General features: G+C 40.1%; 102 protein-coding genes and 2 pseudogenes (1 of these 104 running past the window's edge). 51 read left to right on the forward strand and 53 right to left on the reverse strand.

Annotation, left to right across the window (positions count from 1 at the left end):
- Positions 1 to 217: 217 nt before the first annotated feature.
- Complete coding sequence (gene speE, locus G610_RS0102505; RefSeq protein WP_026494717.1) at positions 218 to 1,081, forward strand: polyamine aminopropyltransferase; 864 nt, start codon at positions 218 to 220, stop codon at positions 1,079 to 1,081.
- Between the two features lie 148 nt (positions 1,082 to 1,229).
- Positions 1,230 to 2,492 carry a saccharopine dehydrogenase family protein gene (locus G610_RS0102510; RefSeq protein ID WP_026523522.1) on the forward strand — a complete coding sequence of 421 codons (1,263 nt, stop codon included), beginning with the start codon at positions 1,230 to 1,232 and terminating at the stop codon, positions 2,490 to 2,492.
- Between the two features lie 119 nt (positions 2,493 to 2,611).
- Here the strand turns inward: G610_RS0102510 and G610_RS0102515 are convergent, their stop codons facing one another.
- Complete coding sequence (locus tag G610_RS0102515) at positions 2,612 to 2,977, reverse strand: response regulator (RefSeq protein WP_026523523.1); 366 nt, start codon at positions 2,975 to 2,977, stop codon at positions 2,612 to 2,614.
- Between the two features lie 134 nt (positions 2,978 to 3,111).
- Here G610_RS0102515 and G610_RS0102520 point away from each other — a divergent pair, with 134 nt between their 5' ends.
- From G610_RS0102520 to G610_RS21935, 46 genes are all read left to right on the forward strand, one after another.
- Positions 3,112 to 3,819: a tRNA threonylcarbamoyladenosine dehydratase gene (locus G610_RS0102520; protein WP_026523524.1), complete on the forward strand. Its 708-nt coding sequence runs from the start codon at positions 3,112 to 3,114 to the stop codon at positions 3,817 to 3,819.
- Positions 3,820 to 3,881: 62 nt separating this feature from the next.
- On the forward strand, positions 3,882 to 5,090 hold the full coding sequence (nspC, locus tag G610_RS0102525) for a carboxynorspermidine decarboxylase (RefSeq protein WP_026523525.1): 1,209 nt from the start codon (positions 3,882 to 3,884) through the stop codon (positions 5,088 to 5,090).
- A gap of 42 nt (positions 5,091 to 5,132) precedes the next feature.
- On the forward strand, positions 5,133 to 5,762 hold the full coding sequence (upp, locus tag G610_RS0102530) for a uracil phosphoribosyltransferase (RefSeq protein ID WP_026523526.1): 630 nt from the start codon (positions 5,133 to 5,135) through the stop codon (positions 5,760 to 5,762).
- Positions 5,763 to 6,038: 276 nt separating this feature from the next.
- Positions 6,039 to 7,205: an agmatine deiminase gene (gene aguA, locus G610_RS19435; RefSeq protein ID WP_051197511.1), complete on the forward strand. Its 1,167-nt coding sequence runs from the start codon at positions 6,039 to 6,041 to the stop codon at positions 7,203 to 7,205.
- 54 nt (positions 7,206 to 7,259) lie between these two features.
- Positions 7,260 to 8,189 (forward strand): N-carbamoylputrescine amidase, encoded by a 930-nt coding sequence (gene aguB / locus G610_RS0102540; RefSeq protein ID WP_442852363.1) that lies wholly within the window; start codon positions 7,260 to 7,262, stop codon positions 8,187 to 8,189.
- 108 nt (positions 8,190 to 8,297) lie between these two features.
- Positions 8,298 to 8,546: a FeoA family protein gene (locus G610_RS0102545; protein ID WP_026523528.1), complete on the forward strand. Its 249-nt coding sequence runs from the start codon at positions 8,298 to 8,300 to the stop codon at positions 8,544 to 8,546.
- A gap of 18 nt (positions 8,547 to 8,564) precedes the next feature.
- Positions 8,565 to 10,022, forward strand: a complete 1,458-nt coding sequence (gene gltX, locus G610_RS0102550; protein ID WP_035796734.1) for a glutamate--tRNA ligase — start codon at positions 8,565 to 8,567, stop codon at positions 10,020 to 10,022.
- The gene (locus G610_RS0102555) at positions 10,009 to 11,883 is read left to right on the forward strand and encodes an ATP-dependent helicase (protein WP_155830937.1); all 1,875 of its coding nucleotides are present in this window, start codon (positions 10,009 to 10,011) and stop codon (positions 11,881 to 11,883) included. Before gltX ends, G610_RS0102555 begins: the two co-directional genes overlap by 14 nt.
- Positions 11,884 to 12,080: 197 nt before the next feature.
- Positions 12,081 to 13,145 (forward strand): DUF4349 domain-containing protein, encoded by a 1,065-nt coding sequence (locus tag G610_RS19440; protein ID WP_051197512.1) that lies wholly within the window; start codon positions 12,081 to 12,083, stop codon positions 13,143 to 13,145.
- 94 nt (positions 13,146 to 13,239) lie between these two features.
- Positions 13,240 to 15,249 (forward strand): ATP-binding protein, encoded by a 2,010-nt coding sequence (locus G610_RS21930; protein WP_051197514.1) that lies wholly within the window; start codon positions 13,240 to 13,242, stop codon positions 15,247 to 15,249.
- A gap of 11 nt (positions 15,250 to 15,260) precedes the next feature.
- Entirely contained in the window at positions 15,261 to 16,343 is a 1,083-nt protein-coding gene (locus G610_RS0102570; RefSeq protein WP_026523531.1) for a response regulator, read from the forward strand.
- A gap of 14 nt (positions 16,344 to 16,357) precedes the next feature.
- Positions 16,358 to 17,101, forward strand: coding sequence for a response regulator (locus G610_RS19450; protein ID WP_035793414.1), 744 nt, complete (start codon positions 16,358 to 16,360; stop codon positions 17,099 to 17,101).
- A gap of 115 nt (positions 17,102 to 17,216) precedes the next feature.
- Entirely contained in the window at positions 17,217 to 17,996 is a 780-nt protein-coding gene (locus tag G610_RS0102580; RefSeq protein ID WP_026523532.1) for a DUF6033 family protein, read from the forward strand.
- 34 nt (positions 17,997 to 18,030) lie between these two features.
- Positions 18,031 to 18,378, forward strand: coding sequence for a DUF1292 domain-containing protein (locus tag G610_RS0102585; RefSeq protein WP_051197516.1), 348 nt, complete (start codon positions 18,031 to 18,033; stop codon positions 18,376 to 18,378).
- A gap of 118 nt (positions 18,379 to 18,496) precedes the next feature.
- Positions 18,497 to 20,461 (forward strand): hypothetical protein, encoded by a 1,965-nt coding sequence (locus G610_RS19455; protein WP_051197518.1) that lies wholly within the window; start codon positions 18,497 to 18,499, stop codon positions 20,459 to 20,461.
- Positions 20,458 to 21,078, forward strand: coding sequence for a DUF5662 family protein (locus tag G610_RS19460; protein ID WP_242829602.1), 621 nt, complete (start codon positions 20,458 to 20,460; stop codon positions 21,076 to 21,078). Before G610_RS19455 ends, G610_RS19460 begins: the two co-directional genes overlap by 4 nt.
- Positions 21,071 to 22,333: a peptidase T gene (gene pepT / locus G610_RS0102600; RefSeq protein ID WP_051197519.1), complete on the forward strand. Its 1,263-nt coding sequence runs from the start codon at positions 21,071 to 21,073 to the stop codon at positions 22,331 to 22,333. Before G610_RS19460 ends, pepT begins: the two co-directional genes overlap by 8 nt.
- A 26-nt stretch (positions 22,334 to 22,359) precedes the next feature.
- Positions 22,360 to 23,802, forward strand: coding sequence for a tRNA (N6-isopentenyl adenosine(37)-C2)-methylthiotransferase MiaB (gene miaB, locus G610_RS0102605; protein ID WP_026523535.1), 1,443 nt, complete (start codon positions 22,360 to 22,362; stop codon positions 23,800 to 23,802).
- Between the two features lie 53 nt (positions 23,803 to 23,855).
- Entirely contained in the window at positions 23,856 to 26,498 is a 2,643-nt protein-coding gene (mutS, locus tag G610_RS0102610) for a DNA mismatch repair protein MutS (protein WP_026523536.1), read from the forward strand.
- Between the two features lie 36 nt (positions 26,499 to 26,534).
- Positions 26,535 to 28,469, forward strand: a complete 1,935-nt coding sequence (mutL, locus tag G610_RS0102615) for a DNA mismatch repair endonuclease MutL (protein WP_026523537.1) — start codon at positions 26,535 to 26,537, stop codon at positions 28,467 to 28,469.
- Between the two features lie 3 nt (positions 28,470 to 28,472).
- Entirely contained in the window at positions 28,473 to 29,438 is a 966-nt protein-coding gene (gene miaA, locus G610_RS0102620; protein ID WP_026523538.1) for a tRNA (adenosine(37)-N6)-dimethylallyltransferase MiaA, read from the forward strand.
- The gene (locus G610_RS0102625) at positions 29,435 to 30,709 is read left to right on the forward strand and encodes a methionine gamma-lyase family protein (RefSeq protein ID WP_026523539.1); all 1,275 of its coding nucleotides are present in this window, start codon (positions 29,435 to 29,437) and stop codon (positions 30,707 to 30,709) included. The genes miaA and G610_RS0102625 overlap by 4 nt, the downstream gene beginning before the upstream one ends.
- A gap of 87 nt (positions 30,710 to 30,796) precedes the next feature.
- Positions 30,797 to 31,519, forward strand: coding sequence for a RadC family protein (radC, locus tag G610_RS0102630; RefSeq protein ID WP_026523540.1), 723 nt, complete (start codon positions 30,797 to 30,799; stop codon positions 31,517 to 31,519).
- Between the two features lie 11 nt (positions 31,520 to 31,530).
- Positions 31,531 to 32,538, forward strand: a complete 1,008-nt coding sequence (mreB, locus tag G610_RS0102635; protein ID WP_026494691.1) for a rod shape-determining protein — start codon at positions 31,531 to 31,533, stop codon at positions 32,536 to 32,538.
- The gene (gene mreC, locus G610_RS0102640) at positions 32,539 to 33,405 is read left to right on the forward strand and encodes a rod shape-determining protein MreC (RefSeq protein ID WP_081667164.1); all 867 of its coding nucleotides are present in this window, start codon (positions 32,539 to 32,541) and stop codon (positions 33,403 to 33,405) included.
- Positions 33,405 to 33,923, forward strand: coding sequence for a rod shape-determining protein MreD (mreD, locus tag G610_RS0102645; protein ID WP_026523542.1), 519 nt, complete (start codon positions 33,405 to 33,407; stop codon positions 33,921 to 33,923). The genes mreC and mreD overlap by 1 nt, the downstream gene beginning before the upstream one ends.
- Positions 33,916 to 36,774, forward strand: coding sequence for a penicillin-binding transpeptidase domain-containing protein (locus G610_RS0102650; RefSeq protein ID WP_026523543.1), 2,859 nt, complete (start codon positions 33,916 to 33,918; stop codon positions 36,772 to 36,774). The genes mreD and G610_RS0102650 overlap by 8 nt, the downstream gene beginning before the upstream one ends.
- Positions 36,764 to 37,900 carry an FtsW/RodA/SpoVE family cell cycle protein gene (locus G610_RS0102655; protein WP_026523544.1) on the forward strand — a complete coding sequence of 379 codons (1,137 nt, stop codon included), beginning with the start codon at positions 36,764 to 36,766 and terminating at the stop codon, positions 37,898 to 37,900. The genes G610_RS0102650 and G610_RS0102655 overlap by 11 nt, the downstream gene beginning before the upstream one ends.
- A 20-nt stretch (positions 37,901 to 37,920) precedes the next feature.
- The gene (mgsA, locus tag G610_RS0102660) at positions 37,921 to 38,316 is read left to right on the forward strand and encodes a methylglyoxal synthase (RefSeq protein WP_026494686.1); all 396 of its coding nucleotides are present in this window, start codon (positions 37,921 to 37,923) and stop codon (positions 38,314 to 38,316) included.
- Complete coding sequence (locus G610_RS0102665; protein ID WP_026523545.1) at positions 38,300 to 39,253, forward strand: D-alanyl-D-alanine carboxypeptidase family protein; 954 nt, start codon at positions 38,300 to 38,302, stop codon at positions 39,251 to 39,253. The genes mgsA and G610_RS0102665 overlap by 17 nt, the downstream gene beginning before the upstream one ends.
- 80 nt (positions 39,254 to 39,333) lie before the next feature.
- Entirely contained in the window at positions 39,334 to 39,753 is a 420-nt protein-coding gene (locus G610_RS0102670) for a hypothetical protein (RefSeq protein WP_026523546.1), read from the forward strand.
- Between the two features lie 72 nt (positions 39,754 to 39,825).
- Entirely contained in the window at positions 39,826 to 41,247 is a 1,422-nt protein-coding gene (locus G610_RS19465) for an HlyD family efflux transporter periplasmic adaptor subunit (protein ID WP_051197521.1), read from the forward strand.
- 60 nt (positions 41,248 to 41,307) lie between these two features.
- Positions 41,308 to 41,838, forward strand: a complete 531-nt coding sequence (locus G610_RS19470; RefSeq protein WP_035796739.1) for a cell division protein SepF — start codon at positions 41,308 to 41,310, stop codon at positions 41,836 to 41,838.
- Positions 41,839 to 41,932: 94 nt separating this feature from the next.
- Positions 41,933 to 43,036 (forward strand): 3-dehydroquinate synthase, encoded by a 1,104-nt coding sequence (gene aroB, locus G610_RS0102685; protein ID WP_026523547.1) that lies wholly within the window; start codon positions 41,933 to 41,935, stop codon positions 43,034 to 43,036.
- A gap of 29 nt (positions 43,037 to 43,065) precedes the next feature.
- On the forward strand, positions 43,066 to 43,605 hold the full coding sequence (gene lspA / locus G610_RS0102690; protein ID WP_026523548.1) for a signal peptidase II: 540 nt from the start codon (positions 43,066 to 43,068) through the stop codon (positions 43,603 to 43,605).
- A complete protein-coding gene (locus G610_RS0102695; RefSeq protein WP_035796741.1) occupies positions 43,605 to 44,543 on the forward strand; it encodes an RluA family pseudouridine synthase in 939 nt (312 codons plus the stop codon). The genes lspA and G610_RS0102695 overlap by 1 nt, the downstream gene beginning before the upstream one ends.
- A 137-nt stretch (positions 44,544 to 44,680) precedes the next feature.
- Positions 44,681 to 45,805 (forward strand): DUF5692 family protein, encoded by a 1,125-nt coding sequence (locus tag G610_RS0102700; RefSeq protein WP_026523550.1) that lies wholly within the window; start codon positions 44,681 to 44,683, stop codon positions 45,803 to 45,805.
- A 169-nt stretch (positions 45,806 to 45,974) separates the two neighbouring features.
- Positions 45,975 to 48,653, forward strand: coding sequence for an FAD-dependent oxidoreductase (locus tag G610_RS0102705; protein WP_051197571.1), 2,679 nt, complete (start codon positions 45,975 to 45,977; stop codon positions 48,651 to 48,653).
- 231 nt (positions 48,654 to 48,884) lie between these two features.
- On the forward strand, positions 48,885 to 49,232 hold the full coding sequence (locus G610_RS0102710; RefSeq protein ID WP_026523552.1) for a hydrogenase maturation nickel metallochaperone HypA: 348 nt from the start codon (positions 48,885 to 48,887) through the stop codon (positions 49,230 to 49,232).
- A gap of 267 nt (positions 49,233 to 49,499) precedes the next feature.
- Complete coding sequence (locus G610_RS0102715; protein WP_026494674.1) at positions 49,500 to 50,759, forward strand: 6-phosphofructokinase; 1,260 nt, start codon at positions 49,500 to 49,502, stop codon at positions 50,757 to 50,759.
- Between the two features lie 217 nt (positions 50,760 to 50,976).
- Positions 50,977 to 51,831, forward strand: a complete 855-nt coding sequence (locus G610_RS0102720; RefSeq protein WP_026523553.1) for a transporter substrate-binding domain-containing protein — start codon at positions 50,977 to 50,979, stop codon at positions 51,829 to 51,831.
- A gap of 17 nt (positions 51,832 to 51,848) precedes the next feature.
- Positions 51,849 to 52,952: a BMP family ABC transporter substrate-binding protein gene (locus G610_RS19475; RefSeq protein ID WP_051197523.1), complete on the forward strand. Its 1,104-nt coding sequence runs from the start codon at positions 51,849 to 51,851 to the stop codon at positions 52,950 to 52,952.
- Positions 52,945 to 55,527 (forward strand): ATP-binding protein, encoded by a 2,583-nt coding sequence (locus tag G610_RS19480; protein ID WP_051197525.1) that lies wholly within the window; start codon positions 52,945 to 52,947, stop codon positions 55,525 to 55,527. Before G610_RS19475 ends, G610_RS19480 begins: the two co-directional genes overlap by 8 nt.
- Positions 55,528 to 55,535: 8 nt before the next feature.
- Positions 55,536 to 56,840 carry a diguanylate cyclase domain-containing protein gene (locus G610_RS0102735; protein ID WP_026523554.1) on the forward strand — a complete coding sequence of 435 codons (1,305 nt, stop codon included), beginning with the start codon at positions 55,536 to 55,538 and terminating at the stop codon, positions 56,838 to 56,840.
- A gap of 283 nt (positions 56,841 to 57,123) precedes the next feature.
- Positions 57,124 to 57,453 (forward strand): hypothetical protein, encoded by a 330-nt coding sequence (locus tag G610_RS0102740; RefSeq protein ID WP_026523555.1) that lies wholly within the window; start codon positions 57,124 to 57,126, stop codon positions 57,451 to 57,453.
- 364 nt (positions 57,454 to 57,817) lie between these two features.
- Positions 57,818 to 59,638: a BspA family leucine-rich repeat surface protein gene (locus G610_RS21935; protein ID WP_051197527.1), complete on the forward strand. Its 1,821-nt coding sequence runs from the start codon at positions 57,818 to 57,820 to the stop codon at positions 59,636 to 59,638.
- A 164-nt stretch (positions 59,639 to 59,802) separates the two neighbouring features.
- On the opposite strand, the gene G610_RS19490 is transcribed toward G610_RS21935, so the two are convergent.
- The 7 genes and pseudogenes from G610_RS19490 to G610_RS23875 all read right to left on the reverse strand — a co-directional run bounded on the left by G610_RS19490 (position 59,803) and on the right by G610_RS23875 (position 66,834).
- Positions 59,803 to 60,873, reverse strand: a complete 1,071-nt coding sequence (locus tag G610_RS19490; protein WP_051197530.1) for a tyrosine-type recombinase/integrase — start codon at positions 60,871 to 60,873, stop codon at positions 59,803 to 59,805.
- Between the two features lie 293 nt (positions 60,874 to 61,166).
- On the reverse strand, positions 61,167 to 62,657 hold the full coding sequence (locus G610_RS0102755; RefSeq protein ID WP_026523556.1) for a leucine-rich repeat protein: 1,491 nt from the start codon (positions 62,655 to 62,657) through the stop codon (positions 61,167 to 61,169).
- Between the two features lie 52 nt (positions 62,658 to 62,709).
- The gene (locus G610_RS23295) at positions 62,710 to 62,853 is read right to left on the reverse strand and encodes a hypothetical protein (protein ID WP_196809797.1); all 144 of its coding nucleotides are present in this window, start codon (positions 62,851 to 62,853) and stop codon (positions 62,710 to 62,712) included.
- 543 nt (positions 62,854 to 63,396) lie between these two features.
- Positions 63,397 to 63,621 (reverse strand): annotated as a pseudogene (locus tag G610_RS19495) (bifunctional 4-hydroxy-2-oxoglutarate aldolase/2-dehydro-3-deoxy-phosphogluconate aldolase); the annotation flags it as partial.
- Positions 63,622 to 63,688: 67 nt separating this feature from the next.
- Entirely contained in the window at positions 63,689 to 65,170 is a 1,482-nt protein-coding gene (locus G610_RS0102770; protein WP_026523557.1) for a UxaA family hydrolase, read from the reverse strand.
- Positions 65,163 to 66,647, reverse strand: coding sequence for a tagaturonate reductase (locus G610_RS0102775; RefSeq protein ID WP_026523558.1), 1,485 nt, complete (start codon positions 66,645 to 66,647; stop codon positions 65,163 to 65,165). The genes G610_RS0102770 and G610_RS0102775 overlap by 8 nt, the downstream gene beginning before the upstream one ends.
- 28 nt (positions 66,648 to 66,675) lie before the next feature.
- Positions 66,676 to 66,834 carry a glucuronate isomerase gene (locus tag G610_RS23875; RefSeq protein ID WP_155830938.1) on the reverse strand — a complete coding sequence of 53 codons (159 nt, stop codon included), beginning with the start codon at positions 66,832 to 66,834 and terminating at the stop codon, positions 66,676 to 66,678.
- Positions 66,835 to 67,103: 269 nt separating this feature from the next.
- On the opposite strand from G610_RS23875, the gene G610_RS0102785 reads away from it, so the two are divergent.
- The gene (locus G610_RS0102785; RefSeq protein WP_026523559.1) at positions 67,104 to 68,000 is read left to right on the forward strand and encodes a helix-turn-helix transcriptional regulator; all 897 of its coding nucleotides are present in this window, start codon (positions 67,104 to 67,106) and stop codon (positions 67,998 to 68,000) included.
- Between the two features lie 38 nt (positions 68,001 to 68,038).
- On the opposite strand, the gene G610_RS0102790 is transcribed toward G610_RS0102785, so the two are convergent.
- The 10 genes and pseudogenes from G610_RS0102790 to G610_RS19510 form a co-directional block, all read right to left on the reverse strand.
- Positions 68,039 to 68,878, reverse strand: coding sequence for a CPBP family intramembrane glutamic endopeptidase (locus G610_RS0102790; RefSeq protein ID WP_026523560.1), 840 nt, complete (start codon positions 68,876 to 68,878; stop codon positions 68,039 to 68,041).
- 22 nt (positions 68,879 to 68,900) lie between these two features.
- Positions 68,901 to 69,749: a carbon-nitrogen hydrolase family protein gene (locus tag G610_RS19500; protein WP_051197537.1), complete on the reverse strand. Its 849-nt coding sequence runs from the start codon at positions 69,747 to 69,749 to the stop codon at positions 68,901 to 68,903.
- Between the two features lie 43 nt (positions 69,750 to 69,792).
- Positions 69,793 to 70,620 (reverse strand): annotated as a pseudogene (locus G610_RS19505) (tRNA 2-thiocytidine biosynthesis TtcA family protein); the annotation flags it as partial.
- A gap of 334 nt (positions 70,621 to 70,954) precedes the next feature.
- Positions 70,955 to 71,200, reverse strand: coding sequence for a hypothetical protein (locus G610_RS0102805; RefSeq protein ID WP_026523561.1), 246 nt, complete (start codon positions 71,198 to 71,200; stop codon positions 70,955 to 70,957).
- A 410-nt stretch (positions 71,201 to 71,610) separates the two neighbouring features.
- The gene (locus tag G610_RS0102810; RefSeq protein ID WP_026523562.1) at positions 71,611 to 72,324 is read right to left on the reverse strand and encodes a hypothetical protein; all 714 of its coding nucleotides are present in this window, start codon (positions 72,322 to 72,324) and stop codon (positions 71,611 to 71,613) included.
- A 266-nt stretch (positions 72,325 to 72,590) separates the two neighbouring features.
- A complete protein-coding gene (locus G610_RS0102815) occupies positions 72,591 to 74,603 on the reverse strand; it encodes a right-handed parallel beta-helix repeat-containing protein (RefSeq protein WP_026523563.1) in 2,013 nt (670 codons plus the stop codon).
- Positions 74,604 to 74,674: 71 nt separating this feature from the next.
- Positions 74,675 to 76,750 (reverse strand): beta-glucosidase family protein, encoded by a 2,076-nt coding sequence (locus G610_RS0102820; protein WP_026523564.1) that lies wholly within the window; start codon positions 76,748 to 76,750, stop codon positions 74,675 to 74,677.
- A 37-nt stretch (positions 76,751 to 76,787) separates the two neighbouring features.
- The gene (locus G610_RS0102825; RefSeq protein WP_330367573.1) at positions 76,788 to 77,702 is read right to left on the reverse strand and encodes a carbohydrate ABC transporter permease; all 915 of its coding nucleotides are present in this window, start codon (positions 77,700 to 77,702) and stop codon (positions 76,788 to 76,790) included.
- Positions 77,703 to 77,704: 2 nt separating this feature from the next.
- The gene (locus G610_RS0102830) at positions 77,705 to 78,616 is read right to left on the reverse strand and encodes a carbohydrate ABC transporter permease (RefSeq protein ID WP_330366846.1); all 912 of its coding nucleotides are present in this window, start codon (positions 78,614 to 78,616) and stop codon (positions 77,705 to 77,707) included.
- 123 nt (positions 78,617 to 78,739) lie between these two features.
- Positions 78,740 to 80,245, reverse strand: coding sequence for an extracellular solute-binding protein (locus G610_RS19510; RefSeq protein WP_051197539.1), 1,506 nt, complete (start codon positions 80,243 to 80,245; stop codon positions 78,740 to 78,742).
- Positions 80,246 to 80,626: 381 nt separating this feature from the next.
- On the opposite strand from G610_RS19510, the gene G610_RS21940 reads away from it, so the two are divergent.
- Positions 80,627 to 81,595, forward strand: coding sequence for an AraC family transcriptional regulator (locus tag G610_RS21940; RefSeq protein WP_196809798.1), 969 nt, complete (start codon positions 80,627 to 80,629; stop codon positions 81,593 to 81,595).
- 180 nt (positions 81,596 to 81,775) lie between these two features.
- Here G610_RS21940 and G610_RS0102845 read toward each other — a convergent pair whose 3' ends face one another.
- The 7 genes from G610_RS0102845 to G610_RS0102875 form a co-directional block, all read right to left on the reverse strand.
- Positions 81,776 to 83,068: a fibronectin type III domain-containing protein gene (locus tag G610_RS0102845; RefSeq protein ID WP_242829603.1), complete on the reverse strand. Its 1,293-nt coding sequence runs from the start codon at positions 83,066 to 83,068 to the stop codon at positions 81,776 to 81,778.
- 74 nt (positions 83,069 to 83,142) lie between these two features.
- Positions 83,143 to 83,364: a hypothetical protein gene (locus G610_RS0102850; RefSeq protein ID WP_026523568.1), complete on the reverse strand. Its 222-nt coding sequence runs from the start codon at positions 83,362 to 83,364 to the stop codon at positions 83,143 to 83,145.
- A gap of 226 nt (positions 83,365 to 83,590) precedes the next feature.
- Entirely contained in the window at positions 83,591 to 84,346 is a 756-nt protein-coding gene (locus tag G610_RS0102855; protein ID WP_026523569.1) for a CPBP family intramembrane glutamic endopeptidase, read from the reverse strand.
- Positions 84,336 to 85,676, reverse strand: a complete 1,341-nt coding sequence (locus G610_RS0102860; RefSeq protein WP_026523570.1) for an MATE family efflux transporter — start codon at positions 85,674 to 85,676, stop codon at positions 84,336 to 84,338. Before G610_RS0102860 ends, G610_RS0102855 begins: the two co-directional genes overlap by 11 nt.
- A gap of 9 nt (positions 85,677 to 85,685) precedes the next feature.
- On the reverse strand, positions 85,686 to 86,279 hold the full coding sequence (gene yfbR, locus G610_RS0102865) for a 5'-deoxynucleotidase (protein WP_026523571.1): 594 nt from the start codon (positions 86,277 to 86,279) through the stop codon (positions 85,686 to 85,688).
- A gap of 5 nt (positions 86,280 to 86,284) precedes the next feature.
- Positions 86,285 to 86,914, reverse strand: coding sequence for a cytidylate kinase-like family protein (locus G610_RS0102870; RefSeq protein ID WP_026523572.1), 630 nt, complete (start codon positions 86,912 to 86,914; stop codon positions 86,285 to 86,287).
- A 124-nt stretch (positions 86,915 to 87,038) separates the two neighbouring features.
- Complete coding sequence (locus tag G610_RS0102875) at positions 87,039 to 87,467, reverse strand: LysM peptidoglycan-binding domain-containing protein (RefSeq protein ID WP_026523573.1); 429 nt, start codon at positions 87,465 to 87,467, stop codon at positions 87,039 to 87,041.
- A gap of 493 nt (positions 87,468 to 87,960) precedes the next feature.
- On the opposite strand from G610_RS0102875, the gene lexA reads away from it, so the two are divergent.
- Positions 87,961 to 88,578, forward strand: a complete 618-nt coding sequence (gene lexA, locus G610_RS0102880) for a transcriptional repressor LexA (RefSeq protein ID WP_026523574.1) — start codon at positions 87,961 to 87,963, stop codon at positions 88,576 to 88,578.
- A 102-nt stretch (positions 88,579 to 88,680) separates the two neighbouring features.
- Here the strand turns inward: lexA and rsfS are convergent, their stop codons facing one another.
- The 28 genes from rsfS to recG form a co-directional block, all read right to left on the reverse strand.
- On the reverse strand, positions 88,681 to 89,049 hold the full coding sequence (gene rsfS, locus G610_RS0102885; RefSeq protein ID WP_026523575.1) for a ribosome silencing factor: 369 nt from the start codon (positions 89,047 to 89,049) through the stop codon (positions 88,681 to 88,683).
- Positions 89,046 to 89,633 carry a bis(5'-nucleosyl)-tetraphosphatase (symmetrical) YqeK gene (gene yqeK / locus G610_RS0102890; protein ID WP_026523576.1) on the reverse strand — a complete coding sequence of 196 codons (588 nt, stop codon included), beginning with the start codon at positions 89,631 to 89,633 and terminating at the stop codon, positions 89,046 to 89,048. Before yqeK ends, rsfS begins: the two co-directional genes overlap by 4 nt.
- On the reverse strand, positions 89,630 to 90,283 hold the full coding sequence (gene nadD, locus G610_RS0102895; RefSeq protein ID WP_026523577.1) for a nicotinate-nucleotide adenylyltransferase: 654 nt from the start codon (positions 90,281 to 90,283) through the stop codon (positions 89,630 to 89,632). Before nadD ends, yqeK begins: the two co-directional genes overlap by 4 nt.
- Before the next feature lie 80 nt (positions 90,284 to 90,363).
- Positions 90,364 to 90,660, reverse strand: a complete 297-nt coding sequence (gene yhbY / locus G610_RS0102900; protein WP_026523578.1) for a ribosome assembly RNA-binding protein YhbY — start codon at positions 90,658 to 90,660, stop codon at positions 90,364 to 90,366.
- A complete protein-coding gene (obgE, locus tag G610_RS19520) occupies positions 90,644 to 91,990 on the reverse strand; it encodes a GTPase ObgE (protein ID WP_051197541.1) in 1,347 nt (448 codons plus the stop codon). The genes yhbY and obgE overlap by 17 nt, the downstream gene beginning before the upstream one ends.
- Before the next feature lie 117 nt (positions 91,991 to 92,107).
- Complete coding sequence (gene rpmA / locus G610_RS0102910; RefSeq protein ID WP_026490668.1) at positions 92,108 to 92,392, reverse strand: 50S ribosomal protein L27; 285 nt, start codon at positions 92,390 to 92,392, stop codon at positions 92,108 to 92,110.
- Positions 92,393 to 92,395: 3 nt separating this feature from the next.
- Entirely contained in the window at positions 92,396 to 92,725 is a 330-nt protein-coding gene (locus tag G610_RS0102915; protein ID WP_026523579.1) for a ribosomal-processing cysteine protease Prp, read from the reverse strand.
- A gap of 22 nt (positions 92,726 to 92,747) precedes the next feature.
- Positions 92,748 to 93,056, reverse strand: coding sequence for a 50S ribosomal protein L21 (gene rplU, locus G610_RS0102920; RefSeq protein WP_026494637.1), 309 nt, complete (start codon positions 93,054 to 93,056; stop codon positions 92,748 to 92,750).
- 94 nt (positions 93,057 to 93,150) lie between these two features.
- Positions 93,151 to 94,173, reverse strand: a complete 1,023-nt coding sequence (locus G610_RS0102925; RefSeq protein WP_026523580.1) for a ribonuclease E/G — start codon at positions 94,171 to 94,173, stop codon at positions 93,151 to 93,153.
- A complete protein-coding gene (locus tag G610_RS19525) occupies positions 94,166 to 94,918 on the reverse strand; it encodes a TIGR03936 family radical SAM-associated protein (protein ID WP_081667171.1) in 753 nt (250 codons plus the stop codon). Before G610_RS19525 ends, G610_RS0102925 begins: the two co-directional genes overlap by 8 nt.
- Positions 94,919 to 94,986: 68 nt before the next feature.
- Entirely contained in the window at positions 94,987 to 96,864 is a 1,878-nt protein-coding gene (locus G610_RS0102935) for a TIGR03960 family B12-binding radical SAM protein (protein ID WP_026523581.1), read from the reverse strand.
- 33 nt (positions 96,865 to 96,897) lie between these two features.
- Entirely contained in the window at positions 96,898 to 98,175 is a 1,278-nt protein-coding gene (gene hisIE, locus G610_RS22580; protein WP_035796747.1) for a bifunctional phosphoribosyl-AMP cyclohydrolase/phosphoribosyl-ATP diphosphatase HisIE, read from the reverse strand.
- A gap of 25 nt (positions 98,176 to 98,200) precedes the next feature.
- Entirely contained in the window at positions 98,201 to 98,788 is a 588-nt protein-coding gene (gene hisB, locus G610_RS0102945; RefSeq protein ID WP_026523583.1) for an imidazoleglycerol-phosphate dehydratase HisB, read from the reverse strand.
- Positions 98,789 to 98,831: 43 nt separating this feature from the next.
- Complete coding sequence (gene hisD, locus G610_RS0102950) at positions 98,832 to 100,121, reverse strand: histidinol dehydrogenase (RefSeq protein WP_026523584.1); 1,290 nt, start codon at positions 100,119 to 100,121, stop codon at positions 98,832 to 98,834.
- On the reverse strand, positions 100,121 to 100,768 hold the full coding sequence (gene hisG, locus G610_RS0102955; protein WP_026494631.1) for an ATP phosphoribosyltransferase: 648 nt from the start codon (positions 100,766 to 100,768) through the stop codon (positions 100,121 to 100,123). The genes hisD and hisG overlap by 1 nt, the downstream gene beginning before the upstream one ends.
- 41 nt (positions 100,769 to 100,809) lie before the next feature.
- Positions 100,810 to 101,919: an ATP phosphoribosyltransferase regulatory subunit gene (gene hisZ, locus G610_RS0102960; RefSeq protein ID WP_026523585.1), complete on the reverse strand. Its 1,110-nt coding sequence runs from the start codon at positions 101,917 to 101,919 to the stop codon at positions 100,810 to 100,812.
- An 88-nt stretch (positions 101,920 to 102,007) separates the two neighbouring features.
- Entirely contained in the window at positions 102,008 to 102,541 is a 534-nt protein-coding gene (locus G610_RS0102965; RefSeq protein ID WP_026523586.1) for a Holliday junction resolvase RecU, read from the reverse strand.
- Positions 102,514 to 103,629: an RluA family pseudouridine synthase gene (locus G610_RS0102970; protein WP_026523587.1), complete on the reverse strand. Its 1,116-nt coding sequence runs from the start codon at positions 103,627 to 103,629 to the stop codon at positions 102,514 to 102,516. Before G610_RS0102970 ends, G610_RS0102965 begins: the two co-directional genes overlap by 28 nt.
- A 54-nt stretch (positions 103,630 to 103,683) precedes the next feature.
- Entirely contained in the window at positions 103,684 to 104,298 is a 615-nt protein-coding gene (locus G610_RS0102975) for a hypothetical protein (protein WP_026523588.1), read from the reverse strand.
- Between the two features lie 5 nt (positions 104,299 to 104,303).
- Positions 104,304 to 105,041: a pseudouridine synthase gene (locus tag G610_RS19530; RefSeq protein ID WP_035796750.1), complete on the reverse strand. Its 738-nt coding sequence runs from the start codon at positions 105,039 to 105,041 to the stop codon at positions 104,304 to 104,306.
- Between the two features lie 71 nt (positions 105,042 to 105,112).
- On the reverse strand, positions 105,113 to 105,766 hold the full coding sequence (locus G610_RS0102985; RefSeq protein WP_026523589.1) for an HrpE/YscL family type III secretion apparatus protein: 654 nt from the start codon (positions 105,764 to 105,766) through the stop codon (positions 105,113 to 105,115).
- Complete coding sequence (gene coaD / locus G610_RS0102990; protein WP_026523590.1) at positions 105,750 to 106,277, reverse strand: pantetheine-phosphate adenylyltransferase; 528 nt, start codon at positions 106,275 to 106,277, stop codon at positions 105,750 to 105,752. The genes G610_RS0102985 and coaD overlap by 17 nt, the downstream gene beginning before the upstream one ends.
- Before the next feature lie 12 nt (positions 106,278 to 106,289).
- Positions 106,290 to 108,989 carry an Ig-like domain-containing protein gene (locus G610_RS21950; RefSeq protein ID WP_026523591.1) on the reverse strand — a complete coding sequence of 900 codons (2,700 nt, stop codon included), beginning with the start codon at positions 108,987 to 108,989 and terminating at the stop codon, positions 106,290 to 106,292.
- A gap of 49 nt (positions 108,990 to 109,038) precedes the next feature.
- Positions 109,039 to 109,593 (reverse strand): 16S rRNA (guanine(966)-N(2))-methyltransferase RsmD, encoded by a 555-nt coding sequence (gene rsmD / locus G610_RS0103000; RefSeq protein ID WP_026523592.1) that lies wholly within the window; start codon positions 109,591 to 109,593, stop codon positions 109,039 to 109,041.
- Between the two features lie 9 nt (positions 109,594 to 109,602).
- The gene (locus G610_RS0103005) at positions 109,603 to 111,840 is read right to left on the reverse strand and encodes a DNA gyrase/topoisomerase IV subunit A (RefSeq protein WP_026523593.1); all 2,238 of its coding nucleotides are present in this window, start codon (positions 111,838 to 111,840) and stop codon (positions 109,603 to 109,605) included.
- An 85-nt stretch (positions 111,841 to 111,925) separates the two neighbouring features.
- Positions 111,926 to 113,848, reverse strand: coding sequence for a DNA gyrase/topoisomerase IV subunit B (locus G610_RS0103010; protein ID WP_026523594.1), 1,923 nt, complete (start codon positions 113,846 to 113,848; stop codon positions 111,926 to 111,928).
- Between the two features lie 50 nt (positions 113,849 to 113,898).
- A complete protein-coding gene (locus G610_RS0103015) occupies positions 113,899 to 114,768 on the reverse strand; it encodes a DegV family protein (RefSeq protein ID WP_026523595.1) in 870 nt (289 codons plus the stop codon).
- Positions 114,769 to 114,849: 81 nt separating this feature from the next.
- On the reverse strand, positions 114,850 to 115,343 hold the 3' end of the coding sequence (gene recG, locus G610_RS0103020; protein WP_051197575.1) for an ATP-dependent DNA helicase RecG. The gene runs 1,561 nt beyond the window's last position; the window shows 494 of its 2,055 coding nt (coding positions 1,562-2,055); the start codon falls outside the window, past its right edge — the gene reads right to left on this strand; it ends in the stop codon at positions 114,850 to 114,852.

Below are 115,343 nucleotides of genomic sequence, written 5' to 3' on the forward strand. Positions count from 1 at the left end.
TTCAGTGCTGTATAATAACGGAGACAAAGTCTGATCTTAAATGATTCCGGGTGTATTCCACCCTTTTGTTTCCGAATATCAATTTACGCTATCATAAGGTATACTCACATTGACTTTTCGGATTGACGTATGTAATCTTAAATTGCAAATAATGCGCAGATTAGCTATGTTTTGCATATGATTATGAAAAAAATGGAGATTAGAGATTATGGCTGAAATGGATTATTGGTTTAGCGATATGCATACAAATAATGTAAAGATAAGCATTCGTCTTGCAAAGCAGCTTTTCTCCGGTTCAAGCGAGTTTCAGAGAATAGATGTATTTGATTCACCTGAATTTGGCAAGTTTCTTACTTCCGACGGTAACATTATTTTTTCTGAAAAGGACGAATTCCCTTATGATGAGATGATAGTTCATGTGCCGATGGCGGTTCATCCCAAAGTTCAAAGAGTCCTTGTCCTTGGCGGAGGTGACGGCGGTGTTGCCAGAGAGCTCAGTCACTATGATGAGATCAAGGTTATAGATGTGGTTGAGCCGGACAGCATGTTCGTGGATGTATGTAAGCAGTATTTTCCTGACAATGCCTGTGGTCTTGATGATGACAGGGTTCATATCTATTACCAGGATGGTCTTAAATATCTTAGAAAATGTGAGGATATGTACGACCTTATTATAAATGATGTAACTGAACCACTTGGACACGAGGCAGGACTTTTCACCAAAGAATTCTACGGAAGCTGCTACAAGGCACTTCATGATGATGGAATCATGGTTTATCAGCACGGAAGTCCTTTCTATGATGAAGATGAAGAGAGCTGCAGAGCGATGCACAGGAAGGCTTACAGAGTATTCCCCATAAACAGGGTTTATCAGGCACATATTCCTACATGTCCTGCGGGATACTGGCTCTTTGGTTTTGCAAGTAAAAAGTATCATCCCCTTAAGGATTTTAATCCTGACAGATGGGAAGAGAGAAATATTAAGACTTGGTATTATACAACACATCTTCATAAGGGAGCGTTTATGCTGCCTAAGTATGTTGAGGACCTTCTTCAGGAAGAAGAGGATATGTCTAGATAACCCCTCATCCGCCCTACGGGCACCTTCTCCCCAGAGGGGAGAAGGCAATAATAGTATTCCCCCAGAGGGGAGAAAGCAATAATAGTCTTCCCCCTTTGGGGGAAGGTGGCGCGAAGCGCCGGATGAGGGAAAATTAGGAGGATTAAAAATGAGTAGATTATTAGTTATTGGTTGCGGCGGTGTAGCACAGGTTGCAATCCAGAAGTGTGCACAGAACAGCAAAGTTTTCACAGAGATGTGCATTGCATCAAGAACAGTTTCAAAGTGTGATGCTCTTAAGGAGAAGCTAGAGAAGGCAGGAACACCTGTAAAGATTACCACAGATACTGTAAATGCTGATGATGTAGAGGATATCAAGAGAGTTATTAACAGCTACAAGCCTGATGCTGTGCTTAATGTGGCACTTCCTTATCAGGATCTTACAATCATGGATGCATGTCTAGATTGCAAGGTTGATTATATTGATACAGCAAATTATGAGCCCGAGGATACAGACGATCCCGAGTGGAGAGCTATCTATGAGAAGCGCTGCAAGGAAAAGGGCTTTACTGCATATTTCGATTATAGCTGGCAGTGGGCTTATTTTGACAAATTTAAGGAAGCAGGTCTTACAGCTCTTCTTGGAACAGGTTTTGACCCAGGCGTAACATCAGTATTTACTGCTTATGCTAAAAAGCACTATTTTGATGAGATTCATTATATCGACATTATGGATTGTAACGGTGGTGACCACGGCTATGCTTTTGCTACCAACTTTAACCCTGAGATCAACCTTCGTGAAGTAAGTGCAAACGGAAGTTACTGGGAGGATGGCCACTGGGTTGAGACTAAGCCCATGGAGATAAAGAGAGAGTACGATTTTGCTCAGGTTGGTAAAAAGGATATGTACCTTCTTCATCACGAGGAGATCGAAGCTCTTGGCAGAAACTTCCCTGAGGTTAAGAGAATCCGTTTCTTCATGACCTTTGGTCAGAGCTATCTTGACCACATGAGATGTCTTGAGGATGTTGGAATGCTTTCAACAAGTCCTGTAATGTTCGAGGGAAGAGAGATTGTTCCTATTCAGTTCCTTAAAGCACTGCTCCCGGATCCTGCAAGCCTTGGCCCCAGAACAGTAGGTAAGACAAACATTGGCTGCATCTTCAGAGGCATTAAGGATGGCAAAGAGCGTACAATCTATATCTACAATGTATGCGATCACCAGGAGTGCTACAAAGAACTAGGAAGCCAGGCAATAAGCTACACAACAGGTGTTCCTGCTATGATCGGTACAGCTCTTGTTGTAACAGGTCAGTGGAAAAAGCCGGGCGTATTCACAACAGATGAGTTTGATCCCGATCCTTATATGGAGATGCTTAATGAGTACGGACTTCCCTGGGTAGTGGAAGAGAATCCTACACTTATTGACTGATATTGCTTGGATTAGAATAAATAGATTTTTGAAGTTTACTAATTCATAAAATATGAGCACATTAAAAGGCGCAGAACATTGGCTTCTGCGCCTTTAGTAGCTTTATATTTGAATAACTATTACTCTTTAAATACCTTATTAAGAGCTCGCATAACATCACTAGAAAGGAAAGGCTTGATTACGAAGTCCTTAGCACCTTTTTTTAGTGCAAGCACGATCATTGGTTCCTGTTTCTGGTCAGAACACATAATGACCTTTGCTTTGGGGTCAAGCTCCATAACATGAGTAAGAGCGTCGATTCCATTCATTACAGGCATATTAATATCGAGAATCAGAAGATCAGGCTTTTTTTCTTTATACATATCAATTGCCTGCTGACCGGTTGTGGCTTCCCCAACGATCTCATATTTTTCCTTATCAAGAGCCGATTTAAGCATTTCTCTCATGAAGGTTGTGTCATCTGCTATAAGAATTCGTTTACGCATATTTACCCCCGTATGCTAGAATACGTTAGTAGGTTTAAATTTATATAATAATTATTGCAACAAATCGGTTGAAAGTACAATAAAAAATCGTTAGAAATTTATTAATAAAAAATAAATTTTACAAAGGAAAGTTTATGGAAGAACAGTTTTCTAGACTTGAAAATTTAGTTGGCAGCAATGCGCTGATTTCACTGAAAAACGCGAGAGTTGCAGTGTTTGGGGTAGGCGGTGTCGGCGGCTATGTCTGCGAGGCACTGGTAAGATGCGGTGTTGGTGCTTTTGATCTCATAGATAGCGACACTGTGGCAGAGAGCAATCTTAACAGACAGATAATTGCCCTTCACAGCACTGTTGGGAAAAATAAAGTAGATGTGATGAAGGAGCGTATGCTTGATATCAATCCGGAGATTAAGGTTGATGTACATAAATGTTTTTATCTTCCTGAAAATGCTGATGATTTTGATTTTTCAAAGTATGACTATATCGTTGACTGCGTTGACACGATAACTGCCAAGATTGAGATCATTAAAAGAGCAAAGGAACTTGGGATTCCTATTATTAGCGCCATGGGCGCAGGAAATAAGCTTGATCCTTCGAGGTTCAAGGTGGCTGATATTTATAAGACCAGCATTTGTCCTCTTTGCAGGGTTATGAGAAGGGAGCTTAAGAAAAGGAATATCAAAAATCTTAAAGTGGTTTATTCTGACGAAGAGCCTATAGAAAGTAAGCTTTATGATGAAGAGCGCCATAAGGCTATTCCCGGAAGCAGCGCTTTTTGTCCTTCTGCCTGCGGCCTTGTAATTGCCAGTGAGGTATTTAAGGATCTGATAAACAAAGAGTAAGCGCCTGCATTAATATAAGCTAAGAATATTGATTTTTTATAAGTAATAAGGATTAACAGAAAATGAGATTTGATGAACTAAAAACACCTGTCTATGTAATTGATGAGCAAAAGCTTTCGAAGAACTGCAGCATATTAAAGGATATTCAGGATAAGTCAGGAGCTAAGATTCTTCTTGCACAGAAGGCTTTTTCAGCCTACAGTACTTATCCGCTTATTGCAAAATACCTGACAGGTACCACGGCATCGGGACTTTTTGAAGCCAAGCTTGCATTCGAGGAGTTCCATGAAAAAGGAAAAACCGGGGACAAGGAGGTTCATGTTTTTGAACCTGCCTTTCATGATGATGAGATGGAAGAGGTGTGCGGTATTGCTGACCATCTTGTATTTAACTCAATAAATCAGTTAGAGCATCACAGAAAAATCTGGGAGCGCAGCTGGAAGGAAGGAAAGCTATCTGTCGGGCTTCGTGTTAATCCTGAGTTTTCCACTCAGGAAGGTCATGAAATCTATGATCCCTGTGCACCGGGATCAAGGCTTGGAATAAGACTCTGCGATATGCCGGATAATCTACCTGAAGGCGTAGAAGGACTTCATTTCCATACCTTATGTGAACAGGGCTTCGAACCCTTAAGGGATACCTTTTATGAATTTGAGAGGAAATTTGGAAAGTACCTTCCGCAGAAGGCGAATTCAGGCGCTTCTGATAAAGGTGCAACCTGTACATCCGCCTTAAAATGGATAAATATGGGCGGTGGTCATCACATAACAAGGGATGACTATGACAGAGAAGGTCTGATAGAGCTTGTTAAATACATAAGAGAGACATACGATATCGAAGTTTATCTTGAGCCGGGAGAAGCTATAGCTCTTGATGCAGGATACCTTATTACCACTGTTATGGATATTGTAAAGACTGAGAAGTATCCCGTGCTTATTCTTGATACCTCTGCTGCCTGCCACATGCCTGATGTTCTCGAGATGCCCTACAGGCCGCCGCTTAGAGATAGCGGTGAGCCCGAAGAAAAAAAGTATACCTACAGACTTTCTTCCAGAACCTGTCTTGCGGGGGATGTAATAGGAGATTACAGCTTTGATGCGCAGCTTAATATTGGGGATCGTCTTGTTTTTGAAGATATGGCGATTTACAGCATGGTAAAAAACAATACCTTCAACGGAATGCCACTTCCCGACATAGCTTTGATGCATGATGAAGGAAACTGTGAGCTAGTAAAATCCTTTGGATATGAAGACTTTAAAATGAGGCTTTAATATGTTAGAATCTTATGCAGTATAAACGGAGGTAGAAATACTATGAAAAATGTAACAGTTTTAGATCATCCCCTGATCGAGCATAAACTTTCAATTCTCAGAGATAAGCACACAGGAACAAAGCTTTTCAGAGAGCTTGTTAGTGAGATCGGTGCATATCTTATCTATGAAGCAATGAGAGATGTTGCTTTAGAGAAAACAACTGTTGAGACACCTTTGAAAACAATAGAGATGGGCAGACTTAACGAGGATAATTATGCATTTGCTCCTATCATGAGAGCAGGTATGGGAATGCTTGACGGCGTTCTTAAGGTTATCCCTAATGCAAAGATTGCTCACGTAGGTATGTACAGAGATGAGACAACCTATGAACCTGTTAATTATTTCTTCAAGGCTCCTGAGGATATCGGAGACAGAGAAGTAATTATTCTTGATCCCATGCTTGCAACCGGCGGTTCTGCATGTGATGCAATCGAGCTTTTCAAGAATAAGGGCGTTAAGAAGATGCGCTTTATCTGCCTTATAGCAGCTCCCGAGGGACTTGAGAAGGTTACTTCAGAGCATCCTGATGTACCGATTACATGTGCACATATTGATGATTTCTTAAATGAGAATCGTTATATCGTTCCCGGCCTTGGTGATGCCGGTGACCGTATCTTCGGTACAAAGTAAGATTTACGATTTAAATATGAATGCGTCTGTAAGGCGCATTCATAATTTTTATCTGCAAAAAGAAGGAAAGCTGGAACCTTGTCACGGAAGTTCCAGCTTTTTTGAAGAAAAGTGTTTTGTGTGTTTTGTGTTTATGAGGGGTTAATAGTTACTTTTTATGAAGGGGTTATTCAAGAGGTTCATCTCTTGATGTTTTTATAATACAGGTAAAAAGTTAAGGAAAAGTGTTTTAATTGTGTTTAAACTGTGAAATCGAAAGAGGAATTTTGACACGCTATGAGTTTGAAAAATGCAGTATTTCCCGCTGACCTGGGATACACGATGCCCGCAGAATACGATATACACGACGCTACGCTTATGATATGGCCGCAAAGGCCCGGAAGCTGGGGGAAAAACAAGGATAAAGCAAGAAAAGCTTTCTGTGAAATCTTTTCACAAATTGTGAAATGTGAAAAATTATATGTCCTTGTAGGCGCAGATGAAATCGATGAAGCAAAAGAGCAGATTTTTGATGCCTGTGGTGCATTTAAAGAAAATGTGCATATTATTCCTATGGAAACCGATGATTCCTGGGCTAGAGATGTGGGCCCCACCTTTGTGAGAAACGCAAAGGGCGAGATTAGAGGAATTGACTGGTGCTTTAATGCCTGGGGCGGCGAATTTGACGGACTATATGCTTCATGGGATAAGGATGATGCTGTTGCAAAAAGCTTTTGCGATATTCTTGGAGTAGAAGCTTTTGATGCACATCCCTTTGTTCTTGAAGGCGGGTCTATTCACTGTGACGGAGAAGGCACTGTTATGGTCACGGAGAGTTGTCTTCTTAGTAAAGGAAGAAACCCTGAGCTGTCAAAAGAAGAGATTGAGCAAAAGTTAAAGGATTATCTCGGAGCGCAAAAGGTTTTGTGGCTTCCCTATGGTATCTATAATGATGAGACCAACGAACATGTAGATAACGTATGTGCTTTTACTGCTCCCGGTGAAGTAGTGCTGGCTTGGACTGATAATAAGGATGATCCGCAATATGAGATGTCCTTAAAGGATCTTGAATATCTTGAAAAGGAAACTGACGCAAGAGGCAGGCACCTTAGAATACATAAGCTTTATGTACCTGATACGCCTGTTACCTGCACTCAGGAGGATATAGATAATTACATATTTGAAGAGGGCGAGGATGAACGTGAGCCCGGAGAGAGACTTGCTGCCAGCTATGCCAATTTCTATTTTACAAATACCTCTGTACTTGTTCCGCAGTTTGGTGGAGAGAATATAGAAAGTGACAGGCGTGCAATCGAAACCATGACAAAAATATGCAAAAACAGGAAGATTATTCCCATTGATACAAGGGCGATTCTTCTTGGGGGAGGAAATATTCACTGCATAACCCAGCAGATACCTGCACCTGTCAGCAATATGAGGCGGAAGATAGTGAATTTTGATTAGTTTCATAAGTTTAAAGTAACGGCAATATAGCGTTTATTTAAAAAAAACGGGAGGATGAAAATGCTAAAGGATAATACATCAGTAACTGTTGCAGCTATTCAATTCGCTTGTGGTAAGGAAGCCTATAATGATCCTGAAATATCCGATCTTGAACTTGTACATAAGAATATTAGAAAAGCCGAAAAATTTGTGAGAAAGGCAGCATCTCAGGGTGCTCAGATCATACTTTTATCAGAGCTTTTCGAAAGACAGTATTTCTGCCAGGAGAGACGCTACGACTATTATGATTTTGCTACTCCTGTGGAGCAGAATCTTGCGGTTCAGCATTTCAGAGATGTTTGCCGAGAACTATCAGTAGTAATGCCTATCAGCTTCTATGAACGTGAAGGTAACGTAATGTATAATTCCGTTGCCATGATTGACGCTGACGGAGATATTCTCGGTGTTTACAGGAAAACACATATACCTGATGACCATTTCTATCAGGAGAAATTCTATTTTACTCCCGGAGACAGTGGATTTATCGTATTTGAAACAGCTTATGGAAGAGTTGGCGTTGGAATATGTTGGGATCAGTGGTTCCCGGAGACCGCAAGATGTCTTGCGCTTCAGGGAGCAGATATCATACTTTATCCCACAGCCATTGGCTCTGAGCCTATACTGAATGTTGACAGTTCAGGACACTGGCAGAGAACCATGCAGGGACATTCTGCAGCCAATATCATTCCTGTAGTTGCCGCTAACAGAGTTGGAATTGAGAACGTCACACCCTCAGAAGAGAACGGAGGACAGCTTTCATCACTTAATTTCTACGGTCACAGCTTTATGACAGATGAGACAGGCGATATTTTAAGGCAGGCAGGCAGCTCGTCTGAAGAGATTATTATGGCTGTTTATGATTTTCATGAAATCAGAATGAACAGACTTTCCTGGGGACTTTTCAGAGACAGAAGACCTGAGTGTTATGGTGAGATTTCCCAGTAAAGAGGCGGATGCTTTATCACATTAAAGCGATGCTCTTTTCATTAATGTAATGCTGGTATATAATTCGATAGTTGTACTTTAATATTTCTTTTTATTTTGAGGTTTTATATGACACTTATTGACGGGGAGAAGAATGGCGTTTACCTTGTCAAAGGGATGAACGTCGAACAATCTGTCTTTCAGATGAGGCTTAAGTCAATCGGAGTTACCGATGGTTCCCGTATAAAGGTAATTGGTAAAAAAGAACATGGCGGTCTTATAATTCAACTTGGTAAGAAACAGATTGCATTATGTAGAAACTTAGCTTCCGGCATTGTTGTAGAATTTGAGAAAAAAGAATTTTCGGAAGTTATGTAAATAAATATTGGAGAGATTATGGCACAGAAGATTAGAACAAGATATGCTCCCAGCCCTACAGGAAGGATGCATGTCGGTAATTTAAGAACAGCACTCTATGCTTATCTTATTGCTAAGCATGATGGAGGCGATTTTATCTTAAGAATCGAGGACACAGACCAGGAGCGTTATGTTGAGGGTGCTACTGAGATCATTTATCGCACTCTTGAGTCCGCAGGTCTTGTTCATGATGAAGGTCCCGATAAGGATAAGGGCGTAGGTCCTTATGTTCAGAGTGACAGACAGAAGGAAGGCATATATCTTAAGTATGCAAAAGAGCTTGTTGAAAAGGGTGAAGCATATTACTGCTTCTGCACACCTGAGAGACTTGCTACACTTACTCAGGTTATCGATGGTAAAGAGGTAAGTGTATATGATAAGCATTGCCTGAACCTCAGTAAAGAAGAGGTTGAAGCAAACCTTGCTGCAGGCATGCCTTATGTTATTCGCCAGAATAACCCCAGAGAAGGATCTACAACCTTCCATGATGAGCTTTACGGAGACATCACAGTTGATAATTCAGAGCTTGATGATATGGTACTTATCAAGTCTGACGGATATCCTACATACAATTTTGCTAATGTAGTTGATGATCACCTTATGGGTATCACTCATGTTGTAAGAGGTAATGAGTATATTTCTTCATCACCCAAGTACAACAGACTCTATGATGCATTTGGATGGGAAGTACCAAAGTACATCCATTGTCCTCTTATCACAGATGAGGATCATCATAAGCTCAGTAAGAGAAGCGGACATTCTTCTTTTGAGGATCTTATCGAGCAGGGCTTCCTTCCTGAGACAGTTGTTAACTTCGTTGCACTTCTTGGTTGGTCACCTGATGACAATACAGAGATCATGAGCCTTAAAGAGCTTGTTGAGAAGTTCGATTACATGCGTATTAACAAATCTCCCGCAGTATTCGATTACACAAAGCTCAGATGGATGAACGGCGAGTATCTTAAGGCTATGGATGATGATAAGTTCTATGAGCTTGCACTTCCTTACATGCAGGAAGTTATTAAGAAGGATTACGATTTCCATAAGATCGCAGCTATGATAAAGACCAGAATTGAGATTTGGCCCGACATTGCTGATATGATTGATTTCTTCCAGGAAGTTCCTTCTTATGAGACTGAGATCTACAAGCACAAGAAGATGAAGACCGATGAGGAGTCATCTCTTGCAGTTCTTAAGGACTTAAAGCCTATTCTTGAAGCTCAGAGCGATTACAGCAATGATGCGCTGTATGCTGCACTTCAGGATTACATCAAGGCTAAGGAATACAAGAACGGATATGTTCTCTGGCCTATCAGAATCGCTCTTTCAGGAAAAGCTATGACACCCTGCGGAGCAACCGAGCTTATGGAAGTAATCGGTAAGGAAGAGACATTAGACAGACTTAACAAGGCTATAGAGAAGCTTGAATCAAAATAAAATGACAGGTAATCCCGCACAGCTCCGTGCCATAGAGCACGGAGAAGGTGCTGCTTGTGTCATAGCGGGACCGGGTAGCGGTAAGACCTTTGTTATAATCAGGCGAGTCATAAGGCTCATCGAAAAGGGAGTAAGTCCCGGAAATATATTGGTAATAACCTTTACCAAGGCTGCAGCCATAGAAATGCAGCAACGTTTCACTAAAGAAACAAATTCCATGTATCCAGAGGTTCTCTTTGGAACATTCCACTCATGTTTTTTTCAAATTTTACAGCAAAGCGGCGGCAGATGTGGCAGCTCTGTTACTATTATGCGCGAATCTGATAAGTACAATATTCTAAATCATGTACTTAAGGAATTGCAGGTACGAGAAAAGCAAAATAAAGTAAGCATCGATTATGACAAGGAGACTATAAGACTTATTTTGTCAGAGATTTCCAAGGTTAAAAACGATGGAGAAAGTCCCACGGCTGCTTCAAAGGACGTACCTTTGTACGAGTTTTTTCCTGAAATCTATAGAGAATATGGTCTGTTTATGAAGGAACAGTCTCTTATTGATTTTGATGATATGGTACTTATGTGCCATGAGCTTCTTTGCAAAAACAGAGATGTATTAAAGCTTTGGCAGGACAAATTTAAGTATATCCTTATTGATGAATACCAGGATATAAACAGAATGCAGTTTGAGGTGGTAAAGCTGCTTATTGGAAAAAATGAAAATCTTTTCGTTGTGGGTGATGATGATCAGTCAATTTACGGCTTTAGAGGATCAAGACCTGAGTTTATGCTTGAGTTTAAGAAGCATTTTCCAAGGGCAGATGAGATTATCCTTGATATAAATTACAGATGTGCATCGAGTATTCTTGATGGAAGCCTTAAGGTCATCGAAGAAAACAGTATCAGGTTTAAAAAGAACATTAAGGCAGGTAGCGGCATAAAGGGACAGATAGGCGGACTTAGCTTTGAAGATAAGGATTCTGAGTATAAGTTTATTGCAGATAAGCTTAAGGATTTAAAGCTTAAGGAGACGGCAATTATTTTTAGAACCAATACCGAAGCAACAGGCATGGCCAAATTTCTGATAAACAGAGAAATTCCCTGCTCCTACAAAGAGAAAATAACGCTATTCCATGAAAAGAACGGAGTCAGTGATGTGATCGCATACCTTAATTTTGCATGTGGAGGAGGCAGGAGGAGTGATTTTCTAAAGATCATGAATAAGCCTGTAAGATATATCACAAGGGAAAGCCTTAGCGAAGATATTGTTGATCTTAATTCGCTTTCCTCATACTTCATCAAAAAAGGTAGAATGAGTACCGCGGATTCCGTTAAAAAGCTTCAACGTGATATAAGGATGATAAGGTCCCTCAGGCCATATTTTGCCATTCACTACATAAGGAATGTTCTTGGTTTTAACAAGTATCTAAAGGATAAGTACCTGTCAGATAAAGCAAGGCTGGATGAAATAATGAGCGATCTTGATGAGCTTATGGAAATATGCAGACATTTTGAAAACTTTAATGAATTTTCCGAGTATATAAATGAACAGGAGAAGATTAAAGAAATTTCAAAGCAGAAGGATTTTGTAAATAAAGAGGGGGTTAGAATCATGACGATGCATGCTTCAAAGGGACTTGAATTCAGAAATGTTTTTATCCCTGACATTAATGAGGGAATAATTCCATCCAGAAGAAGCGTGTCCATGGCTGAAATAGAGGAAGAGAGAAGGATGTTCTATGTGGCAATGACAAGAGCTAAAGAGAATCTTTATCTTAGCTATGTGAAAGGTTCAAAAGATAACCCATCTATGAGATCAAGCTTTTTAAGGCCTTTGTATGAATATTTTAAGGATGACAAATAAGGATTTATAAGGCGGGAAAAGCAAACATTACTGATATTAGGTCTCTGTATTCCTGCGGTCTGTTTCTGCTTTTGACCGGAAGAAGGCATAGTTTTCTTCGTGTTTTTGTAATATAATAAACGTATATTTGTAGAACTTTGGTGAGCGTCAAAATTATTTGCCATTTACTGTAACTTAATTATGGGGGAAAGAATGTTATGAAAAAGAACAATTTAAGGATATTTGCAATTACTCTAACTGCATCAGTTCTGGCATTTACTGCTGCCTGTGGCGGAAGCTCCTATGATAAAAACAGCTATGAGTCCTCTTATGCCACAGAATCAGCCGGAGCATCAGATGGCTTCTATGGTGATGAAGCAGTTGAATTATACGAGGAAGAAGCTCCGGGAAGCAGTTCTAACAATGCCACTGAGATAACAGAAGAAAATGCGGAGTCCAATAAATCAAACAGAAAGCTTATTACAAATATAAATGTTGATGTTGAGACTCAGGAATTTGATTCACTTGTAAAATTCATCAAGGAAAAGACAGAGCAGCTTGGCGGCTATATCGAAAGCGAGAGCATAAATAATAACAGCTATAACTCACAAAGCGAACGATATGGTTCTCTTACCTTAAGGATTCCTGAGGCTAAGCTTGACAGTTTTATGACCTCCGTTGATGAAAAGAGTCACATCAAGAATCAGAACAGAAATGTTAAGGATGTAACTCTTACTTATGCTGACCTTGAAGGCCACAAAAAGGCCCTTCTTAAAGAGCAGGATCAGCTCCTTACTCTTATGGAGAAAGCAGAGTCAATTGAGGATATCATTACAATTCAGGATAAGCTCACAGATGTTCAGTATCAGCTTGAATCCATGGAATCACAGCTTAGAACCTTTGATAATCAGGTAAGCTATAGCACGGTTGTCATGAATATTGATGAGGTTATTGAGTACACACCTGATGCGCCCAAGACCTTCTGGGAGAAGGCTACAGAAGGCTTTGTTGACAACTTTGCGGCTGTAGTTGCATTCTTTGAAGCGCTTCTGCTTGCAATTATTACTCATATACCTACACTTATCGTACTTATCGTTATTTTGATAATTGTTATAATTATAGTTAAGATATGCGAAAAGAAGGCAAAAAAGAGGAGAGCAGAGAAAATGGCAAAAAATGCAGCTATGTATCAGAATATGGCACAGCCTCAGATGAAGCCTATACAGCCTAACGTTTCACAACCTCAGGAAGCACCAAAGGAAACTCCTGAAGATAAGAAATGATAGTTAATAATTTAGCGTTTTTTTATAATTAGTTCATTGTAATTAAATATCACAATTGCTATGATTTGAACAGACATATAAAGGGGGAAACCTTATGATACATGAGGTCCTCGCAGAATATCGAAGCAAGGAAGACCGGTACTTCGAGCTCTGTGAAAAAGATATCGTAAAAACTAATATGTCAGTTCAAAGAAAGATGTCCATCGTAGTAGCGGCCATCTTTTTAGCCATGATTATAATTTCGAAGGTAATAATCAGAGGGTTTATTATACACTCTCTTTATTACCTTCTATTTGCTTTTATTATTGCATTTTTCATTACCAATCAGATACTTGTTAACAAAAAGCTGTCCTTTAAGGCATGCCGGAGAGAGAGCCTTGTCGCCTATGGAATACTGTATCTGGGATGTATTTTTATCGATTCAATGACAGCAGGTCCCGAGACGCCATCAGTTCTGTTTCCGTTCTTTTTGATTATTTTTGTAGCCATATATATCGATAGGCTTAAGATTTATATTCTTTTTGAATTTACACTCAGCGTCATTTTCTGTGTACTGGTTGTTATAAATAAAGTGTCATTTTTCTATTCAAGAGATGCATTCCAGATATTTACTTCACTTATCGTATCCGGAATCGTCGCTGTGCTTATACAAAAGCTAAGAATAAGCATGGCACTTAATAATGCTGAGCTTGAACAGTTAAGTGAAAAGGCGGCTGAAGCAGAAGCGGAAGCTATAGCTGCCAACAGTGCAAAGAGCCAGTTCTTATCTCAAATGTCACACGAGATCAGAACTCCCATTAATGCGATTTTGGGAATGAATGAGCTGATCATAAGAGAATATGATGATGATAATCTGCTTAAGTATTCCCATAATATAAAAAGTGCAGGAAATACGCTACTTTCCCTTATAAACGACGTTCTTGATTTCTCAAAGATAGAAGCAGGAAAGATGGAGCTTTACAACGTAGAGTATGATCTGGCCGGTACTATCGCTGAGCTGATCAGCATGGTTGATGAGAGAGCAAGAAATAAGGGACTTGATTTACAGATCACAGTTAACGAAGAGATGCCTCATCTCCTTTATGGGGATAACGTAAGACTTAAACAGATTATTCTGAATATCCTTACCAATGCCATAAAGTATACGGAAAAGGGCTCAATCCACATGGATGTTGATTATATATCCAGTGGGCACCTTGATATAAACGGCACAATCGGACTTAAGATATCAGTTTCCGATACGGGTATTGGTATCAGAGATGAGGATATGACAAGGCTGTTCAGTCCCTTCGAGAGATTAGAGGAAGTCAGAAACAGAAATGTCGAAGGTACCGGTCTTGGAATGAGTATCGTCCAAAAGCTTTTGGCACTTATGAATTCAGAGCTGATGGTTCGAAGTGAATATGGTAAAGGTTCAACATTTTCCTTCACTGTTCAGCAGGAAACAAGAAGCTGGGATCCTATAGGTGATTTCCATGAGACCTATGAAAAGCTGATAAAGAGCGAAGATAATTACAGACAGCTATTTGAAGCTCCTGAAGCGAAGATACTTATTGTTGATGATAATGAGATCAACCTTGTGGTTACAAAGAGTCTTATTCAGGATACAAAGATACAGATAGTAACAGCCACAAGCGGTAAAGAAGCACTTAAGATATGTGATGAGCAGGAATTTGATCTACTTCTTATTGACCACAGGATGCCCGGAATGGACGGTATGGAAATGCTGTGGAGACTTAGGAGTAACGAGAAGTCGCCTAACTGCAATAAGCCCTGCGTAGTTCTTACAGCAAATGCATTCTCAGGTGCAAGAGAAGTTTACAAGAATTCAGGCTTTGAAGATTACTTAAGTAAGCCGATAATAGGCGATGCTCTTGAAAAAGTACTTTTAGAGCTTTTGCCTTCGGATAAAGTAATTAAAACGGACGGTAAGGATTATAAGAAACATATTCCTACCAAATCTGTTAAATATGAACCCTCGATGGCACAGGTTAAACCTGAGACCATCGTTGATATCAGAGAGGACTATTCGGATGATCCTGATCTGTACGCAGCTATCGGGCTTCTGATGAAGAGAGCAAATATAATTGCCAAAGAGTCCTAAAGGAGCTTTTTGTGAGCGAGACAGTATTAGTTGTTGATGATTCAAAACTTGATCTGTTTTTCCTAAAGAAACACCTGGAATTCCTGGGTGTTGGTTGTGATGAAGCTGCAAGTGGAAGAGACTGTCTGCGCTATGTTAGAAACAATGAGTACTGCCTTATTCTGATGGATTATATGATGCCTGATCCCGATGGTATCGAAACCTTCAATCAGATTAAGATGGGAATTGATAACAAAAATAAGGCAACGCCCATAGTTGCCATGGTGGCAGCTGATACTCCGGCAGAAGGTCACACCTGTCTGGATGCGGGATTTGATAATTATATAGAAAAGCCCATTGATTTTAATCAGCTTCTGGCTATTCTTATAATTTATCTTCCTGACAGCATGAGAAAAAAGCTTAAGCTTCCGCACAATACACCAAAGAAGAGTCCTGAGAAAAAGCCTATTCCGGTTGAACAGCCCATGGAACAGAAGGTCAGCATGGATACGAAAAGTGTTCCTGAAGGCGGCGATGTTATAGAAAGTCTGAAGGTTATAGATGATATAGACGAACAGCAGGGACTTTCACTTTGCGGATCCTATGATGCTTATGTTACAGCTTTAAATATTTTCTACAGTTCCATTGATATGAAATCCGAAGAAATTGAGAATTTTTATCGGAATGAGGACTGGGAGAATTACACGATCAAGGTTCATGCACTTAAGAGCTCAGGTAATCTTATCGGTGCAGAAAAACTAAGAGCCGATGCCAAGGACCTTGAGGATGCAGGAAATGCAGGTGATATTGATAAGATAAAAGCTAAGACGGAAGACCTTCTTAATTACTACAGAGGCTTTAAGCAGAAGCTTTCCTTCCTTAGTGGTGAGGAAGATGCTGATGATAAAGAGGAAATACCTCAGAGCTCACTGAATGATGCTTATCAGTCGCTACTGGAGTTTTGTGATAGCATGGATTTTGATCTGGCAGATATGGTTATCAAATCCATGAAAGAATATAAATTACCTGAAAAAGATGAAAAGAAGTTCGAGGAAATAGAAAAACTATTAACTAACCTGGACTGGGAGAACATTGCAAGGATTATCAAAGAATAAATGGAGAAGATGCGATGGCTAAAAACTTACAGATTATCGGTGCAAACGAATCCTTTATGGTAAAAGGCCTTCTCATGAAGCTTCGGGATGCCGGAATAAACGCATATTTCACACAGGAAAAGGTTGAAGATATAAAGCAAGTGCAGGAAGAAACTGAACTCTTTGTGTATTATCTTGATGAGATTGTACCTAAGACACTGATATATCTTAAGGATCTTTGTCTTGAATCCAACAGAACAATCATGGTTATAGGTAATCCTGTTGAGTATGATGAAGCTCTTAAATATCTTCCCGAGTCAAATATCGAGAGGTTTTTTTCCAGACCTCTTAAGATGGATGATTTCATTGAAGCATGCAAGATCTTTTTCACCAATGAGATGATGGAAGCAAGAAAGCGCTGCATACTGATCGTTGATGATGATGTTGCATACATGAGAACTATCAGATCCTGGCTAATGGATGATTACAGAGTGGCTATGGTTAATTCCGGAATTCAGGCCATTACCTGGCTTGCAAAAAACACGGCGGACCTGATTCTTCTTGATTACGAAATGCCGGTTACATCGGGACCAAAGGTTCTTGAGATGTTTAAGAGTGATGCCAGCATCAAGGATATTCCAGTTATGTTCCTTACTGCAAAGGGCGATAAAGCCAGCATCGTAAGAGTGCTTGCCCTTAAGCCTGCTGATTACATACTTAAAACTGTTGACAGGACTACGCTCCACAATAAGCTGGATCAGTTTTTCATAAATATGTAAAAAATATTGATCCTGCTATTAAGTTATATTTAGAATCTGTCGATAAACAATTTGGAATACTATATCTAATTGTGACAAGGAAGTCGCAGATTCTTAAGCAAAGGAGGGTTTCAATATGAGTACGGTAAATGGGCTGGGTTCATCTATTGCGAATCAGCTTAGTGCCTATCAGACAAACAGTCAGAGGACCAAAAAAGCTGACGATGTAAATGCATCCCAAAAGAAAAATGATAAGTTAGAGATCCAGAAAAATAAAGCTGCGTCAGAAACTCACATTCAGGAAGGTGTTGAGCTCAGTGATGCTGCGAAAAAACTTTTGGATGAACTTAAAGAAAAGTATGGAAATATGGACTTTTTTGTGTCAAACTATTCCTCAGATGAGGAAGCCGAGGACATTATGTCCAGAGGCACAAAGGAGTTCAGTGTTCTGATCGAGCCCGAAGTACTTGAACAGATGGCTGCCGATGAAGAGACCAAGAATAAATATATGGGAATCATCGATGAATCAACCGGCAAGCTTGCTGATATGAAGCAGCAGATTGAAGAATCAGGCCAGAGTGTTGAGTCAATAGGCGTTAAGATTGATGCCGACGGTACTACCAAGTTCTTTGCTACCATTAAGGAGCAGAACGAGAAGTACAACAAGCAGGTAGCTGCTGATAAAGAGGCTGCCAAGGCTGAAGAAAAGAAGGCAAAGGCAAGAGAAGAACGGCAGGAACAGCTGGATAAGCTAAAAGAAGGCTATGGCAAGAAAGAGCCGGCCTACGAAAAGAAGACCTCTGTTTATGCAGACTCTGTAGAAGAACTCATCGACAAGATTAAAAATATTGATTGGAGTACAATCGAAGCAAAGCCTGTAAAGGACTATGGTCAGAAATTAGATCTGTCAGTATAAGGCACGGCTTCATTGTGAAGGAGGAAAAAACAACATGATCTTTTCTGAGATCGCAACTAAGATGAACACCAAGATTCAGAATGACGAGCAGATGACAGTGGATATCGAGCTTAATGATGGCACTGAGGTTAGCTGCGCAGTTCTGATAGTACTTACAGTACAGGAGAAAGACTACATAGTTCTTCTTCCTCTTGATGAGAATGGACAGAATAACGACGGCAATGTATGGTTCTATCAGTTTATCCAGAAATCAGAGGATGCTGAGCCGGAGCTTGGATACATCGAGGATGATGATGAGTACGAGGCTGTGGCTGATGCTTTTGATGAGTATCTTGATGATGTGGAGTTCGATGAGCTTATAGATGCAGATCCTGAGGACTGATCATATTCCGAATTCAAATTTTATATGAACTTATGAGGCGGCGTGATAATTCATAGCCGCCTTTTCCGTATTTGTGTGGTATAATATTATGTCGCAAAATATCGATTAAGGAAAAAAGATGAGAAAAAACTTTAAACTTAGTAGTTTGCAGCCTTATCCAATGGGGATAACAAGAGCAGGTAACAGCATAAGAGTATGTGCAGCATTTGAAGCTAAAAGCAAGTGCGGCATAATTTTGTACGGCGAAAATGACAGAGAAGGAGAGAAAATCGAATTTTCTGAAGAGTATCGAAGCGGCAACATTTTCAGCTGTGAGATTACCGGTGATACATCTGAATATAAGTACTACATGCTTTTTTGTGGAAAAAAGATTTTCTGCGACCCTTACGCCCGTTATATAGAAGGCTATGATAAGTGGGCAAAGCCAGTAGATATCAGTACTCTCAGATGCAGGATTGATGATACTCCCTACGACTGGGGCAGTGATAAGCGTCCACGCAGGAAATATGAAGACTCTTTTATCTACACATTACATGTAAGAGGCTATACTAAGAGCCCTTCAAGTGGTGTTGAGCTTAAAAAGAGAGGTACCTACAGCGGCCTTTGTGAAAAGCTCCCTTACATAAAGTCACTTGGAGTTACAGCCATAGAGATTATGCCATCCTATGAGATGTGCGTTCTTGATAATGCAGGACCTGAGAGGACTAACGGAGTTAATATGCCGGAGGGGTCCATATCACGAGTTAATACCGCTAAAAAGGTAATGGTAAGCGAGGATGGTCAGATAAAGGATCATGCAACTCAGAGAAAGAAGATCAATTTCTGGGGCTATAAAAACGGCTTTTATTTTGCGCCAAGAACAGCTTATGCATATTCGGGATCAGATGCGGATGTTGAGTTCAAGGATATGGTCAAGCTTTTCCATAAGAATGGCATTGAAGTTATAATGCAGTTCTATTTTGATGAGAATGCCTCACAGGATTTAATGGCTTCTTCTATCAGACACTGGGTATTTAATTACCATATTGACGGAGTGCACCTTAAGGGTAACGGAGCTGCGCCGCAGCTTATTGCTGAAGATCCGGCGCTTTCGGATATTAAAATATGGTATTACGGCTTTGATTACGGCAAGCTATACAAGGGACGCATTCCTGATATGAGAACTCTTGCTGAATATCAGGATCAGTTCATGTACTCATCGAGGCGTTTTCTTAAGGGTGATGATAATTCCCTTAATGACTTCATAAGACTGATGCTGAGTAATTCTCAGAATGCAGGCATTGTGAATTATATATGCAATTATGACGGCTTCAGGCTTTGCGATCTTGTTTCATACGAGCACAAGAGAAATGAGCTTAACGGCGAGAATAACTCTGACGGTAATCCCTACAACCTTAGCTGGAATTGCGGAATCGAGGGAAAGACAAGAAAGCAGTCTATTTTAGCTCTAAGGAATAAGCAGATTAAGAATGCGCTTACAATGCTGTTCTTTTCACAGGGAACACCTATGCTTTTTGGCGGCGATGAATTCCTTAATTCTCAGGATGGCAATAATAATCCTTATTGCCAGGATAATGCCACCGGATGGGTTGACTGGAAGGAAGCTTCAAGACCCCAGGGAGAAGCTCTTATTGAGTATGTGAGGTTTCTTAGTAATCTTAGATTTAAATACAAGATACTTCATGAGTCCAAGCCCTTTAAGCTGATGGATTATAAGGCCTGTGGTTATCCTGATCTTTCTTATCACGGAACAGAAGCATGGAGACCTGATCTTTCAAATTACAGTCACTGTATCGGCATGCTTTATTGTGGTTTATACGAGCAGTCTGATAAGGAACAGGATTTCTTCTATGTGGCTTATAACATGCACTGGACTCCGGTTAGCTTTGCACTTCCAAAGCTCCCTGAAGGAATGCAGTGGAAGATACTGAATGATACCGAGAACACAGAAGACTACAAGCGTATGCAGACACTTAAGGACCAGGAGAAAATTGAGTGTACCGAGAGATCTGTAAAGATTCTGATAGGCGTTGGTAAGCCTGTGACAAAAACAACAAAAAAGAGAAGCAGTGTAAATAAATGACAGAGGATAAGATTACATTAAAGAAGATGCTTGGTCATTTTATTACAATTACCAAGCACAGGCATCTTGTTTGCAAGCATTGTTTTCAGATGGGGATATATTTTCAGGGGCTGACACATGACCTCTCAAAATATTCCTTCACTGAATTTTTCAGAGGAGCAAAGTATTATCAGGGGACCAGATCCCCCAACGCCAGAGAGCGTGAAGTGAAGGGCTACTCTGATGCATGGCTTCATCACAAGGGCAGGAACAGACATCATTTTGAGTACTACATAGACTTTTTCAATAAGCCCGGAAGCGACAGCTCCATAGTTCCTGCACCGATGCCTGACAAATACATAGCTGAGATGATAGCTGACAGAGTTGCGGCATGTATGACCTACAGAGGTGACGAATACGAAGCCTGGGATTCATACAAGTATTACGAGAGAGAAAAGGAAAGGGTGAAGGATCTCATCCATCCCGATACTGCCAACAAGCTGGAATTCTTTCTTAACATGCTCGGAGAGCAGGGAGAAGCAGCTACTTTTAAATACATCAAGGAAATATTCCTCACAGGCAGGGACAGACTGCGCTGGGAGAAAGAACTGGAGGAAAGTATAAAAGCAAATGAGTAATTTCACAATTCAAAATAAACCTGAGGATGTTGTAGAGAGATTTCTTCGCTACACCAAATTTGATACACAGTCTGACGAACACACAAATACAAGTCCTTCTACCATGAAGCAGCACGAGCTTGCTAAGCTTCTTACAAAGGAACTTGAGGAGATGGGTGCATCAGACGTTTTTTATGATGCAGAGCACTGCTATGTTTATGCAACAATTCCTGCAAATAACGACAAAGAGACACCTGTTATAGGTTTTATCTCTCACATGGATACATCTGATGCCGTAAGCGGTAAGGATGTTAATGCAAGAATTGTGGAGAATTATGACGGAGCAGATATTAAACTTTCAGATGATGGAAAGTATGTGCTTTCACCTAAGACTTTTCCTGAGCTGTTAAATCACAAGGGAGAGGACCTCATTGTAACTGACGGAACAACACTTCTCGGAGCAGATGATAAGGCCGGCATTGCAGAGATCATGACCATGGCTCAGACTCTTTTGCAGAATTCCGAGATTAAGCATGGAGAGATAAAAATAGGCTTTACTCCTGATGAAGAGATCGGTGAGGGTACAAAGTTTTTTGATATAGACAGATTCGGCGCAGAATTTGCTTATACAGTAGATGGCGGCAAGCTTGGCGACCTTGAATATGAGAATTTCAATGCGGCTGAGGTTGAGCTCATCATAAACGGTAAGAGTGTTCACCCCGGCGATGCGAAAAACAAGATGCTCAATGCAACACTTATTGCATACGAGTTCCAGTCAATGCTTCCTGTAAGCCAGAATCCCATGTACACAGAGGGAAGAGAGGGCTTTTATCATCTCACAATGATGAAGGGAACCTGCGAGAAAGCAGTGTGCTACTATATCATTCGTGACCATGATATGGAGAAGTTTACAGAGAAAAAAGAGACAGTTAAGAGAATCGTTGATTTCCTCAATGCAAAATATGGTGAGAACACAGTTGAGCTTACCATGGAAGATTCTTATTACAACATGATAGAGAAGATCAAGCCTCACATGCATCTTATCGAGAATGCAAGAAAAGCAATGCTTGATGAGGGAGTTACACCTCTTGAATTTGCTATCAGAGGCGGTACGGATGGAGCAATGCTTTCCTTTAAGGGACTTCCCTGTCCGAACCTTTGCACAGGCGGGTACAACTATCATGGAAGATATGAGTACGCATCAGTGCAGGAGATTAACAAGACAGTAAGTATTCTGCTTAATCTTTGCACTATTTACGGCGATTATACAGTTTGATTTTTAGATGGAGTTATTTGAATTTAATGAGTGAGAAAGTATTACACAGCGTTATTACAGAAAATGCAGGGGAAGAGACCAAAAAGCAGTTTTCCTATATGGAGAAGGCTGAAGGGTATGTAAAGGATCTTGAAAAAGAGCTTGGCAGAAAGCCTACAGCCTGCGTCGTTACCTTTGGCTGTCAGATGAATGCCAGAGATTCCGAGAAGCTTATCGGTATTCTTACTAAAATCGGATATGAGCAGACTGAGTCAGAGGATGCTGATTTTGTCATCTACAATACCTGTACTGTCAGAGATAATGCTGATCAGAGAGTATTTGGAAGACTTGGCTACGTATCAGGTATCAAAAAGAAAAAGCCCTGGATGAAGATTGCTCTTTGCGGCTGCATGATGCAGGAGCAGGGCGCGATTGAGAAGATTCAGAAGAGCTATCGCCATGTGGACCTTATATTCGGAACACATAATATCTTTAAGTTTGCAGAGCTTATCTGCACAATGTTTGAATCTGACAGAATGATTATTGATATCTGGAAGGATACAGATCAGATCGTTGAGGATCTTCCTATCGTTAGAAAGTATCCCTTCAAGTCCGGTATCAATATTATGTTTGGCTGCAATAATTTCTGCACCTACTGTATCGTGCCTTATGTAAGAGGCCGCGAAAGATCAAGGAATCCTAAGGATATAATCAGAGAAATTGAGTATCTTGCAGCTGATGGCGTAAAAGAGATCATGCTTCTTGGCCAGAACGTCAACTCCTATGGAAGAGGACTTCCCAAAGAGGATAAGATGAGCTTTGCAGAGCTTTTAAATGAAGTGTGCAAGGTTGATGGAATAGAGCGTGTGAGATTTATGACTTCACACCCTAAGGATTTATCAGATGATCTTATTAAAGTGATCGCTGAAAATGAGAAGGTTGCAAGGCATATTCACCTTCCTTTGCAGTCAGGCTCTGATGAGATTCTTAACAAGATGAACAGACGCTACACCAAGGAAAGCTATCTTGCTCTTGTTGATAAGATTAAGGCACAGATTCCCGATGTATCTCTTACAACAGATATCATCGTAGGCTTCCCCGGCGAGACTGACAGCGATGTTGATGAGACCATCGATGTAGTAAGAAAAGCAGAATTTGACAATGCTTTTACTTTTATTTATTCCAAGAGAACAGGAACACCTGCTGCCTCTATGGAACAGGTTCCTGAGTCTGTTAGTAAGCCCAACTTCGACAGACTTCTTAAGGTTGTTCAGGAGACAGCCAAAAAGCGTGCATCAAGATTCACAGGCCAGACCCACAGAGTACTTGTTGAAGAAGTGAACGAGCAGGATCCTTCACTTGTTACAGGAAGAATGTCCAATAACACTCTGGTACATTTCCCTGCTGACAAATCACTTATTGGTGAATTTGTTGATGTTAAGCTTGATGAGTGCCACGGTTTTTACTATATGGGCACATTGATAAAATAATGCGGATATGGAGATAAACTACTTTGGATATAGATTTTGAAAAACTAAGCCCCATGATGCAAAACTACATAAAGACCAAGGAAGACTACAAGGATTGCATCCTCTTTTACAGGCTTGGTGACTTCTATGAAATGTTCTTCGATGATGCGAAGGTTGTGTCCAAGGAACTTGAACTCACACTGACAGGAAAGGCCTGCGGACTTGAAGAGAGAGCTCCCATGTGCGGAGTTCCTCATCATGCTGTGGATTCCTACCTGTCAAAGCTTGTGGGAAGAGGCTACAAGGTCGCTATCTGTGAGCAGCTCGAAGATCCCAAGGAAGCTAAGGGAATAGTAAAAAGAGATGTCACAAGAATCGTGACTCCCGGAACCAACCTTAATATGCAGGCCCTTGATGAGACCAGAAATAATTATCTCATGGGCGTATTCTATTCTGATGAAAAGACAGGAATCTCTGTTGCCGATGTTACCACCGGCGACTTTTTACTTACAGAGGTTGATACCATTAAAGAGATCATTGATGAGATCAATAAGTTTCAGCCTTCTGAGCTTATCTGTAACGATGCATTTTTGGTAAGCGGAATAGATATAGACAATATCAGGGACAGAGCCGGGGTAGTGGTTAATCCCATGGATCCCAGATATTTTGATGAGGATACAGGTAAGCAGGCTCTTCTTAAGCATTTTAAGGTTTCATCACTTGCAGGTCTTGGAATTACAGATTTCCCTTGCGGAGTTCTGGCAGCCGGTGCTGTAATTAAATATCTTACGGAGCTTCAAAAGGATGGATTGTCTAATATAATTCATATCTATCCATATCTTACAAGTAAGTATATGCTTCTGGATTCTTCTACCAGAAGGAACCTGGAGCTGATAGAGACTCTTCGCGATAAGCAGAAAAAGGGTACTCTTTTATGGGTTCTTGATAAGACTAAGACTGCCATGGGTGCGAGAACACTTAGAAGCTTTATCGAGCAGCCGCTTATTGAGGTATCGGATATCCTTAAGAGACAGTCAGCTGTCGAAGCTCTTGTAAAGAATACTATAGCAAGGGATGAGCTTAGAGAATACCTTGGACCTATCTATGATATGGAACGTCTCATGGCTAAGATTAATTATCATACAGCCAGCCCCAGAGACCTTCTTGCATTCAGGAATTCAGTAAAAATGCTTCCTGCCATTAAGATAGTTCTTGAGGATTTGAAGGATATCGTATCTCTTGATGAGGTGAATTCTCAGATAGATGCCCTTTCTGATATTTTCGAGCTTATAGATAAGGCTATTATTGAGGAACCGCCTCTTGCCATAAAGGATGGTGGCATTATAAAGGACGGCTTTGATCCTGATATTGATCATTTCAGAGACGCCAGCACCAAGGGTAAGCAGTGGCTTTCCGATCTTGAAGCAAAAGAGCGTGAGAAGACCGACATCAAGACCATCAGAATAAAGTACAGCAATGTATTTGGTTATTCCTTTGAGGTTACCAATTCCTTTAAGGATAAGGTGCCTGACTACTTTATAAGAAAGCAGACCCTTACAAACTGCGAAAGATATACCACACCTGAGCTTAAGGAACTTGAAGATACAATACTTAATGCCCAGGATAAGCTTAATAATCTTGAGTACGAGATGTTCTGTAAGATCAGGGATTCAATTTCCTTAGAGATTGAGAGAATACAGAGAACAGCCAGAAATATTGCGCTTCTTGACGTATATTGTTCCCTTGCATACGTTGCTGAGAAGAACCATTACGTAAAGCCTTCGCTTAATGATAAGAGCGTTCTTAAGATTCAGGGAGGAAGACATCCTGTTATAGAGCAGATGCTTGACAGAACAGATATGTTCATTTCAAATGATACCTTCCTTGATGATAAAAAGCACGCAGTTGCTATTATCACAGGTCCCAACATGGCAGGTAAGTCCACTTTCATGAGACAGACAGCCCTGATCGTGCTTATGGCTCAGATTGGAAGCTATGTTCCTGCAGATTCAGCAAACATCGGCGTTGTGGACAGAATATTTACAAGAGTGGGAGCTTCCGACGATCTTGGAAGCGGACAGAGTACCTTCATGGTGGAGATGAATGAGGTTGCCAATATTTTGAGAAATGCCACCTCTAAATCCCTACTCATCCTTGATGAGATTGGAAGAGGAACCTCTACCTACGACGGCCTTTCAATAGCATGGGCAGTTATTGAACACATAAGTAACAGAAAACTGCTTGGAGCAAGAACACTTTTTGCAACCCATTATCATGAGCTTACTGAGCTTGAAGGAAAAATCGATAACGTCAACAACTACTGCATAGCTGTTAAAGAAAAAGGCGACGATATTGTTTTTCTTCACAAGATAATTAAGGGCGGCGCTGACAAGAGCTACGGTATTCAGGTAGCAAGACTTGCCGGCATTCCCGATATGGTAATAGACAGAGCAAAGGCCATAGCAGAGGAGCTTACAGATAACGATATCACTGAGAAAATACAGGGGATTGAGGTTAATCATAAGAGCGACAGGAAAAATACTGTTAAGCATTACGATCAGGTAGACCTCTCTCAGATGAGCCTCTTTGACACAGTCAAGGATGAAGACGTTATTAAAGAACTTCAGGAGATTGATATTTCGAATCTCACACCTATGGATGCACTCAATACTTTATACAAATTGCAGAACCAGCTAAACAACAGATGGAAGCTGTAATAATTTGATTTCGGCTTTTGCCGGGGAGGAGAAGGGATGGCGAAGATCCAGGAGCTTGATCCAAATACTATAGATCAGATTGCTGCGGGTGAAGTGGTTGAGAGACCTTTAAGTGTCATCAAGGAGCTTGTTGAAAATGCCATTGATTCCGGTGCAACTTCAATTACAGTAGAAATACATGACGGCGGAACCACAATGCTCAGAGTTACCGATAACGGCTGCGGCATTGAGAAATCCGAGATAAGGAATGCTTTTAAGAGACATGCCACAAGTAAGCTTATGAGCATTGAGGATCTCTATGTTCTTAAGTCTCTTGGATTTAGAGGTGAGGCTTTATCAAGTATTTCTGCTGTTTCCAAGGTGGAGCTTATCACGAAAACAGCTGATGAACTGGTGGGAACAAGGTATGTGATAAACGGCGGAATCGAAGAATCCATGGAAGATATCGGAGCGCCCACAGGAACGACGATAATCGTAAGAGAGCTTTTCTACAATACACCTGCCAGAAAAAAATTCCTGAAGACACCCCAGACGGAAGGCTCTTATGTAGGAGACCTTATGGAGCATCTTGCTCTTGATAATCCTTCAATATCCTTCCATTACATAAACAATAAGGATGACAGGTTTACAACATCCGGAAACGGCGATCTGAAAGAGCTCATTTACAGAATTTACGGAAGGGATATTTCCATGTGCCTTGTGCCCATTCAGGTTCATGAGGATGGATATACCATAGAGGGTTATCTCGGAGAACCTTCACTTAACAGATCAAATAGGAACTTTGAGATATATTTCGTAAACGGCAGATATGTTAAAGATAAGATAGTGTCCAAGGCTCTCGAAGAGGGCTATAAAGAGTATCTTATGCAGCACAAATTCCCTTTTTGCGTGGTGCATATTTCAATGAATACTGCAGATGTGGATGTAAACGTGCATCCCTCCAAGATGGAAATAAGATTCGCCAATCAGGCGGCGGTTTATGAGTTTATAAGGAGAAATGTAGCAAGGACACTTCATAATCATGAGATGATTCCAGAAGTTCTTCGTGATGAAAAGGAAGAGATGAAAGCTGCGCCTAAGCCTGTTGTAGCACCTGTTCCTGAAAAGAAGATTCCTGAGCCCTTTGAAAACAGCAGACTTACTGAAGATAAGAAGCTTAAAGAGAGTGAGCCTGTTTTTGCAGAAGGTATTTCGCCTGCCCCTGTAATTATTGAGGACAATATGAAGTCTCCTGTATGGACCAGGGTATTTGGCGATCACACACCTCCAAAGTCAGGGGATGAAAAAGCCCAGGGCCCCATCATTAAGAATTCTGATGCGGTAATCGTTGAGAAAGGCATCCAGCTTGATCTTTTTGATGAAAAAGTAATCTCAAAAAAGAACAGGAATGATATTGAGATTCTTGGTCAGATCTTTGATACCTATTGGATCGCTGTTTTCAAGGATAAGATGTTCATTGTTGATCAGCATGCAGCTCATGAGAAGGTTAACTATGAGCGCATGATCAAGCGATATGAAGAGAAAAATACTGCTTCGCAGCTTATAAATCCGCCTATCATAGTGACGCTTACCTCTAAGGAAATTGATGTTTTCCAAAAATATCATACTTCCTTTGAAAAGCTTGGCTTTAATATTGAGCCCTTTGGAGGCAATGATTATGCCATAAGAGAAGTGCCGGTTGATCTCTACGGCTGCGAAAACGAAAAAGAGATGTTCATAAGCGTCTTGGATGAGATATCAAATGATACAAATCTTGACAGAAAGCCGGATATCATTAATTATAAGATAGCCAGTATGGCATGTAAGGCTTCTGTAAAAGGAAACATGAAAATGTCAAGGCTTGAGATGGAAGAGCTTCTTGATGAACTTATGACTCTTGATAATCCTTACAATTGCCCTCACGGCAGACCTACAATTATCTCTATGAGTAAATACGAAATAGAGAAGAAGTTTAAACGAATTGTTGACTAAGATATGGGAAAAGAAAAGCTAATAATTCTTACAGGCCCAACTGCGGTTGGCAAAACAAAAATATCAATAGGACTTGCAAAAAGAATCGGCGGAGAGATAATCTCTGCCGATTCCATGCAGGTCTATAAAGGAATGGATATTGGTACGGATAAGATAACTCCTGAAAAAATGCAGGGAGTAAAGCACCACATGATAGATATCCTGGACCCTTCTGAGGATTTTAATGCCTTTGAATTTAAAAGGCGAGCAAAGGACATCATTGAAGATATAATATCTCGTGGTAAAATACCGATTCTTGTGGGTGGAACAGGTTTTTATATTCAGTCCGTACTTTATGATGTGGATTTCGAAGTTCCCGAGAGCAGCGATGAGTCATCTGCCTATAGGAAGGAGCTTGAAGAAATTGCCAAGACTCCCGAGGGAGTACATAAACTCTATGAAGAACTTGTAAGTATTGATCCTGAATACACCAAGGATCTTCATGAGAATAATGTTAAAAGAGTAATAAGAGCCCTGTCTTTTTATAAGGACACCGGGGAGAAGATGTCTGAGCACAATAAGGAACAGAGACAGAACGAATCGCCCTACGATTTTTTCTATTTTGTTCTTACTGATGACAGAGATGTGCTATATGACAGGATCGAGAAAAGAATAGATAAGATGGTGGAAGAAGGCCTTGTGGATGAGGTTAGAGGCATCATGGCACAGAACATCAAAAGAGATGCCACATCAATGCAGGCCCTTGGCTACAGAGAGATGATCTCGTATCTTGACGGTGAGATCAGTCTTGATGAAGCCATAGATCTTCTAAAGAAAAATACCAGGCATTTTGCAAAGAGGCAGCTCACCTGGTTTAGAAGAGAAAAGACCGTAACCTTTATTGATAAAAAGGAATACGGAAGAGATGACGATTTAGTGCTTGATGCTATCGTCAATATGATTAAGGATAGATGGAGTAATTTAGAATGAAAAAAATGTATGAGAGCATGGGTATAAGCTCTGAAGTTTATGACTATTGTGATAAAATCTGGAAATCATTGGAACCCAGATTTGCGAAAATAAGAGAGGTGTCCGATTACAATCAGGCGAAAGTTTTAAAAGCAATGCAGGATTGTAAAGTATCAGAGGCCTGCCTTCTTGGAACAACAGGCTATGGCTACAACGATATGGGAAGAGATAAGCTTGAAGAGGTTTATGCTGCAATTTTCCATACTGAGGATGCTCTGGTAAGACCTCAGATCACCTGCGGAACACACGCCCTGGCTCTTGCACTTATGAGTAATCTTCGCCCGGGAGATGAGCTTTTATCCCCTGTAGGTAAGCCCTATGACACACTTGAAGAGGTTATCGGCATCAGACCGTCCAAGGGATCCCTTGCAGAATACGGAGTAACCTATTCACAGGTTGATCTTTTACCTGATGGCGGCTTTGATTATGAAAATATAGAAAAAGCGATCAACGAGAGAACTAAGCTTGTAACTATCCAGAGAAGTAAGGGATATCAGACAAGACCAACACTTTCTACCCAGAAGATTGGCGAGCTTATCGCATTCATTAAAAGCAAAAAGAGCGATATCATCTGCATGGTAGATAACTGCTACGGCGAGTTTGTAGAGACTATAGAGCCTACAGATGTGGGTGCAGATATGGTTGTGGGATCTCTTATAAAGAATCCCGGAGGCGGCCTTGCTCCCATAGGGGGATATATTGCAGGTAAAAAGGAATGCATTGAAAACGCAGCATACAGACTTACCTCTCCCGGACTTGGAAAAGAGGTGGGGGCTTCACTTGGAATACTTCCTCAGTTTTATCAGGGACTTTTCCTCGCACCGAATGTTACAGCCAATGCACTTATGGGCGCAATTTTTGCTGCTAACATATACGAATCCCTTGGATTCTCTGTATTACCGAACAGTACAGAAGAGCGCTTTGATATTATTCAGGCCATCACCTTTGGAAAGCCTGAGCTTTTAATAGCTTTTTGCGAAGGAATTCAGGCGGCAGCTCCTGTTGATTCATACGTTACACCTGAGCCATGGGATATGCCCGGATATGATTCACAGGTTATCATGGCTGCAGGTGCATTCGTATCCGGAAGCTCAATTGAGCTTTCAGCTGATGGCCCCTTAAGAGAGCCCTATTCAGTATATTTCCAGGGTGGCCTTACATGGCAGCATGTAAAATACGGCATTATGAAGACCCTTGCTGTTATGCATGAGAAAAACCTCGTAAAATTGTGATTCTATTTAATAGAAAATATGCTATAATTTTCTGAGGTCTGATTTCATTTAAGTATTATTTGCCCGGAGAAGCAGAATGGTACTGGCATGGAACAGAATAAAACAAAAAACAGACTAATGGAGAACGAGTCCTATAAGGAGACACTTCCTTATGAGAGATTCAGTAGATTCGGAGCTGAGGCACTTACGGATGCTGAGCTTTTGGCTATCATACTTAGAACAGGGACAAGTACTCTGACACCGACACAGATGGGAGCCCTTCTTCTAAAAAAAGGAGAGAAGTATTCCGAGGGTCTTTCCGGGATTCACTATTTATCCCTTGATGAGATAAAATCAGTCCCCGGAATCGGAGATGTGAAAGCTATTAAAATTAAATGCATCGCAGAGCTATCCAATCGTATAGCAAGATGCAGATCGCTTCAGCTTTTAGAGTTCAAATCTCCTGCAATGATTGCGGATTATTATATGGAATCCATGTGTCACAAGGATAAGGAGCATGTGATTGTAGCTTTTTTTAATCACCAGATGGCATTTATCGGAGATGAAGTCATTTCCGTGGGAACCGTCAAGAATGCTTCGGTATCTCCAAGAGAGATATTTTTAAGTGCGCTGAAAAACAAGGCTGTGTATATAGTTCTTTTGCATAATCATCCTTCAGGGGATCCCATTCCCAGCAGCGCAGATGACGAGATGACCAGACAGATTTATGAAGCCGGAAGCATGCTTGATATCAAGCTGCAGGATCACATAATCATCGGAGATCATCGATATTACAGTTATTTAGAACAACATTTATTAGAAAATATTTAGGAGGCTTAGTTTTGGGCAACAACACATTCGGAATTGATCTTGGAACCAGCAATATCAAAATTTATAACAAGGCTACAGATTCCATTACAGTTGAGAAGAATCTTATCGCTGTAGAGAATAAGACATCACTTCTTGCTTATGGTAATTCTGCTTATGATATGTACGAGAAGGCACCCAGCAATATAAAGATTTCATATCCTCTTAGCAACGGTGTTATCGCAGATATCGAGCATATGAAGAACCTTGTTAAGCTTTTCATCACAGATGAGATGAAGGGCGCTCTTAAGCCTTTGGATTTCTATATCGCAGTTCCTAAGGATGTTACAGAGGTTGAGAGAAGAGCATTCCATGATCTTATCAGAGAGTCAGGCGTTAAGGCCAAGAAGATCATGATGGTTAAAAAGCCTGTTGCAGACGGTCTTGGAATGGGCGTTGACGTTATGAATTCACAGGGTGTTCTCGTTGTTAACGTTGGTTATGACACAACTGAGATTTCCATCCTTTCACTTAAGGGTATCGTTATCAGTAAGCTTATTAAGGTTGGCGGTAAGAAATTCGATGATGCCATCAGAGGCGTTATCCGTAAGGAGTTTTCACTTCTTATCGGCGAGAAGACCGCCGAGAATATCAAGATGTCTCTTAAGGATCTTGAGAAGGCAGGAAAGGATGCCGTTGTTTACGGTAGAGATATCGTTACAGGTCTTCCTGTTGAGCGTTCAATTCCTACAGATCTTATTGATCAGTCACTTATTGAGTACTTTGATCAGATTCTTGATAACATCAAGGCTACTCTTGAGCGTACTCCTCCGGAACTTGCTGCCGATATCTACAAACATGGTCTCTATCTTACAGGTGGTGCATCACAGGTTTGCCACCTTGCACAGAGACTTTCAAACGGCGTAGGTCTTAATGTAAACCTTGCCGAGAACCCTATCGGTTCAGTTGCACTTGGACTTTCTAAGATTATTAAGGACGATCAGTATAAGAATCTCGCATATTCGGTTGAAGAGGATGTATAAATGAGTCCTGTCATTAAAAGAGGGGGAGATAAATTTACACTTCCAAGTAAATATCTCCTCTTTATTTTAACAATTTTATGTACCGGTCTTATTGCCATCACTTTTAATACCAGTGTTTTCAACGGTTCTGTTAATTCTGTAGCAGCAACCTTTGTAATTCCCATGCAGAAGGGTATTACCACTGTAAGCACATATATAAAAGGCCTTTCAGATAATCTTGCAAGCATCAAGGCTCTGCAGGATGAGAATGCTGCCCTCAGACAAAAAGTTGATGAGCTTACCAATGAGAATACTGGGCTTGAACAGGATAAGTATGAGCTTACAAAGCTTCGTGAGCTTTATAGCCTTGATAATCAGTATTCTGATTACAAGAAGATCGGTGCGAGAATTATCGCCAAGGATGCAGGTAACTGGTATCATTCCTTTGTTATCGACAAGGGAACGGATAACGGCGTAGTGGTAGATATGAATGTAATCGCTGGCGGCGGACTTGTGGGCAGAATCACAGATGCAGGTCCTGACTGGGCCAAGGTTCAGACCATTATCGCTGACAATTCTTCAGTAAGTGCCACAGTACTTTCTGCATCAGAGAACCTGATTGCCACAGGTGATCTTGAGCTGTACAACGAGGGACAGATTGCTTTTTCCAAGCTTGTGGACGAGGCTGACAAGGTTACTGTAGGTGATAAGGTCGTAACATCCAATATCAGTGATAAGTATTTACCCGGAATTTTGATCGGATATATTTCAACAATAGAAGAGGACTCCAATAACCTTACCAAATCAGGAAGGATCACTCCTGTAGTAGATTTTGAGTACATGGATGAAGTCCTTGTTATTATGCAGTTAAAGAAGACCGGAGAATAATGAGACGATTTGTTTTTACGTTTTTTTCCATAATAATCAGTTTCATATTGCAGACCACGCTGTTTCGATATATCGATTTCGGCGGAATCGTACCTAACCTGCTGATGATTCTTACTTCTTCTTATGCCTTCATGAGAGGCGATAAGAGCGGTATGATGGTAGGTTTTTTTTGCGGTATTCTGGTTGATATTTTCTTTGGTTCATATCTGGGATTCTATGCCCTTATCTTTATGTACATTGGCTTTATCATAGGTAAGTTCAATAAGATTTTCTATCCTGAGCACATCCTTTTGCCTCTTGTGCTCATAGTGACATCCGATTTTATCTACGGATTTATCTGCTATGTGCTTCTTTTCATGTTCAGAAACAAGTTCGATCTGGATTATTATATGATACACGTCATTATACCTGAGGTTGTTTATACCGCACTGGCAGCTATTTTTATCTATCCGATTCTCAACTCGATGAATACACGTATTGAGGATTACGAACAGAGGAGTGCTAAGAAATTTGTTTAGTAAGATAAAAGAAGTCGTAATAAATTTCATAACGTCAAGGCTTGTCATTGTGGCTGCGCTTTTGATCCTTGCATCTTCCGGTCTTGTTTACAGGCTTTTTTACCTGCAGATCATCAACGGTGAGAAATATCTGGATACCTTCCAGTTAAAGATCATGAAGGAAAAATCCATTGCTGCAACAAGAGGAAATATCTATGACAGAAACGGCAAGCTTCTTGCATACAACGAGCTTTCCAATTCCGTTACCATTGAGGACGTATTCGAGTCAGGTTCAGGAAAAAACAAGGCCCTGAACGAGACTGTTGAAAAGGTTATTGATATCGTTGAGAAAAACGGTGATGTGGTTGACACTGACTTTAATATTTCACTTAACTCAGCCAATAACTTTGAATTTGCCATAGAAGGAAATGCACTTCTTCGTTTCCTTGCGGATGTTTACGGACGTTCTTCAATAAATGACCTTAAATATGAGGAACGTACCAAGACTGCTCAGGAAGTAGTTGACGATCTTTGCGAGAAGTTTTCCATAGGCGGATTGTCAGATCCAAACAATAAAAAGAGCTTTGTCCCGGGACTTGGATATTCCAAGGACAGGCTTTTAAAGGTGCTTACTGTCAGATACAAGATGAGCTCTAACAGTTATCAGAAGTACCTTGATACAACAATTGCAACAAGTGTATGTGAGAAGACTGTTGCGGATATTATGGAGAATTCCGACACCCTTGAAGGTATCTCGATAGAAGAGGATACAGCGAGAGTGTATGTTGATGCGCCTTATTTTTCACAGATAATTGGATATACCGGTAAGATTTCAGATACTGAGCTTGAAGAGCTACAGAAAACCAACCCCAATTACCGATCAAACGATACTGTAGGTAAATCCGGTATTGAGCAGTCTATGGAATCAGTACTTCAGGGTACCAAGGGAAGTGAGACTGTATACGTTGATAATACAGGTAAGGTAATCGAGACAAGCAGTTACATTGATTCAAAGGCCGGAAATGATGTATATCTTACAATCGATAAGGATCTTCAGGAAGCCTGTTACAACATTATTGAGCAGTCCCTGGCAGGAATTCTTATTTCCAAGATTCAGAATATCAAGTCCTATACACTTGGAGAGAATCAGAAGGCCAGTGATATCATAATCCCTATCTATGATGTTTATTTTGCGCTTTTTGACAATCATGTAATCGATTTAAAGCACATGGCTTCCGATGAAGCCGGAGATAATGAGAAGGCAGTTCAGGTAAGATTCCTTGAGAAAAAGGAAAACGTCAGAAACAGTCTTCGCACAGAGCTTCTTGAAACCCATACTCCTTATGATCAGCTCACCAAGGAGTATCAGGTATATATGAGTTATATTGCATCCAAGCTTTATTCTAACGGCGTTATCAATTCCGATAAGGTCGATAAAGAGGATGCTACTTATATTGCATGGACTAAGGATGAGACTATTTCACTATCTGAATACATCAGATACTGTATAGCTTCTAACTGGATTGATGTAAGTATTCTCGATCTTGAGAGCAGATATGTAGATTCAGACGAGATTTTCAACACAATCGTTGATTATGTATTTAATGATCTTGAAGAAGATGATGAATTCAACAAGAAGTTCTACAAGTATATGCTTGCAGATGATGTCATAAGCGGCACTACAGTATGCAATATGCTGCTTGAGCAGGGTGCTGTTGAACTTTCAGAGGAAGAGCATTCACTTTGGATTTCAGGTGCTGAGTCAGCTTATACATTTATGATAAACCGCATATCCAATCTGGATATTACACCTGCTCAGCTTGCGCTTGATCCCTGTACCGGATCAATGGTAATTACTGATGTGAATAACGGAGATGTGCTGGCCCTTGTATCTTATCCCGGTTATGACAACAATAAGATGGCAAACGGTGTAGATGCTGCATATTATGCTAAGCTACGAAGTGACCAGTCAGCGCCTCTTCTTAACTATGCAACCATGCAGAGAACTGCGCCCGGATCAACCTACAAAATGGTTTCCTCGACAGCAGGATTGTTGGAAGGAGTAATTGATCCTTCCGAAACTATTACCTGTACCGGTGTTTTCGATAAGTTGGATCAGGCAGCACACTGCTGGATTTATCCAAGTGCTCACGGATCCCTTAATGTTACAGGCGGTATCAGGAATTCCTGTAACGCATTTTTCTTTGAAGTAGGTTACAGACTTGGTCTTGTAAATGGTACATATTATCCTGATACAGGTCTTAAAAAACTTGCGAAATATGCCGATATGTACGGCCTTTCAGAAACCACAGGTATAGAGATTACAGAATCTGACCCCATCGTATCAGATATGGATGCGGTTCGTTCAGCTATTGGTCAGGGTACCAACTCATATACCACAATCGGCCTTGCAAGATATGTTACAGCTGTAGCAAACAGTGGTACCTGCTATAATCTGACCCTTGTTAAGAAGACCTCTGATTCTGACGGTAATCTTCTTGAAGAAAACGGAGCCACAGTCAGAAATCATATCGATATGGATACTTCTTACTGGAATGCTATTCATCAGGGTATGAGACAGGTGGTAGAGGATAAGACATATTATGATGATGTAGCTGTTCATGTTGCAGGTAAGACAGGAACTGCCGAGGAGTCTAAAAAGAGAGCAAACCATGCACTTTTTGTATGTTATGCTCCCTATGAGAGCCCTCAGATAGCCATAGCTACGAGAATAGCTTATGGTTATACATCCAGTTATGCAGCACAGATAACCAAAGAAGCAATACAGTATTACTTTGGACTTACTGAAAGTGATGAGATTGTAAGCGGCACAGCTAATGAATTACAAGGCGGTGAAGCAAATGCGGACTGAGACATTTTGGGAAAAATTAAAAAGCTATAGAATACTGGACTACGATTTTAAGCTGGTTTTGATGGTAGTCGGACTTACGATAGTGGGCCTTATGGCTATCGGAAGTGCCGATCCCGGCGGAAAAAGTAAGCAGATAGTTGGTATGGTCATAGGCCTTATGATGATGATCTTTATATCAATTCTGGATTACTCATTTATAAGTAAATTTTATATAGTTTTCTACGCTATGAATATCCTTTTGCTGGCACTTGTATTTACTGGAATGAGTAATTCAGTAAATGGTGCGACCCGTTGGATAACCATTGCGGGAGTGCAGTTTCAGCCTTCCGAAGCGTCGAAAATCTTATTGATTTTATTTTTTTCACAGTTCATAATGAGACATAAGGACAAGGTTAAAACCTTTCGCTTTGTCATATTTTGTCTTTTACTTATGGCACCGCCACTTCTTATGGTCTATAAGCAGCCGGATCTATCAACGACAATCATGCTTACTGTAATTATCGGTACTATAATGTTTGTTGCAGGTATTAACTGGAAGCTTGTAATCACAGTAGTTGCGGTTGTAGTACCAAGTGCCATACTGGTAGTTTTGGATGCGTTATCAGATAAGTGCTTTATTTTGAAGGAATACCAGCAGAGGCGTATTCTGGCATGGCTTCATCCTGAGGATTATGCCAACAGTGACGCTTATCAGACGCTCAACTCAATGATGGCTATCGGATCGGGACAGCTTCTTGGCAAGGGCTATAATACCAATGAGATCAGTTCTGTTCTTAATGGTGGTTTCATTTCCGAGTCAAGAACTGACTTTATTTTCACTGTAGTAGGTGAGGAATTTGGATTTATCGGATCCTGCGTGGTGGTTGTACTGATTTTACTTATCGCAATAGAATGCTTTGCTGTTGCAGGCAGGGCAAAGGATCTTAATGGAATGCTGATCGCAGCAGGTATGGGTGCGTGGATCGGATTCCAGGGATTTCTTAATATCGGAGTTGTAACGGGAGTTATGCCTAATACCGGAATTCCGCTTCCGTTTGTCAGTTCCGGACTTACATCCCTTGTAATGTGTTATGCCGGCATGGGATTTGTTCTGAATGTAAGACTTCAGGGTAAAAAATACTATTAAGTTTTGGGAAGGGGTTACTTATGAATATTGCTTTTATTGCTCATGATGCAAAGAAAAAGCTTATGCAGAATTTTTGTATAGCATACAGGGGAATTCTCGCTAAACACGAGTTGTATGCTACCGGGACTACAGGACGTCTCATAGAGGAAGTTACCAACCTGAATATTCACAAATATCTTGCAGGCCACTTAGGGGGCTCGCAGCAGATTGGTGCTGCGATTGAGGCCAACGAGATTGATCTTGTGGTATTTCTTCGCGATCCTCTTACACAGAAGGTTCATGAGCCCGATGTAAACAATGTTATGAGATTGTGTGATATGCATAATATTCCGATAGCTACAAATCTTGCTACTGCAGAGCTTTTGATTAAATCACTTGACAGGGGAGACTTAGAGTGGCGTGAGATGTATAAATAAGTTTGCCGTACTGCCGATTCTGTTGTCGGTGGTTTTATGCGGTTGCTCCGGGGGAGACTACGCTCTTCATTATTCATCCAAACTAACTGAATATAACGTAGGCGGAGGGGAAAGACTTGATACTTTTGCCTCTGATCTTTGCGTGACCAATTCTGAGATAGGAGATTCACTTAGCCTTACAGAAAAGACCTGTTGCGGCCTTTTTGATCTGAATAGGAAAGAGACTCTGTATTCTCATAATGCTCAGCTTAAGCTTGATCCCGCTTCACTAACTAAGGTTATGACAGCCTTAGTGGCTCTTAAATACGGTTCACTTGATCAGATTCTTGTGGCTGATAATAAGGTAATCATTACAGAAGACGGTGCACAGAAGATCAATCTTTCCGCAGGGGATTCCATGACCCTTGATCAGGCACTTCATATTCTGCTTTTGTACTCTGCCAATGATGTGGCGATTCTTATAGCTGAGAATGTTGCAGGAAGCATTGATGAATTCATTGATCTTATGAATCAGGAGGCTATGAGTATAGGTGCTACCAACACCCACTTCATGAATCCTAACGGTCTTACAGAGGATGATCATTATACTTCTGTATATGACATGTATCTTATGTTCAATGAAGCTCTTAAATATGATAAATTCAACGAAATAATCAGAATGTCTTCATATTCGACTCAGTACAATACGTCAACAGGAGACTTAAAAGAGCTTAATGTAAATAATACAAACGGATTTATAAACGGCAATTATGAGATGCCTGCCGGAATAACGGTTCTTGGTGGTAAAACTGGTACGACAGCTGCTGCCGGACACTGCCTTATTCAGCTTGCCACAGACACATCAGGTAACCCTTACATTGCTGTAATTATGCGTGCTGAGGACACTCAGACGCTGTACAATGAAATGTCTGATCTGCTTTTACAGATTACGGGTTAAAATTCGTTATTTAGGTTGTCTTTTGTACGATGTTCACTTATAATTGAATTATCATAAATCTACTTCAGGAGGGTATGGATATGGTTCAATTAATTGTTGGGAAAAAGGGTAAGGGCAAGACAAAATGCCTGTTGAACAAAGTCAATACCGAAGTCAAAAATATCTTAGGTAATGTTGTATTTCTTGATAGAAATACAAAGCACATGTTTGAGCTCAACAACAAAGTTCGTCTTATCGTAGTTCCGGAATTTATGATCGAAAATTCAGATGAATTCATAGGTTTCGTCAGCGGCGTGATTTCTCAGGATCACGATCTTCAGCAAATGTATTTCGATGGTTTCCTCAGTATCGCTTGTCTTGAAGGCAAGGACATTACAAGTACCATTGATAAGCTTGATAAGCTTTCAGAGAAATTCAATGTAGATTTTGTACTTAGTGTTTCTATGGACGAGTCTGAGCTTCCTGAGTCAGTTAAGTCTAAGGTTGCTACAGCTCTTTGATGGTAATAATGTGATAGGAATAAGATAAGCCGCGTTTTATCTCGCGGCTTTTTCTTTAGTTTGTATATTTTTATGGCACGTAAGAAAAACAGGAAGGTTACAAGGTATCCGTTCTTTTTGCACATAAACGTGGGTATGCTGTTTTTTGCATTTATGATCGTTTACGTTGTAATCTGCGTTGTTATTTATTTTAACAAGAAGCATATTGTTGGCTATGAGGTAATGGAGGGCTCTCTTTCTTCAAATAATATCTATGAAGCAGTGGCTCTTAGAACTGAGAAGATAGTACCTACCGATAAATCAGGTTACATCAACTATTTTGCCACGGAAGGGCAGAGGGTTGCTGTAGGTAATCTGGTTTATACTGTGGACGAATCAGGTGACCTTCTCGATTATCTTAAGTCGCAAGGATCCGAACAGGCAGAGCTTACGGATGAGGATCTTAGCGAGCTTAGGACCCAGATAGTGAGTTATTCATCAAGCTTTAAGCCTACAGAGTTTTCATCTGTTTATGATTTTAAGAACAGCTTGGATGGAACGGTACAGAAGCTTGCCAGCGCAAGCGTACTTCAGAATATCCAGTCTCTTAATTCCAGTGGTTCAACGGCTCAGAGTATCAACTACTGTTACGCACCGGATACGGGAATTGTTCTGTATTCCATTGATGGTTACGAAGAACTGACTTTAAATGATATGACAGCTGATCTTCTTGACAGCACCAAATATGAAAAGAATCAGCTTATAAGCAACACTCTTATGGGAACAGGTGATAGCGCTTACAAGATAGCCACAGATGAGACCTGGAGCATTGTTATTAAGGAAAATGATCTTGAGAAGGTACAGAACCTTTCAGAGAGAGAATATGTAAAGGTAAGATTCCTTAAGAACCAGGACGAATCCTGGGGTAAGGTTTCATATTATACCAATGATGCCGGTGATACCTTTGTGGCATTTACCTTTACCAATTCAATGATTACCTTTGCAAAGGACAGATTCCTTAATGTAGAGCTTATCACTGAAGAAGAGAAGGGACTTAAGATTCCAAACAGCGCTATAGCTGAAAAGAGCTTCTATGTTGTTCCTAAGGAATATGTAATTAAGGGCAGCAATAATAACTATGGTGTTCTTAGAGACAAATATGATGAAAGCGGCAATGAGACCTCTGAATTTGTGGAAGTTGAGCTCTATAATGAGACGGAAGACAGCTACTATATAGATGATGTGTCGCTTAGAAGCGGCGATGAAGTCATTAAGATGGATTCACAGGATAAATTTACAATCAGTCAGAAGGATACGCTGATTGGTGTTTATAACATCAACAAGGGGTATGCGGACTTCAGACAGATCAGTATTCTTTACCAGAATGATGAGTATTCGATTGTAAAATCAAATACCACCTACGGACTTAGCGTCTATGACTATATTGTGCTTGAAGCATCTACTGTGGAAACAGAGCAGGCGGCTGCAAACCTTGACACTTCGAGTGAAAACTAGCATAATATAATAGTTGATTTTTATTTAAATCATATTTAACGGGAGATGAGGAAAGTTAATATGAGCGTAATGGATAAGTTTTTATCAGCTATGAAGCTGAATGGGGATGACGAAAGTGGTTACTATGATCAGGACGATGATGCATATTATGACAGCACCATTGAGCCTATTCGTAAGCCGGGCGGAATCGGCAAGGATGATCCTTCTATAGAAATAAATGAAGAGAAGCTCAAGAAGTCTGCACCTGCTCCGAGAAGTACAGCTGCAGCCAGAACAAGAAATATCGGTTCAGGTATGGAAGTATGTGTTGTAAAGCCTACTTCAATTGAGGATGCAAGAGAGATTACAGAGACACTTCTTAATAACAGGACAGTAGTTCTTAATCTTGAGGGTATTGATGTTGAGCTTGCTCAGAGAATCATTGATTTTACATCAGGTTCCTGCTTTGCAATATCAGGTAATCTTCAGAAGATTTCCAGATATATATTTATAGTGACACCTGCAAGTGTTGATATTTCCGGTGATTTTCAGGATATCCTAGGCGGTGCCTTTGAGAGTTCCATGGGTAGTGCCGGACCGCAGTCAATGTAATTTAGATAATTAAGCAGAAGCACTTTTGCTTCTGCTTTTTTTGAGTAGAATACCGGTAAGATTACGAGCCGGAAGTACGTTTTAGGGAGAATTTATGGCAGAAATATTGAACGTAAAATATAATGGGGAGCCCTGCTACGATATAGTTTTTGATGACAGCTTTGATGAGCTTTCTTCGAAGGTTAAAGAGCTTGGATTTTCAGACAGAAGATTTTGTATCATTACAGATTCAAATGTAGGTCCTCTTTATGCAGAACAGGTTAAAAGCATACTTGAACCTATAGCAAGTAAGGTTGTTGTATATGAGATTCCTGCAGGAGAAGAGAATAAGAATCTTACAGAAATAAATAAGGTATATGGTTTCCTTATAGAAGAAAAGCTGGACAGACATGATCTTATAATTGCTCTTGGCGGCGGAGTTGTCGGAGATATGGCAGGCTTTATAGCAGCTACATATCTTAGAGGAATTGCCTTTATTCAGATTCCCACAACACTTCTTGCTCAGACAGACAGTAGCGTGGGCGGCAAGACCGGAGTAGATTATGAAGGCTATAAGAACATGGTTGGAGCATTTTATATGCCGAGACTTGTTTTTATGAACATAAGCGTACTTAAGACTCTTGACGGAGTTCAGTTTGCTTCGGGCTTTGCTGAGGTTATGAAGCACGGTCTTATTAAGGACTCAGACTTTTACATGTGGCTTATCGAGAACATGTATGAGATTGAGGAGAGAGATCCCGAAACACTCATCACCATGGTTAAAAAGAGCTGTGATATTAAGAGAGCTGTTGTAGAGAAGGATCCCACAGAAAAGGGTGACAGAGCATTCCTTAATTTTGGACACACAATAGGACATGCTATTGAAAAATATAAGAATTTCGAGCTCCTTCACGGTGAATGTGTAGCACTTGGCGCAGTTGCCGCAGCTTTTATCTCCTGGAAGAGAGAGCTTCTTTCAATGGATGAGTACTATGAGATAAGAGATATGTTTGTTCCCTTCGGTCTTCCTATATCAGTTACGGATATAGACGAGGACGAAGTGATAAGACTTATGCATTCTGATAAAAAGGCAGATTCCGGAAGTATTAAATTCGTGCTTCTTAAAAAGGTAGGTAAGGCAGTCCTTGATAAGACAGTTACGGATGATGAAGTAAGAGCAGCCCTTAAAGAGATCACATGGACAGAGGATTTCGAATAAAGTAATAGTTTTAGGAGTTTTGATTTTTTATGGATATACTTACTAAGAAGAAAAAGATTTCACTGGTGCTTGATATTGTAGTTATTGCGATTCTTATAGCACTGGATCAGTTCACCAAGCATCTGGCAGTAGTTCATCTTCAGGATAAGGATAGTATAGTTCTTATTCCAAAGGTGCTTGAGCTTACTTTTCTTAAAAACAACGGAGCTGCCTTTGGTATTCTTCAGAATCAGAAAGTGTTCTTCGTAATGATCGCTATTATTATACTGATTGTAATAGCTTATGTACTTTTTCGTATTCCCAATGAGAAAAAGTACACCATAATGCAGGTGGTTCTTGTTATGATCGCCAGTGGCGCTGCAGGAAACCTCATTGACAGATTAAGAAATGATTATGTTGTGGATTTTATCTCATTTGTAATAATCAATTTCCCTATTTTTAATGTGGCTGATATCTATGTAACAGTATCTACTATATTGTTCATTTTTCTGTTTTTGTTCTATTATAAAGAAAAGGATTTTGATTTCCTTAGCTTCAATCAGCAGCGCAAGTACAGGGAGTTTAAATAATGCAGTCAGGTGATGAGAATCATATAAGATATGTCATATCTGAAGAAATGTCCGGAGAGAGAGTTGATAAGCTTATGAGCTCTCTCTCTGATTCTATGTCCAGAAGTTATATTCAAAAGCTTATAAAAAGCGGAAGTGTACTGATAAACGACAAAGCCGTTAAGGCCAGTACTGTTGTTAATGAAGGCGATGTTGTGGATATGATGATACCAGCATCGGTACTTCCGGATATAGAGCCTGAGAACATTCCTCTGGATATTATTTATGAAGATGAAGACGTAATTATTGTAAATAAACCAAAGGGAATGGTGGTTCATCCTGCTCCCGGGCACTATAGTGGGACTATGGTTAATGCACTCATGTATCATTTAGGAGATAACCTTTCAGGGATTAACGGAGTCATGCGTCCCGGAATCGTTCATAGAATCGATATGGATACCACTGGCTCTGTTATAGTCTGTAAAAATGATAAGGCTCACAACAGCATTGCAGAGCAGCTTAAAGAACACAGCATTAACCGTGTTTATCATGCTATATGTCACGGCATTGTTAAAGAAGATGAGGGAACTGTCACTACTAATATAGGAAGATCTCAGTCAGACAGGAAAAAAATGGCAGTTGTGCCTGAAAACCAGGGCAAAAATGCGATCACTCATTATAAGGTATTAAAACGTTTTGAAGAGGATAAGATGACCTATATAGAGTGTCATCTGGAAACCGGAAGAACTCATCAGATAAGGGTGCACATGGCTCATTTGGGACATCCACTGCTTGGAGATACGGTATATGGACCTGAGAGGAAAAGCAAATTCAAGCTTCAGGGACAGTGCCTCCATGCAAAGACTCTTGGCTTTAAACATCCATCAACCGGAGAGTACATTGAAACCGATGCTCCTTTACCGGATTATTTCAAACATTTATTGGAAATCTTGAAATGATTTTTGGGAAACTACTTTTTGCATTATAGTATCCAAAAATTTCACCTAAAATATATAACTTTTGCCAATAGATTAAATAACGCCTCCTTGGTATGATTACTATTGTTAATAGTTAATACTTTTATGGAGGTGTCTATATGTTATTCCAGTTATATGGTCCTAGCGCAAGCATGCAGCTCTTAGGTTGGGTTCTTGTTTTTGCAGGTCTTATTCTTATGAATGAGGTAGGTCGTAGAACTAAGGCTGGCGGAATTCTTGTATTCGTAATAATCCCCAGCATTCTTACAGTTTATTTCATCGCAGCACATCTTGGTGCATTCGGCGGCGCAGCTAATCCTACTGTTGCTTACATGGATGGCTGGTTCCACTATTTCAAGCTTTATGCAGCTGATATAGGTTGTGTCGGCTTCATGATGATCAAGTACAAATGGGGCATTGGTAAGGAAAAGTGGTTTGCATGGTTCCCCTGGGCAATCGTTGCAGCTAACATCATGATCGCTAATGTTTCAGACATGGAGTCAGCTCTTGCTGCATTCTCAATCACAGGCGACCTTTCAGGTGCCTGGTGGGCTTCAAATGAAGGCGTATTCATCTATGGTGGATGGTGGAACGTTGTTAACGCTATTGCAGGTATGATCAATATCTTCTGCATGACAGGCTGCGTTCACCTTTACACATCAAAGGATGCTAACAAGTCAGATATGCTTTGGCCTGATATGACAGTATGGTTCATCGTAGCTTATGATGTTTGGAACTTTGAGTACACTTACCTCAACCTTCCTACACATTCATGGTACTGCGGTGTTGCACTTCTTCTTGCTCCTACATTTGCTAATGCTTTCTGGAACAAGGGTGCATGGATCCAGAATCGTGCTAATACACTTGCAATCTGGTGTATGTGGGCACAGGTTGTTCCCGGATTCCAGCTTTGGTCTAAATTTGCAGCAGCTCTTCCTTCAGTTTATGGCGGAGCTACAGCAAACGGCATCACAACAATGGATCTTTATGCTAAGGCAATTGAACTCTACAATTCAGGTGCAGGTAAATCAGCGCAGGCAGGTGAGATCATCTCATCAATGGGTATCACAGCTGATCCCAGAATGCAGGGCTTTGTAGCAGTTCTTGCAATTGCAGTAAATGTTATCTGCATTGCTGAGATCATCAAGAGATCAGTTAAGGCAGGTAAGAATCCTTATGCAAACGAAGTATTCACAGATACTAAGGACTTCCAGCTTGCTATGGAAAGAGCAGAGAAAGCTTGATAATTTAATGCTTTTTTATTCAGATACCCTGTCCAAAGCGGCAGGGTATTTGACACTATGAAATTTTTAATAGGTTAGGAGATTTACTTTGGGAAGAAAACCACCTTATAAGCCTTCTTACGTGAAGGATGATGCCGTTCTTCGTGAGCCTATCGTGAAACTTGGCAAGATGATCACCGATAGACCGCTTCAGAAGCTCGGTTTTAAGAAAATTACTAATGATGATCCCGAGTATTGGGGACTTGCTTCAATCGTTTCAGATGAGGAAGCAGAGCTTGCTCTTAAGATGGGTGTCAGAAAGCCTAAGACCTTTGATGAGCTTAAAAAGATTTCAGGTATCGAACCTGCGCATCTTCAGAAGCTTTTGGACCACATGTCATGGACAGGACTCCTTGAGTACAACTGGGAAAATGAGAAGCATGAGAAGCAGTACCTTGTTCCCATGTACGTTCCCGGAAGTGCCGAGTTCACAAACATGAACAAGGAAGTAATCGATGCACATCCTGAAATGGGTAAGTTCTTTGATTACATGACAACCCTTCCTCTTGAGAAGGTTACAAAGCTTGTTCCTCCAGGAGGAGCAGGAATCGGTATGCATGTTATTCCTGTTGAGAAAGCTATCGAGATGGAGAATGAATCTATCTCTCTTGAGCACATTTCTCACTGGCTTGATAAGTATGAAGGAAAATATGCAGCAAGCCCCTGTTCATGCAGACGTTCAAGAAAGACCTATGAAGAAGGCTGCGCCGATGATGAGAACGATTGGTGTATCGCTGTAGGTGATATGGCTGACTACGTTGTAGAGTCAGGTAAGGGCGGAAGATATATCACTAAGGAAGAAGCTCTTGAGATATTCAAGAAGGCTGAGGATAACGGATTTGTTCACCAGATTACTAACATCGATGGTGAGAATAAGATTTTCGCTATCTGTAACTGTAACGTAAATGTATGTTATGCCCTTAGAACTTCACAGCTTTATAACACTCCCAACATGTCACGTTCAGCTTATGTTGCCAGAGTAACTGCACAGGACTGCGTAGCATGCGGACGCTGCGTAGAGGTTTGTCCTGCAGGTGCTGTTAAGCTTGGTCAGAAGCTTTGCAGAAAGGACGGATCAGAGGTTAAATATCCCAAGCATGATCTTCCTTCTGAGAGAAAATGGACAGAAGCTGACTGGGATTGGGATTACAGAGATAACAACAGAATTAACTGCTATGATTCTGGTACAGCTCCCTGTAAGACAGCTTGTCCTGCTCATATAGCTGTTCAGGGTTATCTTAAGCTTGCTGCTCAGGGTAAATATACAGAAGCTCTTGCACTTATTAAGAAGAACAATCCGCTTCCTGCAGTTTGCGGACACATCTGTAACAGAAGATGTGAGGAAGCTTGTACAAGAGGAACTATCGATCAGGCAGTTGCTATCGATGAAGTAAAGAAGTTTATCGCTGCAAGAGATCTTAATTCAGAGACATGCTTCATACCTGAAAAGGTTATTCCTAAGGTTAACGGCGGATTTGATGAAAAGATCGCTATTATCGGTGGAGGTCCAGCTGGACTTTCATGTGCGTTCTACCTTGCAGAGAAAGGCTATAACCCTACAATCTTCGAGAAGAACGAGAAGTGCGGTGGTATGCTCGTATATGGTATTCCTTCTTATAAGCTTGAGAAGGATGTAGTTCAGGCTGAGATTGATATTATTGAGGCTATGGGCGTTGAGATTAAGACCGGCGTTGAAGTTGGTAAGGACATCACACTTGATGAGCTTAGAGCCCAGGGCTACAAGGCATTTTATATCGCTATCGGATGCCAGGGCGGAAGAAAAGCAGGAATCCCCGGTGAGGATGCAGAAGGTGTTGTAACTGCTGTAGATTTTCTTCATGCAGTAACCGATGATGAGACAATCAAGGTTGAAGGCGATGCTGTAGTAATCGGTGGTGGTAACGTTGCTATCGATGTAAGTAGAAGTGCTGTAAGATGCGGTGCTAACAGCGTTAAGCAGTTCTGTCTTGAAAGCAGAGATATCATGCCTGCTTCTGATGATGAAGTTGAGGAAGCTGAAGAGGACGGAATCGAGATCAACTGCGGATGGGGTCCTAAGGAAATCCTTACAGAAAATGGTAAGGTTAAGGGTATCGTCTTTAAGAGATGTACTTCCGTTAAGGACGCTGATGGTCGTTTCAATCCTCAGTATGATGAGAATGATACAGTTACAGTTGAATGTCAGCATGTATTCTTAAGTATCGGTCAGAGCATCGTTTGGGGCGATCTCCTTGCAGGCTCCAAGGTGGAGCTTGGAAGAGGAAATGGCGCTGTAGCAGACAGTCTTACATATCAGACAGCGCAGCCTGACATTTTCGTCGGCGGTGATGTTTATACAGGTCCTAAGTTTGCTATCGATGCAATTGCTGCAGGAAAACAGGGTGCAATTTCAATTCATCGTTTTGTACAGCCTCATTCATCACTTACAATCGGACGTAACCGTAACGATTTCAAAGAACTTGATAAGAATGATATTCTTGTTAAGGACTACGATACATGTAAGAGACAGGTTCCCGGAAAGAGCGATAAGATTGCAGATCCTAAGCATTCATGGCGCGATGCAAAGCTTGTATTCACTGAGGAGCAGGTTAAGGCTGAGACAGCAAGATGTCTTTCATGCGGTGCTTCTGTAGTTGATACCAACAAGTGTATCGGATGCGGCCTTTGTACCACAAAGTGCGAATTCGACGCAATCCATCTCTTCAGAGAGAACCCTGAGTGCAGCGTGATGATTCCTTCCGAAGACAAATTCAAGGCAATCATCCCTTACGCAGCAAAGAGAGCTATAAACATTAAGTTTAAAAAATAAGTTTATTGGCAGCCATGTGGTTTTATCGAATGATATATTGTGTTCTGCTGACGCTCTCGCTCTGTTAAAAACGTAGCGGTTCTAAGGTGTCAAAAAACGCCACCTAAGAACCGACGTTTTTAAAAGCAGCTTCACACAATATATTCATTCTTTAAAAACCAATGGCTGAATATACTTGTTTTTGAACTTTATCCCTATTGTTTTTTGATTTCCAAATTGAGGTTTTAATTTATGCACGAATTAGGTGTTGTTTTTCATATAATTGATGATTTAAAGGTTGTGGCAGAAGAGAATAAGATTGAGAAGATTGATTCTGTGACTATTGAACTGGGTGAGGTTTCATCAGTTATTCCTCATTTTCTTACTGATGCATGGAATTGGGCTGCAGCAAAACATGATTTTGTGGCAGGTACTAAGCTCAATATTGAGTCAATACCGGCAATAACTGAGTGCAGTGACTGCGGTAAACAATATGGCACAATAGCTCATGGAAGAATCTGTCCCTTCTGCGGCAGTGAAAAAACATACCTGGTTCAGGGCAATGAATTTCTTATTAAGGAAATTGAAGTATCTGAATAATACTGAAAAATGAAGTAATAAAGATGAAGGACGCTCAATAATGGGCGTCCTTTTTAGCTAATTATAAAATGATAACAAATTGAAAAATGTATCGCATTATTTTCATATTAAAAAATCATTTTGGTAATACAGAAATTTATCTAATATTAATGACAACAGCGCGGTGGTTTGATAAAATATAGTCATGTTGCATAGGAAATGCTAAGAAATCGCAATATATATAAGGCAATTTCCTAAAAAATACTAGATAAGGGGGTATTACAAACCATGGCAACTAAGGAGAAGAGAAACGTTATTGTTGGACAGTCCGGAGGACCTACTGCTGCAATCAATTCATCGCTTGCCGGTGTTTATCGTACAGCTATCGATCGTGGGTATAAGAAAGTGTACGGTATGATCCACGGGGTTCAGGGACTTATGGAAGGTCGTTATGTTGATCTTGCTGATCACATTAAGACCGGACTTGATGCAGAGCTTCTGAAGAGAACACCTTCTGCATATCTTGGCTCTTGTCGTTACAAGCTTCCCGAGATTTTCGAGAGCAAAGAGACCTATGAGAAGATTTTCCAGATTCTTACAGATCTCGAGATCGATTGCTTTATCTACATCGGTGGTAACGACTCAATGGATACCATCAAGAAGCTTTCTGATTACGCAATCATTTCCGGTTCTACAGTAAGATTCGTTGGTTGTCCTAAGACAATTGATAATGACCTTGCACTTACTGACCACACACCGGGATACGGCTCAGCTGCTAAGTACATCGGTACATCTGTAAAAGAGATCATCCGTGATGGATGGAGTCTTGAGACAGAGCATGGTCAGGTTGTAATTGTTGAGATCATGGGTAGAAATGCAGGATGGCTTACAGGCTCAGCTGCTCTTTCAAGAGGAGAAGACTGTGACGGACCTGATGCAATCTATCTTCCTGAGCTTCCTTTCGATGTTAAGAAGTTCATCGATAAGGTTAAGAAGCTCCTTAAGGAGAAGGCAAACGTTGTTATTGCTATTTCCGAAGGTATTCATGACAAGGATGGCAAATACATCAGCGAGTACGACAACGGCGTTGAGTATGTAGATGCATTCGGACACAAGCAGCTTACTGGTACAGCAAGATATCTTTGCACAGTACTTTCACAGGAAATCGGCTGCAAGACCAGAGCTATCGAGCTTTCAACACTTCAGAGAGCTGCTAGCCACTGTGCATCTCGTGTAGATATTCTTGAAGCTTACGAGGTTGGTGGTGCTGCTATGAAGGCTGCTGATGAAGGCGACAGCGGTAAGATGGTAGTTATCGAGAGACTTTCAGATGATCCTTATCAGGCTGGAACAGAGGTTAAGGATGTTCACAAGATTGCTAATGATGAGCGTCTCGTTCCCAGAGAATGGATCAACAAGGAAGGCACTTATGTAACAGATGAGTTTATCACTTATGTTCGTCCTCTTATCCAGGGTGATGTAGGACCGATCATGGTTGATGGTATTCCGAGACATCTGTTTGTACCCGGCTTCCAGGAACTCTTATAATTTAATATCGAATAATAATTTAGGGAATCTGCTTTTGCGGATTCCCTTTTTTACGCGCAGATAATTCTATTGAAATTTCCAAAGATTTGTCCGGATATGCGCAGATTTAAGAGTAATTTTACTTTATGTTTTTTAGCATTTTATAGAATTATTTTATAATTATGGTTGAGGTATTATCGATTAATCGTTTTTTTATTTTTCTAAACGAGGACAAAACATGAGTAGATTAGTCAGAATTTTAATCGTAACAACATTACTCATTTCTATTACAGCGTGCTCCAGTCCAAAGGCAGTTATCGGAGAAGACGCTCATTTAAAGTATGATAACTTGAATGTTATCGATATAAATCTGACTGAGGAAGAATACGGCATCGGTGTCGATAAGAATCAGCCGGAGCTCCTTAATCAGATCAATGCCTTTATCAAGGAATGTGAAGCAAACGGAAAATTTGAAGAGATATGCTCACACTACGAAGGGGGAGAGCCTGTTCCTGTAGAATCTGTTGAGAGAAACAACACAAAGGATCAGCTTATTGTGGCTACCACAGGTGATTTCGCTCCCTTTGATTATAATATTGCCGATAAATCCTATGGTATAGATAAGGAATTCGTTGCAGCTCTTGCGGAATATCTTGGTAAAGAGCTTGTTCTTGAATATATAAATTTCGACATTATGTTTATGACGGTTGCCCAGCATAAAGCTGATATATGCATTGCCGGCATAACGATTAATGATGCCAGGAAAAAGTATGTAGATTTTTCTGATCCATATTATCATGCAGGACAGATAATTGTTACTACAGATAAATGTACGTTATTTGATAACGTTAAAAATGCAGCTGAAATAGAAGAAGTTTTAAATAATCCTGATAACAATCTTACGGTTGCTGTTGAAAACATGACAACAGGCCACTACTACTGTGAAGGAAACAGTGATTTTGGATATGCCGGATTCCCTGTGACTACAGTACCTTTGGCAACCCTTGATGATTGTCTTGAAGAGCTTGAGGGAGGCGGCGTTGATATCGTAATAGGAGATGCTGCCGTCCTTAAATATATTATCGATAAGTAGCATATAATGGAGCATATATGAATAAGGTTAGAGAAAATATCTGGACAATATTTTTCCTTCTTTTACTCATAATACTTACATTCATTATTATCTTTATCATGGTAACTAACAGGCCTGAGAAAGAGACAGAAATCAAAATCGGCGGAATTTTTATTGATTCGATAGATGATGATGGTTGGAGTGAGATACATTATGAGGGCTTAAGTGCGGCTTGTGAAAAGCTGGGCCTTCCCCTTGAAATAGTTGAATATGTAAATGAAAATGCAGAAGATACCGCTCCTGCAGTAGAAGAGCTTGTGAAAAAGGGCTGTAATGTTATTTTCCTAACCAGTGGCGGATTTGGTAATAATTGTCAGAAGATTCTTGAAAGCTATCCTGATGTAATTTTCTATACAGTATCTGAAGAATGCGACGCATTCAATACCTCTACATATTTTGGCAGAATCTATGAAATGAGATATCTGGCGGGTATTATTGCGGGTTGCATGACAGAAAGCGATACCCTTGGCTATGTTGGTGGTACAAATTGTCCTCAGGTGGACCGAGGTGTCAATGCCTATTATCTTGGTGCAAAATCAGTTAATCCCGATGTAAAACTAAAAGTCAGATTCATTGGTTCCTGGAGCGATGAAGAAGCAGAGCGCAAAGCAGCCGAAAAACTCATATTTGAGGACGGCGCTGATGTGCTTACTTTTCATGCAAGTCATCCTGTAACCATAGATGTGGCTGAAGAAAACGGAGTCTATTCGATTGGCTATAACAGCGTAAAGAAAGAACATTCAGATAAATTCCTTACGGCAGTTGTTTTTGAGTGGGAGCCTTTGTACGAAGGCATACTAGCCGATTATTTCAAGGGAAATATTGGCAGCAAAAATGCATATTGGTGGGGAGCTCAGTACGGTGTTGTAAGTCTTAGCCCTTTTTCCAGCGAAGTTCCCGAATATCTCGTTCCTATTATTGATGAGAATATGGAGAAGTTCCGAAACGGTTGGGATTGCTTTATGGGCAATATCTATAGAAATGACGGCACAAAGATGTGTAATGGGAAGGAGAGAATAAGTGATGATGCTCTTCTTTTCAGAATGGACTGGTTTGTGGAAGGAGTAGAGGTTTATGAGTGACAGACTCCGTTTCTACAACAGAGGCCTTATGGCGGTTTTGGTACTTTTTGGTCTTGTAATGATTGGCTTTGGCATACTTATCAGTCAGCGCCTTGATTACAGGATTAATGAGTATGCAGTAAGTCTGATTCAGCAGGAGTCAAAGGATGCCGGAAATCTCTATTCCCAGAGACTGATGACTGAGATGTATACCCTTCATAGGATGGGACAACTTCTGATTGCATACGAAGAAGAAGATAATAATAACAATCTTGAAAAAACAATAAAGGTTATGGAAAGTGTCTACAAGCATGATGTAGGTGTGGTTGTAGGTATAATGGCAGCTGACGGAGAAGCATTATATGGTGATGCTCTTTCCGTTGATGATTATGAGGGAATACTTACATCTCTTCATGGATATTCTGCGGTTTCATACCAAAGAAGCGGTGGCATTCTATTTTCATATCCCGTTCTTCAGGAAGACAATGTCAGATATGTTTTATATAAGCTGTGCTCTGCAAGCTATATTCGGAAATATTATGATGTTGATGGGTTTAAAGCTCTTGGTACACCCTTACTCATGAGTAAGGATGGCAACATTATCGTATATAAAAGCTCCATGACAAACGCTGACCATAGATTCTATGAAAGTAATTCTGCGCAGGATGTGTTTTCCAAGCTAAGAATGCGCGGCGACCTTACGGCGTCAGCTGTTTCCATGGAAAATACCATTAATGGTAAGCAAATATTCTATTCTGCAGAAGTAGAGAACACTGACCTTTTCATAGCAGGAAGTGTGGACAGGGATACCGTAGTACATAAGATTATGTTCCTAAAATCAACAGGTATGACGGTTTATTTTGGTCTGTTACTGCTTGTGATGGTGCTCGCAATGTATCTTATAAGCGCATCAGTTAAAGTACGCGAAAGCAAGGAGCTTATTCAGGCAAAAGCTCTGGCAGAGCAGGCATCCCAGGCAAAAAGTGATTTCCTTGCAAATATGTCCCATGAGATCAGAACGCCTATCAATGCAATTCTTGGTATGGATGAAATGATTCTCAGAGAGTATCAGGATCCTGACCTTAAGACCTATGCTTTTAATATCAAGAATGCTGCAAATACTCTGCTTAACCTGGTTAATGACGTGCTTGATTTTTCAAGGATTGAATCAGGCAAAATGAGCATTATTCCGCAGGAATATGAATTGTCAGTACTTATCTCTGAAGTCTTGTTCATGATGAATGACAGAGTTGCCAAAAAGGGACTTTATCTGCATATTAACGTAAATCAGAACACTCCCGGTAAGCTGTATGGTGATCCCACCAGAATTAAACAGATAATAATCAACCTACTTACAAATGCTATTAAATATACAGAAAAAGGCGGCGCAGATCTCATAATTGATTTTGAAAAAACAGAGGAAGATGACACCATTTTCCTAAAGGTTGGCGTGACAGATACAGGCATTGGAATGAAGCCTGAGGATGTAGAGAAGATTTTTAATGCCTTTGAGAGATTTGATGAGATTAAAAACAGAACTATTGAGGGAACCGGCCTTGGAATGAGTATCGTTAAAAAACTCCTTGATCTTATGGACGGTGATATCGATATAAAGAGTACATACGGTGTCGGCAGTGAGTTTGATGTTAAGTTAAAGCAAAAGGTTGTATCCTACGAACCTATTGGAGAATACAAGCTGGCAATAGAAAAAGCTATTGTAGAAAAAGAAGACTACAGACCAAGCTTTGTGGCACCGGGAGTAAATGTGCTTGCTGTTGATGATACGGAAATCAACCTGTCAGTTATGAGGGGATTGTTAAAACAGACAAAGGTCAATCTTGTGTGCTGTACCAGTGGTAAAGAGGTTCTTGAAAAGCTTGAAAACGAAAAGTTCGACATCATGCTTATAGACCACAGAATGCCTGAAATGGACGGAGTTGAACTTCTTAAGAGAATCAGAAGCAATACAGAAAATGAGAACCACAACAGTATATGCATAGCACTTACTGCCAATGTCATTGAAGGTGTAAGAGAAATATATCTTAATGCCGGATTCAATGACTATATGGGAAAACCCGTTAATGGACCAGACCTTGAAAGAATGCTTCTAAAATACATACCCAAGGAAAAGCTATCAGATGAAACCCCGGATGAATCAATGGAAATTGCAGGAGAGAAGGTATCTGATGTGGCAGATAATTCTTATGTTCCTGCAAATGATTCGGGTGATGATGCTAAAGTATGGGAAGCTATTGAAAAGCTTGATAAGGACGGCATTATCAACATCGAAGACGGTATCAATTTCTCGGGAAGCAAAGGCTTATTCCTGGATACACTAAGATTTTTCAAGGAATCTATTGATAATAAAGCAGATGAAATTGAAGAGTACTACTTCAAGGATGACTTCAAAAACTATTCAGCAAAAGTACATGCACTAAAAAGCTCTGCCAGACTTATCGGAGCTAAAAATCTATCCGATAAGGCAAGGGAACTTGAAGAAGCAGCAAACAGAGACGATATTGATTTTGTTAGGGATAATAATTACGAACTTATATCTGAGTACAGGTCATTTAGGGAGATTCTTAAAGACATTTGAGGTGCCTTATGGATAAAAGAAGAATCCTGGTTGTAGATGATGATGAGATAATCATACGACTTACTAAAGGAATACTTTCAGATAAATATGATATTGTTACGGCAGATTCAGGACAAAGGGCCATTGACATCTATGCGGATGTTAAGCCCGATATGATTCTGTCTGATCTTATCATGCCCGGAATGACCGGCTTTGAGATGATGGAGAATCTCAGAGCCAAATACAATATTATCATCCCTGTAATGTTCATGACTGCACTTTCAAGTGACGAAACAGAGGAACAAAGTCTTACGATAGGAGCAGTTGATTATATCAGAAAACCCTTCAAGGCAGATGTACTGCTGCACAGAGTAGATAACATCATGGCTAATCTTGATCAGATAAGAGGTCTTCGGGCTGCTGCCGAGAACGACACCATGACAGGGCTTTTAAATAAGACAACCAGCATGCGTGAAATTGACCAGGCTGTAAGAAATGGTCAGGGCATACTTATGATGATAGACCTCGACAGCTTTAAGCTGGTTAATGATATCTACGGTCATGAAAAGGGCGATCAGATTCTTATAAGGTTCGCTGAAATACTAAAGAGTATCATGAGATCCTCTGACATAATCGGAAGAGTCGGTGGTGATGAGTTCATAGCATTTTGTCAGAATACAAAAGAAGAGAGAATGCTAAGGGAGAGGACCGAGTTCTTAAACAGAAAGCTCTTTAACTTCGCAAAAGAATGTCTTGCAGAAGACATGAACATTCCTCTTGGATGCTCCATAGGCGCAGCAATCTGTCCTGATGAGGGAAATGATTTTAACACGCTTTTTAAAAAGGCTGATGAAGCACTATATGAAGCTAAGCATAACGGAAAACACGGTTATGTAATTTATAAGCACGGCGAGGATGAAGTAAATGAAAATAAACCGGATAATAACTCAGAGATCCGAATGATCCTGGGAGAGCGAGAAGGTCAGCGTGGCGCCTATGTTCTACCTATGGACCAGCTAAAAACTGTTTACAGATTCCTTATAAGAGTAGAAAAGAACTATCCCAGTGATATTCATTTTATTGTTTTTACATTGGAGAGTAGAAACGGTCATGTAAGTGAATACAGAGATAAGTATATGGAGGTCATGGCTTCATGCCTCAGAGGAAGCGATATCGTGGCAAAGTATGGTGATGATAAAGTGATAGCGATACTGCTTAAAGCCTCAGCTGAGGACTATCATGTCCCTCTTGAGAGAGTAATGATGAAATGGAATGAAATGCATGAATCGCTGGAAGTAGAAATCAGCTACACTGTTGAAAATCTGATGACGTAGTTTTAAATAAAGATAAAAAAAATAATGTTAGGAAAAATGGCTTAATTTCAGATTTGGAATTAAGTCATTTTCTTTTGAACAAGGCCAGGTTATATCTGATGTTATTCAGAGTTATACCGGGGCTGAGAAAAAGAGCGTTCAGAAGGTTGATAAGTCTAAGGCCCACAACAGAGATTTCTATAAGCGTCCTGTTGTTGTAGCTTCTGCCGGAGGCGGTGCTGCTGCAGGAGCAGGTGCAGCTGCAAGTGCTTCAGCAAGTGCCGGTGCTTCAGCATCAGTAAATGTGTCAGGCGGTGGTAATACAAGCGTTAATTACACCAACGTCGAGTCTACAGTAGTAAATCAGACTAACGTTTATGTAAGTAATCCCGCACCCAGTTCAGCTGCAGCAAGCACACCTGTTTCAAGTGGCTTTGATTCATCAGGTATTGCTTCAAGTATTGAGAGTGCTACAAGTCAGATGACATCAGGCGGCGGAGCATCCAATATGGCAAGCGGTATCGCTGCGGCAGCCGTTGGAGCTGCAACAGCCGCCGCAGCAGGAGGAGCTGCAGCCACATATCTTAAATCCAAAAAGGAAAATGAAACTGAAGAAGTTGCTGAAACAAAATAATGTAATAGTGATGGGGATTTCACTTTAGATGGTCGGATTATCTGGGTGAGATCCCCTTTTTATGTTCATTATTTCATTACTATTTCACCGTGTGAGGGTCTTATTCTCATCTTATTTGAAGTAGAAATAAAATGGACACCATAATTTTCATTTGAGTACTAAATAACGGCTTAACAAATTCTTAAAAGTGCATAAAATGGATGTTTTTCGTTGATTTTTCGGGGGGTGGTATCATTAAGGTATAAGATAGATACAGGATATCTGTCTTTTTTGATTAATGTGATAAAGAGGTGATGAATGAATCGAGAAAAATAAAATTTTTTAGAAGAATAAAGGATAAAATAGAGGAAAGGAAAATGTGTTTATGAGAAATTTGTTATCAAAGAAATATGTCAATTATTGTTTAACCATACTTTTTGTCGCCATGCTTTTAGTTTGTAATGGAACCAGTGTTAAAGCTGACGATGATGATGATGATTATGTGACAAGTGACTGGCTTCAGGATTTTGGGGGTAGATTTGGAGAATATTATGACACCAGTGATGGTCAAACAAAGCCGGCATACATTATAACAGGATATGGTGGAGAAAAATCCAGCATAACAATAGATAGCCATGTAACAACATCTAAGGGACGAAACTATCCTGTAGTAGTTAGCTCTTTAGGCTTGAATAGTGAAACTCATGTTCGCGAGGTCAAATTTGTTAATGGTGTGAAAGTCATACCTAATATCAACTGGCCAATTGACGAAGGCTATTCATACAGTGCCGATGGGATAGTGAGAGGAAATGTCGACACGGTTGAAACAATAGATTTTTCCGGTGCTGATACAAGCTGCGCTCGAAATATGATGTATATGTTTAAAAATTTGCGAGGCCTTACCACCTTGGATATTAGTAATTTTGATACATCTAACGTAACATCTATGCGAGAAATGTTTGAAGGTTGCAGCAGAATGCAAACTATTAACCTTAAAGGGATTGATACTTCCAAAGTAACAACTATGGAAGCAATGTTTGATGACTGTGTGTCGTTGCAATCTTTGGATCTTTCTGGATTGAATACATCGAATGTTACTAATATGGGCATGATGTTCTGGGATTGCAGAAATCTGCAGACGCTTAATCTCACGGGCATTAATACGTCGAATGTTACAGATATGCACTATATGTTCTATGTAGATGTAGATGATTCAAAAAATTATGCAACATATTCAAAACTGACTTCTTTGGATCTTAGTAGCTTCAATACATCAAAAGTAACTAATATGAAATCTATGTTTTGTGGACAGGGGAATTTGACTAGTCTTAATCTGAGTTCTTTTGATACTTCTAATGTGAAATATATGGATAGTATGTTCACCTATTGCAGATCAATGACTCATTTAAATTTAAGTAATTTTAATGTTTCAAAAGCACAAACTATGCAAGACTACACTTCCCTTGGGCAGCATTATACGAATGTTAAGGATGTAGGATTGTCAAATTTGGTATTTGCTAGCATTGATACTCCGGTAATATCTGGATCGGGATGGGTTTATACACTGTTAGAGACAGTGGACATTCGCGCTGGTCAAAAACCTATTTATCGTTTGGATGATAATAAAGATGGTAAACCGGATAATGAGACCAATTACTATGATTCTCTCAGAATTGATGGCATTAGTCACAGATATCTCTTAGTTGGTTACTATGATTCTAATGATAATACACATCATTATTATAATAATGCTAATCAGGGAGGGAACCAGCAGGAACATAATAATACTAATGATGGACAGCAGGATAAAAACCCGGCACCTGATAGCCAGCAGGAAGCAGCTACTGATGATCAGACTAAAAAGCCTGTAAGCCCTTCGGAGGAAGAGAAGAAGGAGACCGTAGATAAAAAGCAGGCAAAAACTTCTGTGTCTAAGGTGAAGGCAGGAAAGAAATCCTTTACTGTTTCCTGGAAAAAGCAGACTGCAAAGGGAATCAAGGGTTACGAGATTCAGTATAGTATGGATAAGAAATTCAAGAAGGATGTCAAGATAGTCACAATTGGCAAGACCAAGACAACTTCCAAAAAGATCAAGAAGCTTAAGTCCGGAGAAACATACTATATAAGGGTTAGGACTTATAAGAAAGCTAATTCAAAGAAGGTATATTCTAAGTGGAGTAAGGCAAAGAGCATAACTGTTAAATAATGCAATTGAAGTAAAGGAAAAGATCTCGGGGGTGAAAGCACCAATGTCATTAAGTTAAGTGTGACGACAAAAAGACTCTTATACCAGAAATGGTATAGGGGTCTTTTTGTCTGAAAAAAATAGTTGACAGCAGGACTGAAAAGTGCGGCCGCTTTCGCTACTGATTATATTTTAGAGGTATCTGTATTATATGGATCTATGGTTGCTGCGCGTCTTCTATGTTCATCCTCAATTGCTGCGTAGTGTTTGGCTGTGGTATTTATATCTTTATGGCCAAGAACATCTGCAACAAGGCGAATATCACCGGTTTCTCTGTATAATGCCGTGCCGTAAGTGCTTCGCATTTTGTGAGGTGTAAGCTTTTTTCCGGGGACAGCCATCCTGGTGTATTTCTGAACCAGAATTTGCACGGATCTGACCGTAATGCGGCTTTTTCTAAGGGATAAAAACAGGGCTTTTTCCTTGGAATCAGCCAGTAATGTGGGCCTCTCAAACTCTATATAATCCTTAATAGCTTCCGCAACAGCTCTGTTAAAGTACAGAATCTGCGTATTTCCGCCTTTTCGGACAACTGTGAAGGAATTCTCATCAAAATTAAAATCATCAATATCAAGGCCGACGCACTCGGATACACGAATTCCAGTATTGAGTAGGAGAGTGAAGATAGCAGTATCACGGAGAGTAGTCTTCTCACATAACGCTCTCTGCCTGTCGGAAACTTTAATATTGGTATTGATTACAGTATCCATCAATGTGTTAACTTCATCAGAATTCATGCGAATAATATCTTTTTTCGGAGCTTTTTTCCTTTTTGCAGCTCCAAGTGTCGGATTATTTTTCAGATAATGATGAAGGCACATGAATTCGTAAAATCCGCGAACTGCTGACATACGTCTGGCAATTCCTTTTTCTTTATTTACATGCTTATTCTCGCCGTTATTAAACTGCAAAAATCGCTGGAATTCATTGATATCTTCAAAGGTAAGCTGGTCAAGAATTTCCAAAGGAATATCCTTGATTTTATCGTTATCACTTAATATTGGATTTTTCTCAGCGAGAAATTTAAAGAAAGTGATCAGATCATAGGCATAAGAAACCACGGTATTAATCTGTGAAGTGAGTTCCTTATCATCAAGAAATGATAAACAATATCCGGGAAGCTCAGCTTCAAGTTCATGTAATTTCTCTAAACGTGATAGATATAATTTACGATTGTATTCAGAATCAGCACCCATATAATTACCCCCAACAAAACCATAGAATTATGCGAAAACACAGAATCCATGCGGATCTGATAAATACATTATACCATACATTATAATTTCGTTAAAGAGAGATTTAGCGAAATAATAAATTTTTATCACTACACTCTTGTGCATAAATTGAAATATTTAACGCGACTTCACAGAACATTCCGCAACACTTTATTTAATCAGTCTAAGAACGTGCCTGTTACGTGTGATATAAAGTCAAAACAGCATAAAAATCCTCCTGCCATTAATTTGAAATAATAACAGGAGGGTTAAACTTACTTCTTATTCTTTACTCTCTTAACTGTTGCGTTCTTAGGAAGGCCTGATTTTTCAAGAAGTTTTTTGTTATTCTCAAAATTCTTGGCATTAGTTTGCACCTTTATGATCACATTCTTCTTGGTGTTCTTAAAGGCACCCTTTCCAACCTTCTTAAGCTTTCCTCTGATGACGACTATCTTGACCTTCTTACCGTAATTGAAGGCGTTCTTGTCGATAGTATTGATGTTTTTGCCTATATCAACTTTTGTTGCCTGTTTGCAGTTTTTAAGGAATCCCTTGCGGATTCTTGTAACTTTGTAGGTCTTGCCATTTGCTTTTACTGTAGCAGGAACGACTACTGTTTTGAGGCTCTTGCTGTTTACATTTTTGAGGTCTAATTTTGTACCATTAGCCTTTTTGAAGACAAATTGTGAAATCTGTTCATCAGTCTTGCTGTAATTGGTAACTGATATTGTTTTGCCATCAGCATTCTCTTTTGTAACAGTCTTGGTTCCATCAGGATTCTGCTGCGTATCATCACCTTCATCCTGGCTTTGCTTCTGCTCTTCTATTGTGACTGTAACACAAGCAGGTTCAGAATCTGTATGATTATCATCTCCTACTACCTTATACCATACATAGTAGGTTCCCGCATCGGTTTTTGTTGGGATGTCTGTGGTATAAGCCGATGCATCAGGTGCCGTGGTCGCATTCGTACCGAGAGCGTACTTCATCTCACCGCCGGTGGCTTTACCAGTCACATTCACAAGTGGTTTATCCGTTCCGTCATATGTTCTGTTATTTGCGGTGATGGTTGCGGGAGTTGCAGCCGCCTTGGTGATCGTCACGGTCACTTCTTTGGTTGCCTGTACATATGTATCGGTTTCTGCCGCAGTTACAACGACGGTTGCGGTACCGACCTTCTTGATCGTCAGTGCGCCGGTGGAGGAGTTCACGTCGATGTACTCCGCACTACCATCCTTGACCGCGTAGCTGATTGCGCCATTGCCGTTGGTCGTAGAAGAAATTTTCTTGTCCGTGTCGCCATAGGTCGCGGTCACATCAGCGGCGGTTATGGTCTGCGCGGCTTTATTTGCGTAGCCATACACCTCGATCGATGCGACGCCATTCATCTGAAAATTTTCTAGACACCTACCATTATCAAAATGAAGTTCAAACGGCGCACTTGAATCTGTGAAAGGGTCATAATCCCATTGTTTGAATATAACTTTGGTGATAGTGTACTCTTCATAGCCTGAAACTGTCAGAGTACCAGCATTGTCCCACTGCCATCCATATCTTCCACTTCCATCATAATTGGTATTATTATGTGAAACCGTAACAACTCCACTTGTAGTTTCACTGTAGGTTGTTTGACCTGTGGGTCTAATGGTGGTCAGCAGTGTCTCTGCTGGTGCCGCATACGCCGTCAGGCTCATCCCTGGCACCAGCCCCAGCACAAGCACAAGGCTGAGCAGGATGCTCAAAAGTCGTTTCTTCATTTTCATAAGCAATCTGTCTCCTTTCGCATTCACGGCTGTTATGGCCGCCGCTGAACCATTATTCACTTCCCGAAGCGCCCATCTCGTGAGCAAGCTCACTCGATGATACGGCATTCGCCGCATCTGCGTCCAGCTCGATAAACATCCGATCACAAGCAAGCTTGCATCGTCTGTTTATCTCCCTGTCCTTGGCGCTTCTCATTGCTAACGCACAAAAAACCGCCGAACCTGACAGGGTATACTTACCCCGTCAAGTCCGACGGTTATCCATCACGAATGTAGTATTCAGTTTTAGAGCAAGACAAAAAGGCGCAGTTTACCTTACTGTGCTGTGCTGTGCTGTGCGAGTGTAGCCCTGTTCCGCATGGCTGTCAAGCCTCCTGTGGTTTATTTTCTGATAAATTTCTTAATTATTTCAAATAAAAGCTTTTTGCTTTTTCTAAACCCCGACATTTATATATAATTATTATCTCAATTAAGTGTAAAGAAACCATTATCCAAGCAGTGGTTTTAGATTAAAATTTCATTAAATTATTATTAAATAGTTAATGTCGTACAGACTATGAATGTTTTATGCCCTGTAGATATTGATTACATTTTTATTCTCCATAGAGTTAGAAGGTAAAAAGGTAGCGATAACTTCTTCACTGTTCGCATTAAAAACTGCGAGGTATCACTCCCGCAGCTTTTCGTAAACAATATCAGTCTATTGATTGGACTCCATAGTGTATCAGTATTGGGTCTTTCATCCTCTGATTTCCTTAACAACTTTAACAGCTTCTTTTGTCATATCCTCAATCTTATCAAAGGCGCATGATTTAATAAGATCACCTTTAACCATCCAGCTACCACCACAACATGCAATTCTGTCATAAGAAAGATAATCTCTCATGTTCTTTTCATTGATTCCACCTGTTGGCATGAACTTAATGCCTGTGTAAGGTGCTGCCATAGCCTTGATCATTGCAAGTGATGCCTTTGATGCAAGGAAAACTGCAGGACCTTTAAGATCATCTATCAAGGGCTTTTACTTCGAATCAGAGCGTTACTCCATCCTTAAATATGGATATTTCTCTATACCCGGCGTCTTCCTGCCTGGTTTTTTGTCCACTTGCAACATCCAAAACATAGTCCAGGAGTCTGTCCCCTGCTTCATCCAGAGACTCTTTTCCTTCAGCTACCTTTCCTGCATTGAAATCTATCCAATTGCCTTTCTTCTCATATAGCGCAGTATTCGTTGAAATCTTCACTGTCGGAACAGGTGCCCCAAAGGGTGTTCCCCTTCCGGTTGTAAAAAGTATCAGATGTGCTCCTGCAGCTGTAAGGTCTGTAGTTGATACCATATCATTTCCCGGACCTGATAATAATGACAGTCCTTTAATTTTTACCGGCTCAGCATACTCCAGTACATCTGAAATCTGAGCACTTCCGCCTTTTTGAACACATCCACAAGACTTGTCCTCAAGAGTTGTAATCCCGCCGGCTTTATTTCCGGGGCTTGGATTTTCATATACAACCTGTCCGTGATCCACAAAATATTTCTTGAAATTTTCAACCATACAAACTGCTTTATGGAACGTGGCGCTATCCTTACATCTATTAAAAAGAATTGATTCAGCCCCGAACATCTCAGGAACCTCTGTAAGAACAGTAGAACCTCCCATAGAGATAAGTCTGTCAGAAAATCTGCCAACCGTTGGATTGGCAGTTATTCCTGAAAGGCCATCAGAACCTCCGCACTTCATTCCTACAATAAGCTCGCATGCATCTATTTCCTCACGCTTGGACTGGCCTGCATAATCCGCCAATTCTTTGAGAAGTTTGCTGCCTTCCTCAATCTCGTCTTCGCAGTCCTGACAGGTAAGGAATTTCACTCTTTCTCCGTTCCATTCCCTGAGTTCTTCCTTGAATTGTTCTGAAGTAAGATTCTCACACCCCAAAGAAAGAACAAGAACCCCACCTGCATTTGGATGTTTTACAAGTGCTGCAAGGACCCTCTTTGTAGTTTCATGGTCATCACCCATTTGAGAGCATCCGTACGGATGGGTATATGCAAATAATCCCTCAATTGATCCCTTTACAAGGTTCTGATTGTCTCTGGCCAATTTCTCCGCAATCCGGTTCACACATCCGACAGTAGGAATAATCCATATTTCATTTCTGATTCCTACTTTTCCTTTGGCTCTCCTGTAACCCATAAAAGTCCTGTTTGCTACTTTAGGAAGCAATGGTATTTCAGGTTTATACTCATATTTGGAATTCTCAGAAAGAGAGGTTTTGACATTATGTACATGCACAAAACTTCCTGATTTTATTTCATCTGTGGCAATGCCTATACAGTTTCCGTATTTTACTATCGAGGATCCTTCTGCTATGTCATTAAGCGCTACTTTATGCCCTCTTCCAATTGCCTCAATAGTTTTTAACCCATCTTCAGATGCATCTATAATTTCACCCTCTTCCAGGTCTCTAAGTGCAACTGCAACATTATCCAAAGGATGTATCCTGATACTATTCACCCTGAACCTCCCTCATGGCTTCATACATGCCCTTTTCATCTATCAGGGCAAGGTCTTTAATAACTGCTTCTTCAAATCCGGATAGTTTTATGAGCGCATCTCCCCACATCTTCTCATTGGCAATAATATCTCTTGCCAACTTCTCATTATCAGCATCTTTCAGAGCAAGGAACGCATCAAGTACCCATTCGTCATCTTTGATAAGGTATTCATTACTGTCTCTTTCTGCAACCAGAGCGCCTTCCCGCTTTTCATAACCTCTGTGATAAAAAGCAAGAAATGCAGCAAACGAAAATGTCAGTACTTTGGGTAACTCCTTCTTCTGTTCATAATACTCGAGTACTGTGTACATAACTCTTGCCTTCCACTTAGATGCTGAATTCAGGGAAATACTAAGCAGTTCATGGTCAATGAAAGGATTTGCAAATCTGTCTGTAACTGCGGCTGCGAAATCCTCAAGATCTTTCTTATCAAGTCCCTTGAGAACAGGAATAATCTCATCATAGAGAGCCTTATTCATATATCCCCTTATTACATCATCTTTCATGCAATCTCTTACAATATTCTGTCCTGCAAGATATGCACCCATAATCATAGATGTATGCGCACCGTTTAAGATTCTTACTTTGCGCTTTTTATAAGGATCAACATTATCTACTACAAGTATGGGAAGTCCGGCTTCTTCCACAGGAAATTCTTTCTTAATCTTCTGCGGTCCTTCTATAACCCACGCGCCAAACACTTCAGCCGTATCAATAATATTGTCTTTATATCCAAGCTCCTCACAAATAGCATCAGCTTCTGCTCTCGGATAACCTGGAACTATTCTGTCCACGAGTGTGGAGCAGAAAATATTATCATTATATACAAAGTCTCTGAATTCTTCAGACAATCCCCACTGATCTATATATTTATTTACGCACTTTAGTAGCTCATCTCCGTTTCTGTCTATGAGCTCGCAGGATAAAATAATAAATCCCGGAAGTTTGTTATTAAATCTTTCATACAGGAACTGTGTCAGTTTTCCCGGAAAACTTGCACACGGTCTATCCTCCGGTTTGCAGGAAGGATCATAAGCTATACCTGCCTCTGTAGTGTTGCTTACAATGAATCTCATTTCGGGATTTTTGGCACAGGCTAAGAATTCATCAAATTCTCTGTATGGATTAAGGCATCTTGAAACACTGGAAATAACTCTTTTGTTATTAACTTTTTGCCCATTTTCCTGTCCCCGTAAATAAAGTGTGTAAAGACCTTCCTGATCGTTTATCATATCAGCGAGTCCATGTTCTATTGGCTGACATAAAACAACCTTGCTGTTAAATCCTGCTTTTTCGTTCATAAGATCGATAAAGTAATCGACGAACGCACGAAGGAAATTTCCTTCGCCAAACTGAAGAACCCTCTCCGGTGCATCCTTTAGAAGGTATCCATCGTACCCCTTTTCCTCCAATAGTTTGTAACTAAGCTTCTCCATGTTAAAAGTCCTCCATTCAAAGAGAAAATTATCGTTTTTGGAAGTTCACATGTTTTATCAAGCTCCGACATAAGCTTTGCAATATTCCCTCCGCAGGAATTATTGGCAATTTTTCCGCATAATCATGAAAAATATGCTTTGCAGTCTCAGTTTGTAAAATAAAATCTTCATCTAAAAAACTTTTCATCTTTCACCAGCTCCCAATTAAAACCTTTTCTATAATACTAATTGCAAATCTTTATTTTTTATATAGCTTTGGGGTTTTAAACCAACTTATACAACAAGTACAACAATTTTTACAATATTTATGTCCGCCTTCTATAACGGCAGTTATTTTATATGTTTGCATACAATTTCTCCATTCTGCATTAATTCTGCCCTTGTTTATAATATTGCAATTATTGCTGTTTATGAGTTTTTTTGCAATTGTTGCTATTTTGGTATAGAATGTCGGATATGAAAAAGAATTTAACCAGCCAGTATGACGACAGACAGTATATGGAATCGCTTGATTTCGAACTATATTATTATCACGACACTAAGCCAACGGTCCGAACCGGTCTTCATAGGCATAAATATTATGAATTTTATTTTTTCCTGGAGGGACATGCAGAAGCTCAGGTACAGCAAGAGCACTATATGCTGAGCTACGGAGATATTCTGATTGTGCCTCCTTCTGTTACACATGGAATTTTCGTCCATGATTTTGACATACCCTACAGGCGTTTTGATTTATGGATCAGCAAATCAGCTTTTTCCGAAATGAAGCATCTGGGACAGGAATATGCATATGCCGTAAATATGGCGCTGACAGAGTCAAGACATGTCATTCACACTGACAGAATTACTTTTAATTCTATCCTTTCAAAACTTTTTTACATAATTGAGGAAAATAAGAGTGCCCGTTTTGGAAGAGAATGTCAGCTAAAGCTCAGCGTTTGTGAACTTATACTTACTGTTAACAGACTTGCGTATGAACAATTTAACAACAAAAAAATAACTCAGGATGTTCTGTATCAGAATATATGCGAATATATCGAAAGAAATATTGACGAGGACTTATCTTTGGACAGCATTGCCAATCATTTCTTTTTGAGTAAGTTCTATATTTCACATGTTTTTAAAGACAACATTGGCATCTCACTACATAAATATGTTGCAAAAAAAAGGCTTCAGCTATGTCACGATGCAATTTTAGGCGGTGAATCAATGTCTGAAGCATGCAATAATTATGGCTTTGAGGATTATTCAAATTTTTATCGCGCATTTAAAAAGGAATATGGAATATCACCAAGGGAGTTGGCTAAAACCGCAAAATTAAATACAGCGGAAGCTCAAAAGAAAACCCCTTAGGCATATTGCTAAGAGGTTTTCTGCTTAGGTGTTATATCTTACTGACTCCACTTCTCTTTCCAAAGTTCCATAATCTCCGGGTAGTGCTTGGGTGATAACAGGATTAGTGCAGTCACTATTCCAATAGCAGATGCCACAAGATTAGTCCAATCACTGATAAGCAGCTGTGTCGAAGCACCTCCGTTTGCAGTATAGTAACTGTTAATAAGGCCGACAAAATCCAGTGTAAAATGCGCGATCATCACAACCCACAGATTAGCAGTGCGTAAATATACCGCTCCAAAAACAGCTCCAACTCCGATACAATATGCTACCTGAAAAATACCCACCACAGGATTTTCGCCTGTTAAGATATTGGTTATATGTACTCCGGCAAACAATAATGTTGACAGCCAGAATATATGTTTTATCTTCTTCTCAGACTTGATCGTTCTCATGTAGTTGGCTATGCCGAGACCTCTGAATGCGACTTCCTCGGTAAATCCGGGCGAAAGGGCGGTTAAAAATGCAACAAGCACATTGCCTAGTCCAAATGTGTAAAGATCAATAGCGGCACCTATATAGTCGGCTATAAGTAAAGGAAGCATTACAATAATGCCCCACCTAAAGCCTTTCCAGCTAAGAAAGTTTTTGAGGTCAGGTCTGAACCAAAGTGCAAATATAATTGCTGCTATAATGACACCTATAGCGGCTCCGATACCGGATGCATTTTTCACAGTTGTACCGAATCCGATCATTTCTTTTGCATAACCCGGTATAAAATTTGAAAGTGGATTGTCTATCAGTGATGCACCAATAGATGAAAAAAGCATAACAAAGATAAGAAGAACAAAGTATCCGATTATTGGATGATCCAAAATAGTATGTTTCCTGGTCATGTTCAATTCCTCCTGTAACATATTAATTCTTAGAACTAATAACAGTATATAATTCAGGTCTTCTGTTTTTCATCCCCCAAACTTCGCGCTGTCTGTAGCTTCGGAGCTGATCAACATCAAGTTCTGCGATATAAATTCCTGCTTCTTCGCCTGCTTCAAAAACGCAGCAGTCTCTTGGACCGGCAAGCTCAGGAATATAAATTACTCCGTCAAACAATGTTGAATGTCCGTTACAATCCGGATGATTCGCCGGATAATTACATGTGGCTATGGCACACATATTTTCGTATGCTCTGCCGCGTAGCTGAGATAAACGGTTGATTTCCATGGGACATGCGTTAGGAACAAGAATAAGCTCTGCGCCTTTAAGCATCAGTACTCTGGCACTCTCAGGGAATTCTCTGTCATAGCAGATCATTGAACCTACCTGAATACTGCCCTCTTTTGTATCAAGAGTCTCTACAAAAAAATCATCTCCTGCGCCAAGAACGCCCTCGTCATCTTCTTCTCCGAAATCACAGATATGAACTTTGGAATACCTGTACACAAGCTTGCCGTGCCGATCAAAGAGACATACAGTATTTCTCGGTTTGGGTTCATGAGCTTCAAGCAAAGTTATTGCGATAGCCATATCAAGCTCTTTTGAAAGCGCTGAAAAGTGTTTTAAATAATCGCTGTCCAGAGAAAGTGCCTGTGTTTTAAGCTCAGCCTCGTTATGGGAAAACTGATATCCAATGCTCCACATTTCAGGAAATAAAGCTATATCGGCGCCTTTGTTTTTGGCTTCCTTGCAGGCTTCAATTCCGATCTTTAAATTATCATCTGTATTCTTTGTTGGAAGTATTTGTAAAAATGCTATTTTGAGTTTCATTTTTCGACTCACTTTCAGATTCTAAGTTTGGAAGAATCATTGATCAATACTCATCAAGGAAATTATGCCTTACGCCATTCTTTTTATATTCAATTATAGTGTCAACATGAACATTTTCAACGCTTCTGAAAATATTGGTTTCTACAAAAGGATTGGTCTTTTTTAGCTCTGCTATAAGCTTCTTTGTCTCAAGACGTTTACTGGTTGATGAACCATCGTCGTTTATGGTACTGCAGGTTTCTGTAAAGTGGCATGCGCACTGGAGAAAACGAAGCTCATTATAATCTCTCCAGGCACAGATATCCTCTTCTCTTACAAGATACATCGGTCTTATAAGCTCCATTCCCTCAAAGTTTGTACTGTGAAGCTTGGGCATCATAGACTGAATTTGTCCGCCATAGAGCATACTCATAAGTATTGTCTCTATAACATCATCAAAATGGTGACCCAGGGCTATTTTGTTACAGCCCAGCTCCTTTGCTTTACTGTAAAGATATCCTCTTCTCATCCTTGCACACAGGTAACAGGGATTTTTCTCTATTGTATCAACCGTATCAAATATTGTACTTTCAAATATTGTGATCGGTATTCCAAGTACCTTGGCGTTACTCTCAATAAGCGCTCTGTTTTCTGCAACATAACCCGGGTCCATGACAAGAAAAGTCAGATCAAAGTTTACATGTCTGTGACGCTGAATTTCCTGAAAAAGCTTTGCCATTAACATAGAATCCTTGCCACCTGAAATACAGACAGCAATATGATCGCCTTCTTCTATTAGCTTATAGATTTTACAAGCCTTGGCAAATGGCGCAAAAAGCTGTTTATGATATTTTTTCTGAATACTTTTTTCAGCACGCTTTATTCTTTCTTCTATATCGTTTGTGATTTCACTCATATAACTGAAATTTCCTTACTAAATCAAAATTATAAATATATGTCAGATATAACACTGAGTCAGGAATAACGTCAGGATGTATCCGTATAAGATTTTAAATTCTGTTCGTTTATTCAGCAAGGTGAAAATTTACATTTCACATTTTTCACATTTTCATAAAAAAACAGTCCCAATACTTCTTTATATTGAGACTGTCTTTTTGAAAATTCTTATTTAAAGTTTTCTTGTATTAATCTGCATTTTCAGAAGAATCTTCTACTTCTGCACCAGAATCAGCAGCTTCATCAGTGGATGTATTCTCATCGTCTGCTTATTCTGTGGTAGATTCTGTATCAATTGTATCCTCTACTGCTGTAGCTTCTTCTGTAGATTCAGTGCTTACCGCTTCTGAAGGATGCTTAGCAGCGTATACACGCCATCCTGCAAATGAACATAAAGCTAAAAGAAGTACTAAACTACAGATCTTCGCAATCTTAGCATTGCGTTTCTGCTTGGCAAGTCTTGCCTTTCTACCCTTTTTCTCTTTTTTGTACGCATCTACTTTTTCCTGACTCATTATTTTTGCCTCCCAAAAAGTTTTTTATCAATGTGTCAAGAATAGCAGGAAAATGTGTTTATTTTTTGAAGAATAAGTCTTAATTCGTAAATATTTAGAAGTGAAATTTGCTAACAGACTAATTTACCTTCACGCTCTTTTTCTTACTCCAATTTGAGTAGAACTTTTGACCATTCTTCATTGAATATGCTACCTCCATTCCCCTGAAATTTAAGTTAAAACTGCTTATGCTCTAATATAATGATACCTAATTTCATTAGATAAAAGGCCATTTTCATGTTTATTTAATAGAAATTTTAGCTGGTATATAGGAAGGATTTTGATTGTTTCGAAAACAAAAGAGCTGACGTTTAAATCAGCTCTTTTGCACAACATCATTCTGAGTTTCATAGTCTCCTGTTTTTGCTTAATCAGTCAGGATAAGGCATCTGAAACACCTGCTTCTCATCATCTTTTCTGGAGTACAGGATTCCATCCTTGGAATAAAAGGTTTCGTTTTGCACATCACAATTAAAGTATATAGCTGGCTCATAAAAGATAATGCTACCATCATCCTGCCTGAAACCAACGTATGGATTATTGACGAAACCACCGTAAATATCTACACTATTGATATTTTTTCCAAGATTTATTGTGAAGGTGAGTTTTTCGAAGGAAATTGGCGCATCATATAAGGACTCATCTTCACCTTTATAGTCTACTATTTTTTCATATAAAGGATTTTGCTTCATGTATTCTAACCTTGCATTATTCGCTTCCTCCCATTCCGGGGTACCTTCCTGAAGAGGTTTTCCATAAGGGCCTGTCCACTCTTCGAAGCCTTCATCGAATGACTTTAGTTTAATTCCGAAAAAATCAGGAACTCCAATATTCTTGAAGCCGCCAAGTTCTGTTATTTTCTCGCCTTCATCGGTGACATCCGGAATGTCTATAGTCAATCCTTCCTCTGATCCATCCCAAAGATACTCTTCAACGAGGCCTTCATGACTTATTTGGCCTATTGTTATTTCCAGATCTCCCATACGGATATCAGTGTTGCCTGTTAATGATCTATTGCCGCAGGCTGTTATTATGATAAAAAAGATGAGAAATAATGCTGGAAAAATATATCGAATATGCTTCATGAAACTAGTTCTCCTGATTATAATAATAAAAATTTGTATTACTGAAAATAAACTACGAAAAATATGTTTATATGAATTGTAGAACATTATATTTTTGCGACAATACAAGTATATTCGATTATTGTTCAGAAATGTTTACGGAATTTGAATAAATTGATGCATAATTCGTACTTGACAACAGGAAAATCAAGTGATACCTAAAAAATACAATGGAAGCGATAATCGTTTGTATTACGACTATCGCTTCTTTATAGTTTTTTTCTTTCTTATTCTATTTCAAGTTTTCCGTAAAGCACTTCTTTTGAGCTGTCTGCTGATGCGAAGGGCCCGGGGATAATATCCGTTCCTCTATGATTTCCAAGGAAATCAACATCAAAAGTAATAGGTGTTCCGTCAGGATTCTCGAACTTCTGCTCGGGCTCGAAGGCTTCGCCAAGAGTCTCTGTGGAGATCATATCTACCTTGAAGGACTTAAGGATATCATAGATGTTGGTATCAAGGAACCAGTCGCCATCTTTCTCTGTGACATCTACAGTTACTTTTCCTGAGTTATCAATGAAGGCGTTCTTTTCGTTTTTCCAGGGTGTTGCTCCTTCAAAATAAGCATTACCATCAATCCAAACAGGAAGATGTGAGAAATGAGCAGCCTCATGTTTTCTCATGTTGGGATACTCTTCTTCCATATCGAACTGCTTTATCCATTCATCATAAGTAGGATATTCATCCCAACAGTAAGTGCCAACCTTTCTGTTTTCAATCTGCTTCTCATTTGGATTGGAGTCGTTTTCAAGTACCCAGTCTTCAGAAGGCCATTTCTGTATGAAAATATTGTTGTAGAAACGATCATCGCCGTGGAGAATTGTCATGAAGCCCATAACCTCTGTTCTGTGAGGAATATGGTATGGGGTATATCTCCAACCTGTGCCCTCTCCAACCATTGTAAATGAGCCTGCGCAGAGGTTGTGAACCATGGCAACACCCTGAGTAGCAACGCGAAGTGATACATCTGAAAGCAGGATGTTGTTATCGATAAGCGTAGGGCCGTGACCAACTTCTACGAAAATATCCTGACAGGTCATGCCACCCTGCAGCTGCTTAGCAAAAGAGGGGCGCTCATTGTCGTGAAGAAGGTTCTGGCTGATACGTGTTCCCTGAGCTTCCCAGTCACACCAGATGCCCATTGTGCAGTTATGAATGTGATTTCTTCGCATAACAACGTCGATTGCCGCATGCATTTTGATACCTGCAATCTCGGCACCGCCAAGCTCCATCATGTTGTTGATATGATGAATATGGTTATCTTCAATAATGCTGAAAACACCGCCCTGACGACCGATGATACCACCCTGCTCGCAGTGATGGATGTTGTTACGACGGATGATGTGACCGCCGATTTTTTCCTTGAGCCATCCATAGTACTGACCGCGGCATACGGAATCTCTTTCCATCTGAGTGGGGCTCTTTACATGCTTTGTTGTGTAATAGTGATTGTTGTCAGGATCATAGTAACGACCGACACATATTCCTGCGCACTTACTGCCCCATATCTCACAGTCTTCTATGATCCAACCCTTACTCCAGTGAGGACTGATCATACCGTCCTGATATGCTGCAGGCGGAGCCCAGGTGGTAGCTGCCTTGTTGATATTAAAACCGCTGACTGTGATGTAGCCTACTCCTTCTTTTCCGGGCATAAAGCATTCGCGTCTTACATTTATCTCAACATTTTCTTTATTGGGGTCAGCGCCTCCAAAATTTGCATAGATTATAGTTTCATCATTTTCAGTATCCTGCTCGGCGTACCATTTTCTCTTTGAATTTTCGGGATCCCATGAGCATTCATAGACTTTTGCTTCGATGCATTCATCCAAAGTTACTGCTTCATATAGAGCCTGATCATTAAGCCATACGCAGCCTGTATGTTTATTGGGCGTTGCAAAATACCAGTCGCCATAAACAAGGGTTGTATAGGGATTGTATTCGCCAAATATTCCATTTTTTACCTTAGTTACCCATACATCACCTTGGAATTTTTTCCAACCTGTTACCTTTTCAGCACCTGTAATAATGGCGCCAAGAGGCTTTTCGCTTCTGTAAACTATTCTGTTTTCTTCTGTGCCGGCATTTATTGGATCAACGTATTCTCTGTAGGTTCCGGGAGCTACGATGACTTCATCACCGAGCTTTGCAATTGCTGCCGCCTGATTTATTCTCTTAAAAGGCAGCTCAAAAGTTCCATTTCCATCATGTGTCGCATTAGCATTTACGTAAATTTTCATAGGAAATCCTCTTTTCTTAAAAGCCGGAGAAGGAAAGACCCTTTCTCCGGCTATGAAAAACCTTATGCAGGTTACAATGTGATCTGTGTTTTTACTAAATCTTCAAGGGCTTCGCTGGAACCAAGGTAAATAGGATACTCCATCTTCTCAAGAACCCATTTTCTCTCTACAGGATTGTAGTATTTAAGCTTTTCAAGAGGTGTCTTAACAGTGACAACCTTGGACTCTCCTGCCTTTAAGAATACCTTCTCAAAACCGCGAAGCTGTCTAACCGGACGATCTACAGCAGAGTTCTCAAAACCTGCATAGAGCTGTACAACTTCGCCGCCGTCTCTGCCACCGGTATTTGCAACAGTTACCTTTGCAACAAGCTCATCACCCTCAACAGCTACGCTGGGATCACTGATCTTGAAGGTGGTATAGCTAAGTCCGAATCCATATGGGATAAGGGGCTTAACGTTATTCTTATCAAGTCTTGTGTATCCGTGGTAATACTCGTAGTACTGATCTGTGGCTTCCCAGTCAACCTTCGGAAGATCTTCTTCTTTGTAAGGAACAACGAAAGGAAGTTTTCCTGAAGGATTAACGTCGCCAAAGATTATCTCAGCCAGGGCTGTTCCGCCTTCCATTCCGGGATAATATGCCATGAGCACGGAGTTCACTTTATCTATCCAGTCTGTCATCATGATCATGTTGCCGCCGATAAGAACTACAACGGATTTTTCATTGATGCTTCCTGTCTCCTGAAGGAGCTTTACATCTTCATCGTGAAGTCCAAGTCCCTTCTTTCTGTCGCCTCCGATAGAACCTGTGTAGTTATCTGTAGTATCTGATGAAATGAATTCACCCTCATCATCATGGTTATATCCGACAACATATATAACTGCATCAGCTTCAGCAGCAATCTTCTTTACTTCATCAAGGTCTGCGCCATCAGAATATAAAATTTCAGCGGAAGGAACAGCTTCCTTTATGCCCTGCAAAGGAGTTTTTACATAAGGCGGTCTAACCCAGCTTGAACCCTGATCTCCGATTACATTTGCATCTGCAAGCTTCCCGACTACTGCAAGCTTCTTGATTCCCTTATCCAAAGGAAGGACATTTTTATTTTTTACAAGTGTAATAGCTTCTTCTGCGGCCCTCTTAGCCAGGTCAATGTGCTCTTTTGAGCCAACTACTGACATGTCATATTCCTTGTGATCTTTATCAAAAGCAAGGATTGTACGAACGATTCTGACTGCCGCATCATCGATTCTGCTCTCGGGAACAAAGCCGTCTTTTACTGCCTGAACGAGTCTTGGACCAAAGAACTGTGTCCAGAGCATCTCCATATCCTGTCCGCCGTTTGCGGCTTCTACGGTATCAAGAACGCCCCAGCAGAAATCCGACATTACAAAGCCGTCAAAATCCCATTCTTTTTTCAGAACCTGACTTAAAAGGTATTTGTGATGTCCGCACTGTACGCCGTTATAGCGGTTGTAAGAACTCATAATGCTGGCACAACCTGCATCCACGCAATCCTTGAAGTGAGGAAGATATACCTCCTGCTCGGTTCTCTGATCGCAGGTAACGCTTACCTTGAATCTGGCATTTTCCATGTCGTTAAAAGCATAGTGCTTTACGCATGCCATGATATCTTCGCTCTGAACACCCTTTACAAGAGAAGCACCCATTCTTCCTATCTGATAGGTTTCTTCGCCGTAGGTCTCCTGGCTTCTGCCCCATCCGGGATTGTAAGGAAGATTGATACAAACGCCTGCAAAAAGGTTGCCGCCAAAAGCTCTTACTTCCTGACCTATGGCATGTCCGATTTCTTCTTCCAGTGCAGGATTAAAGGTTGCACCTCTTGCCATGGAAACAGGAAAACAGGTTGTTTGGTTATTTCCGCAAACAACGCCTCTTGGGCCGTCTGCAAACTTCATGGGAGGAACGCCCTTATCAGGAAGGCCGCCTGCTTCGTAAGGTTTTACATTATAATGGGCACCTTCTTCTGTTCCAAGAACCAGCTCCATTATTTCACTTTCCTTCATGGACGTAGCATCGATATTACCGGCCATGAGGCTAACCTTCTCTTCAAGACTAAGTTCCCCAACAATTTGTCTGGCTTTTTCGTCGAAAGTCATTCTGTAAGTTTTATCTTTTTTCATACCGAGTTGTCCTTTCTGTTTTCACAAGGAAGTTCTGTTAGCCTTTAACAGCACCTGCCATCATACCTTTAACGAGCTTATCCTGGAACACGATGAAGAGTGTGATCATGGGAAGTACTGATAAGGTAAGAACTGCCATGATAATCGGGATATCCAGGGAATGCTCACCCTTAAACTGTCCAAGAGCAAGCGGTAATGTCTTGTGCTCAGGGCTGATAAGTAAGGTATTTGCAAATGCGAACTCATTCCACATTGAAACGCCGTTATAGATTGCAAGTGTTGACAATCCTGATTTTGATAAAGGAAGGATCATCATAAAGAAATTCTGATAGCGGTTGCAGCCATCGATTTCTGCCGACTCTTCTATCTCTCTCGGAATAGTTTTCATAAATGCTGTAAGAATGAAAACTGACATAGGAAGTGCAAATGCAACATAGGGACCTATCAAAGCTTTAAGTGAATCGTAGAATCCAACGGTAGTTGTCAGCTTGAAGATAGGGATAAGTGTTACGTGCATGGGCACAGACATCATTGCTACAATCGTTGCATAGATAAAAGGGTTTAATTTAAAACTCATTCTTGCAAGAGGATATGCAGCAAACGATGAGATGATCAGCATAAGTACAAGTGAAATTGCAACAACCAGTACGCTTCGGAAGAAATATCCAAAGAAGCCATGGGTAACAACCTCTACATAGTTGTTGAAATACCAGGGATCCGGAAGATGGAAAACACCCTGCTGCAGCATATCGAACTGCTTACGGAAGGAGTTCATTATCATGAAGAAAAACGGTGTAAGCGTAAGGACAAGCTGAATCAGCGCAAAGATAATTGCTATCGTCCATGCGATCCTGGATTTTATCTTGGACATGCGATAATCAGTATCATTTGATTTTCCGAGACTGTTTATATCTACTGCCATAGTACCACCATTCAAATTGTTATCTGTCATATTTAATATTCCTCCTTAACCTTAAATACCTTGTTAAAGAGTAATGCGATTGCCGTTATCAAAATGAACATTCCGGCTGCCACGCAGGAACCGTAGCCCATGTTAAATTGCTGGAATGAAAGTTTGTACATGTAGGTCGCCATGAGCTCTGTAGAACCTGACGGTCCACCCTGTGTCATGTTCCAGATCATATCGAAGTACTTAAGTGATCCGATAAGAGACATTGTGCAGGCTGTTTTGAAGATCGGTCCAAGAAGAGGTATGGCAATCATGCGAATGTACTGCCCTCTGGTAGCACCGTCGATTACAGCAGCTTCATAGATCGTGGTATCGATGTTTCCATATCCGGCGATGAAGTAAACCATATAAAAAGGTGTGAACTGCCATGCCATAACACCGATAACTGTGTAAAGTGCATTAGGTGCTGTACCAAGTAAATCGATTGTGGTTCTTTTACCATTTATAAGTGTTGCCAGAGAAGAAATGATTCCTCCGTTTGTTGCCAAAGCATAGTTAAAAAGGAATGCTATAGCAACTGAACTCATAAGATAAGGTAAAAACCATATTACTTTGAAGATATTGAATTTTTTGCCTCCGGCATCAAGGAATGTTGCGAGCAGCATACCGAGAGGAATCTGAATAAGTATGGAAAATACCATTACTATCAGATTGTGCTGAAATGATTTCCAGAACATTGCATCCTTTAAAAGAGCTTTCCAGTTATCAAGACCGATAAATACTCTTCCTGCCGAGATGCCGTTCCATTTATATCCGCTGATAGCGAATGTATCAATTACGGGATATACTATGAAAATTGCAATCAGTAAGAGCGCCGGAAGCAGGAACACTGTTGCTGCTTTGGCTGTACTCTTTGCTTTTGCCTGAGCAAGCCCCATATTGTTACTTTTATCCACGTTATCTCCTTCCTGTCGCCCTTAGGCGAATAAATAAGCAAAACTGCCCGCAGGAAAATAGTTATCCTGCGGGCAGCGGTTTTAATATCCAGCCGCAGCTAAGTAATTAAAAATCTTATTCTATTACTCTTCTGCTAATGCCTTCTGCATTGCTTCATCCTGTTCCTGTCCGATCTCCTCAGGAGTCTTCTCAAGACCAAAGAGCTCGGTCATGCAGTTCTTATGAACTTCTGTTACAGATGCGGGCAGATACTGGTCATACCAAAGCTGTACGTTTGAAGCGTTGAAGAATACGTCTACAACAACCTTGTTACAAGGATCGTCGATACCCTGCTCAAAGCCCTTGATTGAAGGAATTGTTCCGTTTGCAACCTGTGTCTGGTTATAAGTGTCATCGTTGTAGTACTGAGTTGCAAGTACATAGCAAGCATCAAGCATATCCTGGTCTACAGAACCATCTTCCTTGAAGCAGTTGAAGGAGAATCCGTTACCGATAGCTGTTCCGATTTCAACGTTCTGAGGAACACCCTTAGCCTTAGCTTCTGCATCTTCAGGGAAACGGAATACGCCAACGTTCTCGTTGTACCACTCTTCACTGTCTGCTCTGATACCGGAAACCTGCCATGAGCCGTGAAGCATCATTGCTGCAGAGCCATCATAAAGGAGTGCTCTATCCTGGTTATCATCAGCTGTAAGAGAGTTCACACCATCCGGGAAGTACCCCTTCTTTACCCAATCCTGAATCTTTTCAGCTGCATAGATGAAAGCTTCACTTGTGAATGATCCGCCATTTTCCTGTGTATAAGCTGCATCGAATTCAGCATTTCCTGAGTGACGGGCTACCAGGTACATGTAGTACATGGAACCTGTCCATTTGGAAGCGTTTGCAAGAGCGAAAGGAGTAATGCCGTTTTCTTTAAGCTTTGCGCAAACTTCTTCAAGTTCATCGATGGTTGTGGGAACTTCAAGACCAAGGTCAGCAAAGATTGTCTTGTTGTAGAATACGTCACATCCTGAAAGTCCGCCGAAAGGAATAGCCAACATCTTGCCATCATAGGTTGACTGTGCTACAGCTGCGTCGATGAAATCCGGATGATCGTATTTAGCATACATATCAGTGATATCGTTTACGAAACCTGACTTGTAGTACTCAGCCATAGGGCCGCCACCCCAGTGGATGTACATGTTGGGAGCCTGGCCTGAACTCATTGCTACAACCAGCTGCTGTTTGTAGTTATCGTTCTGCTGGTGAACCTGGTTAACAGTGATGTTGGGATAATCAGCCATGAATCTCTGAACAGCTGCTTCCTGAGTGCTCTTTCCGGGATCTTCTGTAGCGATATCCCAAAGAGTGATCGTCATAGGTTCGGTTGTCAGTGTAGGCAGATTCTTACCATCAGTCTGTTTGCCTGATGCTGCATCTGTAGACTCGGTTGCTTCTGCTGCGTCTGTAGTCTCAGCTGCTTCAGTAGTCTCAGTGGCTTCAGTAGTATCTGCACTTTCGGTACTTTCAGTAGCTGCAGGCTCAGATTCTGTTGTAGCAGGTGCTGATGATCCACCGCCACAGCCGGCAATTGTTGTAACAGCGAAAACTGTTGCAAACAAAGTAGCTAATAACTTTTTGCTCATACATAACCCTCCTTATGTTTTGCGCCGATATTTTCTGACAATTAGTCAGAAAATATCATTTTTATAAAACATTTATCTGTTTCTTTATGAATAAACAATAAATTATACTGTTAATTATTGCTTGTAAAAAAATTGCTATCTAATATACAAAAATTGCTTTTTTATTATACAAAACGACAACCATATTTAATTTATTCTTAATAAAAGGTGTACAAAATGCCATATTTTATACTTTTATCTGTTGTTATGTATGTTATAATTGCTATCAAATATAAAGTTTTTGTTTATTATTTCTCGAAATATTTCGAAAATAATGGCAATTATGGACTTATTAGTTACCTGTCAAAAAATGCTATTTTTCCAAATGTGGGGACTTGGAATATGAGAGTTAAATTTGATGGAGTAAAGGAAAGTGTTAAGCATAAGATAAACACAAGTCTTCGAATGTATATCAATCAGGAGCACACGGATTATCCTCCTCACTGGCATACAGATATTGAGATAATCTGGATTAAAGAGTCTCCATACAAGGTTGTATGCGGAACTCAGACTTATGATCTTGAAGAGGGCGATATTCTTTTAGTGTGCCCTGCTGTTTTGCATGAAATCTTCTCTCTTTCCTTTGGAACAAGAGTCTATATTCAGGCTGACTTTTCCAGGCTTTCGGTACTAAAAGAAATAGACAAGGCATTCAGACTTATGTCGCCTGCCCTTCATATAAAGAAAAGGAATTGTCCTGAGAATTTATATGCTCAGCTTTGCGACCATTTAGATGAGATAAAAGAACTGTATTTTGGCTCTGCTCCGCCTGTTCAGATGAGTGAAGGCCGCCTCGGTCATAGCCTCATGTCATTTACAGAGCTCGATCCATATGGCGAGCTTGAGATCTATTCCATACTTATGCATTTTATTGTTCTTTGTGGCAAAAACATTGCGCTTTTCCAGGCACCTGAGGCTGCTTCGTCAGCTGCTGCATATAAAAACACTTTGTCCCTAAGTAATGTCTGTGCTTATCTTTCAGAGCATTTTACTGAGGATATATCTTTGGAGGATGTGGCAGCCTTCGCAGGATTCAGCAAATATCATTTTGAGAGGATTTTCTCAGATTATGCTGGTACTACCTTTTATCAATATTTGCAGCAGATGCGTATAAACTATGCTCAAACGCTACTGTCTAATCCGGAGCTGTCAATTACGGATATCTCCTACCAGTCCGGTTTTGCAAGCAGTACAGCTTTTACAAGAGCATTCAGAAAAAGTACCGGATATCCTCCATCACAGTTCAGGATGCTAAATGAAGCTAAGCACCCGCTTCCTGCGAACCCAATGTTTGCAGATCTGAAAAAATGAAATATATTTCGTTTATCTTTTAATTTGAAAAAGACAATAAAAATCGCTTAGATGAGAGTGGAAGCATCTAAGCGATTTTTTTATATTGCGTCTGCAATATTATTTAATTTACTGAATTAAAACTATTTTATAGATATTACTATAGTGCATTTACTGATAGATTTAAAGTGCAATTTTTAATCATTTTACCTTGATCTTTTTATATGTGCTCCAGTTAGATATTACCTTATTTCCATCAACAAGCTTATAAGTACGAATACGAACAAAGTAGCTTTTTCCGGATTTAAGACCTTTTACTTTTTTGGATGTGGTCTTTGATTTACCGATATTTACTATCTTTGCATTCTTTTTGAACTTCTTATCAGTTGCGTACTGAATCTCGTAGCCATTGATTCCTTTATTAACCCTCTTCCACTTTAATGTGAAAGACTTTTTGCCTGCAGTAACCTTAGAAATCTTGGCATTCTTCTGCTTTTTATCAAGAGTTTCTTTATTCTGCTGTGCAGGTACTGCCTCGGTGTTAACCTGAGGTGTATTTTCTTTGGTAGGCTCAGTTACAGTTTTATCGTCTTTAGGATCAATTGGTTTATCATTTGTAGATTTTGAAATAACAAATGTAGCTTTTGAATAAAAGTATTCCGGATGTGAGCGCATTTCGTCAGGCAAAGCTTTTAATGACTTTTCACCCAGCTCTAATGTATATGTTCCCGATGTTCTGCTTGTTCCCAAAAGAATAACTGAAACGCCGTTAACATCTCCATCCTTATAAACCGGAAGTAACATAAAATCAAGATTTGAATCTTTATCAATATCCATTGTTGGCGGTTCTTCTTCGGAATAATTAAAAATTATTGACTCATCATATACGCTGATCAAATATAAAAAATTTAAAAATCCATTATACTTGTCTTCTCCAACAATAGAAGTCTCTCCTGATGTAAAATCAATAGTAACATCTCCTAAATTGTATTTTTTTATATCAGGAACTAAGTTCGGAAGTGTTACTGTTGCTGTAAATAAAAGTCCTTTATTATTATAACTTCGCTCTAGCTTCTCGGATTTAGTATCCCATTTAATTTTATTATCACAATCTAAAAAACTAATTTTAATAGGTACTTGAGAATTGTTATTTAATGCTCTTACATTAACAGAAAAAATATATTTTGTATTCGGTTGAAAAACATCATTAATTGCCAGGCTACTACTGTTGCCTACTATGTACCAGTTCGCTTCCACTATCAAATCATAACCATTTTCAGTTTTAAAATAATGTTCTCCACAAAAGCCGACTTTCCCAACTTCATTAAAAGCAGAAGGTTGATGAAGCTGCATGTAAAGGATCCCCTTTTCTTCATAAGGATATACAATATCATCAGCTCGAGCATGGATTATACTTGATTGAAATAAAATGAACAGCAGAAATAATGACAGTACAAAAGTTGGAATTTGTCTTGAATGACGTTTTTGATTCATAAAACAGCCCTCCCTCATAATAAAGGAACAAAAGTTACTGAATTAGAATAAAAGAACATATATAAATAAGAGTGTTACTCGACTATCATTGCTATAAAATTGGATAAATTCAAATCATCGGAAATGAATCCACCATCCGAAATGGTAACAGTTTCATCATTTGTATTGCTGGCAAGATATGATTCTGAAGGGCTACTGGTTTTAGTAAAGAATGTCAGAAGTGGCAATATTGTAAGAGAAATAGTCAGAACCACTATTATGACTGTACGACGTAAGTAAAAAGTATTTTCATTCATATCTCACCCTCCCATCTATCTGGACTAATGTAAATATCCAAATTGAATATAAAACTATTTAATCCGTGCAATGATTATTATATAGAAAAAACACAAGAAAAAAATTACGGAAAATGAAAAGTTTCATTCATAATTCGTACTTGACAAGAATGTAATTTTGTGAAGCAAAGTGCTTGAGCGCTATTCAGAACTTGAATAAATAAGAATACATACAATAATAAACTATTTATTGATCGATTATTCCCAGTAAAAATGCAGCTACACCAAGAATCCAATGAACAATCCATACACCAAGAATGGTTTTTTGCTTATCATATAGAATTCCCAATAAACCGCCAAGAACTGCGGCTCCTATCATAAACCAGAAGCCATATTCTATATGAAAAATAGCAAAAATAATGGATGCATGTATTATTGAATAGGCAGATTTGTTCCTTATTGCAATTCGTTTGAGATTTGATTGAAGAACGCTTCTGGCGATGAATTCCTGAATAAATGCAGTAAATAAATAAAAGACCTGATATAAATTAAATCTTCTGATATCGAAAAAACCATGTTCTGTCTGAAACAGATTTGGATCATATAGCTGTGCAACATATTTGACAATACATAATAAACCAAATGATAATGCACTGATTATAAGCGCAGACTTTATTATCTTCTTAGGATTATCAGTCCACAGACCTATATCACTCCATGTAAAACTTGTGTGCTTAAGTGCAAGAAAAAACAAGAATAATCCAAGAGCATCTTCTGCCTGGACCATAAAAGCAATTGAAAAGGGCCTGCCGGTAGAATCCCAAAAGGCATAAAATAGTACCCATGCACCAATTCCGACCATTAAAATAGCAAGCATGGAAGAAGAATCATGAAACTTCTGCTCCATTTTCCTGGCGTATGCAACGGGATCTGAAGTATCATCTTTAATCTTGTGTAGCTCAGTTAATTTTATGCGCTCATGCTTTTTATGTTCATTTTCCATAAGTTCTGATATCCTTCAGCAGGCTGTTACTAAAGATGAAAAAGGCAACTACTGTAGTAAGTATATCGGATATTACCTGTGCTGAAATTACACCATTAACTCCCATAAGCTTCGATGCGATTAAGATTACAGGCAGGTAAACAATACCTTGTCTGCATGCTGATAAAATAAATGCACTAAGGGCCTTTCCAGTGGACTGGAATGCACAAATAAATATGAGGCAGACTCCAACAAGCGGCATTCCCAGAAGCTGTAATCTTAGCATTTTAGCGCCAAGTGAAATTAGTTCAGAATCACTTAAGAACCTTGATACAATAGGGTTCGCCAACAAGGAAAGAACTATTGTAAAGAATAGTCCCGATCCGCCTGTAACAGCAATACCGAAACGTAAAGTTTTTTTCAGCCTGTCCATATTCTTAGCACCATAATTGTATCCAATAATAGGCTGTCCGCCAAAGGCAAGTCCTACAAGAACAAGAAGTGCGATATTCACAATTTTAAGTACGATACCCATTACAGCTATATTCTCATTACCATAGGGCATAAGGAATCTGTTGGTAAGCGTAATTCCAATCGTCTGCATAAGGTTTGATATACTTGAAGGTAGACCTATAACAAGTATTTCAGATAATGATGCGAATTCAGGAACAAATCCCTTAAGTGATAGGGACAATATTTTACTCTTTTTAAGAATATAAATAACAAAGAACGTACATGTAGATATATATCCGATTACCGTAGCCATGGCTGCTCCGGCAGCTCCAAAGCCTAAGGTAAAGATGAATATGGGGTCCAGTAAAATGTTTATAACGGTTCCGATGATAGAACCTATCATTGATGCCATTGATGCACCCTCTGCCCTTAGAAGGTTAGTGGGTACAAGCGAGAAAATAACAAAAGTGGAACCAAGAATAAGCCATCTGTAGTACTGCTCTGCATATACGTATGTCTGCTGTGTCGCTCCAAGGATATTTAATATAGGACTTCTGAATACAAGCATAATAACAGTAAATATAATTCCAGTAATGATAGCTGTATAAAAACAGAAGGTACTCTTTTTCTTAGCTTCATCTTCTTTTCTTGCACCGAGAAGTCTTGAGATAACAGAGCTTCCACCGATTCCAAATATATCACCGATAGCCAAAAGAAGTGTAAATAAAGGTGCACAAATAGAAATACCTGCAATTAGGTCCGTATTTCCCGTTAACGCTATAAAATATGTATCTACAAGATTATATACAAGCGTAACGATCATACCCATAACTACAGGCATCGCCATTTTCATATATGCTTTTGGAATAGGTGCTTTTTCAAATAATTCATTCTGCATAACAAATAACTATGAGAGTTCGTCAAGAGTCTTACCGTATGGCTCAAGGAAATCATTCATGAAGTCTTCAACCTCCGGTAAATCCTTTTTGAGTTTATTTATAGACTTTAACGTACTCTTCTCTGCCGTTCTGAACTCACTGTTGCCGGCATTCTTCTCCTCTATACATTTTATGAGTGCTGAAAGTTTATCAGCAGCCTTCACAAGCCTTCGCATGTACTCTTCGTCCTCACCGTCCTGAGCTTTGAAAATCTCTTCGAAAGCAGGCTGTAAGTCTTCCGGAAGTTTGTGTAAAAGTGAAATATCAGCAATTGCCTCAACTTGTTTGTAGGCACGCTTTATCTCCTCATTATAATACTTCACCGGAGTCGGCATGTCACCGGTAATTATCTCAGATGCATCATGATAAAGCCCTATAAGGGCAGCCTTTTCTGCATTAAGACTCTTTCCGTATCTGACATTTCCAATAATACAAAGCGCATGAGCAATCATCGCAACCTCAAGAGAATGCTCACAGAGATTCTCCTGTCTGGAGTTACGCATAAGTGCCCAGCGCTCGATATATTTCATTCTTGATATAGTTGCAAAGAAATTATAAGCCATGATGTTTAGTCGTTATTCTCGAAATCCTCTACAAATTGTGTGATAAGCTTAACAGTGCCATCTATTCCAAGGCAACTGCTGTTAATTGTAAGATCATAAGTATCAGATCTGCCCCATTTCTTTGATGAATAGTAATTATAGTAGCTCTGTCTCTGCTTATCCTTCTTAAGAATCATCTCTAAGGCCTTGTCCCTGGTAGTGATATCAGGATATCTGCTCATAACACGCTCTATCTTATCTTCTTCATCAGCATGGATAAATATATTTACTACATTTTTATAATCAGCCAATGCATAATCAGCACATCGACCAACAATTACGCATGGACCTTCATCAGCAATTTTCTTGATAGTATCAAACTGAGCAAGAAAAATCTTGTGACTGATAGGCATGTCAACAAAGCTTGATGAATTATAACCAAATGAATAGGTATCCATTACGAGATTATAAAGGAAAGAAGTTGTGGGACGCTCATCATGATCCTGAATCATCTCCTGAGCAAATCCACTTTCTTTTGCGGCCCTGGTAAGAAGTTCTTTGTCATAAAACTTAATGCCAAAATACTCAGCAACCTTCACGCCAATTTCTCTTCCGCCTGAACCAAATTGTCTGCCTATTGTAATAATTGTATTCATAACAGAACCTCCACTTCGAATGGTCTTTTAATAATACAATTATAACATATTTGAGTTTACAAAATGGATATTTTTATGCTATATAGCAACAATTATTTTAAATTGTAGTAATACTAGTTAAATTTCACTTCACTTCATCCGAATAGTAAGGAACTATTATATTAGTGCCGGCTGTAAGCTTGGCATCAGTAGATATTTTGTTGATCTTAGCAATATCATTAACCAGAGTCTGTGCTTTTCTGTAGTGAATAGAATCAAGATTGTCATTGGCAATACTCCATACAGAATCTCCGGCTGTTACTGATACAGTCTTATAATAAATGTGCTGTGTATGTGACTCATCAGCACTTGCATCAGAGAAGAATGAAAATGATAAGAACATTCCAAGGAAGATAATGATTGCTGTCATTACTACAAATATAATGATTCTACGGCGAAGCTGTCTCTCTCGTCTCTTCCTGTTATTGAGAGATCTGATACGGCTCTGTTCGATGATGTCGTAATTGCTGTATGTTCTGTTTGTTCCGTTTACTGTACCGACTGCACTGCTCATTTCATACCCTCCATTATTCGAACAAATGTTGCGAACAACTGTTCTTTAAAATAATATATCGAACATATATTCATTTGTCAACAGGAAATTCGCACATTTGTTCTTTTTGAAATCTTAAAGAAATCATTCGTTTCAGTTCATATTTTGTTCATATTTATAAAGTAATATATGTATCAAGATAGTTGATGAACGAAATCACTATCTCCCCCTCATAAGAAAATCGCAGGACACTCACATCTATGTGGGTGTTTTGTGATTTTATGAAACTTTTTCCTTATGAAGTTTTTTTATATAGTTTCCTTTATAAATTTCACCGCGGTTTCTTGAACTGTCTTTATAATAAATCACGAACTGTCCCATAAATGTCACACTTTAATATTCGTAAATAAATTAACCAAATAGCGCATATCGAATAGGCGAATATATGTTTGCATTAGTTTATAAGATATGATAAACTGAACGTAGGTTCATACTAATTGTTGGAGGGAGAATTATGTCAAAAGGGAAAATTTCAGCTAAACAACAAGAAATACTTGAATATATGAAGAAAGTTATTCTGGATAAGGGCTATCCGCCCACAGTCAGAGAGATTTGCGAGACCGTTAAGCTTAAGTCCACATCTTCTGTCCACTCTCATCTCGCATCTCTTGAGAAAAACGGATATATCAAACGAGATCCTACAAAGCCCAGAGCGATCGAGATCTGCGATGACAGCTTTAATATGATCAGAACAGAGATGGTAAGCATACCTGTAGTTGGTCAGGTTGCTGCAGGCCTTCCGATCCTTGCTGAGGAGAATATCGATACATACTTCCCTATTCCCGCATCCATGTGTCCTAAGGGAGCTGATACCTTTATTCTTAATGTAAAGGGCGATTCAATGATAAATGCAGGAATTTATAACGGGGATAAGATTTTTGTTCAGAGCTGTAATACTGCTAAGAATGGAGATCAGGTTGTAGCACTTATCGATGATTCTGCTACTGTTAAGACCTTTTATAAGGAAAGCGGTCACATCAGACTGCAGCCGGAGAATGATTCGATGGATCCTATTATTGTTGATAACTGTGAGATATTGGGTAAGGTATTCGGAGTACTTAGATTATATTAAAGATTAAGGAGGCTTGATTGAGCCTCCTTTCTTTTTTTACAAAAAAAAGAAGCAAAAGCTTTTATGATAACTCTTATACTTTTGCTTCCAATAATTTATAAATTAAATCTCTTCTTTTGTGACCTTTTTACCATCGCGCCATATTCTCTCAAGGTCGTAGAATACTCTGTTCTCTTTGTCAAATATGTGAACGATGATATCTTCAAAATCCTGAAGAATCCAGAAGGCACTTTCGTATCCTTCAATATCCTTCTTTTTATAGCCTGCCTTGTAGAGTTCTTCTTCTACTCTGTCTGCCATGGCCTGGATCTGAGATCTGTTTGTTCCGTTTGCAATAATGAAATAATCACCAAGTGATGATACTTCACTGATATCAAGAATCTCGATGTCTTCGCCCTTGGTATTCTCAAGAGCTTCAACAGCGATCTTTACCATTTTCTTTGATTCTTCTAAGCTATGTGAATTACTCATTTCTGTTCTGCCTTTCTCAAATAGTATTCATAAGTGTCCTGAGTCATTGAATCGCATTCTTTATCGATGTTTTTAAGATAATTAAGAGTATCCCTGAGAATTAGAAGCATACATGAATCAAGATCGCGGAAAGCTTCCTTACGAATTATATCCATGTGTTCTAATGGCTTCCTGTTAGGTTCGATGAAATCAGCAATAAATACAATTTTCTCCAGAGTTGTCATACCGGGATGTCCTGTGGTATGCCATCTGATCGCATTTAAAATCTCTTCATCTTCTATTCCGTACTTGGTCCTCGCAAGACACATTCCGGCTTTTGCATGAATAAGTGATGGATTTCGTCTCTCCACATCAGTTATTTCGATACCGTTCTTTTTACAAATCTTAATCTGCTCTTCGTGATCTAAGTTCTTGGCACAATCATGAAGATAACCAGCTATAAGAGCCTTCTGATTATCCGCATCAAAAACTGCAGCCATATTAGCAGCGGTATATGCAACTCCAAGAGTATGATCAAACCTCTCGGATTTTAACGCATCCTGCATTTCCTTACGGAACTTTTTGGATAATTCAAGGGTTTTCATTTCACGTAAACCTTCATATCATCTTCATCAGAAACGGTAACACCGGAATAGATATTCTTAAGAATAGCAAATTCGATAACTGCATCAGGAACCATGTATCTAACTGATCTTCCTGATAGAAGTCTCTTTCTGATATCGCTGGAAGAAAGGTCGATGTTCCTGAACTGAAGGATTCGAACATCGGCACCATATTTATCGTGAAGATAACTGCGCTGTTTATCCATATCTTCAATGGACATATTATCTCTTACAGCTGCAAGAATTATACAATTCTTGAAAATTTCTTCACTCTGATACCAGTTCTCAATCTGCTTAAAGGTATCACCTCCAAGGATAAGATAAAGCTCATCACCGGGATACATCTTCTTAAGCTCATTAATTGTATCTATGGTATAAGTGTTGCCTTCCCTGTCTATCTCAAGTCTTGAGCAGGTAAAATAAGGATTATTATCTATGGCAAGCTTCACCATCTGATAGCGCATCTCGCCGGCAGGAATATCCTCATCCTGTTTTAAATAAGATTTTCCTGTAGGAATATAAATGATTCTATCAAGTCCAAACTGCTCTCTTGCTGCTTCACCAAGAAGTAAATGTACATTATGAATAGGGTTAAATGTTCCGCCTACAATTCCAATTTTTCTGGGTGCCATAATATATACCTCGTGTAGTTAAAAAATAAAAGTCTATTTATATTATTCTATCACAAAAGCGGACCAAAATATCAGCCAAGTTACTTAGGAAGTTTGATTTCAGGCTCGTCCTTAAAAGGTTTGTAAAGCACGATCTTACGACCGATAACCTGAACAAGAGTTGATCTTGTTCTGTCAGCAACTGTTCTTGCAACTTCATTTACATCATCAAGGCAGTTTTTCTGAACTGTGCCTTTAATGAGCTCCTTTGTGTTGAAGCACTCAGCTACAGAATCAGTAACTTCAGGTGTAATTGAAGCCTTGCCTATAGAAAAAACAGGCTCGATATTCTGAGCAAGTCCTTTTAAATATGCGCGCTGTTTACTCGTTAAATTCATCATCTACCTCCGTTTCGGTATTTGTATCAGCATTCTTGTAATAGTCGAAGCTATAACCATACATTCTGACTGTATCGCCTTCCTGTATTCCAAGAGCTTCAAGCTGATCTAATATTCCTGTTTCTACGAGGAAATTCTGGAAGAAAGCAAAGCCCTTCTCAGAATCAAGGTTGGTATAACCAAGCATCTTCTCAATCTTAGGACCTTCGATGACATATTCCTTCTCATCTGAATCGTAAGTAACAGAGAATGCTTCAGCCTCCTCTTTAAGTTCTACTTCAGGATCGTATTCGCTTTCGAATACAACTGTTGTATCGCCAATCTTATCAAGCTCAGTACTTATATAATACAAAAGCTCATTAATGCCCTTTCCTGTAAGGGTTGATGTAGCGAATACCTTTACTCCCAAAGGTTCATATTTATCTCTAAGCTTCCCTATGATCTCACTGTCTTCGCCATCAGGGAGCATATCAATCTTATTTGCTGCAATGACCTGCACCTTCTTTGTGATATCGGCGTTATATTTGGAAAGCTCATTATTAATTGCTTCAATGTCTTCAAAAGGATCTCTGCCCTCTGTTCCGGCTACATCTACAACATGGATCATCATCCTTGTTCTCTCAATGTGGCGAAGGAACTCATGACCAAGTCCTGCACCTTCTGCAGCGCCTTCGATAAGTCCGGGGATATCAGCAACTACGAATCCCTTAGCATCATTAAGGCTGACTACACCAAGCATAGGAGTAAGAGTTGTGAAATGATAGTTCGCAACTTTAGGTCTGGCATTAGATACCTTTGTAAGGAAAGTTGATTTACCAACATTAGGGAATCCAACAAGTCCTACATCAGCAATCATCTTAAGCTCAAGTAAAATCTCAAGCTCTTTAGCAGACTGACCTGGCTGTGCATAACGAGGAGCCTGCATAGTGCTGGTAGCATAATGCATGTTACCGTTACCGCCTTTGCCGCCCTTAAGAAGCACAAACTCCATGGTATCCTTTGACATGTCTACAATTACTTTTCCGCTGGCAGCATCCTTAATAACAGTGCCTTCAGGTACTTTGATAACGATATCCTTACCCTGTTTACCGTGACATCTTCTCTTTCCGCCGTCTTCACCATTCTCAGCCTTGTATTTACCGCCGAAATGGAAATCAGAAAGTGTATTCACACCGGGATCAACGACAACGATTACATCGCCGCCCTTACCGCCGTCACCACCATCGGGGCCACCGTTTGCTACGAACTTCTCTCTTCTGAAAGAGATATGACCGTCGCCGCCCTTACCGCTTCTGACAAATATTCTTGCTCTATCTACAAATGCAGGCATATTCTCTCCTAAATAAAATGTTAATCTCAATATGTGAGACAAAGCGCTAATGCGCATCAATAAAGTAAAAAATAGCTCCAAACATAAAATGTTTGGAGCCAAATAAATCGAAACTGATTACTTCTCTACAGCGTAAACGCTAGCCTGCTTCTTATCACGGCCCTTGCGCTCAAAACGAAGTACACCATCAACAAGTGCAAAAAGAGTATCATCCTTACCGATACCAACGTTTACACCGGGATGAATATGTGTGCCGCGCTGTCTGTATAAAATATTTCCAGCCTTTACGAATTGTCCGTCAGCTCTCTTTGCTCCAAGGCGCTTTGACTCAGAATCACGACCGTTTTTGGTAGATCCTACACCCTTTTTATGAGCAAAAAATTGAAGGTCCATATTCAACATGACTTACACCTCCTCGAATTTAATGTCCAAAAATTCATTACCATATTGTTTGAAAACGCCTGTAATACCGAGTTCGAAGGATTTAAGCAATAGCTCACCATCCTCTGAAAAGCCATTCTCTGAAGTAACCAAGATATGACCTTCTTCGGCATTTGCATCACAGGTAAAAGCATCATCTGTAAACTTTTCGAGGGAATTAACAGTGTTAATAGTGAGCATGGAAATCGCCGCACATACAATGTCTTTCCCGTATTCGCCGGATCCTGCATGGCCGCTTAATTCAAAGCCCATGTATTCGCCGTCAGAATTTTTACGAATTACGATACTAGTCATATTTCAAACATTCTTTCCAAGATTAAAGAGAAATCTTGTCAATCTTCACGCTTGTGAAGCACTGTCTGTGACCGTTCTTCTTGTGATATCCAGTCTTAGACTTGTACTTGTAAACGATAACCTTCTTACCCTTGCCCTGTTCCATAACAGTTGCGCTAACCTTAGCGTTTGCTACATCACCAGCAACCTTAAGAGTTGTATCATCATTTACTGCAATAACATTATCAAATGTAACTTCTTTTCCGGCTTCTACGTCAAGCTTCTCAACGCGGATTACATCGCCTTCGGAAACCTTGTACTGCTTACCACCAGTAACTATAATTGCGTACATAAGGCACCTCCTTCTTCTAAATCTCGCTAACTATGGTGGGATAAAAAAGTATCCACTTCGACCTCGTTAAGCGGCATACTGTGATATAATAACATCACAAATCTTTAAAGTCAATAGTTTCTGACAAGGATTTATACTTTTTATCTCTGGTAAATTCCATTATACCAAGCCCGGTCAGATCTATGAACCTCAAGTGATCGGGATCACCTGTCGTGATCTCTTCTATATAAGAAATGAGTTCGTTCTGAAGCTCTTTACTCTTCATAGATACAAAATCAATCAGTATCATTCCTGACAAATTCCTGAGTCTGATCTGCCGTACACATTCATCAGCAGCTTCCTTATTTAATAATAGGAAGAAATCATCTGATTTCTTTTGATTCTTACCTGAGTTTACATCAATCAGATTCAGAGTCTCCGTTTGTTCTACTATTATATAGCCGCCGGATTTAAGCCATACCTTCTTTTGGAAAAGATCATCGGTCTTACTTGTGATATTGTAATGAACCATAAGAGATATCCGCTGTTGTTCTTCATCATAGAACTCACAATCTGTATCACTATCCTTAAGCTCATCACAGATGCTTTTAATATCAGAAACTATTTTAAAAGAATCGGTATCAGTTGTTTTCAATAGATGTCGCTTTGCTTCTTCTATTTCTCTGCTAAGTGTAGGACCTTTATTTATTAGAAGCTGATATTCCGTTCTGGTCTTGGCTACATCTATCAGCTTATTTAAGTCTCCATCATATTCTGAGGAATGAAGCTTTATTCTGGAAGACAACCTTGCCTGTTTCGTCTTATGTTCATCAGTTCTTATCTGAACAAGTAAAATATCACCCGGTTTTATCTCTGAGGCTGAACTGACATTTCTGTTTAAGACACACTCAGTAGGAATACTCTTAATTGGTAAGAATCCTATTCCGCGTTTTCCACGGCCGGCCTCAAAGCGCACAAAAAGAGCTTCGATATTATTTGTCTTATTCTCTACTCTTCCCGTGTAGACATTGCCCCGTCTATCATTACCATCAAGAACCTTGAGATATTCAAGGGTTCCATCAGAAAAGCCGAGAATTGAGAGCTTGTTATGCCATTTCGTAATTACGATTTTAGACATAGATCTTACCCATTTCAGCTTTTCCGGGAGCAGCGAATGAATAGTCAAAGAGCTTATCAGGGATCATGGGCTGTACGAAATGCCCCTTCTCATCCTCTCCATCCAGATAGGTTTCTACTCTGTGGAATACAGCTGCAAATTCCTGCATCTCTTCTCCTGCAAAGCTATAAAGGCTCTCTATAAAAAGAGCAGCTTTTAAGTTATTGGCACTGCCTGCAGATAATAACAGATGTATTTTGTTATCTAATATTTCATATTTAAATATCAGTGGTTTGATATCAATTGTTTTCTCGCCGTTCTTTGTTTTCTTTATGGCGGGAATTTCAGGCTGCTCCATAAACGCCTTCATTGTATCTTCTAAATCAAATTTCGGAGCTTTACCTTCTCTAAAAGAAATAAGGTATTCAGCTGCAGCCACACTCGTCATAGCATTTACGGCCTTCTCGGGGAGTGCTGTAACAGCTGTTATTACAATACCTTCATTCATTACTTCATTTAGAGCATCCATAACAGCTTCAGGTGATTCCAAGGAATTCACAGTCATATCGATATAATCACCATCTGTTGTGGAGCCTACACTTAAAGGCTGTGCAAAAGAAAGTATCTGATGAGGACTTAAGCCCTCGCTGTATTTAATGTCTATCTCAGCACGTCTTATAGCTTTTTGAACATAACGCATGACATCCAAATGTCCAAGAAAACGAATAGGACCATGCTTTGAAAATTTCAATCGTAATTTTTCCATATCAAATCCTAATTTATAATAATTAATAAAATATCAACCGGTTTAAGTTATAACAAACGATATTGTACTTATACTCCTGTTTTAGGCTGGAAGCAGATGCCTACGCCGTAGTTTGCTCCGCCGCATCCCATACATGCCTGTCTGCAGTTGGGAGATACGATGCCCTGCTGTGAGCGCTCCCACTCTCTCCAAAGGAATTCCTTTGATACTCCGCAGCTTATCATGTCCCAGGGAAGGATCTCATCCTTTGTTCTCTCACGTTTTACATAGAACATGGGATCAAGGCCTGCTTTTTCAAGCTCTTCCATCCAGATATCGTTCTTAAAGAATTCACTCCAAGCATCAAATATGCAGCCTCTTTTGTAAACGTTATAAATAACAGTGGATAGCTTTCTGTCGCCTCTTGCGAGAATTCCTTCAAGCATGCTGGCATCTGCTTCATGCCAGTTGTACTTGATATGCTTTTGGTTAAGCTGAGACATAATGCCTTTTCTTGTAATGTTGGCCTTTTCAAGGAATTCTTCTTTTGTATTCATTGATGCCCACTGGAAAGGTGTGAAGGGCTTTGGAACAAAGAAGGATGTACTTGCTGTAATCTCAATTGTTCTGCCGTTTCTCTTTTCCTTGGGAACCGTCTCAAAGTACTCAACTGCTATTTTATTGGCAATATCACCGATTCCTTCGATATCTTCTGTAGTTTCACCCGGAAGGCCAAGCATGAAGTAAAGCTTAACCTTATTCCATCCGCCTACGAAGGCCTCGTGGGAACCCTTAAGAATATCTTCTTCTGTAAGTCCCTTATTTATAACATTTCTCATTCTCTGGGTGCCGGCTTCAGGGGCAAAGGTAAGTGAAGACTTTTTAACGTCCTGAACCTTACTCATTACATCAAGAGAGAATGCATCTATTCTCAGTGAAGGAAGTGAGATGTTAACCTTATGTTCATTACAATAATCGATAAGGAACTCAAGAAGTTCATTGAGCTTGGAATAATCACTGGTACTAAGTGAGCTTAATGATATCTCTTCATATCCTGTATTTTTTATAAGAGTCATTGCGTACTCTTTTAGCTTTTCAACGTCTCTTTCTCTAAGTGGTCTGTAGAGCTGACCTGCCTGGCAGAATCTGCAGCCTCTGATACAGCCTCTCATAACTTCGATTACTGCTCTGTCCTGAGTTACCTTTATAAAAGGCATAACAGGCTTCATGGGATAATAAGCATTGCTAAGATCTGTGCAAAGCTCTTTCTCAATAACAGCAGGTGCTCCGTCAAGAGGCTTTATCTCACTAACAGTACCATCCTCGTTGTAGGATATCTCATAAAGCGAAGGCACATACATTCCTGGAATCTGTGAAACTTTCTTAAGGAATTCTTTTCTTGATACACCCTCTTCTTTGCATTTCTCATAGAGATCAAACAGGTCGCGGTATCTGGTCTCACCTTCACCAATATAAAAGATATCGAAGAAATCAGCGATAGGCTCCGGATTATATGTGCAGGGACCACCGCCAATTACTATGGGATCATTTTCTTCTCTGTCTTTGCTGTAAAGTGCGATGCCTGAAAGGTCAAGAACCTGAAGAATATTGGTGTAACACATCTCGTACTGCAAAGTGAATCCAAGGAAATCAAAATTCTTCACAGGGGCCTGTGATTCCAGTGCAAAAAGCGGGATATTCTTTTCTCTCATGATCTTATCAAGATCATCCCATGGAGAATAAACCCGCTCACACCATACGTCTTCATATTCGTTGAACATTCCGTATAAAATCTGAATTCCAAGATGAGACATACCAATCTCATAGACATCAGGGAAGCAGAATGCAAAACGTATTTTTACATCAGAAAGATTCTTGATAACAGAGTTAACCTCACCGCCAACGTAGCGCTCAGGTTTTCCAATGCTAAGAAGAATCTCATCTGATAAAGCTAATTTCTCGTTCAAACTACACCTCAATAATTTAATTATTAAGAAAAATCATCTCCTGGCCAGTTCGTCGGTAATCTCCTCCCAGGAAATATTTTTCTCTGACATAAGTACCATCATATGATACAAAAAATCTGCCATTTCGTAAACGAGTTCATTAGAATTTGTATTTTTTGCGGCGATAACCATCTCGGTACTCTCTTCGCCGACTTTTTTAAGAATCTTATCAAGGCCCTTCTCATAGAGGTAGTTGGTATAAGAACCTTCTCTGGGATTGACCTTTCTGTCTTTGATGACTTCAAAAACGCTGTCCAGGACTCTTTGAGGATTTTTCTCTGAATAGTTTCTTGAAGCAATTTCGTTAAAGAAGCATGAATAACTTCCTGTGTGACATGCGGCGCCAACCTGTTTTACCTTTGCAAGAATGGTATCAAGATCGCAGTCAGCTGTAAGCTTCTTCACATACTGGAAGTGACCGCTGGTCTCGCCCTTAAGCCAAAGTTCATTTCTGCTTCTGCTAAAATAGGTCATCTTACCGGTCTCAATTGTCTTATAAAAAGATTCCTCGGTAAAATACGCAACCATCAAAACTGCGTCAGTTCTGTAATCCTGTACAACAACTGGAACCATTCCGTCAGAATTCTTTTTAAGATCCTCCCACTTAATCTGAGGAATCATTCTGTTAACAGCCATATCGTTGTCTGCGCAGAACTTCTTCATACCGCGAATCTCAGCGGAATTCTTGTTGATACCTTCGCCGGTAAGACCTGCAGTATTGGCTCCTGACATAAGCTCAAGCATCTTATCAAGTGAAATATCCGGCACGCTGAAAATCGTAGGCATGTTAAGTACGGGAGCCTGCTTGATCTGAGAACTGTTAAGAAGAATAAGCTCATCTGCAAACTTTTCAATGTTCTCGGTATTTTCTGTAATTCTGTCAGTCTCTGTATAGCAGATTGCAATTTTATCTTTTCCGAATTTTTCAGATACTTCCTGAAGAATTTCGATATTGCCCTGTTTTGAAAAATTAAGGCATGCTTTTTTGCAGCCGGCGTAAAGGAGCTTCTTGATATCCTCCATACGCTTTACATTACCTGCTCCATATACACTTGTTCCCACATTGGCGCAGATATCCTTGATAATATCAAGGGACTCTTCATGCTCTGCATCGCCTTCAGATAAGTCGAAAACAATTATGGCATCACAGTCGTCATTATCATACTGTTCAGCAAGAGCAAGCGGTGTCTGCTCAAGTACTTCATCCTGTTCAAAGCCTTTAACGGCATTCCTTTTTTTCAGATAAATGCAGGGTATAAATCTTTTAAGCATTGTATTCTCCCGGTAAATTTAGTATTTATAATGAGCCCTTTGTACTGAGGACACCTGTAATTCTCTCATCAATTAAAGTCGCTTCATCAAGAGCCTTGGCAAAAGCTTTGAACATGGCTTCAATCTTGTGATGATCGTTGATTCCGGTAATTACTCGCAGGTGTAGATTCATCATGGCACCGTATGAAACTGCATAGAAGAATTCTCTTACAAGCTGAGTATCAAATCCGCCAACCATAGGAGCATCAAAATCAGCATTCATCACAAAATAAGGTCTTCCGCAAAGATCAATCGCAGAAAGAACCAAAGTCTCATCCATAGGAAGAATTCTTTGTCCGTAGCGTTTGATATTGCTCTTATCTCCAAGAGCCTGTGCTATAGCCTGTCCAAGAACTATTCCGGTATCCTCAACGGAGTGATGTCCATCCACGTAAAGATCGCCGTCTACATTGACTGTCAGATCAAAGAGGCCGTGTCTTGCAAATGCACTAAGCATGTGATCAAAAAATCCTATGCCTGTATTTACTTCAGATTTTCCTGTTCCGTCAAGTTCAAGCTTAACGGTAATGTCTGTTTCTCCGGTCTTTCTTGTGACTACTGCACTTCTGCTCATAAGTAATCTCCTCAAAATTTTATTTTCTTGTATTATAAAAATCTTATTCGAATCTTACTGCAATTGAATTAGCGTGAGCTGTGAGTCCTTCATTTTTAGCAAAAAGTTCGATATCCTCATGTACAGCCTTAAGTCCCTCTTCCGAGTAAGCAATTATGCTGGTCTTCTTGATGAAATCATCCACGGACAGAGGTGAGAAAAATCTTGCTGTCTGATTTGTAGGAAGGATGTGGTTAGGTCCTGCAAAATAATCACCAAGAGGCTCTGAAGAATATGCTCCAAGGAAAATTGCACCGGCATGCTTGATCTTTGGCATAACCTCGAAGGGATTCTTTGTAAGGATTTCAAGGTGTTCTGATGCAACAGCGTTTGCAGCATCAATCATGTCATCCATATTATCAGCTACGAAAATATATCCGTAATTATCAAGAGACTTTCTGATGATCTCTGATCTGTCCAGTGTCTTAAGGAAACCATCGATCTCATCAGAGACCTTATTAGCAAGCTCCATGCTCGTTGTAATAAGTATAGCACTTGCCATCTCATCATGCTCAGCCTGAGATAAAAGATCTGCAGCGACATATCTGGGATTGGATGTTTCATCTGCAAGAACCAGGATTTCTGAAGGACCTGCAATTGAATCGATTGAAACATATCCAAAGCATGCTTTCTTGGCAAGAGCAACAAAGATATTTCCGGGGCCTGTTATTTTATCTACTTTGGGAACTGATTCTGTACCAAAACTCATAGCTGCGATAGCCTGAGCTCCGCCCACCTTATAAACCTCAGTTACACCTGCGATATCAGCTGCAACCAAAGTTCCGGGATTAACCTTACCGTCTGCTCCGGGAGGCGTACACATAACGATTCGCTCAACGCCTGCAACCTTGGCAGGAACCACGTTCATAAGAACACTTGAAGGATATGCAGCTTTTCCGCCTGGAACATATACACCGGAAATCTCAATGGGATATATTCTCTGGCCTAGAATTGAACCATCTGCTTTTGTATCAATAAAGCTGGTCCTCTTCTGTTTCTCGTGGAAGGATTTGATGTTTTCGGCACTCTTTTTCATTACTTCAATGAATTTAGAATCAAGTGCATCGTATGCTTCCTTAATCTCAGCTTCTGTAACTTTAATAGATTCCTTTGAAAGAGCGAATTTATCGAACTTCAAAGTGTATTCAAACAATGCTTCATCTTTTTTAGTTCTGACATTCTCGATAATATCAGCAACGATTTTCTCGTATTCGCCGTAGTTGGAAGGGCTTCTTTGCAGCAGTTTATCAAGAAGTTCGCCTTTAGTGTTTTCGTTAAGTTCTACAATACGCATTACAAATTCTCCTTCATGTCGTTGATAAGCTTCTGAATTCTGGCCGATTCCATCTGCATGCTGACCTGATTTACGATGACTCTTGCAGATAAAGGACAAATCTCTTCAAGGACTGTAAGTCCGTTCTCTCTAAGAGTACTTCCTGTCTCAACTATATCCACAATTACATCTGACAGATTTACGATGGGACCAAGCTCTACCGAACCGTTCAGCTTAATTATGTCTACTGTCTGATTTTTTCTGTTATAAAAATAATCTCTTGCGATATTGGGATATTTACTGGCTACCCTTATCATCTCATGGTGATTTAGAAGCTCTCTGGCTGATTCCGGACCGCAGACACACATTCTGCATTTGCCAAAGCCAAGATCAAGAACCTCATAAACACTTCTGTTTTCCTCCATGATGGTGTCCTTACCCACAATACCGATGTCGGCTGCGCCATGCTCTACATAAGTAGGCACATCCGGTCCCTTGGCAAGGAAAAACTTAAGCTTAAGCTCTTCATTAGTAAAAATTAGCTTTCTTGTGCTTTTATCTGTAACTTCTTCGCAGTGAATACCGCATTTTTCAAGAAGCTCCATTGTGTTATTTACAAGTCTGCCCTTTCCAAGAGCAAACGTAAGATATCTGTCCTGTTTATTCATGAAAATATCCTTCTTAATCGTTGATGTGTAAGTAGTTACAATTATTTCTTGGATAAAATTACTTTCTTCCCGCCCTCACGAAGCTTTTGAGCTTCTGCCAAAGTGGCCTCAAAATCATCATCTGTAAAGCTAAGAACAACTACGCCGTCCTCATGCTCTAACTTGATATGCTGGGAATAAAGTGCTCTCATCACATCGTCCACGTTGATCATAAAGCCTATAGCAGGTGCGCTTTTTCCAAATCCCTCAAGAAGATTGTCATAGCGTCCGCCCTTGGCGATTGCATCACCAACGCCATAGGTATATGCATGGAACATAACGCCTGTGTAATAATTGAATTTACTTAACATTCCTAAGTCAAAGGATATGTATTTTTCTATTTTGTAGCTGCAAAGAACCTTATACAGCGCCTGAAGTCTCTTGATGGAATTCTGAGAACGATCATTGGTTACGATACTTCCTGCCTTTTCTAAAATAGAAGCATCGCCGATACAGGTAGATACACTCTTAATGAGCTGTCTGTATTTATCGCTGATGTTGTTCTCTTCCATAATAAGATCAGCAGCAAAAGTATTTCTGTTTGTAATCTGTTCTCTGATTTCTGCCTCAGTCTCTGCGCTTATTCCTGCCTCTTCGCAAATACCATTGTAGTAATCAGCATCGCCTATGCTTATCTGGAACTCAGTAAGTCCTACAGCCTGAAGTGACTCGACAAGTAATGCGATCATCTCAGCATCTGCATAGATACTGTCATCATTCATAAGCTCAGCGCCGATTTCGTTGTTCTCTTTAAGCTTGCCCTGAAGTGAATGGGTGTTTAAAAATGTTTTGCCATCATAGCAGAATCTGACCGGCTTATTGTCTTCCAAAAAATACTTGCTTACGCATCTTGCAACAGAAGGCGTAAAGTCAGGACGAAGAACCATGGTGTTGCCATCTTTATCAAAGAATTTGTACAGTTCTCTCGCACTGTTATTACTTATCTCTGTCGAATAGATATCAAAGAACTCAAAAGTAGGTGTATCAATATCCTCAAAACCGTAAGACTTCATCTTTGCATTTATAAGGCTTCTGATAAGTATTCTGTCACTGCATTCAAGACCATATAAATCTCTTACGCCTTCAGGAGTGTGAAGTAATTTTCGATTCATACAAGTTCCCCTTGTGCTTTACTATGGTAACGTGCTACCATGCTAATTTGTTAAACTTCACTCAGTTTATCGGAATATACTTCTTTTGTCAATCTCTATCTTCCAAATCCTTCTGCAAAAGCTCAAGATATGGAATAAATGCAGCCTGATCATCGGATATCATGTAGTCCATATCAAGCTCATCGAATCTAAAGCTCTTTCTGCCGCCTTCTTTCGCTCTGTCCCAGAAAACCTTAAGATGTCTGAAGGGCAGATAATAATACATGCCTCTAGCTGTATAGTAAATTAGAAAAAAAGCAACGCCATCCTGCTTTTCAAAATTATCCATGAAAACAACCTGATGCTCATGGATATTCTCAAGAGTAAATGTATCAACGGCGCATTCCTTTGCATCAAAGCAAACAGGAATACCCTGCACAGCGCCGATGTAATCAACGGTACTCTTTTGATCAAAGTAAGCAAGGGTGATGTGTCTTGTCTCCTTATCGATATTAATGGGAGTGATGGGCGTAGGAATTTTCTGAATTAGAGCAAGCCCATCATTTAGATATTTCTCATTTGTTCTGTTAATCATCTCCTCAAGGGTTGATCCCCTTAAGCCTCTTGAGTTCCAGGTTGGCATGTGATTTCCTTTATCTTTTTATATTCAGGTGAAAGCCCTGCTTCGAATGCTTTTCCGGAAAGATTTGAAAGCTCACCGGAAAACTCGGGTAATTCAATCCTTCTTGCATGAAGAAGCTGATACTTAAGCCCTGCACATTCCTTGAAAAACATGTTTATATTGCTGCTTCCGTATTTCCCATCACCGATTATGGGGTGACCTGTTGATGACAGATGAGCTCTGATCTGATGGGTCTTACCTGTTATTAGACAAACTGAAAGCTCTGTGAAAACTCTGTCTCCAAGCTTATTGCCGGTGGTCTTATCGCCGCACTTTGAAGAATCTATTTTAAGATATCCTGATACTTCGTAGGAGGTCTCAATCCTGTCGGCATCCTTTAATTTCTGTGCTTCCTTCTCATCTACAAGTCGTACCTTATTATTTTTCTCATCCTTTATGAGATACCCTGAAATATGGGCATTCTCAGTGATCTTCCCTGCTACGATTGTTGAATAATATTTGTGAATTGTTCTCTCCTTCAGGCCCTTAGCCATCTCTCTTGCACCAATAAGGGATTTTGAACAAATGACAATTCCTGAGGTATTTCTGTCCAGTCTGTTACAAACAGAAGGTCTGAAGGTTACAAGACTATCCTTCTTTACAGCACCCTTATCAAGAAGATATCCAATCAGCCATTCATTAAGACTTAAATCCTTGGGTTCAGCTTTCTGAGTAAGGATTCCTGCAGGCTTATTTATCAGAAGGATGTTGTCATCTTCATAGATTATCTCAAGGTGTCCAAATCTCTTATAGGCCAGTTCATATTCCTTAAAAACACCTGAGAGCTTATTATCATTTTCTTTTGAATCATCAGACGCGGACGCGAACTTATTGGCAAATTTACCAAAGGTCTCATCAGAAAAGAAAACGCTTATAGTGTCTCCCTTTTTCAGAACCTCTTTTCCTGTTGCCTTCTTTTTATTTAGGACAATATTCTTTTTCCTGAGCATTTTAAATAAAAAGCCCATGGTTGTACCAGTAAAATACTGGGATAAGAATTTGTCCAGCCTTTTCCCGGCTTCGTTGTCAGTAATGTTTATATCTCTCATCTAAATACCGTATTTATATTATCTATTATACACACATGTGCCATATATTAGAACTTATAAAGATATGGACAAAAGCACATGGGCACAGGTCTCAACAGTGCCTGGAACCCACGCATCCTCTATTGCCTGAGGATCAATATTCTTTGATACTCTTATCTGCTCAAGCTGATCAAGTCTTGAACAAAATGCATCCAGGTCCTTGAATACCTTTACTGTATAAGAGCTGTAGCCGCTCTGAGCGATCTGATTCCTGATGTGTTTTTCGCAGTCAGCTGTATCAAGGCCTTTTACTTCCGAATAGCAGCATACATTCTTATCAAGAACTGTTGCTGCAGAAATTCCATAATTCTCGTCATAGCTTGTCATTTCAAGCTCATATCTGATAAGGAGACCGCCTCTGTGAGCTTCAATCTTGTCATAGGTTTCTTTTGAACAACGATGTGCCCTTAAATACATGATCATATTCACCGCACTAAGTCCTGCAGGTATGCAGCCAAGAGCAGCTATGATACTAAAAGCACTCTTATTGGTGTGATATATCAAAAGACCAATAAGGAAAATTGCTACGCAGGCAAGAACAGATATTGTTGTCCTGATTATTGCAAACCTTGCAGCTCCTTCTATGTATCCAAATTCCCCCTTTGGTACTCTTTTCTTAAATAACTTCATAGCCTTTAATTCTTATTCCTTTCATCTTCTGTTTTTCCTGACAGGAGCTCTAACTCTTCCTTAGTAAGCTCTCTGTAATCTCCCGGCTCTAGATCCTTATCAAGGTAAAGACCTCCCATTCTGATTCTCTTTAGGAAAACAACTTCATTTCCTATCGCAGTCAGCATTCTTTTTACCTGATGGAATCTACCTTCATGCAAAATCAAATGAAGAATCTCTTGTCCATCTCTATCTTCAATAAAAGCTTTGGCAGGCATTGTAGGCTCTTCATCACCAATATCAAGGCCTCCTTCAAGTCTTTTAATATCATCCTCAGTAATCTTATCCCTGGTATGAACTTCATACTCCTTCTCCACGTGCTTTTTGGGAGAAAGCAGCATATGCGAAAGCTTACCGTCATTTGTTATAAGTAAAAAGCCTTCAGTATCCTTATCAAGCCTTCCAACGGGAGCAAGATCTTTATCATAACCTGTATCAATAAGGTCTATAACTGTTGTATCATGATTATCTGTTGTTGCAGACACAACTCCCTGGGGCTTATTCAATTGATAATATCTGAATTTGGCATAACCTTCTGTGAGATTCTCATTATCAAATATTATCTCATTTTCTTCAGGATTAACGGACATCTCAGGTCTTTTGGCAACAACGCCGTCTACCTTTACCATTCCGTTTTTTATGCATTCTTTAATTTGTTTTCTGGTTCCTATTCCGGAATCACTAAGAAATTTATCTAGTCTCATCAAAATACCTTTAAAAATCTATGAGCCGCCGTAATATCAAAATTACGGCAGCTCAAATAAATCAAATAATATTAAAGCAGATCGAGATTGAGGTCACCATCATCTATTGGAGGTATAGTACCTGTCTGAGGTGTAACCTCATTCACCTGCACGCCGGCTCCCTTAGAAACATTTACAGGTTCCACGCTGGGCGGAACAAGATCTGCTCTGTTAGACTTAATAGTCTCGCTATAGTTTGTAAGGGAACTAAGCAAAGCTGAATTAGTTCTGTTTGTAGTATCAATTGCAGAGTTGATGATCTTCTCCACATCTGCAAGGAGCTGATCTGTATAGGCAACTGCAGCTGCCTTCATCTGATTAGCTTCATCTGTAGATTTTGTAAGAATATCCTCTGCCTGCTTTGCAGCCTGATTGATAACCTGATTAGCCTGGGCGTAAGCCTGCTGCATAATCTCGTGCTCATTAATAAGCTCATTGGTCTGAGCTGTAGCTTTATCAATCAGATCTTTTGCCTTCTTTCTGGCATCATCCAGAATAGCTTCTTTATTGCTGATTATAGTCTGATATCTTTTGATCTCATCAGGAGTCTTGCTTCTGAGCTCGCGAAGAAGCTCGTCAATCTCCTCTTTATTAACTACAATATTGGTCTTGGACAGTGGCTGATACTTGCAGTTTTCAATGAAAGTTTCGATTTCGTCGATGCATTGTTCAATTCTGCTGCTCATTCTGATTTCCCCCATTATTGTTTTTGGCTTCATAGCCATATTTTCTATATACCATCTCTGCGACATCTGGTGTTACGCAGTGACTGATATCCCCATGAAAACTGGCAAATTCACGTACAGTAGAACTACTAAGATAGGCGTACTCAAGACTTGTAGTAAGAAATACTGTATCAACCTCTCCATTGGAGAAGGTCTTGTTGGTCTGTGCTATCTGAAGCTCATACTCAAAATCAGTGATAGCACGAAGACCTCTGATAATAATCCGGATATTGTTCTCTCTACAATAATCGATAAGTAATCCTTCATAGGACTGAACTTCTACGTTATTTAGATCAGAAGTTGCCTCTTTAATCATCTTAACACGTTCATCTGCTGAAAACAACGGACTCTTAGCGGTGTTCACGCTTACCAGAACCACCATTCTATCGAACATTGCCGATGCTCTTTTGATGATATCAAGATGACCCAGTGTTATAGGATCAAAGCTGCCCGGATATACTGCTATTTTCATTTACTAAACCTCTTAATTTACAACAATCTTACACTTAGCTTTCTTTTTGCCGTCCTTGGTTGTAACGGTAATGGTGCATTTACCCTTCTTGTGAGCATAAACTACACCGTTTGCATCAACTGTTGCAACACTCTTCTTGCTGCTCTTATATGTTACAGCCTTATTATAAGCCTTTGCGGGCTTAATTTTTGCAGTAAGCTGGCCTGTCTGACCAACAGTAAGTACCATCTTCTTGGTGTTAAGCTTAACTGACTTAACCTTAACAGGTGTTTTTACAGTTACCTTAACCTTAATCTTTACACCATTACTTGTCTTAATGGTGATTGTGCACTTACCGTTTTTCTTACCCTTAACAACACCCTTCTTGCTTACAGAAGCGATGCTGCTGTTGCTTGATGAATACTTAAGCTTTCCGCTTGCACCTGTGGGCCATACCTGTGCATTAAGGTTTGCCTTGTAGCCTTTATATACAGTGAGCTTCTTGGTAGGAACTTCAATATCCTTAGCTTCGCCGCCAACAACTGTTACTCTGCATACAGCCTTCTTACCACCAACGCTTGATGTAGCAAAAATCTCACATACACCATAACCGATACCGTATACAGTACCGTTGGGATCAACAGTTGCTACAGCCATATCTGACGTGTTCCACTTAACCTGCTGAGGTGAACTTGCAGGTGTAACAGATGCTGTAAGTGAAAGTCTTCCGCCAACACCAATTGTGGCACTTGTCTGAGAAATATTTACTGCAGTTGCCTTTGTAGGTGAAGCATAATGTTTAGCATAGTCATAGTAATTAACCGGATAGATATTCATGAAATCATTGGTTGCGTAATTTGCGTATCTCTGATGATAATTATCAAATCCGCAAGCAGTTCCTCTAAGGAACCAAACCCACTTATCAACTGATTTACCCTTATCATAGGATGGCTCAGCTCCCCATGTTGAATCTACATAGTAGAAATAATCACCGATCTGAACGATGTTCCAACCGTGAGGACCTGCACTGCTTCCGGATCCACCAATACCTGCAACAAGTCTTGCATCAATTCCCATAGAGAGACATATTCTGTAGAAAAGAAGTGAATACCCTTCACATACAGTATGCTTGGAAATTGCAGCTGAGTGACATGAATAGCGATAATATGAATTATTGTACTTAGCGTCATTGTCACCATTGTAATCGTAGGTAACATTGTTTATAAGATAGTCATAAAGTTTTCTAACCTTATCATAATCAGATCCGCTGTTAAATCTCTTTACAAGCTGGTTTACGACGTTTGTGGTCTCCGCTTCCTGCGCTGCAGTCTGTGTATATGCAAATCTGATTGTGTAAGTACCATAAGTTGTCTTATTGGCATAAGCTGTACCATTACCTACACCTGTTCCATAGTAAGCCCATCTTACATAGTCACCTTCGTTAGGCACACCAGTATGCTCAACGGCTACGTTAAGGATATTTGATAAAATAATATCCTTGTTGTACTTGCCGGGAAGCTTGAGGCTAAAGGTAATCATATCCTGTCTGTTCTTAATGGCAGCTCTTACAGCTTCACCCATTGTCTGGAAAGATGTGTGAACACCGGGATCTGTCATAAGAGTCTTGATATTCTCTGTGCAATCAATATCATTTGCAAGATAGCCGATTTCATCAGCATCTATTCTTCCATCGTAAACAGAGTTAACCTCTACTACAGGCTCAGATATATCAAAGTTAAGAACAACTGCAACATCATATACAGAGAAGCTCTCTGCATCATATGTAACAACAGTATCCTCTTCTTTGCCGTTAACAGTAAGCTCAGTATTTGCTTCTACTTCACTTACCTGTTCTTCATCATCAATATGGAATACCTGAATTGAAGTATCCTGATCTTCGTTTTTCTCGGCAAGATCGTCGTTAAGAGTGATCTCAACAGCCACATTGCCGTTAGGCTCGATCTCAACGCCCTCATACCAAAGGCTGATATCAAAGGATGCAGAATCATATACTACTGCATTTTCAGGAAGTGTATCATTTACAAGCTCGTCGGTATCCTTAGCATCATTGCCCTTAAGCTTTTCAATTTTTACTTCTGTTCCTGCAGGAACAACATCCTTTTCAGCTGAAATTTTGAAGTTATAGCCTTCAAAATCTGTGGAGAACTCAAATGCTTCAGATGCTTCATCTGTAGCAACATCTTTTGAAGTCTCAGCAGTAGCATCATCTGAAACAGCTATTGCAGCATCATTTGATGCCTCACTATCAGCTTCGTCAGTAGCTTCAGTATCAGAACTGTCAGCTGCATCTGTAGCCTCAGTATCTGATGAATCTGTTGAATCACTGGTTTTCTCAGTTCCATCCTCTGTAACATCGGCTATAGAGCCTTCGCCTGAAGCATCAGAAGCATCGCTTCCCTCAGTCTCAGATTTCTCAGAACCTGTTTCAGCGCTGTCTGAACCTTCTGAACCGGCTTCGCCTGAACTCTCGCCGTCAGCTTCTTTTGAAGCACCTTCTTCAGAGCTTTCAGTCTCTGATTCTGAGCTTTCTTCGCCTGCCATTTCTGAACTTTCTTCAGAGCTGTTTGCTTCAGTCTCATCTGAAACAAGATTGATGCTCTCATCATCTACACTTGCAGCCTTTACAGAATCTGCAGAAGTTACCATTGTGTTTCCGGCAAGAGCTAAAGCAAGGGCTAAAGCCAGGCCTTTGTTTAATTTACTTCTCTTCATAAAACCTCAAAAAACTCCTTTTCCAATAATTCCCCCCTTCATAAAGAAATTATTTAGAACATTTACGCAGAAAAACATGCTGGTTTGACTTGTAGCGTTTTTCTCTCGTAATCTCAAATCCCTGATCCTCAAACACTGACAAATCCATATCTAAATTGCACTCAGCAATAATCATCGTATATTCAGTGACATACGGTAATTTTGCCAACAGTGCAAATGTTCTCTCATAAAGTCCGCCTTCATAGGGAGGATCGATAAAAATAATATCAACCTCTTCCTCACGGACATTTTTAAGCCCCACCAGAACATCCTGCTTAAGAACAGTTGCCTTTTCCTCGAACTTCGTAGTCTGGATATTCTGATTGATGCATTTTACTGCCTTTATATTGTTTTCGATAAAATAGGCTCTTTTGGCACCTCTTGATAAAGCTTCAATACCAATTCCGCCGCTTCCTGCGAAAACATCGATAAACACAGCCCCGGGAACATCATTTTGAATGATGTTGAATAAAGTCTCCTTTATTCTGTCCTGGGTGGGTCTTGTGTCATTACCTTCAGGTGTAACAAGCTTAAGGCGTCTGGCCTCTCCTGCAATTACTCGCATAAATACCTCTTAAATTCTAATCTTTGTACCTTTAGTATCACGATTTGCTATCTTAAGGTGATCGAGATTCAGATTCTTGCCGTTGTGCTCAATGGCTTTTTCCTCTGTCTCACCAAGATAATAAACATCTCTGATGGTGTCCTTTCCTGTAAGTCTCATTCCGCGAACACCCACAGCGCCCTTCTTTTTCTCAGGTACATCCTCTGTCTTAAACCTTAAGAAGAAACCGTTCTCAGATTGAAGCACAACTGTGCTCACATCATGAATAGAATGAACGCTTACAACCTCATCACCATCATTAAGCTTAGTAGCTGCAACCGAACGTCTTGTAACATCAAATTCGCCGCCGTCTACAACCTTCATATTTGCCTGCTTTGTAACAAACATAATTCTGTAAAGGTTAAGCTCTGACTGGCTTGCAACGTTTATTATCTGATCCTTGGTGGTATCAAAATCGCTGACATTATCGATGGGCACACCCTTATCTCTCATCTTGCCCTGTGGAAGATCCATGGCTTTGATTGTGTGGAGATTACCATTTGCGGTAAACACACAGATTTTACCTGTGTTCTTCATAACAAAGGAATACTTAAAGTCATTCTTTATGGTCTCAAGATTCTTATCGTAGGTAGTAACATCGATAGTCTTGGCATATCCAAATCTGTCCATAAGGAAAGCAACGTCGATTTCTTCGATGGGCTTTTCTTCGTAAACAGCATCTTCTACATTATCAATTACGGTCTTTCTCTTAACAGCATATTGTTTCCTTATCTCTGTAAGTTCATTCTGGATAACAAGAGACATGGACTCATGATCCTCAAGTATATCCTCGTAGCGATAGATCTTGGCGATGGTATCTTCATGCTCTTTTACAAGGGCATCAAGTTCAAGGCCAATGAGTTTATATAATCTCATCTCCATGATGGCTTCAGCCTGTCTCTCAGTAAAAAGAAGCTGAGCAGCCATAGCTTTGGAGGCTTCGCTCTTAAATCTGATTCCGTCGGTATTACCGTTAACAAGACAATCCTTAGCCATAGCCCTGTCTTTGGAACCCCTCAGAATCTCGATTACAATATCAATTACATTGCAGGCCTTGATGAGACCTTCCTGAATCTCCTTCTTTTCCTGCTCTTTTTTAAGTAATGTAGTGTATTTACGTCTTGCAGTCTCAAACTGGAAATCCACAACAGATCTCATGATGGCTGTAAGAGACATGGTCTCAGGTCTGCCATCACAGATAGCAAGCATGTTTACACCAAAGGTATCTTCAAGCTTGGTCTTCTTGTAAAGAAGATTTGTAAAGTTCTCTACATCCGTATCCTTCTTAAGCTCGATTACAATTCTGATACCTTCTTTTGAGGACTGGTTGGAAATATCAACAATATCATTTGTGATCTTCTTCTCAGCCAGCTCTGCCACATCTGAAAGGAACTTACCTATTCCTGCTCCGATCATGGTATAAGGAATTTCAGTTATAACAAGATTGATGTGTCCTGCTTTTCCCTTCTCAACAGAAACAGCGCCTCTTATGCGGATCTTACCCTGGCCTGTCTCGTAGATTGATCTGAGGTCATCTTTATTGATAACAATGCCGCCTGTCGGGAAATCAGGCCCCTTAATGTACTTCATCAGCTGCTTGGTAGTCATCTCGGGATTCTGCATATATGCGATCTCTGCATCAATGACTTCGCCGATATTGTGAGGTGGTGTGCTTGTAGCCATACCTACAGCGATACCCTCAGATCCGTTTATAAGGAAATTAGGTATTTTAACAGGTAAAACTGTGGGCTCACGTTCTGTCTCATCAAAGTTTGGAACAAAGTCCACAACATCTTTATCAAGATCAGCAAGGAAATTCTCCTGTGTGATCCTGGCAAGTCTTGCCTCTGTATAACGCATTGCAGCTGCGCCGTCGCCTTCGATATTGCCGAAATTACCGTGGCCGTCTACAAGCGGTACTGATTTCTTGAAATCCTGGGTCATTACAACCAGTGAATCGTAAATAGAGCTATCACCGTGAGGATGATATTTACCCATGGTATCACCGACTATACGGGCACTCTTACGATAAGGTCTGTCATATCTGATACCCAGCTCATACATATCATAGAGAGCTCTTCTCTGAACGGGCTTAAGGCCGTCCCTGATGTCGGGAAGCGCTCTTGCTACTATAACGCTCATGGCATAATCAATATATGATTTTTGCATTATCTCCGAATATTCGGAGCGAATTAATTTCTCTTCCATTACTACCTCATCCGTCAGCTGCGCTGACACCTTCTTCATATTTTGGAAGAAGGTTATTAAATATTTTCAGCTTATACGCGATATTTTATACATCAAGTTCAGCATCTGTAGCGTGCTGATGAATGAATTCTCTTCTGGGCGGAACTTCGTTGCCCATAAGAAGCTCTGTCATGTGTGAAGCCATCTTGGCATCCTCAATCTCCACTAGACGCATCATTCTGTTCTCGGGATCAAGTGTGGTCTCCCACAATTGCTGAGGATCCATCTCACCAAGACCCTTATATCTCTGAAGAGTGAAAGGTCCTTTGTGAGTCTTACGATATTTTTCAAGGGCAGCATCATCATAGAGATACTCTTCCTTGCCCCTTGAAGGCATCGCCTTATAAAGAGGAGGCATAGCTATATAAACATGACCCTCAAAAATCAGCTCAGGCATAAATCTATAGAATAATGTCAAAAGCAGTGTTGCGATATGTGCACCGTCAACGTCCGCATCGGACATGATTACAATCTTGTCGTAGCGAAGCTTACTGATATCAAAGTCATTACCATATCCCTCTGAAAATCCGCATCCAAAGGCGTTGATCATGGTCTTGATCTCAGCGTTTGCAAGGATTTTATCTATGCTGGCCTTCTCAACGTTAAGGATTTTACCTCTTATGGGAAGAATAGCCTGGAATTCACGGTTTCTTGCCATCTTGGCACTACCACCCGCAGAATCTCCCTCTACGATGAAAATCTCACATTTTGAAGCATCCTTACTGATGCAGTTTGCAAGCTTACCATTGGAATCAAAGGAGTACTTCTGCTTGGTAAGAAGATTGGTCTTAGCCTTCTCCTCAGTCTTTCGGATCTTTGCAGCCTTCTCAGCACAGCCGATGATTGATTTAAGGACTTCAAGATTTCTGTCAAAATATCTTGAAACCTCATCACCTGTAATCTGTGATACAACCTTGGCTGCATCCTGGTTATCAAGCTTGGTCTTGGTCTGTCCTTCAAATCTGGGATCCGGATGCTTGATACTTACAACAGCAGTCATACCGTTACGTACATCTGCTCCTGTGAAGTTGTTATCCTTTTCCTTAAGAGTACCGATGCCACGTGCATACTGATTGATGACATTGGTAAACATGGTTTTAAAGCCGGTGAGGTGTGTTCCACCTTCGGCATTATAGATGTTATTACAAAATCCAAGAACATTTTCATGGAATTCGTTGACGTACTGGAATGCCACATCAACAGAGACGCCGTCCATCTCGCCGCTAAAGAAAATAACGTCTGTGACAGCTTCTTTTGATTTATTCATATCACGAATGAAACCGGTGATGCCTTCTGGCTCGTGGAATTCAATATATTCCTCTGTACCCGGTCTGTCGTCGATATAGATGATTGTAAGCTCCGGATTAAGATAGGCAGTCTCATGGAGACGTGACTTAATATCCTCCTCACGGAATCTGGTTTTTTCGAAAATCTCAGGATCAGGTAAAAATGAAATGGTGGTTCCATGTTCTCTGGTCTTACCAACGGGTTCAAGAAGTCCGTTTTTAAGCTCAACAGTGGGAACACCTCTTTCATATGCATCCTCATAGATATAGCCGTCAGTTTTAATCTGAACTTTCAGCCATGTGGAAAGTGCGTTAACAACGGATGAACCTACACCGTGAAGACCACCACTGGTCTTATAGGCAGCATTATCAAACTTACCGCCTGCATGGAGCATAGTCAGAACCACTCGCTCTGCTGTCACTCCCTTGGCATGCATACCTACAGGAATACCGCGACCGTTATCCTCTACGCTCGCGCTTCCGTCCTCATGAAGTGTTACAGTGATCTGACTGCAATGTCCTGCAAGATGTTCATCCACTGCGTTGTCTACAATTTCATAGACAAGGTGATTGAGACCTCTTGTGGAAACACTTCCGATATACATTCCGGGTCTCATTCTAACCGCTTCGAGACCCTCCAAAACTGTAATGCTCGACGCATCATAGTTGTTACTTATTGCCATAAAAATTACCCAACCTTAAAACTTTTTCCTCTGTATCAGAAACAATCTGATTAAATATGAATTTTCCTGGAGCAAGCTATTGCCAAAGCTCCGGGACCGATATGACAGGATACAACAAGTGAAAGGGGATCAAGATGCATATCGAATCCGGGGAATGCAGCTTCTACTTCACTCTTAAACTCGTTTGCCTTATCAAGATCGTATGTATAAGCACCCGCAAGGTGTACGTCCTTCGCATCAAGACCGCCGAAACGATTCTCAATATCGGACATCATTGCATTAATCATGATGTTTTTGCCCTGATTGGCTGTTCTGGCCTTGGCAAAAGCATCCAGCTTCTCGCCCTGAATCTGAAGTACGGGCTTAAGCTTTAATAAAGTTCCCAGAGCAGCTGCTGCAGGTGTGATTCTTCCACCCTTTTTAAGATAGTAAAGAGTATCAAGCATGATATAAATACTTGATTCAAACTTCACCTCTTCAAGCTTATCTTTAATCTCTTTGCCGGACATGCCCGCATCACGGAGCATTATGGCATCAAGAACGGACTGCCTCATGGTAACTGAAATTCTCTGATTGTTAACGACGAAAGCCTTCCCCTCATAATCGTCTGAAGCCAGCATTGTAGCTGTCTGACATGAACTTGAAAGACCAGAGCTGAGAGGAATATAAACTATCTCATCATATTCCTTAAGGACCTTGTCCCAAAGTTCAAGAAGATTACCGGGGCTCGGCTGACTTGTGGACACGTCCGCACCGTCAGCAAGTTTTTGGAAAAACCATTCCTGAGTGAGATTAACACCCTCTAAATATTCAACTCCATCAATCATAAATGGTGTGGGAATAACAATGATACCGAGAGCTTCCCCATCTGCAGGCATGATGCCGCTATTTGTATCTGTTATGATCGCAACTTTTGACATATTTCCTCCAAGTAACCATTTGTCACTTCAATAACACTATATGTTGTATTATATCATTACATACTCTACTAAATTTTACTTTTATAAAGCCGTAAAGTCAAATGAATTCGATACTGCCCACTGTTTTAAAGGTGCATTTTCATCAAGAACAAGATCGGGATCTTCCTTTAAAAGTCTGTCCACATAAGCAGCAGCTTCTTTTATCAGCGCAGCATCCTGGTAAATATCAGCTACATGGAAGGACATTTCACCGCTTTGCCTTATTCCGAAAAGATCACCGGGGCCTCTTTGCTTAAGGTCCTCTTCAGCAATAAGGAATCCGTCATTTGAGTGATTCATTATCTCTAATCTGTTCTTTGCTTCTTCTTTTCCTGAGGTATTTATGAAAATACAATAGCTCTGATGCTTACCTCGTCCGACTCTTCCTCGCAGCTGATGGAGCTGAGCAAGACCAAATCTCTCGGAATTCTCGATCATCATAACTGTGGCATTAGGCACATTAATACCTACTTCAATAACCGTTGTAGAAACAAGGACATCGATTTCACCCTTAGAGAACTTATCCATAACACTGT

It is taken from the genome of Butyrivibrio sp. MB2005, from assembly GCF_000424285.1.
Lineage (GTDB): Bacteria > Bacillota > Clostridia > Lachnospirales > Lachnospiraceae > Butyrivibrio.

Bases quoted from the DNA above. Each gene is read 5' to 3' on its own strand.
- speE (WP_026494717.1), top strand. From the start codon at position 218: ATGGATTATTGGTTTAGCGATATGCATACAAATAATGTAAAGATAAGC.
- G610_RS0102510 (WP_026523522.1), top strand. From the start codon at position 1,230: ATGAGTAGATTATTAGTTATTGGTTGCGGCGGTGTAGCACAGGTTGCA.
- G610_RS0102515 (WP_026523523.1), bottom strand. From the start codon at position 2,977: ATGCGTAAACGAATTCTTATAGCAGATGACACAACCTTCATGAGAGAA.
- G610_RS0102520 (WP_026523524.1), top strand. From the start codon at position 3,112: ATGGAAGAACAGTTTTCTAGACTTGAAAATTTAGTTGGCAGCAATGCG.
- nspC (WP_026523525.1), top strand. From the start codon at position 3,882: ATGAGATTTGATGAACTAAAAACACCTGTCTATGTAATTGATGAGCAA.
- upp (WP_026523526.1), top strand. From the start codon at position 5,133: ATGAAAAATGTAACAGTTTTAGATCATCCCCTGATCGAGCATAAACTT.
- aguA (WP_051197511.1), top strand. From the start codon at position 6,039: ATGAGTTTGAAAAATGCAGTATTTCCCGCTGACCTGGGATACACGATG.
- aguB (WP_442852363.1), top strand. From the start codon at position 7,260: ATGAAAATGCTAAAGGATAATACATCAGTAACTGTTGCAGCTATTCAA.
- G610_RS0102545 (WP_026523528.1), top strand. From the start codon at position 8,298: ATGACACTTATTGACGGGGAGAAGAATGGCGTTTACCTTGTCAAAGGG.
- gltX (WP_035796734.1), top strand. From the start codon at position 8,565: ATGGCACAGAAGATTAGAACAAGATATGCTCCCAGCCCTACAGGAAGG.
- G610_RS19440 (WP_051197512.1), top strand. From the start codon at position 12,081: ATGAAAAAGAACAATTTAAGGATATTTGCAATTACTCTAACTGCATCA.
- G610_RS21930 (WP_051197514.1), top strand. From the start codon at position 13,240: ATGATACATGAGGTCCTCGCAGAATATCGAAGCAAGGAAGACCGGTAC.
- G610_RS19450 (WP_035793414.1), top strand. From the start codon at position 16,358: ATGGCTAAAAACTTACAGATTATCGGTGCAAACGAATCCTTTATGGTA.
- G610_RS0102580 (WP_026523532.1), top strand. From the start codon at position 17,217: ATGAGTACGGTAAATGGGCTGGGTTCATCTATTGCGAATCAGCTTAGT.
- G610_RS0102585 (WP_051197516.1), top strand. From the start codon at position 18,031: ATGATCTTTTCTGAGATCGCAACTAAGATGAACACCAAGATTCAGAAT.
- G610_RS19455 (WP_051197518.1), top strand. From the start codon at position 18,497: ATGAGAAAAAACTTTAAACTTAGTAGTTTGCAGCCTTATCCAATGGGG.
- G610_RS19460 (WP_242829602.1), top strand. From the start codon at position 20,458: ATGACAGAGGATAAGATTACATTAAAGAAGATGCTTGGTCATTTTATT.
- pepT (WP_051197519.1), top strand. From the start codon at position 21,071: ATGAGTAATTTCACAATTCAAAATAAACCTGAGGATGTTGTAGAGAGA.
- miaB (WP_026523535.1), top strand. From the start codon at position 22,360: ATGAGTGAGAAAGTATTACACAGCGTTATTACAGAAAATGCAGGGGAA.
- mutS (WP_026523536.1), top strand. From the start codon at position 23,856: ATGATGCAAAACTACATAAAGACCAAGGAAGACTACAAGGATTGCATC.
- mutL (WP_026523537.1), top strand. From the start codon at position 26,535: ATGGCGAAGATCCAGGAGCTTGATCCAAATACTATAGATCAGATTGCT.
- miaA (WP_026523538.1), top strand. From the start codon at position 28,473: ATGGGAAAAGAAAAGCTAATAATTCTTACAGGCCCAACTGCGGTTGGC.
- G610_RS0102625 (WP_026523539.1), top strand. From the start codon at position 29,435: ATGAAAAAAATGTATGAGAGCATGGGTATAAGCTCTGAAGTTTATGAC.
- radC (WP_026523540.1), top strand. From the start codon at position 30,797: ATGGAACAGAATAAAACAAAAAACAGACTAATGGAGAACGAGTCCTAT.
- mreC (WP_081667164.1), top strand. From the start codon at position 32,539: ATGAGTCCTGTCATTAAAAGAGGGGGAGATAAATTTACACTTCCAAGT.
- mreD (WP_026523542.1), top strand. From the start codon at position 33,405: ATGAGACGATTTGTTTTTACGTTTTTTTCCATAATAATCAGTTTCATA.
- G610_RS0102655 (WP_026523544.1), top strand. From the start codon at position 36,764: ATGCGGACTGAGACATTTTGGGAAAAATTAAAAAGCTATAGAATACTG.
- mgsA (WP_026494686.1), top strand. From the start codon at position 37,921: ATGAATATTGCTTTTATTGCTCATGATGCAAAGAAAAAGCTTATGCAG.
- G610_RS0102670 (WP_026523546.1), top strand. From the start codon at position 39,334: ATGGTTCAATTAATTGTTGGGAAAAAGGGTAAGGGCAAGACAAAATGC.
- G610_RS19465 (WP_051197521.1), top strand. From the start codon at position 39,826: ATGGCACGTAAGAAAAACAGGAAGGTTACAAGGTATCCGTTCTTTTTG.
- G610_RS19470 (WP_035796739.1), top strand. From the start codon at position 41,308: ATGAGCGTAATGGATAAGTTTTTATCAGCTATGAAGCTGAATGGGGAT.
- aroB (WP_026523547.1), top strand. From the start codon at position 41,933: ATGGCAGAAATATTGAACGTAAAATATAATGGGGAGCCCTGCTACGAT.
- lspA (WP_026523548.1), top strand. From the start codon at position 43,066: ATGGATATACTTACTAAGAAGAAAAAGATTTCACTGGTGCTTGATATT.
- G610_RS0102695 (WP_035796741.1), top strand. From the start codon at position 43,605: ATGCAGTCAGGTGATGAGAATCATATAAGATATGTCATATCTGAAGAA.
- G610_RS0102700 (WP_026523550.1), top strand. From the start codon at position 44,681: ATGTTATTCCAGTTATATGGTCCTAGCGCAAGCATGCAGCTCTTAGGT.
- G610_RS0102705 (WP_051197571.1), top strand. From the start codon at position 45,975: ATGATCACCGATAGACCGCTTCAGAAGCTCGGTTTTAAGAAAATTACT.
- G610_RS0102710 (WP_026523552.1), top strand. From the start codon at position 48,885: ATGCACGAATTAGGTGTTGTTTTTCATATAATTGATGATTTAAAGGTT.
- G610_RS0102715 (WP_026494674.1), top strand. From the start codon at position 49,500: ATGGCAACTAAGGAGAAGAGAAACGTTATTGTTGGACAGTCCGGAGGA.
- G610_RS0102720 (WP_026523553.1), top strand. From the start codon at position 50,977: ATGAGTAGATTAGTCAGAATTTTAATCGTAACAACATTACTCATTTCT.
- G610_RS19475 (WP_051197523.1), top strand. From the start codon at position 51,849: ATGAATAAGGTTAGAGAAAATATCTGGACAATATTTTTCCTTCTTTTA.
- G610_RS19480 (WP_051197525.1), top strand. From the start codon at position 52,945: ATGAGTGACAGACTCCGTTTCTACAACAGAGGCCTTATGGCGGTTTTG.
- G610_RS0102735 (WP_026523554.1), top strand. From the start codon at position 55,536: ATGGATAAAAGAAGAATCCTGGTTGTAGATGATGATGAGATAATCATA.
- G610_RS21935 (WP_051197527.1), top strand. From the start codon at position 57,818: ATGAGAAATTTGTTATCAAAGAAATATGTCAATTATTGTTTAACCATA.
- G610_RS19490 (WP_051197530.1), bottom strand. From the start codon at position 60,873: ATGGGTGCTGATTCTGAATACAATCGTAAATTATATCTATCACGTTTA.
- G610_RS0102755 (WP_026523556.1), bottom strand. From the start codon at position 62,657: ATGAAAATGAAGAAACGACTTTTGAGCATCCTGCTCAGCCTTGTGCTT.
- G610_RS23295 (WP_196809797.1), bottom strand. From the start codon at position 62,853: ATGAGAAGCGCCAAGGACAGGGAGATAAACAGACGATGCAAGCTTGCT.
- G610_RS0102775 (WP_026523558.1), bottom strand. From the start codon at position 66,647: ATGGAGAAGCTTAGTTACAAACTATTGGAGGAAAAGGGGTACGATGGA.
- G610_RS23875 (WP_155830938.1), bottom strand. From the start codon at position 66,834: ATGAAAAGTTTTTTAGATGAAGATTTTATTTTACAAACTGAGACTGCA.
- G610_RS0102785 (WP_026523559.1), top strand. From the start codon at position 67,104: ATGAAAAAGAATTTAACCAGCCAGTATGACGACAGACAGTATATGGAA.
- G610_RS0102790 (WP_026523560.1), bottom strand. From the start codon at position 68,878: ATGACCAGGAAACATACTATTTTGGATCATCCAATAATCGGATACTTT.
- G610_RS19500 (WP_051197537.1), bottom strand. From the start codon at position 69,749: ATGAAACTCAAAATAGCATTTTTACAAATACTTCCAACAAAGAATACA.
- G610_RS0102805 (WP_026523561.1), bottom strand. From the start codon at position 71,200: ATGAGTCAGGAAAAAGTAGATGCGTACAAAAAAGAGAAAAAGGGTAGA.
- G610_RS0102810 (WP_026523562.1), bottom strand. From the start codon at position 72,324: ATGAAGCATATTCGATATATTTTTCCAGCATTATTTCTCATCTTTTTT.
- G610_RS0102815 (WP_026523563.1), bottom strand. From the start codon at position 74,603: ATGAAAATTTACGTAAATGCTAATGCGACACATGATGGAAATGGAACT.
- G610_RS0102820 (WP_026523564.1), bottom strand. From the start codon at position 76,750: ATGAAAAAAGATAAAACTTACAGAATGACTTTCGACGAAAAAGCCAGA.
- G610_RS0102825 (WP_330367573.1), bottom strand. From the start codon at position 77,702: ATGACAGATAACAATTTGAATGGTGGTACTATGGCAGTAGATATAAAC.
- G610_RS19510 (WP_051197539.1), bottom strand. From the start codon at position 80,245: ATGAGCAAAAAGTTATTAGCTACTTTGTTTGCAACAGTTTTCGCTGTT.
- G610_RS21940 (WP_196809798.1), top strand. From the start codon at position 80,627: ATGAGAGTTAAATTTGATGGAGTAAAGGAAAGTGTTAAGCATAAGATA.
- G610_RS0102845 (WP_242829603.1), bottom strand. From the start codon at position 83,068: ATGAATCAAAAACGTCATTCAAGACAAATTCCAACTTTTGTACTGTCA.
- G610_RS0102850 (WP_026523568.1), bottom strand. From the start codon at position 83,364: ATGAATGAAAATACTTTTTACTTACGTCGTACAGTCATAATAGTGGTT.
- G610_RS0102855 (WP_026523569.1), bottom strand. From the start codon at position 84,346: ATGGAAAATGAACATAAAAAGCATGAGCGCATAAAATTAACTGAGCTA.
- G610_RS0102860 (WP_026523570.1), bottom strand. From the start codon at position 85,676: ATGCAGAATGAATTATTTGAAAAAGCACCTATTCCAAAAGCATATATG.
- yfbR (WP_026523571.1), bottom strand. From the start codon at position 86,279: ATGGCTTATAATTTCTTTGCAACTATATCAAGAATGAAATATATCGAG.
- G610_RS0102870 (WP_026523572.1), bottom strand. From the start codon at position 86,914: ATGAATACAATTATTACAATAGGCAGACAATTTGGTTCAGGCGGAAGA.
- G610_RS0102875 (WP_026523573.1), bottom strand. From the start codon at position 87,467: ATGAGCAGTGCAGTCGGTACAGTAAACGGAACAAACAGAACATACAGC.
- lexA (WP_026523574.1), top strand. From the start codon at position 87,961: ATGTCAAAAGGGAAAATTTCAGCTAAACAACAAGAAATACTTGAATAT.
- rsfS (WP_026523575.1), bottom strand. From the start codon at position 89,049: ATGAGTAATTCACATAGCTTAGAAGAATCAAAGAAAATGGTAAAGATC.
- yqeK (WP_026523576.1), bottom strand. From the start codon at position 89,633: ATGAAAACCCTTGAATTATCCAAAAAGTTCCGTAAGGAAATGCAGGAT.
- nadD (WP_026523577.1), bottom strand. From the start codon at position 90,283: ATGGCACCCAGAAAAATTGGAATTGTAGGCGGAACATTTAACCCTATT.
- yhbY (WP_026523578.1), bottom strand. From the start codon at position 90,660: ATGAATTTAACGAGTAAACAGCGCGCATATTTAAAAGGACTTGCTCAG.
- obgE (WP_051197541.1), bottom strand. From the start codon at position 91,990: ATGCCTGCATTTGTAGATAGAGCAAGAATATTTGTCAGAAGCGGTAAG.
- rpmA (WP_026490668.1), bottom strand. From the start codon at position 92,392: ATGTTGAATATGGACCTTCAATTTTTTGCTCATAAAAAGGGTGTAGGA.
- G610_RS0102915 (WP_026523579.1), bottom strand. From the start codon at position 92,725: ATGACTAGTATCGTAATTCGTAAAAATTCTGACGGCGAATACATGGGC.
- rplU (WP_026494637.1), bottom strand. From the start codon at position 93,056: ATGTACGCAATTATAGTTACTGGTGGTAAGCAGTACAAGGTTTCCGAA.
- G610_RS0102925 (WP_026523580.1), bottom strand. From the start codon at position 94,173: ATGTCTAAAATCGTAATTACGAAATGGCATAACAAGCTCTCAATTCTC.
- G610_RS19525 (WP_081667171.1), bottom strand. From the start codon at position 94,918: ATGGAAAAATTACGATTGAAATTTTCAAAGCATGGTCCTATTCGTTTT.
- hisIE (WP_035796747.1), bottom strand. From the start codon at position 98,175: ATGCTTAAAAGATTTATACCCTGCATTTATCTGAAAAAAAGGAATGCC.
- hisB (WP_026523583.1), bottom strand. From the start codon at position 98,788: ATGAGCAGAAGTGCAGTAGTCACAAGAAAGACCGGAGAAACAGACATT.
- hisD (WP_026523584.1), bottom strand. From the start codon at position 100,121: ATGCGTATTGTAGAACTTAACGAAAACACTAAAGGCGAACTTCTTGAT.
- hisG (WP_026494631.1), bottom strand. From the start codon at position 100,768: ATGAATAAACAGGACAGATATCTTACGTTTGCTCTTGGAAAGGGCAGA.
- hisZ (WP_026523585.1), bottom strand. From the start codon at position 101,919: ATGAATCGAAAATTACTTCACACTCCTGAAGGCGTAAGAGATTTATAT.
- G610_RS0102965 (WP_026523586.1), bottom strand. From the start codon at position 102,541: ATGCCAACCTGGAACTCAAGAGGCTTAAGGGGATCAACCCTTGAGGAG.
- G610_RS0102970 (WP_026523587.1), bottom strand. From the start codon at position 103,629: ATGAGAGATATAAACATTACTGACAACGAAGCCGGGAAAAGGCTGGAC.
- G610_RS0102975 (WP_026523588.1), bottom strand. From the start codon at position 104,298: ATGAAGTTATTTAAGAAAAGAGTACCAAAGGGGGAATTTGGATACATA.
- G610_RS19530 (WP_035796750.1), bottom strand. From the start codon at position 105,041: ATGAGACTAGATAAATTTCTTAGTGATTCCGGAATAGGAACCAGAAAA.
- G610_RS0102985 (WP_026523589.1), bottom strand. From the start codon at position 105,766: ATGAGCAGCAGAATTGAACAATGCATCGACGAAATCGAAACTTTCATT.
- coaD (WP_026523590.1), bottom strand. From the start codon at position 106,277: ATGAAAATAGCAGTATATCCGGGCAGCTTTGATCCTATAACACTGGGT.
- G610_RS21950 (WP_026523591.1), bottom strand. From the start codon at position 108,989: ATGAAGAGAAGTAAATTAAACAAAGGCCTGGCTTTAGCCCTTGCTTTA.
- rsmD (WP_026523592.1), bottom strand. From the start codon at position 109,593: ATGCGAGTAATTGCAGGAGAGGCCAGACGCCTTAAGCTTGTTACACCT.
- G610_RS0103005 (WP_026523593.1), bottom strand. From the start codon at position 111,840: ATGGAAGAGAAATTAATTCGCTCCGAATATTCGGAGATAATGCAAAAA.
- G610_RS0103010 (WP_026523594.1), bottom strand. From the start codon at position 113,848: ATGGCAATAAGTAACAACTATGATGCGTCGAGCATTACAGTTTTGGAG.
- G610_RS0103015 (WP_026523595.1), bottom strand. From the start codon at position 114,768: ATGTCAAAAGTTGCGATCATAACAGATACAAATAGCGGCATCATGCCT.